Below are 115,343 nucleotides of genomic sequence, written 5' to 3'. Positions count from 1 at the left end.
ACGCCCATGGTGACGACAGGGTCGCAGAACTGCGCATCGTCGCTGGCGATAATGAGGTCGCAGGCCCAGGCCAGCATCAGCCCGCCGGCGATGCACTTTCCGTGCACTTCGGCGATAGTCGGCTTGGCGAGGTTGCGCCAGCGCCGCGTGATCTGGAGATAGATTTCCTGCTCGCGAGCGAAGCGGCCGTGAGCATTCGGCTCGGCAAAGCCACCCCAATTTCCGATCGGCGGAAAATCGACGCCCGCGGCATTCTTAGCCCCGGGACGCAGATCATGCCCGGACGAAAAGTGCGGACCGTTGCCGGCGAGGATGATCACCTTGACCGCGTCGTCCTGCACGGCCGCATCGAAGGCGGCGTTGAGGTCGTAGGTCATTTGCAGGTTTTGCGCGTTGCGCGCGTCGGGCCGGTTCATCACGATCCGGGCAATCGGCGGCTCCGGTCGCTCCACGAGGATGGTCTCGAACGAGCTCATCGCTTTCCCCTTGCCGTTTCCGTTCTTGTTTTATCCGAGTTGACTATGTCGTCGGGGCATAGGCAAGAGGCTTGCGTCAGTCGGCTGCTTTTCTCACGCGCCCAATCTGGTAGTTTGCGCCAGATTCCACCGGGAGAAATTTGATGCGCAAGATCCTGACCGTGCTGGCAGCGCTGGCCTCGCTGAGCCTGGCCAATTGCGGCTACAACGCGATCCAGAGCGAGGACCAGCAGATCAAGGCCAATTGGTCCGAAGTCGTGAACCAGTATCAGCGCCGCGCCGATCTCGTCCCCAATCTGGTCAATTCGGTGAAGGGTTTTGCCCAGCAGGAAAAGGACGTGCTGCTCGGCGTCACCAATGCGCGCGCCAAGGTCGGCAGCATCCAGGCAACGCCGGAGGTGCTGAACGATCCCGCCGCCTTCCAGAAATTCCAGGCCGCCCAAAGCGAGCTCTCCAGCGCGCTGTCGCGGCTCCTCGTCGTCACAGAGAACTATCCGCAGCTCAAATCGGATGCCCTGTTCAAGGATCTGATGTCGCAGCTCGAAGGCACCGAGAACCGCATCACGGTGGCGCGAAACCGCTACATCAAGGCCGTGCAGGAGTACAACATCACGGTCCGATCGTTCCCGACCAACCTCACCGCGATGGCATTCGGCTACAAGGAGAAGCCGAATTTCTCGGTCGAGAACGAGAAAGAGATCTCGACCGCGCCGAAGGTGGACTTCAACCCGGCTCCAGCGCCGTCGAAGTAGGCGCGTCGATTCGCGAATGCGCCAAGCCCCAATCACCGCCGTCATTCCCCGCGAAATCGGGGAATCCAGCTCGCCGCGGCCTCTCCGTATCTCGCCGCCATCTCTGGAATACTGGATCGCCCGGTCCCGGCTCCAAGGGCTTCGCCGGGCACCTCGGTATTGGGCCGGCGAAGCGTCAGCGAAGACGCAAAGCCGGGCGATGACAGCGAGGGTGTGGTGGGCCCTTTCGGTCTTCTCCTCGTTTGTTCTCGCCGTCGCACTTCTCTTCGCCTTCGCGCTCCCCGTCCACGCCGACGTCGCCGTGCCCCAACTCACCGGCCGCGTGGTTGACCAGACCGGCACGCTCTCGAGCGCCGAGATCGCTACGCTGTCGCAAAAGCTGCGCGACTTCGAGAATCGGAAGGGCAGCCAGCTCGCTGTCCTGATCGTGCCGACCACACAGCCGGAGACGATCGAGCAGTTCTCGATCCGCGTTGCCGAGGCCTGGAAGATCGGACGCAAGAAGGTCGACGACGGCGCCATCCTCATCGTCGCCAAGAACGACCGGCATTTGCGCATCGAAGTCGGCTATGGCCTCGAAGGCGCGCTCACCGACGTCACGTCGAGGCGGATCATCGATGAAGTCATCACGCCGAAATTCAGGACCGGCAATTTCAGCGGTGGCATCTCGGACGGTGTCGATCGCATGATGCGGGTCATCGATGGCGAACCGCTGCCGGTTCCCTCGCCGACTGTCAGCTTCGGCCATCTGGACGACCTCGCGCCGGTCTTCCTTGTGACGCTGTTCGCCTCGATCGGGGTCGGCGGGGTCTTCCGGGCCATGCTGGGCCGGCTGCTCGGATCGCTGGCGACCGGCGGCATCATCGCAGCACTGACCTGGCTCATTCTCGGCTCTTTCACCCTCGCCGTGGCGGTCGGCGTTCTCGGCTTCATCATCGGGTTCATCGCCGATCTGTTTTCGGCGATGGGACCAAGCACAGGGTGGTCGCGTGGCGGCTCTTGGTCGAGTGGCTCCCCATCGGGCGGCTGGAGCGGCGGCTCATCGAGCGACAGCGATAGCGGCAGCTTTAGCGGCGGCGGGGGCAGTTTTGGCGGCGGCGGCGCCTCGGGGAGTTGGTAGGTCATGAGCATCAAGCGCATCACCAGGCACCTCGTGCAGCATCATTGGCGGGCGAAGCGGATTTTTCCGCAGGCCGTGCTCGACCGCATCGAGCAGGCGATCAAGCGGGGCGAAGCCACCCATTCCGGCCAGGTCCGCTTCGTCGTCGAAGGCGCGCTCGACGGTGCGCCGCTGTTCCACAACCAGCCGGCGCGCGCGCGCGCGCTCGACATGTTCTCGCATCTGCGCATCTGGGACACCGAGCACAACAACGGCGTTCTCATCTATCTCCTGCTCGCCGACCGCGACGTCGAGATCGTCGCCGACCGTGGCATCGACGCGAAGGTTGGAGCCGAGCGCTGGGAGAGCATCTGCCACGCGATGGAAACCGAGTTCAGGGCGGGCCAGTTCGAGCGCGGCGTGATCGCTGGCATCGAGGCCGTGTCGCGCGAACTGGCGCGGCATTTCCCGCCGCAAAGACCGCATTCGAACGAGCTGCCGGATGCGCCCGTGGTGATGTGATCTCGCCGGTACTGGCCAAGGCCAGAACCACGTCGGAGAGGCGCCCTGCCTCGCGAGTGAATTCTACGGGCGCAATGCGCCCCAATGCCGCCTCCGCTGACAATTTGTTGCACGTCGCCACGCCGGTTCCACTTTCCCGGCCAAATTCGGCCTCGGACGAGTTCCTAAAATTTCGGTAAGCGGGTCCCGAGGTAAGGATTTCGCAAGCAATGAAAGTTACCAAAAGGTCAACCTAGACTGGAGTATTTGAGCCGTGAGCGAACCAATGCCCGAGCAGGCCTCCCTGGATCATGGCGCCGTCGAAGCCGCAGCAAGCGCCTCGCAGACGGTCGAGGCTGCCGGGATCGACGCCCCCTCGATCGCCCCTGACCACGAGGCGCCGCCGAAGCCCGACCCGGTCAAGATCGAGCCGCCAAAAATCGAGACATCAAGGATCGAGGTGCCGAAGTTCGAATCCAAGACTGAACCCAAGGCTCAGTCCAAGGCGGAGTCCAGGGCTGAATCCAAGCCCGAGCCGGAGCCCGGCAAGCTGATTGTGATGGCGCCATCGGAACGCTCCTGGGATCGCGAGGACTTTGCCCCGCATGTGAAGGCGGAGGAGCCGCGCGAAGCCGGCGGCAAGCGCCGCCTGTCGGCGATGGCTGCGGTGGTGGCGATCGCTGCTTGCGTCGGCGCGATCAGCGGCACGCTCGCGACCGCAGGGATGATGCACTTTGCCGCCACGGCCCCGGCGCCGGTACAGGTCGCCGATACCAGCGCGCTGGACGCTTCCGTCGCGCGGATCGATGCCGACCTCGTCGCGCTGAAGGCCAATGTCGAGCGCTCCTCCAAGACCGACGTGAGCCAGTTCAACCGGACCAACGACCGCCTCGACAAGCTCGAGAAGGCGCAGGCCGAGCCGTTGGCCAAGATCGCAAAACTGTCGGAGGCCGTCGACAAACTCCGCGCCGCGCCGCCGGCGGCCCTCGCGCCGGCCGCAGCCGCCGCGTCCGCCAAGGAGACCACCGGCTCGATCGCGCCGACCCAGGTTGCCACCGCCGCGGCTGCGCCCGCACCCGCCGCGCCCAAGACCGAGGTCGGCCGCCTGCCGACGATCGAAGGCTGGAGGCTGCGCAACGCCGCCAATGGCGGCGCGCTGATCGAAGGCCGCGACGGCCTCTACGAGGTATATCCCGGCGATCCCATCCCCGGCGTCGGCCGCGTCGATGCGATCCGCCGCCAGGACGGCCGCTGGGTGGTTGTCACCAGCAAGGGCCTGATCGTCGCGCGTTGAGCCCTCATATCCGGCCTTCGAAAAGGCGCTTCACCACTGCGTGAGGCGCCTTTTTGCTTGAATAGGCTGGTCGCCGCGGTGTTACTTGGGGCATGAGCCGCGCCTTGCGAATTGTCGTTGCTGCCGCCGCATTGTTTGGCGGTGTCGTCTCGCTTTCTGCGGCGGAGAACGTGCAATTGGCGCGCGGCACGGCGATCACCGATCCTGATCTGTTGCGCCGGCTCGATCAGAGCGATGCTCTCACGATCGCGAGCCTGCTAAGGCCGGAGCGGAACGCCGACATCCCGCTCACGACCGACCTGCTGTTCTCGTCGTTGCCGCAGCTCAAAGCGATTCCGCCGGCGATCAATGCGGAACTTGACCGCTACATTTCTCGGTACAAGGCGACATATCCGGGCGAGACCATCGGCGTCGGCGAAGGCTTTGACGTGCAATTGTTCGACCGAGCCAATCTGAGATCGCGCGACACGCGTTTCGTGCTGGCCGGCATCGTCAACCGTATGGACCGCGCCTATGTCTCGGAAGAGTCCTGCGGTGAGATCCGGCTGATCTACCGTCTCGCGCGTTACGAGAGCAGGCCGGAGGGCGGCAAGACCGCAACGCGCCTGCCGATGACGCTCAATCTGGTGATGAAGGCGCGCGACGCGCGCCAGACGGACGGGAATAATCCCGTCACCTGCGCCGCGATCGCGCGGCGCTGGCTCGACGATGGCGACTGGCAGGAGTTGATCGGCAGTCGCTCTTCGCCTCACGATGCCATGCTCGACCGCATCGAGACCAACATCCAGGTCTCCGTCGCGCCGAAATCGGCGCTGCACGATTTTCGCTCGGACTATCTACTCAAGGTGTTCAAGTACGACGCTGCGAGGAAAACGTTCGAGGAAGCGACGCTGGAGAACCAAATCGACCGTGACCGAATCCTTGCCGACGATGCGCTTCGGCGCGACTTTAGGGATTGGTTGCTCGCGCCCGAAAATCTGCGCGAATTCGATCGCGGCACGGTGCTGATCCCGGAAAGATTCCTGGCGACGTCTGCGGTGGTGCCGACACCTGCCGGGCTCGATGCCTCGGCGTTGCAGCCAGAGTTCGGCATGATGCAAGGAGAAGGAAAAGGGGAGGGCAGCGACGTTCCCGTCTTCGGCGATGACGACGTGGTCGGTGCCTTGAACCAGGCTGCCGCGCGCGGCATCGATCTGCAGAACGTCCGCTCGGTCGCTGGCTTTCAGCGCCGTCTCAACGACGTCACTTGTGCCGGCTGCCACCAGACCCGCGGCATCGGCGGCTTCCATTTCCCGGGCGTGGATTGGCTTGTGGACAAGTCCTCGAACTCCGCCAACGTGCCGGCATCGCCGCATTTCTTCGGTGACCAGCTCCGCCGCCGCGACATCCTGACCGCATTCGCCGCGGGCAAACGTCCCGATTTCTCACGCGGATTTGCCAGCCGGCCACAGACCCGCGGTGGCCGCGAGCTGGCCGGGACCGAATATCAGGACGGCTGGGGGGCGCATTGTTCCCTGCAAAATGCGGGATCAGGAACGACGGACAAGAGTTTTACGTCATGGAGCTGTGCTAAAGGCCTCACCTGTCAGGCTGCCGCGGCCTCGCGCCGCATCGGCATGTGCTTCATCAAGACGCGCTAAACCGATTTGGATGACCCATGACGGACCCGAGCGAAGCCAACAAGGAGCGCAATCGCAAGATTGCGCACAACGAGGAAGCCAAGCAGGTCACCGGCAGCATCCGCGTTAGCACCTGGGCGGTCGCGATGGTGGTCATCATCGGCGGGATCCTGTTTACGCTCGGCTGGCTGGCCTTGCGGTAGTCGGCGCCCTCACTTGGCGTAATTCGTCATCCGTTTTCCTGGCAGCAGTTCATAGGCCGGCTTCCAGCCGGGCAGTGCGGCCATGCGGCCGAGCCAGGCGTGGATCGCCGGATGGCTCGCCGCGAAGTCGAAGCCGTGCTCGTCACTCGGATAATGCAGATAGGCCATCATCGAGATATCGGCGACCGTCGGCTTTGCGCCGATCGCGAATTCATTGTGCTGGAGGTGTCCATCGAGGATGCCGAGGAAGTCCTCGAGCCGTCGGCGAAAATGCTTCAGTACCTGCGGATCGTTTTTCGCGGTGAAGGCGCGCATGAAGCGATAGGTCGCCATGTAGCCGGTGAGCTTGTGGTTGTCCCAGAACAGCCAGCGCAACAGCTCGAATTTTTCCTCGTCCGTATCAGCGCCAAAGCGCCCGTACTGATCGGCAAGCTTGAGCAGGAGCGGCGCGGTCTGCGTCATCTTCACGCCGTCGATTTCGAGCACGGGGATCTCACCCATCGGGTTCACCGCCCTGCGCCATTCCGCGGTGCGCGTGACGCCGCCGCCGAAATCGGTCCAGACCGGCTCGAATTTTTCGCCGCAAAGCGTCAGCATCAGCGCCAGCTTGTAGCTGTTGCCGGATTCGGGGAAGTAGTGCAGGCGGTAGCTGGGCATGGGACCTCGCAGGCGGACGGGATGCGCTGCCGATCATTATACCGAGACGGTCTCACGCCGTCATTGCGAGCATAGCGAAGCAATCCAGCAATGCATCCGCGGAGGGATTCTGGATTGCTTCGCAGCGCTCGCGATGACGATGCCGTGCGAGCGCGGCTCCTAACCCACCGCCCCCGTACCCCGCAGCTGCTTGATCGCCGCCTCGTCGTATCCCGCCCCACGCAAAATCTCGTCGCTGTGCTCGCCAACAGCGGGCGGCTTGCGCGGCTGCACCTTCCTGGCGCCGTCGATCCAGATCGGGCTGTTGATGGTGAGCATGGTGTCGTTCTCGAACGGCACCAGAACCTCATTGTCGAGCATTTGCTTGTCGTTGGGGATGTCGTCGAGAATGGCAACGACGCCGAACACGAGGCCGTTGCCGTCGAGGATCCTGCGCCATTCGCCGAGATCCTTGGTGGCGAAGGTGTCGTCCAGAATCTTGATCAGCTCGACCGAGCGGGCGTGGCGGTCGGCCTTGGTGACGAAGCGCGGATCGTCGATCAAGTCCTCGCGCCCGAGGCAGCGCGCCAGCGTCGGCCACTGCCGCTCCTCGTTGAGCAGGGACAGGATCAGCCAGCGGCCGTCCTTGCACTGGTAGTGGTTGGCCACCGCGTTCAGCGCGCGCTCGCGCGGGCGCCGCTCGCCGAACTTGGCGCCGCAGAGTTTTGCCTGTGCCAGCACGCTGGCGGCCCAGACGCCATTGGCCATCAGATTGGAAGCGACATGCGATCCCTTGCCGGTCTTCTCGCGCTGATAGAGCGCGGTGACGATGGCGCCGTAGAAGGCCATGGCGCAGGGATGGTCGCCCATGCCGGCGACGGAGCGGGCCGGTGTCGTGTCGGTATCGGCGCGGACGAGGTCCATCAGGCCGGAGCGCGCCCAATAGGCATTGCTGTCGAAGCCGGGCTTGTTGGCTTCCTCGCCCTTCTCGCCATAGCCGGTGAAGGAGGCGTAGATCAGCCGGTCGTTGAGATGGGCGAGGTGGTCATAGGTGATGCCGAGCTTGGCGCGCACCGGCGGCGGCATATTGGTGATGAAGACGTCGGCCTCCGCCACCAGCTTATAGAGCACGGCCTGCGCTTCCGGCTTGGAGAGGTCGAGCGCGATGCTCTTCTTGTTGCGGGCTTCCAGCAGCCAGGCGAAATTGTGCTCACCGGTCGGATAGCCCGGAAGGTTCGGCAGATTGCGGTAGGGATCCCCGGTGCCGGGCGGCTCGATCTTGACGACGTCGGCGCCGAAATCCGACAGCACGGTCGCGGCCGCGGGCGCTGCGATGAAGCTCGCGCAGTCCAGAACCTTCAGCCCAGCAAAGATGCCCTTTTCCATCGCGGCGTTGCTCCCTCGCTCTTGTCGTTTCCCGCGCGCTGGAATTGGCGCGGGCGCCTCGTGGGAGCATTAGACCGATGTTTCGGCAGGATGCAACGGCGCCCGCTGCAGGGCCTCACTCCTCCCCCGCAAGCAACGCAGCATTGCCGCCGGCCGCCGCGGTGTTGATGGTCACGGTCTGCTCGGTGGCAAAGCGCGCGAGATAGTGCGGGCCGCCGGCCTTGGGGCCAGTTCCGGACAGGCCATTGCCGCCAAACGGCTGCACGCCGACAACGGCGCCGATCATGTTGCGGTTGACGTAGATGTTGCCGACCTGGACTCGATCGATAATGGCCTCGATGGTGTCGTCGATGCGGGAGTGGACGCCGAGGGTGAGGCCGTAGCCGGTGCGCTCGATCGCTTGCAGGACACGTCCCAGATTCTCGGCGCGGTAGCGTACGACATGCAGGATCGGCCCAAACACCTCCTCGGTGAGCTGGCTGGCTTCTTTGAGCTCGAAGATGTGCGGCGCGACGAAGCAGCCCTCCGGTGCGTGCCCTGCAAAGTGCAGCCGCGCCTCGCCCTTCATTCGCGCGATGTGTGCATCGAGACGCTGCTTGGCCTCGCGATCGATCACCGGCCCGACATGGGTCGCGACATCGCTTGGGTCGCCGATTCTGAGCTCGCGCGCCGCGCCCGCGATCATCTCGATCATGCGGTCGGCGACGTCCTCCTGCACGAACAAGAGCCGCAGCGCCGAACAGCGCTGGCCGGCGGAACGGAAGGCAGAGGTCACGACATCGTCGGCGACCTGTTCGGGCAGCGCGGTCGCGTCCGCAATCATGGCGTTGATGCCGCCGGTCTCCGCGATCAGCGGCACGATCGGTCCGTCCTTGGCGGCGAGCGCGCGGTTGATGCTGCGAGCAACCTCGGTCGAGCCGGTAAAGACAATTCCCGCGATGTCGGCATGCGCGGTCAGCGCGGCACCGATGCGGCCGTCGCCAGTGACGAGATGCAGCGCGCTCTTGGGGATGCCAGCCTCGTGCAGCAGGGCTACGGCCTCGCGCGCGATGCGCGGCGTCTGCTCGGCAGGCTTTGCGACAACGCTGTTGCCGGCCATCAGCGCCGCTGTGACCTGGCCGAGGAAGATCGCGAGCGGAAAATTCCACGGCGAGATCGCGACGAAGACGCCGCGGCCGCGCATGGCGAGCGCATTGCTCTCGCCGGTCGGACCGGGCATGGCCGCGTCAACGCCGAACAATTTGCGGCCCTGCGCGGCATAATAGCGGCAGAAATCGGCGGCCTCGCGCAGCTCCGACAGCGCGTCGTCCAGCGTCTTGCCGCCCTCCGCTTGTAGCAGCGCGATGAAATGGGCCCTGCGGCTCTCCAAAAGATGCGCAGCCTGCTCCAGCGCCGCCGCGCGCGCAGCCGCCGGCGTCCGGCTCCAGGCGACAAAGCCGGCGCGCGTAGCAGTCACCGCTGCGTTGGCCCGATCCGGTGTCGCATCTGGGATGGGCTTGAGATCGATCGCCTCAGCCCTGACGTCGGCCAGCAGCTGGTCGAGTGCGGCACGCTCACCGAATTCGACCCCGCGCGAATTGCGGCGCTCCGGTGCAAAGAGATCGCGGGGCAGCGGAATCCTGGGATGAACCGCCTGTTGCGGACGTTCGATGGCGTCGGCCGGACGCTGCAACAGCGCCGACACCGGCACGCGATAATCAGCGGCCTGCGCCACGAAGGAGGAATTGGCGCCGTTCTCGAGCAGCCGCCGCACCAGATAAGCGAGCAGGTCGCGATGGCTGCCGACGGGCGCATAGGTGCGGTAGGCGATGTCAGCATGGTCCTTGGCAAGCTGCTCGTACAGCGCTTCGCCCATGCCATGCAGGCGCTGGAATTCGAAGCCGCCACTGCCTTGCGCAAGCTCGAGCACAGTCGCGACGGTTAGCGCGTTGTGGGTGGCGAATTGCGGGAAGATGCGCGGCCTCAAAGCCAGCAGCTTCGAAGCGCAGGCGATGTAGTTCAGGTCCGTCATCGCCTTGCGCGTGAACACGGGATAACCGTCGAGCCCGCGCTCCTGTGCACGCTTGATCTCGGTGTCCCAATAGGCGCCCTTCACCAGCCGCACCATCAGCTTGCGGTCGTGCGCGCGGGCCAGCGCATCGACATAGTCGATCACCGCGCTCGCGCGCTTCTGATAGGCCTGGATCGCCAGGCCAAATCCGTCCCAGCCGCTCAGCGAGCCATCGGCGAGTGTTGCCGCGATCACGTCGAGCGACAGCTCCAGCCGGTCGGCTTCCTCGGCATCGACGGTGAAGTTCAAATCATGGGCTTTGGCGCGCTGCGCGAGGTCCAGCAGCAGCGGCACCAGTTCGCGCATCACGCGTTCGCGGCTGGTCGCCTCGAAGCGCGGATGCAATGCCGAGAGCTTGACCGAGATGCCGGGCCGATCGGGCAGGGGATGGTTGCCCGCGGTCTTGCCGATGGTCTCGATCGCGCGCGCATAGGCGTCGAAATAGCGCTTGGCGTCCGCCGCCGTGCGTGCGCCTTCGCCGAGCATGTCGAAGGAATAGCGCGGCTTCTGGCCGGAGCGCGGCCGGCCGCGCTCGAGGGCCTGCTCGATCGTCTCCCCCAGCACGAAATGATTGCCCATCAGCCGCATCGCCTGGCGCGTGGCGGTGCGCACGGCGGGCGCCCCCAGCCGCTTTACCAGCCGGCCGATGGTGCCGTCAGGCGTCTCGCCGGGCTGGATTACCCGTGCCGAGAGGCCGAGCGCCCAGGCCGAGGCATTGACCAGGAAGGCGGTGGACTTGGTTTCGTGATGGATGAAGTCGCCCTCGCCGAGCTTGTCCTCGATGAACTGGTCGGCGGTGCGCGCGTCCGGCACGCGCAGCAGCGCCTCGGCCAGCACCATCAAAGCGAGCCCCTCCTTGGTCGAGAGCGCGAATTCCCGCAGCATGTCCTCGACCCCGCCGAGCCGGTCGTCGCGCTTGCGGATCGCCTCGATCAGCCGCGTCGCGGTGCGGTCGATCCGCGCCTCCTGCGGCGGGCTGAGATGCGACGCCGGCAAGAGGCGGGCGGCGATCTCGCTATCATCGGCCGTGTAGGGCGCGGAGAAGGGCGGTGGGATGTTCGGCATGGCGTGTCCTGTGGCTGAAATCCAGGATAAGGCCCGCGTTACCGTAGCTCGATAGACAATTTAGCCAGGTTGCCTTAGAAAATGAAGATCATTGGCTATTTGGCACCGTAAGATATGGAACTTGACCGAATCGACCGGAAAATCCTCTCGATCTTGCAGGAGGATGGGCGCATCGCCAATGTCGAGCTCGCCGAGCGCATCGGCCTGTCGCCGACCTCGATCGGCGAGCGACTGAAGCGCTTGCAGCGCGAGGGGTTTGTCGAAGGCTACGGCGCCCGCCTCAACCCGCACCGGCTTGGCCTCGGTCTCTTGGTGTTCGTCGAGGTGCTGCTCGACAAGACCACGCCCGATAATTTCGAGCGTTTTGCGCGCGCAGTGAAGCTGGCGCCCGAGGTGCTGGAATGTCACATGGTTGCCGGCGGTTTCGACTATCTTCTCAAGGCCCGGCTGGCAGACATGACCGCCTATCGACGCTTCCTCGGTGAGACCCTGCTGTCGATGCCGGGCGTGCGCGAGACGCGGACCTATGCGGTGATGGAGGAGATCAAGCGCGACGCACCGTTGCCGATGGGCTGACGAAATGCCGTCGCGATTGTCATTGCTGTGGCGTTGGATGCGCGGTCTTCACGGGAAAAATAGCTATCCTGTGCAATCGCAACGCCTGTCGTCGAATGCACTGGCCGTCTTCTGAAATTTTTCTTAGCCCAGCTCCCGGACGGATCCGGGAGGCAGCAAAGGCTGACGCGGGCTTATACTTTGAGGTTCTCTGCGGAGGTCTTGCCCCGGTTTGCGATCTCTTCGTATTCCACCGTCTGTCCTTCGTTGAGGGTGGACAGACCGGCCTTCTGCACTGCCGAGATATGCACGAACACATCCTTGCCACCCGACGCAGGCTGGATAAATCCATAACCCTTCGTCGGGTTGAACCACTTGACCGTACCTTTAGCCATCACGACTTCTCCGCGGGTCTTCCTCCGAGATCTCGAATCGCCAGTCCCCGCCAACCGGCCGGTTCGGTCCTAACAGGATACGCGGAATGTGGCAGGCTTGGTAGCTCAAACCACATCGGCATTTCGCCGAATTCCGCTCAACTTCGCAGCGATTTTGCCGGTTTTGCCCGTTTCGCGGTCAAATGGCAGGAGCGCGACGGATCTAATATCGCGAGGGATCATCGCATAGCCGTTCTTCCTTAACCCTCCCCTGGAGGGGGAGGGTCGATTGCGCGAAGCGCGAGCGGGGTGGGGTGATCCTTCCACTCGGGCAGTGTGCGAGATGAGAGACTGTCACCCCACCCCGCTACGCATTGCGCTGCGCTTCATGCATAGCGACCCTCCCCCTCCAGGGGAGGGTAAGAGAAAACGCGTTGACGCGGTCCTTCAGTACGTCGCGGCCAGATAATCGACGATCTTGCCGACATCGGCATCGTCGATCGGTGCGCCATAGACCTTGATCATCTTGGTCACCTCGGCCTGCCAGAAGCCCTTCTTGTCCTTCATCGGCGGCTGCGTGGCGATGTAGTCGGACGAGTGGCAGGCGCTGCAATTGCCCTGCACGACCTCGAGATTGGGCCCGGGCTTTAATGCCGCGACCTCGTCTGGGGTCTTGTAATTGACCGGTGCCGCAAGTGCCGAACCGATCACGGCGGCGAGAGCGAGCGAGATGGCGAGGAGAACGGTGCGTTGCATGATCATTCTCCTTCAGGCCACGGTCACGCGGACGGTTTCGACGACGTTGCGCAGATAACCCGCCGGGTTCCAGCGCGGCGTATCCGGCTGGGTCTCGCCGCCATTGCCGGTGGCGCGGACTTTGAGCTCGTGGCTGCCGGCCGCGAGCTTCACCGGCAGCTTCCATTCGCGGAACGAGTACTTGCCTAGATCCTTGCCGAGCTTGGCGCTGCTCCAGGTCTTGCCGCCGTCGGTCGAGACCTGGACCTCCTTGATGCCCTTGCCGCCGTCGAAGGCGATGCCGCGCAGCATCGCAGTTCCCGCCTTCAGCTTGGCGCCGTCGGGGATGCTGGTGATGAAGGAGCGGATGGTGAATCGGTTGATCGGGATCGTCGCCTTCGGCGCGGTGCCCGGCTCGACCGCGTTGTTCGGCGTGTCAGGGATGCGATACGCCGACTTCATCCAGAAGCCGTCATAGACGTTGTCGATCACCGTGATCTCGTTGAGGTGCTTGACCCAGTAGGTGCCGTAATAGCCCGGTACGATCAGGCGCAGCGGGAAACCGTTGAGGAACGGCAGGTCCCCGCCGTTCATGCCATACGCCAGCATCACCTCGCCGTCGGTAGCGTGATCGAGATCGAGCGCCTTGACGAAATCCGGCGTCTTGTCGCTGACCGGGCCGTCCATGCCGTTGAAGGTGACCTGTTTGGCGCCGGCCTGCACGCCCGCCATTTCCAGCACCGCCTTCAGTGGCACGCCGCGCCAGCGCGCATTGCCCATGGCGCCGTTGGCGAGCTGGCCGCCGGCAACACGTGGCTCGAAGAAGCCGCGGCTGTTGCCCGAACACTGGTTGACGGCGACGATCTCGGTCGCCTTCATCTTCTTGATGTCCTTCAGCGACAGCTTCAGCGGTTTGTCGACCTTGCCCTTGACCTCGAGCGTGAACTTGTCGGGGTCGAGATTGTAGGGCAGGTCGGAGAGATGATAGCGCACGAAGAATGCGTTGTTGGGCGTGATCGGGCCCTCGTTGAACACCGCGAACGGCGTCTCGAGCTGCGGCGGCCGGCTGGTCAGGCCGATCATCGGCCGCTTCTGTGGATATTTCACCAGCGGCCGTTCGCCATTTGCAAAGGGCAGGGTGACGGTGTCGAGCGCCAGCGCTCTGGTTGAGTTCAGTGTGGCCGCAAGGGCGGAAAGGCCCGCTCCTTTGAGCAGGTCGCGTCGATCGAACATTCTCATCCCCTCCCGGAGCTTTTCGTCGGATCGCGGTCATCACCGCGATCCCGCACTCATCTGTTGCAACGATTTGGACGAAGTCAATTCGTGCTTTCGCAGCAAGCCCATGCCGCTGCGTTGCAGCAGGCCGGTGTTACGCCGCGATGATTCCAGCGGGGTGGATCAATGGTGCCGCAGAACTCGCTCGACTCTCCCGCTTGCGGGAGAGGTCGCGCCGAAGACGCGGGTGAGGGCTTTCCCCTCTGGGGGATTGTCGCGTTGCGGAAACACCCTCTCCCCAACCCTCCCCCGCAAGCGGGGGAAGCGCACCTTTCGTGTGGCCTACGCGCTACGCGGCAACGCGCTCGCCTCGGTCGACGAGCGCCGTCAAGTCCCTCGCATCCGCGACGACACGCACGGCAAGCGGCTCGTCGCGGCCGCGGATCGCGACCTCCTGCTGCGGCAGGGCGTCGTCGGCAAGGCCCGCGGTGCGGCGGACTTCCTCCGAGACAATAGCCTCGCAAGCGAGCGTCTTGGTCATGTCCTGAAGCCGGGCAGCGACGTTGACAGCATCGCCGAGCGCAGTGAAGACGATGTGATCGCGATAGCCGATGTCGCCGATGATGACCTCGCCGCCATGGATGCCGATGCCGAAGCGGATCGGCTGGCGCAGATCGTGGCTCAGGAGCTCGTTGAGCTCGTCGATACGCGTCGCGATGCCGGAGGCCGCCTTCAGCGCCTGCCGGCAGGCCGCTTGCGGATCGGCCGACAGCCCGAACAGCGCCAGCATGCCGTCGCCGACGAACTGGTTCGGTTGACCGCCGTTCTCGATCACGGCCTGCGACACCGCGCCGAGGAAGCGGTTGACGATGAAGACGGTGTCGAACGGCAGCCGCTTTTCCGCGAGCTGGGTCGAGCCGCGCATGTCCACGAACAGGCTGACCAGATAACGCTCCTGGCCGATTCTGGCGGGCGTCGAGGCTTGCGCATTCGCGGAGAGTGTGTGCGGTGTGAAGAGCTGAAAGAAGGAGAGGTCGGACGTCGGCCGCAGCTGGCAGGCGAGCCTGATCGAGGGGTCGCTGGCGCCGACGCGGGTCAGCACGAAAGCCTCGCGCGGCGACGGCTCGGGCAGGGCGCCATGATCGCCGATGATGCGGATGCGGCAGGTCGAGCAGCGGGCGCGGCCGCCACAGACGCTGGCATGCGGCACATTGTGGCGCAGGCTTGCTTCCAGCACCGACAGCCCCTTGGGGACCCGCACCGTTTTCCCATTGCCGTAGGACAGCGCGATCATGCCGCCGCGCCGTTCGCGCAACGCGCGCACGCCGCGCGCCGCCAGCGCCAGTCCGAGCAGGCCGAAATAACCGATGGTGAGGCTGCCGGTGATGCGGTCGAGCGTATTGCCTTCGGCAGCCGTGCCGATCTGGCGGCGGCTGAGATTGTGCGTACGCCATTCTCCATCGTCGCTCTCGACGGCGACGCTGCGTCCGCCCTGGTAGGTGCCGAGCAGCGACAGCGTCGGAATCAGCACGGCAGCCGCGAGCAGATAGGGTGCCGCCCGCGCGAAGAACGGTTTGAGGCGAAGCCAGAAGAAGATCCCGATGCAGCCGTGCACCCACGCAATCAGAAGCAGGATCGTCATCTGCCAGAGCCGGCCGGGCGAGGCGACGAAGAACAGATAGAGCTCCTGCGGATAGAGTTTCTGGTGTCCATACAGCGTCTGGCCGAGCCGCACTCCGATCACGTGTGCCATGATCAGGACGGGGATGCTCAAGCCCAGCACCAGCTGTAGCGGCTCGATCGTCCGCCAGCGGAACTGCCGGCGCTGGTACAGCGCGTAGAGGCCAAGCCCCATATGGGTAAGTGCGGCCGTGTAGAAGACGATCGCGATTGGGAGGAACTGCCAGAATACGGTGTGGTAATAGACCCCGACCTCCATGGCATCGACCGAGATGTTGCCGAGCGCATGGTTGAGGAAGTGGCTGACCACGTAGGAGAACAGGATGACGCCGCAGACGAGGCGCACCTGCCGCACGCTGGTGGCACGGACGGCAGACATCTGGATGGGAGCGGTGGCCATGATTCGATTGTATCAGTTCATGAGAGAGAACAGCCAGCGTAGCGTTTAATTCCGGAGGTGGACAGCTTTGGAGATCACATGCGCGGCAAGGAGCCACACACTCCGCCGTCGTCCGGGGCGAGCGCGCGTCGATCCGCGACGACAGGGAGAATGGAGCTCCCGCATTGACTCCCCGTCGCAGGTTGGCGAAAAGCGCGGCCGTGACGACAGCCCCTGACATCACCGTTTCCCTTCGCGGCGCCGCGCGCCGGCCCCTCGTCATGGCCGCGGCGATCATCGCCGCGATGACCGTGCTGCGCATCGTCTACGCCTCGGAGATCGAGTTGCGGACCGACGAGGCCTATTACTGGACCTGGTCAAAGGAAACGGCGCTCAGCTTCCTCGATCATCCGCCTGGCGTTGCCTGGCTCATTCGCTTCGGCACCGCGATCTTCGGCGATACCGCGCTCGGCGTCCGCTTCGGCGGCATCGTCGCGATGCTGATGACGCAGCTGCTGCTCGCCGACATCGTCCGTCGTCTCACCCATAACGCACGGGCAATCATGATCGCGGTGCTGATGCCGGAGGCCGCGCTCTATTACGGCCTGCTGATGGCCAAGATCGCGCCCGATGTCGCCATGATCCCGTTCGCAACGGCGATGATGTGGTCGCTGGTGCGGCTGGCGCAGGGCGGCGATGAACGCTGGTGGCTTGCGGCCGGGCTGTTCGCTGGCCTGTCGATGCTGTCGAAATTCACCGCGATCATGTTCGCGCCGGCCGTTGCCGCCTTTCTGCTCGTGCCGGATTGGCGCTGGCGTTGGCTACGTAGCCCCTATCCCTATCTCGCAGTGCTGGTCGCGACCCTCGTGTTCTCGCCGGTGCTGATCTGGAATGCGCAGCACGACTGGGCCTCGTTCCGCTTCCAGGGGGTGCGCGCCACTGCCAATTACGGCATTTCGCTGCGCACCATCGGTGACTACATCGGCCTGCAATTCGGCCTGGTCGGCTTCGTGATGCTGCCGGTGGTGCTAACGGGCCTGGTGCTGACGGCGTGGCGCGGCTATCGCACGCGCGAGCCGGTCGCGATCCTGTTGTCGACCGCGGTGCTGGTGCCGTTTCTCTATTTCCTGGTCAAGTCGATGACGCTGCGGGTCGGCGACACCTGGCCGATGTTCATGTGGCCGGTTGGCTTTGCCGCTGCGGCAGTGAACCTCGCAACGATGACGAAGGAGGGATGGTCGGCTCGCATGCACAGATCGTCGGCGTTCTGGGCCAGGACATCCATCACGACGGGCATCGCCTTCGTCGTCATCGTGTTCCTCTATTACGTCGCCGCGTCCTGGAATCTGCTCGGCAAGATCGATCCGATCGGCGCCGAAGCCGGCTACGAGCAAGTCGCCGCGCGCGCGCAGGCCGCACTCGACGAGACCGGCGCGACCTGGATCGCGACGACCGACTACCGCACCTACGCCATGATGCGCTGGCTGTTCAGGGGCCGCGTGCCCGTCGTCGAGATCAACGAGCGCGGCCGCTTCCAGAATTTCCGCGATCCCGGCATGGACCGGATCAGGGACCACGCCGGCATCTATGTCGGGCGGGAGCCGGATAATCGATCATTGCTGTGGGAGAGCATCCCGGCGAAACGCAAGCAGCTTGGCCAAGTCGAGCGCCGCTGGCGCGGGCTCGTGATGGACACCTATGTGCTGGAAGAGCTCACCGGATGGACCCCGGAGCTCTCACCGCCGAAGGACTCGCCGCTGTTCCAGTGGCGGGTGCTGGCGGGGGAACTCGAGAAGCGAGAGCTCGCCTAGAGGCAAGCTCCTCTTCCTTCTCCCCCTGTGGGAGAAGGTGGCGCGAAGCGCCGGATGAGGGGTTTGCTTCGGCGAACGCTACTGCGAGAGAGAGGGCGCGGAGAGATACCCCTCACCCGTCTCGCCGCTACGCAGCGAGCCACCCTCTCCCACAAGGGGAGAGGGGAAGAAACGCGCTACTCCTCGTCGTCTTTCCGCTGCAACAGATCCGTCGCCAAATCTGACAGCTTCGGCGGCGGCAGCGCCGCGAACGGCAGCGGCCTTGTCACGTCGATCGCAGCCAGCCCCAGCCGCGCCGTCAACAACCCATTGAGCACGCCTTCGCCGAGCCGCTGCGACAGCTTCGCCGCGATGCCGTGGCCCAGCATCTGCTGAACCAGGCTGTCGCTCGCGGCCATGCCGCCCGTGATGGCGAGGTGGGCGATGACTTGGCGGAGCAGGCGGACCATGCCGAGCGCGCCGGGGCGGCCGCCGTAGAGATAGGCGAGCTGGCGGATCAGGCGCAGCGCGGCGACGAACACGAACAGCACGTCGATCGCCGCGCGCGGCGAGACTGCCGTGACGATCGAGACCTTTTGCGCGGCTGACGACACCAGCCGCCGCGCCTCCGCGTCCAGCGGCGACATCAACTCGCGCTCGGCGAGGCGGATCATATCGGCGCCGTCGATGATCTCGCCAGCATGGCTCTCAAGCGTCGCGCGGGCGCGTGCGAGCTGCGGGTTCTGGTGCGCGATCTTCAGGAGGTCGTGCACGATGACGCGGCTTTCCTTGCGATCATCATTGGCAAGGACGGCGGCGGCGCGCTGATGCAGTTTCTCGATCGTCGCGAGCCGCGCCAGCCCGAACGCCTCGCGCCCGATCACGACCGCGAGCGCAAGTGCGGTGACGAACGCGAAGGCAAGGCCAACCATGCCGAGGCTGTCGCTGCGCGCAAACAGATCCTCGATCAGACGGACGACACCGAGCCCGGTACCGAGCAGCGTCAGCCCGGCGAGGCCGGACCAGAACAGCGTGCCCCAGGGAAAGCCGCGCCGCGCCGGAAGCGTGGTTTGAACTGGTACCGGCAGCGCCAGCGGATCGGGCTCCGGCGTAATCTGGATCGTGCCGCGACCGATCCGCCCTGTCTCGTCGGCCTCGGTGACGACGACGCCGGGATCATCCAGCCGGAACGTCGCCGGCCGCCGTTGCTGGGATCGCTCGTTCATGAGAGCTTGTCTCCGATCAGGAACTGCAAGGCACGGTCGAGGCGAATATGTGGCAGCGCCGGCTCTTCTGTGCCTTCGTGCTCGAGCTTTGGCGGCCGGAAGCGCAGGAAGCGGAAATCACTCTTCTCGGCAGCTTGCGTCGCGAGTCCGCGGAACGCATCCGTACCATTGAACAGCGGCTCGGGATCCAGCGGTAGATCGCCTGGAAAGGTCGCAACCTCGATGTTGCCGTCGAAGAACTCGCCGCCAGCGCTTTCGCCTGCGGCCGGTGTTCCCAAAATCGACGGCAATTTGTCGCGGCCATGCGCCACCTGCGCCTCGCGCGTGGCGCGGACGGCGGCGAGCGCGACGACGTCGATCTCCGCGCCGGTATTTTCGGCGCGCATAACCGCGCGGGTGACCGCACGGCGCAGCACGGCCTCGAGCCGGTCGTGGCTGGAATGATGCAGATGGTCCGCCTTGGTTGCCGCGAACAGGATGCGGTCGATGCGCGGCCGAAACAGGCTGGAGAGGAAGGTGCTGCGGCCGATGTTGAAACAATCGAGAATGCCGGCGAGCGCGGCTTCGAGATCGTGCAGCGCTTCGGGTCCGGAGTTGAATGCCGTGAGCGCATCGGCCAGCACGATCTGGCGGTCGAGCCGGGCGAAATGATCGCGAAAGAACGGCCGCACCACCATGTCCTTGTAGGCCTCATAGCGGCGTACCATCATGGCCCACAGCGATCCTTCCGGCGCCTGCCCGCCAGCGGGCAGGTCGAGCGGCGCGAAGGTCAGCGCCGGCGTATCTGCGAGATTGCCGGGCATCAGGAAGCGGCCGGGCGGCAAGAGGCTCATCGCAAACCGTTCGTCGCGGCAGGCGCGTAAGTAATTGGTGAAGAGCTTGGCGGCCGTGAGCGTCGCCTGCTCGTCCTCACGTGCCTCGGGCTTGAGCGTTGCAAGATGCGCGTGCCAGTCTGCGGCAAGATGCGCGCGCGGCGCCTCGCGCGACAGGGCCAGACTTTCGGCCGACCATTGTTCGTAGCTCTTCTGCAGCAGCGGCAAGTCGAGCAGCCATTCGCCGGGATAGTCAACGATGTCGAGCGTGAGCGTGCGGTCCGCGCCGTTCCGGCGCTGATAATCGATGACGAGGCGGAGCTCGCTGATGTCGACGGTCGAGTTCGGCCAGCGCCGCTCCTCGATCAGCGCGCGCAGATGGGCCTCATAGGCAAAGCGCGGCACGGCATCGTCCGGCTGCGGCGCCAGATGCGCCCTCGCGATCCGGCCCGAGGCATAGGCGTCGAACACCGGAAACCGGCCGCCGCGGGTAAGGCCGTGGATCAAGGCGGTGATGAACACCGTCTTGCCGGCCCGCGAGAGGCCGGTGACCCCGAGCCGCACCGTCGGATTGAAGAAATGCTCGCCATAGTCGATCAGCGCCCTCGCCGACAGCCGCGCCTCCTCGACCATATCCTGGAAACTGAATGCCATATGAACGCTGAGTGATCTCGGGCGGGAGGAATGTGCGACCGTTCACAAAAGTGGCAATTGCGTGAGGAAAATCAAGTTTCATACTTCCACCGCCTTTGTCGGCAAATCAGCCGTTTGAACGACGCGCCGGTCGCGAAACACCCATGCAAGAGGGCATTGCCTCACGTTGCGGATTGCCATGACCGTCTTCCAACTGAAACACTTCGCATCCTCCTCCGTCCATGCTGCGGCCGACGCGATCGGCTGGGATTATGACCGCGCCGAGCTGATCGCCGACGGTGTCATTCACGCCATCGGCGTGCTCGCCGGGCTCATCGCCGCGACCGTGCTGGTGGTGCTGGCGGCGGTCTATGCCGACGCCACCGACATCGTTGGCGTCTCGATCTATGTCGCCGGCCTGCTTTCGATGCTGGTGCTGTCGGCGACCTATAATCTATGGCCGGTGTCGCCGGCCAAATGGGTGCTGCGGCGGTTCGACCATGCGGCGATCTATCTCCTGATCGCGGCGACCTACACCCCCTTCATCCTGGAGCTGAAGGACAGCGTGTTCGCGCTGCTACTGCTCACCGGCGTCTGGTGCGTCGCGATCCTCGGCATCGTGCTGAAGCTGTTCTATCCCGGCCGGTTCGACCGCATCTCAGTCGGCATCTATCTCGCGATGGGCTGGAGCGGCGTCATGCTCTACGACGCCGTGGTCAGGGCGCTGCCTGCGCTGGCGCTGGGCTTCATCCTTGCGGGCGGCCTGCTTTACAGCTTCGGCGTGATCTTCCACGCCTGGCGGCGGCTCCGCTTCCAGAATGCAATCTGGCACGGCTTTGTCTTGGCCGGCGCGGCGTGTCATTATACCGCGGTGCTCGACCTCGTGTTGAGCTGAGCAAGCCGCGAAGCGGTAGAAGAGACGCGGGCCAAGACAAGAGGAGACGTCGCATGCAGGTGACCGGCAAGGTCGTGGTCGTCACGGGCGGCGCCAACGGCATCGGCAAGGCGTTGTGCGAGGCTTTTCACAGGGCGGGTGCAGCCAAAGTCGTCGTCGCGGACATGGATGCCACCAACGCAAGGGCGGTCGCAGCCATGGTGGATGGTGACGCCTTCAAATGCGACGTCGCGCAGGAAAAGGACATCGCCCACGTTATCGAGCAGACCGAGCGGCAGTTCGGCCCGATCGAGCTGTTCTGCTCCAACGCCGGCATCGGCGGCGGCTTCGATCCGATGTCGGAAAATGCCGGCGGCGACTCCGATGAGCCGTGGCAGCGGAGCTGGGCGATCCACGTCATGGCCCACGTCTATGCCGCGCGGCATCTCGTTCCGCGCATGAGGGCGCGTGGCGGCGGCTATTTCCTCAACACGATCTCGGCCGCAGGCCTGTTGTCGCAGGTCGGCAGCCCAGCTTATTCGACGACGAAGCACGCCGCGGTCGGCTTTGCCGAGAATCTCGCGATCTCGCACAAGGCGCACAACATCAAGGTCTCGATCCTCTGTCCGCAGGGCGTCGACACCAACATGCTGCGCTCGATCCCGAAAGGCCCGCAATCCGGCGACGGCGACCTGACGCCGGAGCAGGTGGCAAAGGACGTGCTCGCCGGCCTCGAACAGGAGACGTTCCTGATCCTGCCGCACCCCCAGGTGCTCGGCTACATGCGCAAGAAGACCGAGAATTACGACCGCTGGATCGGCGGCATGGCCAAGATCCAGGCGAAGATGCGGGAGGAGTTCGGGAAGTAAGGGACGCTGTTCCCGCAGTTGACGCTGTCATCGCCCGCCTTCGCGGACGATGACAGTTGAATGTGTGACGGAATTCGCCCCTAGTGCTTCTGCCCGTAAAGCACCGGCACCGTCGAATCCACGACGACCTCGATCAGGCTCGTGCCCGCAAACGTCATTCCGCGCTTCAGCGCCTCGCCCAGCTCCGCAGCCTTCGTCACCCGTACCGCTTCGCACCCCATGCCTTCGGCGAGCCGCACGAAATCGATCCCTGGCAGCTCCAGCCCCGGCACGTTCCTCACCTGCACTACCTGGCTGAACGAGCGCATCGCGCCATAGCCGGAATTGTTGATGACGACGACGGTGAGCGGCAGCTTGCGCTGCGCAGCGGTCCAAAGCGCCTGGATCGAATACATCGCCGAGCCGTCGCCGATCAGGCAGACCGTGCGCTGCTTCGGCTTGCCGAGCGCCATGCCGACTGCGGCGGGCAAGGAGTAGCCGAGGCCGCCGCTGGACATCGTGTAAAAGCTGTCCTGGCCGCGCATCGGCATGAACTTTTGCATCGCTGGCCGGTGCGAGGGGACTTCCTCGACCAGCGAGGTGCCATCCGGCATTGCCTGCGACAGCGAGTGCAGCAGGAACTCCACGGGCAGCGGATCGGCGGCCTGCGGCGCCGGCGGCAGCGTGCGGCCCTTTGGCGCGGCGCGTTTGCTCTCCGGCAGAAGGTCGAGCAGCAGGCTCAGTGCAGGCTTCATCGTCGCGATGATGCTGGTGCCGACCGGCGTCACGGCCGCTGCATCCGGATCATCGGTGATCTGGAAGATCGTCGCACTGCCGTCGAAGATCGCGGCATGGCCTTCGACATGAAAGGTGAACACCGGCGCGCCGATCACGACGATGAGGTCGTGATCGCGTAGTGCATCGGACAGCTGCGCGGGCGAAGCATGCAGGAAGCCCGCGAATTGCGGATGGCGCTCGGGGAACGAGCAGCGCGCCGAGAACGGGCTGACCCAGACGCTGGCCTTGGCCTTCTCGGCCACGCGCACCATCAGATCGACTGCGCCGGCGCGATCGACGCCGGGGCCGATGACGAGTGCAGGGTGCTTGCACGACGTCAGCGCTTTCACCAGCGCCTGCATCGCATCTGGTTCGGGCCCGATCTCCCGGCTGACCTTGCGCGCCTCGATGGGAGATGCCGCATGCGCCCAATCGTCGATCGGGATCGACACGAAGGTCGGCCCGCACGGGGCCTGCATTGCGGTGTAATAGGCGCGCGCAATGGCGGCCGGCACGTCCTCGGCCCGTGCCGGCTCGACGCTGTATTTGACGTAAGGCCGCGGAAACTCCGACGCGCGCTCGGCGTAGAGAAACGCCTGCAAGGGAAGGATCGAGCGCGCCTGCTGGCCAGCGGTGATCACGAGCGGGGTCTGGTTGCGATGCGCGGTGTAGATGTTGCCGAGCGCGTTGCCGACGCCGGCCGCCGAATGCAAATTGATGAAGCCGGCATTGCGCGTGGCCTGGGCGTAGCCGTCGGCCATGCCGACCGCGCTGGCTTCCTGCAGCGCCAGCACATAGTCGATGTCGTCAGGCCAGTCGCTGAGGAACGGCAGCTCGGTCGAGCCGGGATTGCCGAACACCCTGTCGATGCCGAAAGAGCGCAGCAGGTCGAGCGTGGCCTGCTTCACGGTGACGGACTTGCTGCCGGTCTTGCCGTTCTTTGCCATGGTTTCCGTCCCTTCTCGACCTCATCCTGAGGAGCGCGTCTTCGCGCGTCTCGAAGGATGAAGGCCCGGCTGGTGGCCTCGCCCTTCGAGACGCGCGCGAAGGGCGCGCTCCTCAGGGTGAGGGTCTAAATTCCCGCTTCGTCGCTTCGCTCCTCGCAATGACGAGGAGAGAGCCTCACCACACCGCCGTGCCCTTCATCGTCGGCTGCCCTTCCGCATTCGCGGTCCACAGCTCCATGCTCGCCTCGGTCTCATTCGCATTGATCGAGAACTCCGTGCCCTCGAACAGCGGCTGCACGCCACGATAGGTAAATTTCTTCGGCGCCTTGCCGCCATGCAAGCGGGCCGCCATTTCGATGATCAGCGCCGCCTGCAACGGGCCGTGGAAGATCAGGCCCGGATAGCCCTCGACCTTGGTGACATAGTCGCGGTCGTAGTGGATGCGGTGGCCGTTGAAGGTTAGTGCGGAGTAGCGGAACAGCAGCACGGGATCGGAGACATGAGTCTCGCGATGCTGCGCCTTCGGTAGCGGGGGCGGAGCCTTTGCGGGCGCGCTGCTCGTCATCTCGCGATAGACGATGTCCTGCCGCTCGCGAATGGCGAGCCCGCGTGGCGAGGAAATGCTGTGCTCGACCGAGACGAAGCACAGCGTGCCGGTCGAGCCCGATTTCACCTGCACGTCGGCGATGCGTGAGGTGCGCGTCGATTCATCGCCAACGCGCAGCGGCTCAAGGAACTCGATCTCACCGCCGGCCCACATCCGGCGCGGCAGCGGCACCGGCGGCAGGAAGCCGCCGCGGGTCGGGTGGCCGTCGGGCCCTAACATCGACATTGGAAACACCGGTTGTGCCAGGCACCAATGCACCGTGAACGGTGCGGCATCGCCGTTCCTGGGCTCGCCGACCTCCTGGAACAGCGTCGCGCGCAATCCTTTCACGAGCTGCGCGGTGACGATGTCGGTGGCCTCTTGGTTGCGGCCGATCCATTGCCGCAAATGATCGATGTCGAGCTTCTCGGTCATGACGCCTCGCTCTATTATTTTTTGGATTGGGGACGTTCGCCGATCGCCGGCACCGGCCCATAGCTGCGCGTCTCGCCAACGATGATCGGCGCCGGCGCGGGATAGCTGACCCGGCCGTTGGGCGTATCGACCTCGATGCGGCGCAGATGCGGATGGTTGGTGAGGTCGGCCATGGTGTTGACCTCGGCAAAGGCGATGTCGGCATCGGACAGCCGCTTCAGCAGCTCGTCGCGCGTCATATGACTGAAGGCGTCCGCGACGGTCTTGTCGGTGAAGTCGCGGTTGCGCACGCGTTCGACCATGTTGGCGACGCGCGGATCGCTTGGCAGGTCCGGCTGGTCCAGCACCTTTGCGCAAAGCGTCTTCCACTCGCGCTCGCTCTGGATCGAGATCAAGATGTCCTTGCCATCCTCCGAGGTGAACACGCCATAGGGCGCGATCGAGGGATGGCGCAGGCCCATGCGCTTTGGAGGATTGCCGGCCTCCGAGTTGAGCAGCGGCACGGTGCACCAATCCGCCATCACGTCGAACATGGAGATGCGGATGTCGGCACCTTTGCCGGTACGCCCGCGCCCGATCAGCGCCTCCAGGATCGCCGCATGCGCGGTCGCGCCGGTCGCGACGTCGACGATCGACATGCCGACGCGCGAGGCGCCGTCGGGATTTCCGGTGATCGAGGCCAGGCCGCTTTCCGCCTGAATCAGCAAGTCATAGGCCTTGCGATGCGCGTAGGGGCCCGCGTCGCCGTAGCCGGTGATCGTGCACGAGATCAGCTTGGGATAGTCCTTCAGCAGCCGCTCGCGCGAAAAGCCGAGCTTGTCCATCGAGCCCGGCTTGAGATTCTGGATCAGCACGTCGGCGCTTGCGATCAGCTTTTCCAGCTCGGCGCAGCCTTCTTTCGTTGCGAGATCGACGACCACCGATTGCTTGCCGCGGTTGAGCCACACGAAGTAGCTGCTCTGGCCCTTGGCTGCCGCGTCATAGCCGCGTGCAAAATCGCCCTCGGGCCGCTCGATCTTGATCACCTCCGCGCCGGCATCTGCCAGGCGCGAGGAGCAGAACGGTGCTGCCACCGCCTGCTCGACCGCAATCACCCTGATCCCGTCAAGTGCTCCCATGATGGCTGCCTCAATACGAGCGGGGCATGCCGAGCACGTGCTCGGCGACGTACGACAGCACGAGGTTAGTCGAGATCGGCGCCACCTGGTAGAGTCGCGTCTCGCGGAACTTGCGCTCGACGTCGTACTCCTCGGCGAAGCCGAAACCGCCATGAGTCTGGATGCAGGCATTGGCCGCTTCCCACGACGCGTCCGCCGCGAGCATCTTGGCCATGTTGGCCTCCGCGCCGCAATCGAGCCCGGCCTCGTATTTACGCGTGGCCTCCTTCACCATCAGCTCGGCCGCGCGCATCGAGGCGTAGGCCTTGGCGATCGGAAACTGGATGCCTTGATTCTGGCCGATCGGCCGGCCGAACACCGCGCGCTCCTTGGCATAGTTCGTGGCCTTCGCGATGAACCATTTGGCGTCACCGACGCATTCGGCCGCGATCAAAATGCGCTCGGCATTCATGCCGGAGAGGATGTAGCGAAAGCCCTTGCCTTCCTCGCCGATCAGATTTTCCGCCGGCACCTTCATGTCCGTGAAGAACACTTCGGTGGTCGCGTGGTTCATCATGGTGCGGATCGGGCGGATCTCCAGACCATTGTCCTTGGCCTCGCGCATGTCGACGATGAATACCGAGAGACCATCGGTGCGCTTCTTGACCTGCTCCTTCGGCGTGGTGCGCGCCAGCAGCACCATCAGGTCGGAATGCTCGGCGCGGCTGGTCCAGATCTTCTGGCCGTTGACGATGTAGCTGTCGTTGCCATCCTTGCGCGCGAAGGTCTTGAGCGAGGAGGTGTCGGTGCCGCTGGTCGGCTCAGTGACGCCGAAAGCTTGCAGGCGCAATTCGCCGCTCGCGATCTTCGGCAGATACTTCGCCTTCTGCTCGGCATTACCGTGCCGCAGCACCGTGCCCATCGTGTACATCTGGGCGTGGCAGCCGCCGCCGTTGCAGCCCGCACGTTGAATCTCTTCCAGGATCGCCGCTGCGGCCGAGAGTTTCAGCCCCGCGCCGCCATATTCCTCAGGGATCAGCACCGAGAGATAGCCGGCCTCAGTCAGCGCATCGACGAAAGCCTTCGGGTAAGCCATCTCGCGATCGAGCTTGCGCCAATACTCGCCGGGAAACTGCGCGCAGAGCTTGGCGACCGCTTCGCGGATGTCGGCGTAATCTTCGGAGTGGTGTTCTTGACTCATGGCGTTTCCAATCAATAGCGGCAGTTAAGATAACGCCGGCCAATCCCCCGGCGTTGTGAAAACAACGCCAGCCCCCTATGCTCATTTGCTATAGCGTATGGAGTAGCCTTCCAGGATTGGCAAGCATGGATTTCCGTCAGCTTAGGACCTTCAGTTGCGTGGCGGAGCTCGGCAGCCTGTCCAAGGCGTCCGACACGTTGCGCGTGGCGCAGCCGGCGCTCAGCCGCCAGATCAAGCTCTTGGAACACGAGCTGCGCACCGAGCTGTTCACGCGCAACGGCCGCGGCATGGTGCTGACCGAATCCGGGCGCCTGCTGTTGGCGCGAACCTCCGGCATCGTCCGGCAGATCGACCAGATCCGCGACGACATCCAGTCGGCCAAGGGCCCGCCATCCGGCCAGGTCGTGCTTGGCCTGGTTCCGACCGTGAGCTGCGTGCTGTCGGCGCGCTTTGCGCGGCGCTGCGTCGAGAAATTTCCCGGTATCTCGCTGCGTATCGTCGAGAGCTACAGCGGCCATCTCGTCGAATGGCTGCATCGCGGCGAGATGGACTTGGCCATCCTCTACGGCCGCTCGGCCGACCTGCATCTCAACGTCGAGAGTCTCGGCCGCGACAACATCGTCGCTGTCGGCCCGCGCGGCTGTGGTCTCGCGCGCAGGAAGAGCGTCGACATCGGCTGGCTGCTGCGGCAACGCCTGGTGCTGCCCAGTCATTCGCACGGCCTCCGCGCGCTGATCGAGCACGCGGCGGCCCAGCGCAAGATCAAGCTCGACGTCCAGTTGGAAGCGGATTCGTTTCGGGTGCTGACGAGCCTGGTCGAGGAGGGCCTCGGTTTCGCGCTGCTGCCGCCATCATCCGTCCACGGCGAGGTCGCGGACGGCCGGCTGGAGACCGCGCCCGTGTCCAAGCCGATGACGCGCGAGCTCATTTTCGCTTCTCCGATCGATCGTCCGGCCTCGACGGCCTCGCTCGCCATCACCGGGCTTTTGCGTGAGGAGGTCGCGGCCTGCCGCAAGGAGGGCCTGTGGGACATCAGGCTGAGTTAAGTGCGCTCGTGCTTAGAACAGCCCGGTGCCAACTTGCCTTCGCATCTGGCGCGAGCTGTCATGCCGGAATTTTATAGCCGGGGTGTCGCTGCGCTTGCGGAGTGTCAGGGGCGATGCGCTCTTCGCCTCACCCTCGGTGTCATGGCCCGCGAAGGCGGGCAATCCAGTATTCCAGAGGCCGCACGGCTGGAACCGAAAGGCTGCGGCGTACTGGATGCTCCGCTTTCGCGGAGCATGACAGCGGAGGTTGATGAGGTCGCTTGCCCCAAAGAGCCTTCTAGGAGCGGAGCCTATCCCGGAATCCGCACCGGCAGCGACTCATACCCCTTGATGAAGCTCGAATAGATCCGCTTGGGCTCGCCGACCACCTCGATGCGGTCGAAGCGCTTCAGCATCTCTTCCCAGATGATGCGGAGCTGGAGCTCGGCCAGACGCATGCCGACGCAGCGGTGGATGCCGAACCCGAAGGAGAGGTGGGTGCGCGGCCGCGCGCGGTCGATGATGAAATCGTTCGGCCGCTCGAACATCTCCTCGTCGCGGTTGCCCGAGACGTACCACATCACGACGCGGTCGCCTTTCTTGATGTGCTTGCCGCCGATCTCGGTGTCTTGGAGCGCGGTGCGCCGCATATGCGCCAGCGGCGTCTGCCAGCGGATCACCTCCGGCACCATGGAATCGATCAACGCCGGGTTGGCGCGCAGCTTGTCGTACTGCTCCGGGTTCTCGTTCAGCGCCAGCACCGAGCCGGTCATGGTGTTGCGCGTCGTGTCGTTGCCGCCGACGATGAGCAGGATGATGTTGCCCATGAGGTTGTCGGGGTCCATGTGGCGTGTGGCGTCGTTATGGGCCATCAGCGACAACAGGTCGTTGCGCGGCTCGGAATTGACGCGCTCGTTCCACAGCTTCGACATGTAGGCATAGCACTCGTCCATCTCGCGGCGGCGCTCTTCGGCCGAGGCGACGATGCCGCTCTTGGGCAACGCGGTCGAGACGTCGGACCAGCGCGTCAGCTTTCGCCGCTCCTCCCAGGGGAAGTCGAACAGGGTCGCCAGCATCTGCGTCGTCAGCTCGATCGAGACGCGCTCGACGAAGTTGAAAGTCTCATTGCGCGGCAGATTGTCCAGCACGGTCTGCGAGCGCTGGCGGATCAGTTTGGCCAGTTCGTCCAGATGCTGAGGGGTGAACATCGGCGACACCGTCTTGCGCTGCGCCGAGTGCCGGGGCTGGTCCATGGCGATGAAGCTCGGCCAGTCATAGCCTTCGGGCACGTCGCGGATCGAGATGCCGCCGAGCTTGGAGTCGGAGGAGAAGATGCCGTGATTGGTGTCGACATGCATGATGTCGTTGTACTTCACCACCGACCAGTAGGGCTCGATCGGCGCGTTGGTGCAGTAATGCACCGGCTCTTCGTTGCGCAGCCGCTCGAACCAAGGCCACAAGGTATCGTCCTGGAACAGCCTGGGCGCGCCGGGGTGGAATTGCGACAACGGCGTCGCATAGGCCTCCTCGCGGGCCCTGCGCATGCGTTCGGCCTTGTTCACTCTAACCGGCGCTTGGATGTTCATGGTCGTGGCTCCAGTTGATCTTTCCTTCGCCTCTTTCCGCACGCGGGAGAGGGGAGTTCTTCGACTCACACGGCGATCTTCACCGGCAGCGTCTCGATACCCTTTACGAAACTCGAATAGACCCGCCTGGGTTCGCCGACCACATCGATATGGTCGAAGCGCTTGAGGATCTCTTCCCAGATGATCTTGAGCTGGAGTTCGGCCAGCCGCAAGCCCACGCAGCGGTGGATGCCGAAGCCGAAGGAGAGATGCGTGCGCGGGCGGGCGCGATCGATGATGAAATCGTAGGGCCTCTCGATCACCTCCTCGTCTCGGTTACCCGAGACATACCACATCACGACCTTGTCACCCTTCTTGATCTGCTTGCCGCGGAACTCGAAGTCGGAGAGCGCCGTGCGCCGCATATGCGCGAGCGGCGTCTGCCAGCGGATCACCTCCGGCACGAAGCTGTCGAGCAGATCAGGATTCTCGCGCAGCTTGCGATATTGGTCCGGATGCTGGCTCAGCGCGTAGATCGAGCCCGACATGGTGTTGCGGGTGGTGTCGTTGCCTCCGACGATCAAAAGAATGAGATTGCCGAGGAAGTTCTTCGCATCCATGTCGCGCGTCGCGGCGCCATGCGCCATCATCGACAAGAGGTCGCTCTTCGGCGGCTGCTCGATGCGCTCCTTCCAGAGGCGGGAGAAATAGCCCGCGCATTCCGTCAGCTCGGCCTGTCGTTCGTCTTCGGTGGCGACGAGGCCGTCCGGACCGGGAATGGTGGTGGCGATGTCGGACCAGCGCGTCAGCTTGCGGCGGTCCTCCCAGGGGAAGTCGAACAGCACCGCCAACATCTGCGTGGTGAGCTCGATCGAGACGCGGTCGACCCAGTCGAACACCTCGCCACGCGGCAGGTTGTCCAGGCACTCGGCCGAGCGCTTGCGGATGTTGAGCGCGAGATTGTCCAGATGCGTCGGCGTGAACATCGGCGCCACGGTCTTGCGCTGCGCCGCATGCCGCGGCGGGTCCATCGAGATGAAGCTCTCGCGGCGCAGGTCTGGATCGATGTCGCGGATCGTGATGCCGCCGAGTGCGGAGGCGGAGGAGAACACCGAATGATTGGTCTCGATCTCCATGATGTCATTGTAGCGCGTCACCGACCAGTACGGGCCGAACATCGAGTCCTTGCAATAGTGCACGGGATCCTCCCGGCGCAGGCGGTCGAAATAGGGCCAGAACGTATCGGTCCTGAACAGTTCAGGATCGCCGGGATCGAACTGCTCCAGCGGCAGCGATGTGGCGCGCTCGCGCAACGCGTCGAGCTTGGCTGCGCTCTCGATAGTCCCATGCATGACCGCTCTCCCTGTCGTGAACCGCGCGTCGTTGAATTCTGCGCTGCGGTATTTGATTTGCAATTACAGCCGGTTGTCTGCGCCGGGGCAAGGAGAGTTTTGCCACATCCAACCTTCCCGAGAGCGTCGGACGGACGTCACGCTGGCACGCGAACGTGACCTCCCGCACGCCGCTCAGTGGGGGATCGTGCAAGAAACCAACTGGAATCGAGGTAAATCGAACCCGGTTATCTTGGGATCGACTAACCTCTGATCTATAGTTTGGCCGTCACAGATCCGCACCCCGAGGTTGCCGCCGTGAACGACATGCAATGGGCCCCCACCGGCTCCGAACCCATACCGCCGCCGCTGCCGCCGATGCGGGTCGATTTCACCGGCAGCCGCCCCGAATTCCGCAAGCTGGTCACCAGGGGTGCCATGCTCGAGCTCGTCACCTTCGGCTTCTACCGGTTCTGGCTCGTCACCGACATCCGCCGTCATCTGTGGACCAACACCGCGATCGACGGCGATGCAGCCGAATACACCGGACGTGGTAAGGAGCTTTTGGTCGGCTTCCTGTTCGCACTTGCGATCCTGGTGCCGATCTATCTCGCGTATTTCCTTGTCGGCATCGAGTTCGAACGCTGGCAGGGCTTTGCCTCGGCGCCGCTCTTCATCGCCTTCTATGCCTTCGGCCAGTTCGCGATTTTTCGCGCGCGCCGCTATCGCCTGACGCGCACGGCCTGGCGCGGCGTGCGGTTCTGGATGGACGGCTCGGGCTGGGCCTATTCGTTCCGTGCCATGCTGTGGGGCTTGCTCGTGTTTCTGACGCTCGGCCTGGCGCTGCCCTGGCGTGAGGCTGCGCTCGAACGCTACAAGATGCAGCACACCCATTACGGCGATCTCACCGGCGATTTCGAAGGCGACGGCTGGACGTTCTTCAAGCGCGGCTGGTGGCTGTGGCTGCTCAGCCCGATCGTCCTGGTGATCTTCCCGCTCGCACCGTTCTTCTATGCCGAGTTCAAGGCGCGCGAATGGCGCTGGTGGCTCGACGGCATCCGTATCGGCGGCGTCAGCCTGTCCTCGCGGCTGCCTCATGACGCCTTCTACGGCCTGTACTGGAAGGTGATCGGCTGGTGGCTGCTGCTCTCGATGGCTTTTGCCGCCTATCTTGGCGGCGCCACCATGCTCGTCGTCACCCTGAGCGGCGTTCCGGTGGAGGAGGTGTTCGGCCCGGACAATGCTGCCAAGAGCATCCCGATGCTGGTGATGATGGTGATCGGCTATTTCGCGCTCGCCCTTGCCGTCAACATCATCATGCGCGTCTATCTCCAGCGCGATCTCTGGGCCAAGGTGCTGGAGAACGTCGAGGTGCACAACATCGCGGCCGCCGCGGATGTGCGCGGCAGCGGCGAGCTCGCTGGCGCGCTCGGCGAAGGTTTTGCCGATGGACTGGATGTTGCGGGATTCTGAGCTGTGAGTGAGTTGTTGACCGAGGTCCCCGCGCAGTCCGCAAAGCCGGCGATCTTCTTCGACGGTGTCTCGAGCCGCAGGCGTCAGGTGACGCTGACGCTCGGTGACGCCCTAGAGATCGCCGAGGACGGCGAAGCGCCCGTTCGCTGGGCCTATGCCGATATCCGCCGCGCCGACAGCCCGGCCGGGGTTTTGCGTCTGGCTTCGACATCCGCGCCGCCACTCGCGCGGCTCGAGGTCCGTGATGCCGCGCTCGCAGCCGATCTAACCGCGCGATGCTTGCGCCTCGACGAGCGCCAGACCACGCGCCGTGGTGTCGCGAGGATCGTCGGCTGGTCGGTGGCCGCCGCCGTCTCCATCGTCTGCGTCGTGCTGTTCGGCGTACCGCTCGCCGCCGATCGGCTCGCGCCGCTCGTGCCGAAACCGATCGAGCGCCGCATTGGCGATGCGTCCGAGGTCCAGGTGAAGACCATTTTCGGCCGCAGCGCCTGCGAAGATCCCGCAGGCAAGGCCGCGTTCACAAAGCTCGTCAACCGTCTGCGCGATGCCGCCGGCCTCGACGACGATTCCATGACGGCCGGCGTGCTGCCGAGTTCGGTGCCGAACGCGTTCGCGCTCCCGGGCGGCAAAGTGTTCGTGCTGAAGGGCCTGCTCGACAAGGCTGAAAGCCCCGACGAGCTCGCCGGCATCCTCGCGCACGAGCTCGGCCATCTCAAGCATCACGACAACATGCGCGGCCTGATCTACAACGGTGGCACCTCGTTCCTGATCGGCCTGTTGTTCGGCGACGTCACCGGCTCCTCGGCCGTGATCTTCGCCTCGCGCAGCGTGGTCGAAGCCTCCTATTCGCGCGAGGCCGAGACCGGCGCCGACACCTTCGCCATCGACGTCATGCACGCACTCGGCCGCTCGCCCAAACCCGCGGCCGAGCTGATGTTCCGCATCACCGGCAAGGAAGGCGGCTCCGGTCTCATGACGATCCTCGCCAGCCATCCGCTGACCGAAGACCGTCTTGCGCGCATGACCAAGGAAGATCGCCCTGCCAGCGGCCCGCCGCTGCTGACGGACAAGGAGTGGCGGGCGCTGAAGGCGATTTGCGGCAGCGGAAAGGTGTGAGCCGCCGGGGGTTACTTCGCCGGCGCCGCCGGCGGGTTCGAGCCAGTGGTGACGTTCGGCGCGTTGTTCGGGCTGGATGTCGTGGTCTGCTGACCGACCTCGCGCCCATTGTAGAAGAAGATGGCTGCGACCACGGCGATCACGAAGATGGCGCCGATCGCCCAGCCGACCGGGCTGTTGCGGCGCGCACGGTCAGTCCTGCGGTCATCATTCTGATAGGTCATCGTGCTCTCCATGCTAGAGCAGGAGAACATCGCGCGACGGAAGCTGTTCCTAATGTGCGCGTAGCACTTACCGCGTTCCGTAAGCGCGGTCGCCGGCGTCGCCAAGGCCGGGCAGGATGAAGCCATTCTCGTCGAGGCCTTCGTCCACCGCGGCCGTCCAGATCGGAACGTCCGGGTGCAGTCCGCGCAGGCGCTCGAGGCCTTCCGGCGCGGCGATCAGGCAGGCGAGGCGGATGTCCCTGGCGCCGCGTTCCTTCAGCCGGTCGATGGCCGCGACGGCCGTGTTGGCGGTGGCGACCACGGGCGTCACCACGATCGCGAGCCGTTCGCCGAGATCGGACGGCGATTTGAAGAAATACTCGACCGCGGCAAAGCTGTGCGGCTCGCGGTAGAGCCCGATATGGGCGACGCGCGCGGTCGGCACCAGATCCATCATGCCGTCGACGAAGGTGGTGCCGGCGCGCAGCATCGGCACGAACACCAGCTTCTTGCCGGCGATCTTGGCCGAGTGCATCGTTGCCAGCGGCGTCTCGATGACCGTGTCGGCGAGCGGTAGGTCGCGCGTCACCTCGTAGCACAGCAGCATGCCGATTTCCTTGATCAGCTCGCGAAACGACTTGGTCGAGATGGACTTGTCCCGGACTAGCGTCAGCTTGTGCTGCACCAGCGGATGATCGACGATCGTGACGCCTTCCATGATGGGATGCTCTTCTTCTTCCCTTCTCCCCTTGTGGGAGAAGGTGGCGCGAAGCGCCGGATGAGGGGTCGTCTCCACGAACTTCGATGAGAGATGTGCCCGCGGAGACAACCCTCACCCGGCTTCGCCCTTCGCGAAGCCACCTCTCCCACAAGGGGAGAGGGTTATTAAAAAACCGTGCCGTCGCTGATCACTTTGAGCGGCGGCGAACCGTCCGGACGGCGTGCGAAGGCGATCGCGCGGCCCGCGGCCCAGGTGCCGCCCTCTAGAATGCTGGCGAGCGGTAACGTCTGAGGCGTGCGGTCGAGCTTGGCGCGGATGCGCTCTGCCAGCCGGTCCAGCAGGGCGACGGTGAGCGCGCGCCACTCGACGACGAGCAGCGAATCCACGGCATGCGCGCGCGCGGCATCCGCGGCATCGCGCAGACGCAGCACTTCGTGATCGACGAACAGGCCGCCATTGCGGTATTCGGCGAGCCCGGTCAGGCCGTCGATGTCGGTCACTTCGAAGCCTGCGCGCTGGAGCGGCTCGATGAGCGAATAGCTCAGCCATTGCGACAACTTGTGCAGCGGTACGAGACCGGCGGTGGCGTCGTCCGCCTCGATCGCCGGGTGATGCCAGCAATCGCCAAGCGGAATGCCCGCGAGTTCCAGCCGCGACGGCCAGATTGGTCCGAGCTGGTCCAGCACCGCGGAGAGGATGGCGGGCGCGGGAAGCGCGCGGCCCACAGCTTGCGCCGCGATGTGATCGAACAGGCCGCCCGGCCGCGGCGTATCGTTCAAACCGAATACCTCCGAACGCTCTGCGACCAGCTTGCCCAGACGGCGCAGCAGATCCGTGCGCCCTTCCAGTCCAAGCAGTGGATTGGCATCGCCGACCTGAAAGGCGGATGTGAGCCTGTCGCGCGGCAGCCTTGCAAGCACGTCCGCATCGGCCCTGAACGGCGCGCCGGGATCGCGCGAGAAAAGGCCGCCCGCAAACATATCGAGGCTTGCGATCGCAAGCCCCTCGGACCGGCCGATGCTTTCTCCTGTCACCGCGTCGCGATATCGCCACGCCGCACCCGCGCCGGCATCGAGCAGCACGCTGACGATGGCGAGGTCGAACTCCGCGCGCGCCCGCGCCGCGCGATCCGGCCAGGACGTAGCGTCCGCGAGCTCCGCCCAGCGATCGACGCCGCCAAGCACGAAATGCCGCCATCGTGCATGGAAGGGAATGTCCAGCCTCGGATAGGCCTTGCGCGTCACCGCGAGCACGGCCTGCGCGACGCCGTCCATGCGGCCGAGATCGATCGTGAAATGCTGGAGGCCGCCGGCGAGGCCGATCTCGAGCATCTGCGCGGCCCGCGCGCGAACCGCCGCTGCAGTGAGCAGCGCGCGCGCCTCTCGTTCCAAAGCCTCCGCCATCGCGCGATCAGTATTTTTCCAGCGAACGCCCGACCACGTCGTTGACGTCCTTCTCCGGCGCGATTTCGGTCGAATAATAGCCGGCGGCCTTCTTCGCGGCGATTTCGACATAGGCGTCGGCGGGAATGAGCTCCGGCGGGATCGGCACGCGCTCGACGATGTCGATGCCTTGCGAGGTCAGCGCGTCGTATTTCATGTCGCTCATCGACAGGAAGCGGTCGATGCGGGTCAAGCCGAGCCAGTGAATCGTATCCGGCATCAATTGCTGGAAGCGCGCGTCCTGCACGCCGGCGACGCATTCGGTGCGCTCGAAATAGGCCGCGGCCGCGTCGCCATCCTCCTGGCGCTTGCGCGCGTTGTAGACCAGGAATTTGGTGACCTCGCCGAGCGCACGGCCTTCCTTGCGATTGTAGACGACGAGTCCGAGCCCGCCCTCCTGCGCGCCGCGCGCGGATTCCTCGATGCCGTGAATCAAATAGGGCCGGCAGGTGCAGATGTCGGATCCGAACACGTCCGAGCCGTTGCACTCGTCATGCACGCGGCAGGTGATCTTGGTGCGGTGGTCCGGCAGCTTTGTCACATCGCCGAACAAGTACACCGTGGTGCCGCCGATCGGCGGCAGGAACACTTTCATGTCCGGCCGCGTCACCAGCTCCGGGAACATGCCGGCGGTCTGCTCGAACAGCGTGCGCCGCAGCTCGGTCTCGCCGGTGCCGAAGCGAGTCGCGAGGCCCGGCAGGTACCACACCGGATCGATCGCGATCTTCACCACCGACACGCTGCCATTGGCGTGCACGACCTCGCCGTCGGCGCGTAGCCGGTTTGCCGCCAGCGCCTCGCGGATCTCCGGGAGGTCCAGTCGCGCGCGGGTTACCGCGATGCTCGGCCTGATGTCGAAGCCCTCGGCGATCTCCTGGCGGAAGTTTTCCGCAACGAGATGCCCCCACGGATCGAGCGCGACGATTTTCGTGGGATCATTCCATTGCGGGAACGGGCCAATGGTCGCGGCGGGAAACGTGTTGGTGAGGTCAGGACGCCGGATCGGATCGAGCGCGCCCGCGGACACTGCGAGCGCCCGGTACATCGCGTAGGATCCGCCATGGCTGCCGATCACGTTACGATCCCCAGCGCGCGACACCGTGCCGATGATCGGACCCCGGGCGCGCGCCTCAGTGGCGCCCCAATGGATCGGGAAGGCGGCCTTCCGGCCCGGCTCCGGATGGGAGGTCAGGCGGATGTGGTCGGTACGGTTCGCGCGGCTCATGTCCAGGCTCCCAAAAAGCCAACGGCCCGCCGCTCGGACGGGCCTGGCTCGGTCGCGTTGCCAGTCGAGGACACCGGCGACGCGAGCTCAATCCGACATATTGTAGCGGCGAGGCACGACAGACAAGTTAATCGTGCCGGGCGGGCAGAGCCCCTTCGTGCCTAATTCCCGTCGTCAACGCGCCAGCAGCGCCGCCTTTGGCACCGCGCGCCCGCGTTGGCGGACCCGGCCGCTCTGCCTGTGCGGCCAGTTTAAGAGATTGAAATATTTCCAATTTTCGTGTTTTCAAGGGGTGCCGAATGGTCTGGCTGTGCGGACGACACGTTCTCGACAAAACCTGACTCAGCCCAACCGTAGGATCGCCTCGCCTTGGAGACTGCCATGCCCGCCGCCAGCTACATCGACCCCCGCAACGGACAACTCTATCCGCTGGACCGGCCGCGCTGGTGCTCGGACGAGCGCACGCCGTTGCTGGTGACGCCGGGCGCCGGCATGTCGCGCGAAGACATCGATGGCCGCATGCGATCGCTCTGGCGTTACCGGGCGGCGCTCCCGGTCGAGATCGCAAAGCCGATCACGCTCGGCGAGGGCTGCACGCCCCTGGTCCAGCAGGATTGGGGCGAACTGCGGCCGCTGTTCAAGCTCGAATGGTTCAACCCGACCGGCAGCTTCAAGGACCGTGGCTCTTCCGTGATGCTGTCCTTCCTGCGCCAGATCGGCATCAATGCGGTGCTGGAGGATTCCTCAGGCAATGGCGGCTCGTCCATGGCCGGGCTGGGTGCCGCCGGCGGCATGCGCGTGAAGATCCTCGCGCCTGCCTCGACCTCACCGGCCAAGATCGCGCAGGTGCGCGCCTATGGCGCCGCGGTGCAGCTCGTCGATGGCCCGCGCGAGGAATCGGAGGCCGAGGCGATCCGCCAGTCGCACCAGACGTTCTACGCCAGCCACAATTGGCAGCCGTTTTTCCTCGAAGGCACCAAATCGCTCGCCTATGAGATCTGGGAGGACCTCGGCTTCCACGCGCCCGACAACGTCATCGTCCCGGTCGGTGCCGGCAGCAGCCTGCTCGGTTGCGCCTTCGGCTTCCGGGAGCTGCGCAAAGCCGGCCAGATCACAAAGCTGCCGCGCCTGTTCGCGGCGCAGCCGCAAAATTGCTCGCCGATCGATGCAAGCTTCCAGGCCGGCGTCGATACGCCTGTCGCGCGCGAGGTGCACAAGACCATCGCCGAAGGCACCGCCATCAAGAATCCGCTGCGCCTGCGCGAGATCATCGGCGCCTTGCGCGAAAGCGGCGGCGGCACCGTCGCGCTCACCGAGGACGAGATCGTTGCTGCCCTGCGGCGTCTTGCACGGCAAGGATTGTTTGCCGAGCCGACCAGCGCCAGCGCGGCTGCCGCGCTGGAAAAACTGTCCGCTGCCGGCGCCATCAAGGCGAACGAGACCACGGTCGCCGTCCTCACCGGCACCGGCCTGAAAGCCGCCACCACCGTTGCCGATCTCGTGCAATAGCCTTCGATCTATTGAGCCTGTAGCGCGGGCCCGCGCGGGGTTAGGCTGTTGCAGTGGGATCGTCATTCCCGGGCTTGTCCCGCGCATCCACGTTCCTCGTGCCGCGGAGCCTTGCATGGATGGACGGACAAGGCGGACCATACGGGAAGAAGGTTTCGGTGAGCGCGTTGAACCTTCGGCGTCCGTCGTCAGCCTCATGAACATCGAGCTCGAGAAGGAGAGTTCCATGACCGCGCAGGATCCGTTTGCAGGTTTCAAGGCCGTTCAGAAGGAAGCCTGGTCGCTGTTCACCCCGATCGAAGTGTTCACCACACCGGCCGCCGCCAAGCTGGTCGGTTTTGCCGGCGTTGTCGCCGGCCAAAGGTTGGTCGACGTCGCATGCGGCACGGGTGTGGTCGCAATCACGGCCGCGCGCCGCGGTGCGAAGGTCAGGGGTCTCGACCTTTCGCCGGTTCTGATCGAGCGCGCCCGCGAGCACGCGCAGCTGGTGAACCTCGATATTGACTTCGCTGACGGTGACGCCGAAAGCCTGCCCTATGGCGACAATGAGTTTGACGTGGTGCTCAGCCAGTTCGGCCACATGTTTGCACCGAGTCCGGACCTTGCAATCGGCGAGATGCTGCGGGTGCTGAAGCCCGGCGGCACCATCGCTTTCTCCACTTGGCCGCCACATCTCTATGTCGGACGGATGTTCGCGCTGATCGGCCGCCATCTGCCGCCGCCCGAGGGTGTGGCGTCGCCGGTGTTGTGGGGCGATCCGAAAACGGTCGCCGAGCGTCTCGCCGGGAAAGCACAGGACCTCTCCTTCGAGATGGACATGATGACGCCGTCCGCACTCAGCCCGCAGCATTTCCGCCGCACCATGGAAACGACGATCGGGCCTTTGATCAAGCTCGTCGCCCAGTATCAGGACGAGCCGGACAAGCTCAGGAGCTTCCGCGCCGAGTTCGAGGCGTTGATCTCGGAATATTTCGATGCCGGCAACAACGTGATGCGCCAGCAGTATCTGATGACGAGAGCAAGGAAGGTGTGAGGGCGCGATCTCAGGCTAATGGCTTGCCGGGTTAAGTCTTGCTCGTCCTCCCCTGGAGGGCCGGGCTATCGCATTTGAAGACTGTTCGCCTTCGGCTATCCTTCGAGACGCCCGGCTTTGGCGGGCCCTTAGGATGAGGACCGCAGTTTCAACGAACACCGGTGCCGCTTAGCCTCATCCTGAGGGGACCGCTGGAAGCGGTCGTCTCGAAGGACGAGGCGCGCGCTCATTCGCCGCCCAAAAACCCATATGCGATTGCCTGCTCTCCAGGGAAGGGTAAGAAGCGCCTCATTCCTTCAGATCGTTCACCCGCTTCACCCATGTGCGCACGTCGGCGAGCACCTGGGGCAGCACCGCCTTGACCTCCTGCACCGTCATGCCGGGCTTGATGCGGGGGTCGTAGAGCAGATTGAGGATGTACTGGTCGTAGACGTCGAAATAGCCCATCGAGACGTTGTCATTGAACATCGTCCACGGCACGCTGGCGGTGTCGTTGATGGGCCCGAGCGATTGCAAGAGCTCCTCGTAGGCGCAGTCGAGGAAGACGAAATCGCCGTTGTCGACCGTGAGGATGACGTCGGAATGCTCGATCTCGAAATTGTCGTTCTTGCGAAAGCCGGACAGGCATTGCGGATCGAGCGAGGTGCGGATCTCGCGCGCCTTCTCCGCGCCGTAGAAGCTGGTGAGGGTGCGGTAGAGATCGCGATCGCGCACGAGCTTCACCCGCACATTCGCCGCCTCATTGGTGTCGGTCATGGCGATGTCGAGATGCTGCACGCGGGCGGCGATGTCAGTCACGACCCTTGCGAGTTGCATCTTGCGGTCGGCGCGGTCGCTCTCGGCGTACACGCGCACCGGCCCGTCGAACTTGCGGATGCGGTCGACGCGGCCGGCGAGGTGATATTCGGCGCCGAACGCCGTTTTGAGAAAACCGTCAACGATCTCGCCGTCGGTAAAGCTCTTCTTCTCGGAGCGCTGGCGCGAGGCGATCGCGGGCAGTTCGCCCGCTCGGGCCGTGGTCGCGGTGTCAGGCACCAATGTGAGCGCGGCGAGCGCCAGCAGGGCGGCGCGGACGGCGGGCGCGGTCAGGTTCAATGCGCTCATTGTCGTGCGACGCTGCCGCATTCGCGTCGCGCGCACAAGCCCGCAAATTCACGCGCCCTGCGGGTTCCCTCTGTGGCGGCCTAGTTGTTCAGCACCACCACGGTGGTGCCGACCGCGACCCGGCTGTAGAGGTCGGTGACGTCCTCATTGGTCATGCGGAAGCAGCCCGAGGACACGGCCTGGCCGATCGTCTCCGGTTCGTTGGAGCCGTGGATGCGGTACAGCGTCGAGCCCAGATACATCGCGCGCGCGCCCAGCGGATTGTCGACGCCGCCTTTCATGTGGCGCGGCAAATCGGGCCGGCGGGCCAGCATCTGCGACGGCGGCGTCCAGTCCGGCCATTCCTTCTTGGCGGTGATCCTGTGCACCCCGCCCCAGCGGAAGCCGTCGCGGCCGACGCCGATGCCGTAGCGCAGCGCCTGGCCGTTCTGGAGCACGAGATACAGCCGCCGCTCGCTCGTGTTCACCACGATCGTGCCGGGCGCGTAATTGCCGTTATAGATGACGGTGGTGCGGGGGACGGGGTTGGCGCCGGAACGGAAGAAATTCGGGCCGCCGCCCATGATGTCGCGCGAGTCGAACTCTTCGGCGAGCGCGCCTCCTGCCATGGCCGACACCAGTGCCATGGCGGCCATCGGCGCGGCAAAAAACCGGATCATTGTCTCCCCCAAGCAAAAAATCGATTCAATGGAAGCCAGAGGCCATATTTGCGGGCATTTCGCAAGCCACGGCCGCGTGAGGGACGCCATGCTTAACGATTGGCGTTACCAAATCGGCAACCGCGCCCCATCTGCCGAAAGGAATTAGCCCAGCCAGCGCATCGTTACGCCGGGCAGGGCCGCGATGGCGGCTATTGCTTTGACGGAACGCGCGAACAATGATTGATCGCACGGATATCTGGACAATGCCTGTCGTGGGAGCCTTGGGATGAACGGTGCGGAAAGCCTGGTGCGGACAATGGTCAAGGGCGGGGTGGACGTCTGCTTCACCAACCCCGGCACCTCCGAAATGCATTTTGTCGCAGCGCTCGACCGCGTGCCCGGCATGCGTTGCGTGCTCGGCCTGTTCGAAGGTGTGGTCACCGGAGCTGCCGACGGTTATTTCCGCATGAAGGGAACACCGGCCTCGACGCTGCTGCATCTCGGCCCCGGCCTCGCCAACGGCCTTGCCAATCTGCACAACGCGAAGAAGGCCAATTCCGGCATCGTCAACATTGTCGGCCAGCACGCCGTCTACCACATCGGCTACAACGCGCCGCTGACCTCCGACATCGAGGGCCTGGCCCGGCCGATGTCGTCCTGGGTCCGCACCTCGCCGGATTCCAAATCGGTCGCCGCCGACGGCGCAGCAGCGATTGCCGCCGCCAAGAGCGCGCCGCCGCAGATCGCCACCCTGATCCTGCCCGCCGACACCGCCTGGAACGAGGCCGACGGCATCGCCGAGGTTCCGGCCGAGCAGCAGCGGGCGAGCTATTCGCCGCAGGCGGTCGACCAGGCCGCAAGGATCCTGCATGGCGACGGCGAGGGCACGCTGCTGCTGATGACCGGCAGCGCGCTGAGCGAGCAGGGCCTGGCGCTCGCCGAGCGAATAGCCGGCAAGACCGGATGCACGGTGATGGGCCCGACCTTCCGTCCCAAGATGGCGCGCGGCCGCGGCCGTTTCTCGATCGATCGCATTCACTACGTCATCGAGCAGGCGCTGCCGATGCTGGCAAAATTCCGTCACATCGTGCTGGTCGAGTCTGACGATCCCGTGGCGTTCTTCGCCTATCCGAACAAGCCGAGCATGCTCAAGCCCCAGGGCTGCGAGGTCCATCGCATGACCTCCTGGGGCGAGAACTCGGTCGCGGCGCTGGAAGCGCTTGCGGGCGCCGTAAAGGCCAGCGCCAAGGACGTCAAGCCGCAGGCTTTGCAGGAACTGGTCAAGCCGACCGGCGCGCTCACCTTTGCCTCGATCGCACAGGCGATCGCCTGTGCGATTCCCGAGAACGCCATCATGGTCGACGAATCCCTCACCACCGGCCGCGGCTTCTTCCCGCCGACGGCGGTCGCCGCCCCGCACGACTGGCTCCAGAACATGGGCGGCTCGATCGGCTTCTCGACGCCGCTGTCGATCGGCGCCGCAATCGCCTGTCCGGATCGCAAGGTGATCACCATGGTCGGCGATGGCAGCGCGATGTACACGATCCAGTCGCTGTGGACGCAGGCCCGCGAGAACCTCGACATCGTCACCATCGTGTTCGCCAACCGCATCTACCAGATCCTGCGCGGCGAGTTCGACAATGTCGGCGCCGGCGAGCCCGGCCAGCGCGCCAACGACATGCTGCGGCTCGATCGTCCGACGCTGGATTTCGTCGCGCTCGCGAAGGGCATGGGCGTGCCTGGCCGCGCCGTCACCAATGCCGACGAGTTCAACAAGGCGCTGGCCGAAGCCGTCGCCGAGCCCGGGCCGCGCCTGATCGAAGTCCAGATGTGAGTCTGGCCGGTTGCGCCGCGACTTCAGTCCTCATCCTGAGGAGCCCGCGTGAGCGGGCGCCTCGAAGGATGCTTGCAGGTGGGATACGGGCCTTCATGGTTCGAGACGCGCGTTCCGCGCTCCTCACCATGAGGATCTGGCAGCGGCGCAACTGAGGGCGCGTGATGGGCCCGGAGGCACGATGCAAACCGAGCTGAACAAGGTGATCGCGGCGCTCCGGGACTTCTACGCGCAGGAAGCATTCCTGTTCGAGAAGGACGTCGGCGAGCGCGCGATCACGCACCGCTTCGCCGTGCACTTGGAGAAGCAGTTCTCCGGCTGGTCAGTTGATTGCAATTACGACCGGCTTGGTGAGCGCACGCTGCATCTGCCGCACGGCACTATCATCTCGACCGACGACCATCTCGGCAAGTCGATCTATCCTGATGTCGCCGTGCATCAGCGCGAGATCCCGAACAATTTGCTCACTGTCGAGATCCGCAAGGCGAGCAATCACACGCCGCTCGAGCACGACCAGCACAAACTGAGGGCGCTGACCGACGTGCATGTCTGGTTTCCCTATTGGATGGGCGTACTGCTGGTGCTGGACAGGCACCACGTCACGATGTCGGAGGTCTATGTCAGCGGGCTCGTCGATGAAGCGCTGTCGCGCTGGTTCGCGATGCGGCTGGAGGAGACCGGTCTCGGAGCTCGCGCATAGCGGAGCGCGGCGTGCGCGGTCACGCACGCCGCCTTCTCGTCAGTAATAGTACGGCTGCGAGTAGGCGTAGCGCGGATTGATGCCGCAAGAGGCCGATGTGCCGGAGGCGGTGGCGGCACATTGCTGATAGCTTGCGAACTGGCAATTGCCGGGATAGCCCCAGTTGCGGCCTTGCAGGCAATATCTGTCGTTTGCGGCCTGGGCCGGCGCCGCCGCCAAGGACGCGGCGATCACGGTTGCGAACGATGCAAGGGTGAGGATGGTGCGACGCATTTCAATCTCCTTCTAGGGCGGGGTGGAACGGCCGTGCCTTGGCGTTCCCCGTGGCCTGACGGACGCACGGTCATGCCTATCTTGGTGTCCGCGACGCGGGATGCGTTCGAGGTGAGATACATCCTGACGCAGCCGGCGGCGGACAATGTGATCTCCACCACAGTTCGCGCACAGGTTCTGACCTAATCTCAACGAACTTGCACGCCTCGATCCCGTGGGACTAGGCTTGCCTCATTCGGATCAGGCATTTTGGAGGTTCTGATGCAGAGATCATATTTGCTGGCTGCGACGGCAGCGCTGGTGCTCCTGATGCAAACGCCGCTGGCCCTGGCCCTGGCGCAGGGCGCACCGGCCGCCGGCGGAACCGCTGCGCCTGCCGCAACGAGCACTGCGCCAGCCGCGACGACGGCACCGGCTGCGGCCACCGACACCTCCAGCCAGCCGACCGATTCCAAGAAGAGCGCATCGAAGAAGCCGGCGAAGAAGAAGATGACGCGGCAGCAGGAGATCGATCATTCGGTCGACACCGGCACCGTCCCCGCGCGCTACCGCAGCTCGGTGCCCAAGCAATACCAGCAATACATTCCGTTCGATAAACAGTAGCGGATTGCGCCGCGGCGCGACCGGGATAGCGGTTGCGGCGCCGGTGCCGTCGAACGCATGGGCTTGGCCAGATTGGGTTCGACCGCATACATTGTGGCGATCCGCTTGTGGGTGCTAGTGTGGGCCAAGGTCCGGGGGAAGGAATGAGCGAGGACGGGAAGGATGCTGGCTTGGTGGCCATGATCACCAGCATCCTGGGGGGCAACAAGCGCGCCGACGTCGTGACGCCGCCGCCGCTCGCCGAGGCTCCACCGACAGCGCCGACGAACGGGTTTGAGTCGGTCGAGCCGTCCAACACAGATGCTGCAGCGGCCAAGCCTGCCGCCGAGGCCGTAGCAGCCGACACGCAGCCGGTCGAGGCGCCTCCGAAAATCGTCACCACACGAGACGGCAAGCAATTGCTCCCTGCGGAAGCGATTGCCGATCTCGTGCTTGGCGAATTGCGCAAGATGGAGAATTTTCCCGCGACCGGCGCCTCCGTCACGGTCTACGGTTACAAGCACTGGAATGCCATGATCACCTTCGCGCCGTTCTCGACCACGTTCCAGAATGCGACCCGGTTCCGCCAGGCCATGCCGGACATCGTCGTCAAGCTACGCCGTTTCGTCGAACTTGAGATATAGTCCAGGTCAATCAGCGGCGGCGGAACGCTGCCGGTAGCCAGGACAGTCCGACAGGATTTTGAAATTGAGCGTCGCCTTCACCAAGGAAGAAAGCGCCGAAACCGCGTCCGAAACGCTGTTGCCGGACCGCCCGATCTCGCCGCATCCGAACCTCGTGACGAAAAAAGGCTTGCAGGCGTTGCAGACGCAGCTTGCCGAGGCGCGCGAGGCCTATGAAGCCGCGCAAGCGATCGATGACGTCAACGAAAAGCGCCGGCAATCAGCCGCGCCACTGCGCGACGTCCGCTATCTCACCGAACGGCTGCGCACCGCGCAGGTCGTTCCCGATCCGACCTCGAGCGATGTCGTTGCCTTCGGCAGCACCGTCACCTTCAGCCGCACTGATGGCCGCGTGCAGACCTACCGCATCGTCGGCGAGGACGAAGCCGACCCGAAGGCGGGGACGATCTCGTTCGTCTCGCCAGTGGCGCGGGCGTTGATGGGGAAGGCGGTTGGCGACGTGGTTGGCTCTGGTAACCAGGAGATCGAGATTCTGTCGATCGGATAGATGCCCAGGGCGAGGCGAGGATTGCGTGAGCAAAGGGCGCTATCGACAGGAGCAATCTCATTCGCCTAAAGCATGATCCGGAAAAGAGCGAGGCCGCTATGTCCGCGCAACAAAGCTTGATGGTTGAATGAGACGGTTTCTCTCCGGCGCATTGCCGTTTTACGCGTTGGCCGGATTGGCCATTTGCATGTACCTCGTCCTGTACAGGACGAATCTTTTCGACTTGAACGCCATCGTCCAGGGGGCGACCGGTTCATCATGGTTTCCGGTCTTCATGTTCGTCTGCATTCTCGCCGAGTCGCTCTTCCCCTATTTTGGCTATTTTCCCGGAACTGCCCTCATCTTGATGTCCGTCGCGCTCACTCCGAAGTCCGCGGATGTCTCCGTTTTTATCGTGGCGTGGCTGGCCATCATCGTGGGCGCCGTTCTGAGTTACGGACAGGCTCGCTTTTTCAGACCGCTCCTGCAGCGCGTTGCCTCGAGAGCGGCCCTGAGCCGATGTGAGTCCTTGCTCGACGCTTATGGCCGCTACGCCCGCGTTGCCTTGTTCGTCCATCCCAACGCTTGCGCGATGTATTTTACGGCACTCGGACTTCTCGGCCGGAACCTGACGCGAGAGCTCGCCCATCTTTGCGTGGGTGCGGCGGCCTCAGTGAGCGTTCTGTTCATCGTCGTGACCAGATTTGTGTCATCCGTGGGCGCCACCGATGACGGGCAATTGCAGGTGCTGCTCGCGGCAGGGCTGGTCGCCATCGGGACCCTCGTCGGTCTGTACGCGGCATGGCGGCCGGATCGGGTCGATTGAAGCTTGCTCCGTCATTGCGAGCGCAGTGAAGCAATCCAGAGTGTGTCCGCGGAGGCAGACTGGATTGCTTCGCTGCGCTCGCAATGACGACGAATCATCGCGCTTTACGCCTCCGGCAGCTCAACGCCCGTCAGCTTGCTCAATTTGCCGATGAGTTGGTCCTGAAATATCCGATCGCTCGCCTCACTGGCCGGCTGCTGCTGCTGGAGATGATGCCAGTAGCGCCCGCTGACCAGGGCCGCGGAATCCTCGCTCACCGCCAGCCAGGTCTGGGTCCGTTGTCCAGTGTCGAGATCGACCGGGGCGCTCGCACCACCCATCTTCGTGCGCACCCATCCGGGATCGACGGCGTTGCTCAGGACCTTGGGCCAGCGTCGTGCCAGCGCAACAGCGAGCGCGACGACATGCAGCTTGCTCTCGGCATAGGCCTTTGCCGAATCCCAGGCCCGCTTCGTCCAGTCGAGGTCGTCCAGCGAACCCTCTCCGCCGCGGTGCAGCCCGCTGCTGAGATACACCAATCGGTCGGGCCGCTCGATCAGGGCCGTCAGCATGTACGGCGCAAGCGTGTTGATGGCCAGAGTCTCGGCATGGCCTTCCGGCGTCGAGCCACGGCTCGGCCGCGTGTAGACGCCGGCGTTGTGGATGATCGCATCCATGCGCCCGATCGCATTGACCTGGTCGGCGATGCTCTTCGTCTCAGCGGCACTTCTGAGATCACCGACCACCATTCCGGCGGCACGCGACGCAAGCTGGCCAAGTGCTGCGGCACGATCGGCCGAACGCGCGTGCAGCACGACGCGGTGACCTTGATCGAGGAGGGATTTTGCCGCCGCGCGGCCGAGACCGTCCGCGCTGCCCGTGATGAATACGATCGCCATGCGCCGCTCCTCCGGATGTTTCAGAACGCATTCTACATTGCCCGCGCATCGTTTCCGATGTTGGTCGTCGCTCAGCTTGCCGGGATCGGCGAGAGAGCGCCATCGGCTGCTTTCTCATCTCACCAAAGGGGTAGCGCGTCTGTCTCGGAAACGATGCCGACAAAGGGCAGCAGGTCGACGTCCCGCTCGTCGAGGCGTGCTTTCGTGCTGGCGGTAACAATGTTCCGTGCGCCCTCGATGTAAGAGAGCTGTCCAGCCAGCATGTCTTGTGCGGATTTGAGGATCTTGCGACGGGCCGCGAGGATCTCGGCTTCGTTCCAACTCATCGTCTGGCGGGCTTCTCCGCGGATGATGTCATCCTGCCCCTGTTTTGCCCGACGAGTCAATCGTTGATTCGGAAAAGTCGTAGAAGTCTAACCCCTTGATCCGGCTGATGTCGGCTACTGTGCATGGGGTTGTTTTCGCATTTTTGGTTGAGACGGGTCGCCGAACACCATCAGCGTCGACGATCATTCAAAACCGGTAGGGTTCAGGAAAAGGAATGGTGGGCGCACAAGGGATCGAACCTTGGACCTCTCCCGTGTGAACCACAATTGGTGGATTGTAGCCAACCTAATCCAGCCATAGTCTTATTGTAATAGTCCTTGCAAGTTAAAGACTTGTGGCCATATTGGACCATCCTTGGCCTCGGTTGGCCTTACCACATTTTGTATGTCCCTGCTGTGCCCTTTGGAGGAATTCCCTTAGGGCACACAAACTGGGACGTAGAGGCGATGGCTTGTGGTCCATTTGTTCTAGGGTCGCGCCTCGACCCGTCTCAGGGCGCCAGGAGCGAGAGCACAAGCGATGGAAAAGAGTAAAGAATCTCTCAGAGCTGAAGGAACGACGAATTACCTGAGACTCACTGACGCGGCGATCCGTGCGGCGACGCTGCCGCCGGGCAAATCGCAGCACTATCTGCACGACACAGAGCAGCCGGGGCTCGCGATCAGGATGCGCGCGACTGGTGGCAGGACCTGGGTCTTCATGTTCACAAAGCCTGGGACGAAGGGCACTCAACGCAAGACGCTGGGTGCGTGGCCCAAATTCAATGAGAAGGCCGCGCGCAAGGCCGCCACCGTCGTCGCTGCGGAGGTGGTCATTGGGATCGATCCTAACGAGGTCAAGCGCGAGGCGAAGCGGCAAGCGCTGGCCGAGCGGCAGTGCACGACACTGGCGACCCTGATCGTTGAAGATGGCCCGTACGAAATGTCCCTGACCGGGCGCCAGGTCGTCAACTGGAAACCGGCAATGTCGGCACTCCGACGCGGTCTGAAAGATCATTTCGACCTCGCCATCGCCGAGCTCACGCGACGGCAAATCATGGCGGCGGTAGACAGGATCGGCAAGACCGGCAAGCGCGGCGCAGCAAAGGACTTGCGCAAGCACACGCACACGTTCCTCGAATGGTGCGTCGGCGAAGGTTACGTCGAGCACAACGTGCTCGCCGGCTATCGCGTGCCCAAGGAGACGCGCGCGCAGCGGGTCGGGCGCCGAACGAAGGGCCGGGCGCTGACCGACGAGGAGATCATCAAAGTCTGGCACGCATCCGGCAAGCTTGGGACGTTTGGGCTATTGACACGAATGTGCCTACTTGGTGGCCCGCGCCGCAGCGAGCCAGCCACGATCGAGTGGCAAAATCACGTCATGGATGACCGCATCACTTTCGATGCAGCATGGACCAAGATGGGCCTTTACCACGACATGCCGCGCACCCATCTCGTTAACGAGGTGCTTACGGCCGCAAAACATTTCCAGCGTGCGACGTCGGACTATGTCTTCCCATCACCGAAGACCGGCGGCCAGATGTCGGGCTTCACAAACTTGGTCGACCGCCTGGTTAAGGAAGCGGGTGTCGCCAAGTTCACAATGCATGACTTAAGGCGCAGCTTGCGAACCATCATGTCACGCTGCGGCTATGACAACGAAATCCAGCGGTTGTGTGTCGGGCAAAAGCCGCGCGGGATCGATCAAGTCTACAATCACGACGAACAGTGGATTATCCGCAAGATGGCGTTCGAAGCTGCTCATGACTACATCGCGGAGTTGGTCGGCGCGAAACGGGGAGGCAAGGTCGTGCGCCTGCAGCGGACGAATCCGCTCGATCCCATCAAGGCCGAATTGCTGGGCCGTCTTCGCGAGCATTATGCGGCTGCGACGACTTAGTTGTCTTATCGCGTCCGGCCAGATAGTCGCGCACCGCATCGACTCGGTAAAGCGGGCGACCATCGACGTAGCGCCATTTCAGCGGGTGGTTCGGATTGCGCCGCCACAGCTCCAGGGCTCCAGGCGTGCGCCGGATTACGGCGGCCGTCTCTAATGCCGTTAAATTTGAGCTGCCCGGCAGCGAATCGATATCGAACGTCGCGGGCGGCGGCATGCCACGATTCTTCCGAGGTCGCTTCATGATGCGGAGCGTCTCCTTCGAGTGGCCCATCGTCAACTCTCACGATCGAAGCGAGCGAGGCTCTCGTGTAATCGCCTGGTCGCTTCTTGGGCGGGACGTCAAGAGAATCAACGCAGTCGTCGAACTTTGCCTGTCGAGTGCCGCCGATTTGACCATCATGCTCCGGTTGATGTTGCATAGGAACACGTCAATTGCGCGTCGTAAGATTGGATATCAACGCGAATAGAAGAAAAGTTGCTGGTAAGTAGCCGAGACCACTCCGCTCGCATTGCGGCCCTGCGAGTGGCCACGACAGCGGCCGGTCACGCCCGGAGGCTATTGGCCGTCATCATGGGAAGCATGCCGAAGAATGAAAAGCGAACTGATAGGTAGTTCGACGCTTCCCAGCTACATCGAGGCGGGTTGGCGGACATCGGAATTGACTTGGCGATACGGACTTGCTCGCCATCTACCGCCGCTTTCAATTGGCGTTCCATAAAAGCGACGCACCGCGTTTCAGGATTGGGTTCGTTCACTGGCGGGCCATTCCTCCTGAGCTCCCAATGCACGCGAGCGCCATAGGAATCGGTCAACCTTGCGATAAGATCTGCCTTCTTCATCGCGTCAAGTGCATAGCCCCAAGGCCATTCCTGGCAGCAGAGTCAACAATTCAGACGACAAGTGCCGCTGGAACGACTCGCCATAAAGATATGTTTACGGATCATTGCCGACGACAAAGATCTGTTCACGTTCAATTTATGATCTGTTTACAGATCATTTCGATGTTAATGATCCGAGAACATATCCATGACTTCGGCTCCAAACCCGCTGCTCAAGGAGCTTGGCGTGCACTTTCGAAGAGCACGAATGGCTGCTGGCCTATCCCAGGAGCAAATCGCCCTCCGGGCGAACATTAGCAGGCCGCGCTATCGCGACATTGAGACGGGTGCCGCTGCAGCCCGCGCAACGACACTCGTCAACGTTGCCCGCGCCCTTGGCATGGAAATGATGCTGATTCCGCAAGCGATGGTACCGGCTATTCAATCAATGCTGCAGAGAGCTACGGGCGATGATGACCGCCCTGCGTTCACGTCAGATGTTGAGGAGGAGCATGAATAAGCCTGTCCTCGCGGCTGAACGTATCCAATCGCTCGACATCTCATTAAACGATCTTGCCGTCGGCACGCTCGTCCGAACGCCGGGCGACTACAACGCATTCAATCTCTTGCCCGCGTATCGGAGCTTGAACGACCCTCCGATCTTCAGCCTATCGCTTCGCTCGGCAGATGGCAGCCTCCGCCGGGATCCCAAACCCATACGCGGCGCGCTGCCGCCGTTCTTCGCGAACTTGCTGCCCGAAGAGAAACTGCGCGAAGCAATGGAAAAGCACCACGCAGCGTCAGTAAGACCTGGAAATGACTTCGATCTCTTGGCTGCACTGGGGACAAATCTACCGGGAGCGGTACGAGCGTTGCCGAGCGACGGCGTCCCCGTTCCGGCCGGGCCAGAATCAGAAGCCAAGAAGAAGGCGCGCTTTTCGCTCGCCGGTGTCCAGATGAAGCTCTCCGTCGTGAAAAATACTGGAAAAGAAGGGGGAATCATGCTTGCCGTCGACGATGAGCAAGGGCAGTACATCGCGAAATTTCCCTCCCTCACCCATATTGGACTTTCGGAAAACGAATTCGCGATCTTGGCCTTGACGGAAACGCTAGGCTGCGCAAGCAGACCCAGGTCGGCGGCGATGCCCACGACCGATTGGCCGGCCGATAGGGCCAGCGCGACCGAGGCGGAGCTGGTCGAGAAGGCTCTGTCGCCGGCATTGGGACCATGCCTGGTCTGCTGCAGCCAGCGTGCGCCGAACGTGCACCGGAAGTACAGCGAGAGCGGCGTGACCCAGGCGGTGCTGGGGACGTGGACGATTGCGCACATCGCCAGGTTATGGCGGAGCCGCCGCCGCTGATCCGGCGTGGTTGCCGCGTCGAAGCTCGCGCCGACCAGTGCGGTCGTCGCGTCGGGGCGGTCGCCGCCGGCGGATCCTCTTCTTCCTCGCAGTCGAGCACGAAGCTGTCCTCGATCCGGCGCTCGTCATCGCCGTCCTCAAACTGGCCGAGCTTGCCGTGATACACGCGGTCGATCAGGACGGTACCCGACGGCCTCTCGGGGTCGTCGGCTTTCGGGGTCATGCGGATGACGTTGCCGGTGGGGCGGCGGCCTGTGGGCTTTTTCATGTGCGGGATCTCACCAGGGTGGAGGGACCGAGCGGTTCCGACGCCAGGTCGATTTCGAGGAGGTCTGCGCAGGCCAGCGCCATCACCGCGAGCGAGGGATCATGGTCGCTGCGGACGAGCTCGACGAGGCGGACGAGCTCCATCGGTCCGTCGTCGCGCAGGATCTGCAGGATGCTGATGCGCAGGCCCACCGGCACGAGGTGGCCGTGGTGCGACCAGACCAGGCGGCAGTTGCCGCAGCGGGGTTCGCGAACGAGCTCCTCCGCCGTGACGACCAGGGGCGAGAGCTCCAGCTCCCGCAGCGCGATCAGCACGAGCCCTTCCTCGTCGAGCTCGCGGACCTGACGGGCGGGCACCACGTCGAGGTAGAAGCGGCCATCGTCGCGCGCAAGGACGATCGCGTCGACCTCGACCGGGTCTAGCGGTGCGGACGAAACATGCGCCGTCGGTACGTGAGCGATGGAGCGCACCCGCGGATCGAGGCTCGCCTGGACGAGCGCTTCTCTAAGAGCAGGGTGTCGCGCGGGGATCGGCACGGGCGCTTTCGCGGATACGAAGAGGTCGGGCCGGCGGCGGGGCTGTGGTCTGAACATGACGAAACACTCGAAACCTGGAGGAGGGGCGGGTTGGCTTCGGTGGTCTGCTGATTGTCGATGTCGGTCATGACCGTCCCTTTCAGATCTCGATGATCAGGCGTTCGTCGAAATGCGGGTTGTCCCAAGTGCGCATGGAGGGCGGCCACGGGCCGTAACCCTTTGTGTTGGACACGACGCGGGTCTCGCCGACCATGGCGTCGAAAGACTCGTGGGTGTGGCCGTAGAGCCAGAGGTCCGCCGGGCGCAGCGCGCCCGTGCCATCGTCCGGCGCGCGCGCGATCAGCCGCCTCAGGTCGCTCCGGAATGCCGGGTCGAGCGTCGGATCCTCGCCCGAGCCGCCGGGCTCGTCGGTGATGTGGGGGATCGGAGCATGGTGCGTGACGACGACCAGGCGGTCCTCGCCGCGCGGCTTGCGCATCTGTTCCTTCAGAAACGCGACCGACTTGAAGTGTCGCGTAAGCGCGTGATGCGGCAGGAAACGCCGTTCCGGATCTTCTTGAAGTCGTTCATGCGGTCGCCGGCGACGCCCATGGCGGCATGCGCGTCTCCGTTCAGGGCGAAGTCCGTCCAGAGGGTCGCGCCCGCGAACGTGACATTCCCGATGCGAACGGTCTCGTTCTCCAGCACGTGAACGTTCGTGCCCTCCGCCAAGGCCTTCGCCTTTTCGAGCGTCCGTCCGAGGTCGCAGCCGTAGCCCTCGTGATTGCCCATGACGTAGATGACGGGCCGGTCGGTCACGCGATCGAGCAGCCACCGGACGCCGCGCTCGGGCCGCGGGGTCAGGTCGCCCGCGACGATCAGCATGTCGAAATCCGGACGCGCTGCGGCCGGCGGGAGGTCCCAGCCACGCGTCAGTTCGAGGTGGATGTCGGACATGACCCACAGGCGCATGGTCAGTCCTCCCAATGTTCGCGATCGAGGGGCTCGGCCCCGTCGGCGAGTTCGAGGAGCGCGTCCACGAGCGGGTCGGGCATCTCGTCGACGCCGACGGCGACCTGCACTTCGCGCGAGCCGCAGCGCGGGCAGGCGTGGCGGGACGCGTCGTAGATGAATTTGCCTTCCTGGTGGCAGGTCCGGCAGCGGAACGTCGCCATGTCAGTCCTCCGCGATTCCGAGGGTGGCGGGATCGACGTCCACGAAGGCGTCATTCTCCCGGTCGTAGCGGCGGCACGTGATCCGCCGCTGCGCGCCCAGGCCGTAGCGGACGATGTGGATATTCTCGAAGCCGGGGCGGACTTCGGCGGGCGCGCGCCCCTCAGCGTGCAGGTCGCAGCGGGTCGTCAGCCACCCGCCCGTCCGGAGGACGCCTGCCTCGCCACAAATCTCGCGAGTGCAGGCGCTGCGGGCCTCGGCCAGGTCGATCGCCTCCTCGACGCGGGAGGTCGCTTCCGGAGAGAGGCGACCGTTCCAGTACAGGCGAATGCTCGCGTACTTCTCCTGATCTGCGTGAATTTGAAGGTGCCGTCCTCGGTTGCGACCGCCGCCCTGATCCGGATGCAGCACCGGTCGATGAGGTCGCGCCATCCGGGGCCGCACTCGGGGCAGCGCTCTGCCCCCTCAGGGACGCCCACCGGCGGGCGGAAGAGGTCGGAATGGGCCTCGATCAGCCCCGGCCTCCAATCCTGCAGCACGCTCGACATCACGACGCCAGCACTCAACAGGAGAACGAAACAAGAACATATTGAGTAGGAAGGTCAGCTCGAGTCAAGCGGTTAGCGCGTTATTCTTATATAAGAAGGATCGCACTTCTTATATAAGACTGGCCGCCTTCCCTGGCGCCACGGCTGCTCCGGCCTTATGGTTAGCGGAGGCTTAATGCGCAGCGGGCGGATGAATGGTCGGGAAAAAAGGGCGCCAAAACGGGGCAAGAGGACGCCGATCGGCGACCGCGTGACATTCCTCGCGATGATGGACAAGGACGTCATCGCCGACATCAAGCAGGTGGCGATAGACGAGCACCGGGCGGCCTGGGACGTGATGGAGCAGGCGGCCCGGGAATACCTTAAGCGGAGAAAAGCGAAGAGAACGCCCTGAAAGATCTCCGTTTTTCCTTGCGGTTGCGTAGTCGCCGCGGTTCAATTCGCCGCCTGGGGACCGAGGGATGAAGCTGTTTGGTTACCTTCCGGAGACACTGTTCAAGCCTTTGTCGGGGCCGAAAAAGCACGTCTATGCCCGCCTTTTGATGCGACTTTATGAGCGGGTCTACTCGGCCCGCATCCTTGAGACGCCGCTCAAGGAAGAGGTCGTGAAACAGATCGAGATCGGACTTTCGGAGTTCGGCATCGGGTCGATGGGGGATCTCTCCGAGGGTGATCCGGAAGAGGATCAGACCACCAGCCAGGCCCACTATCTCGCCTACTATCGATTGCGCGACACCGGCTGGCTCACGGAAGAGACTGAGAAGTGGCGCACCTACGTCGACATGAACCCTGACGCCTTCATGGTCCTGGGTGCGATCGTCGATTTCGGTAACAGCCGCGTGCGTGTCGCCGGCGCCGTGGTGGACGTGAAGAACAACCTTGAGGCTGCGTTCCGGGAGCCGGAGACCATGGCTCAGGGTCTCGCTAACGCCCACGAGACGGCGGCGCGGTTCGCCCGCAGCATGCGCCGCATCTTGGCCGGGATGCGCGAGATCGAAGACCGCATTCTGGGCAATCCCAACGCGGCGGCCATCCTTCGCACGTTCTTCCAGGACTTCGTCGATGGGCTGCTGATCGCCGACTACAAGCAGCTGAAGACGTCGAATAACCCTTACCGACATCGTCGGACGATCGCGTCTCTCGCGGGAGACATGCTCGCCGACGCCGAGCGTCTTCGTAAAATCGCGCGCGCCTACATCGAGCAGGGCGTCATGCCGGCCGGCGCCACGATCGCCACGGCCGAGGAGCGCGTCATCGCGGAGCTCGAGAAGATCAAGAGCGTGTTCGAGGACGTCGGCCCCTTCATGGACAAGATCGAGGACTTCAGGGATCGCCTCGAGCGACGCATCCGCACCACCGTCCACTACATGGACATCATGGGGGAAGGCTCCGCCGAGCGGATCGTTCGGCTGATCGAGCAGCTTTCGAAGATCGACAGCGACGAGGTGGAGATCCGTTTGAGATCGCCGGATGTCGCTCTGCCGATCACATCGCTTGCGCTGTACACCCCGCCCCCGCCGAAAGCTCCGCCGGAGCGGACGCGCTTCAAGGTGCCGAAGCAGGATCCTTATCTGCGCGCCTATGTTCAGGCCACCACTGACTTCGATCGGATGGTGCGAGTTTCCGACCAAAAGCTGCTCGAGTTCGCCCGCCAACAGATGCGAGACCGCGATGCCGTGTCAGCCGCCGAGATCGAGATTCGGAGCATTGCGGACCTGTTTGCCTACCGAGCTATTCCGAACTTGGCCGCGGTCGGTCGCTCAGTGCGCTTGGGTGAATTCACGATCACGCTCGAAGAAGGGCGTAGCGCGAACGACTGGATCGACGTGACCTCCTTCCGGATCGAGAGAACGAGGACTTCGGTCAATGCTGCGTGATCTTTCCAAGCTCATCGACGATGAGGATAGCGAGGGCGGCGACGGCGAGCGGCTGCAAAAGGAACTGCGCCAGGCCGCGCAGTCGCTCTGGCGTGCTCAGTTCATCTACGAGAACGATTGGGGCATGAAGACCTCCTACGAGGTACTCCGCCGCTACACGGGTTACTTCGAGAATTTGTTCGACGCGCTCGGCTACCGGGTCGTGGGCAGGCCGAACGATGGATACATCGGTCTGGTGGCGAACGAACTGCCGCCCCGTCAGAGCATGAGGCTCGACGAGAGCCTGCTCCTGCTGGTGCTGCGACTCCATTACGAGGAGGCCTTCACTCGGTTCGAAGCTAAGGAATTCGGCGAGGTGGAGGTCGAGAGCGAGCAGATCCTGCAGATCTACGAGGACCGGACCCATCGCGAGCGCCCCAACTTCGGGCGGGTAAAGGAGATCCTGGCCGGCTTCAGGCAGCGCGGGCTCGTGCGGATCGAAGATCGGGATGACAGAAACTTCACCCTCTTCCTGCGGCCCGCGTTGCCGATTGTGGTCTCCAAGGACACGCTCGGCTCCCTTGAAGAGTTCGTGTCGCGATCGGCCGCAGCGACGGCAAAGACAGACGGCGCGAGCGAGGTCCAGGCGTGATCGAGCTCCGGCGCATCATCCTGGTCGACTGGTACCTGTTTCGGGCGCAGCAGGTTGATATGCGTGGCATGACCGCCATCATCGGTCCAAACGGCGCCGGCAAATCAGCGATCATCGACGCCGTGCAGACCGTGCTCTCCGGCGCGAGCATGGCCAGCATCCGCTTCAACCCGAGCGCCCAGAGCAACGTCAGGAGCAAGCGGACGCTGCGAGATTACTGCCTCGGCGTGGTCTCGCTCGATGAGAAGGGCGAGCGGTCGGAGCCGACGCGCCAGCACGCCTACACCTACATCATCCTTCTGTTCGAGGACCTGGGCGACGGTTCGGCCGTGAGCTTGGGTGTGGCCTTTTCGGCCTCGGCCACGAGAAGCGACGAGGCCTGCGAGGCGCGCTTCATCGCAAAAGCTGCGCTGACGAAGGACGACATCCTGAGTCCTGTCGGCGATGACGAGGTCGAGACGCTGCAGTGGCATGCAGTCCGCAATGCCTTGCGCGCCCGCAACGTCGAGGTTGACGACGCGTTCTCGAGCGCGACCGACTTCGTGGCTGAAGCGCTCAGGGCGCTGTCGCCCGCGGGCTTCCCTCTCGATCCCAGGCGCTTTCAGAAGGCCTTTCGGAATGCCCTGCTGCTGAAGCCAGTGGACAATCCTACCGACTTCGTCCGAAACTACGTCCTCGACGTCCAGCCTCTTCAGGTCGATAGGCTTCGCCGCGGTATCGAACATTGGCGCACGTTGACCCGCCGTATCGAAGAATTGAAGGCACAAAGCGCCAGCTTGGCCGGGATCCTCCGTATCGTCGCGCGGGCGGTCGAAAACGAAAGGGTCATTGCGGTAACGGGCTGGCAGATCGCGCGGCTTGAGTGGGAGAAGTTTCGGCGGGAGGCCAGGAGGCAGGAAGAGGTCATCGCGCAACTCCGGAGCGCCGCGAGCAGAGCTGAGGTCGACGCGGTCGCGGCCGCAGCCAGACATGCCACCCTTGATGCTGAGCACAAGACCGTCGAACTCTCGATCAGGACCAGCGACGGCGAGCAGTTGGCCCAGATGTACGAGTCCGACAAGACCGCAACCCTTAGCCAGCGCGCCAACGCGATGGTGCCAGTCAAGGAGATCGAAGTTCTCATCGCTTCGATCAGGAAGGCCGTCGATCTCAATCTGTTGGTTCACCGTGACGACTTCTTGCACGCGCTGCTGAGTGCAGTGGCCGTTGCGAGGGGAAGGGCTCCACTTTCCGAGTGGGACAAACCGCTTCCCGAGAACTGGAAGGATAGCGCTTCCCATCTGGATGCGGCTCTTGCGGCTGTCGACCAGGAGCGGCTCGAGGCAGCGCGAAAGACGTTTTCGGACGCGCATTTTCACGCGCGAGTGGCGACCAAGGCTCTGCAGGATCGCATCGAACTGATCGACAGTAACCTGAAGCGGATGGATCAAGGGTTGAGCCCCATCGAAGGCGGCACTCGGGACCTCATCAGGCAACTGGCTTCGCACGGTATCGAGGCGACCCCACTGTGCGAGCTGGTCGAGATACGCGACGACAAGTGGCGGATGGCAGCTGAGGCCTTTCTGGGTCGCTCCCGGGAAGCATTGATCGTCGAGCCCACAAGGGCGGTACGCGCCTTGGAGATATTCCGGGAGGGTGGAGAGCACTCCTTCAGGGATGCGGAGGTCATCAACACGACCAAGACCGACAACACCAGGCCGGCTGAAAAGGGCTCTCTCGCACAGATCATCAGTACGGAAAACCGTCACGCCCGGGCATTCCTCAACTATCGGATTGGCCGCCTGATGATGGTCGAGACCATGGATAGGATGGCTGCGGCCGAGAACGCCATCACGCCAGATCTCATGGTCCAGGGCGGGCGGACGGTCCGGCGACTGCAGAAGCCTCAGTATCTTAAGCTCGGGCACGCCACGCAGGAGCAGATGCGTCAACAGCTTCAGGCCGAACGGCAGCAATTGCTCCGGCAGCTTGCGGAATCGGCGGGAGATGTCCGTCGCTCGGAGGACGAAGCGCGCTTGTTCGAAGCCATGTTCGGGCAGTTTCAGGCGATCCGCGGCGCCGGCCTGACCTGCACCGGAGCCGGCGAGGAACTGGCTGCTTTCGATCGCAAGCTGGCGGAAATCGGGAAAAATATCGAAGATGCCAAGCGGAATCGCGATCCCAAGCTCGTCTCCGATCTGGAGCGCCTCGCCGCCGAGGTCAAGACGGCAAATCGGCTCAAGACTGAGACGCAGGATGCGTCGACCCGGGCCCACAGCGCGAGAGACCGGGCCGAGGGCGCGTATGAAGATTACATGAAGAACAACCGTGGCGTCTTGGCGGGGGCTCGTCGCACCCGCGCGCGACAGTTGCTGGACGAATTCCCGCAATCGAGGGACATGGGCGACTACCGATCAAAGGTGACCGGAATGGCCACTGAATCCCTGTCGGACCGAATTGCCGGGCTAACGGCGGACCGGGAAAACCGTTCTACCAACCGGCGCTCTACTCTGATGCGCGAAATGACCGGTGCGATGAACAAGCACGGCCAGGAATTCCATGTCGTGCCGCCGTTCACCGCCGAGGAGGCGACGCCGTCGGTCGTCGAGCAGTGGGCGACCGCTGAAAAGGACCGCTTGGATGCGCATGAGTTGGTTCAGTACGAGGAGCAGTGTCGCAACGCTGCGACGGAGATGACCTCGGCATTCCGGGACGACCTTCTCCATCGGCTCGACGACGCCTTTACCGGCATCAAGTCCACCCTGAACGAGCTCAACCGCCACCTAAAGGATCGCCAGTTCCACGGGCGCGACTACTACTCGTTCAAGGCGCTGGAGGCCCCAACCCACGTCGACATGATCGAGCTCGTCGAGGAATCCAGAAAGCCCGAGTTCAATCTGCCGCTTTTCGGTGACCGCAGCGAGGATGCGAGCTCACCGATGATGCGCGCCGTGCGACAGATCGAGGAGATCCTGTCGAACCCGGAGGCGCGGACCGAGGAGATCGAGGATCCCCGCAAGTATTTCAACTTCGAGCTCTACATCCAGGACGCCGAGGGCAAGATCCGCTCGTCTTTGACGAGCCGCGCCGGTACGGGATCCGGCGGCGAAGGTCAGTTGCCGTTCTACATCGCCATCGGCGCCTCGCTGGCCGCGACCTACCAAAACCGTCGCACCGGCGAGAGCGGGCTCTCGCTCGCCATCTTCGACGAGGCCTTCAATCGTCTGGATACCAAGGCAATCGGCCAGTGCTCTGAATTCATGCGGGACCTGGGTCTCCAGGTCATGCTCGCTACTCCGGACGAGAAGCGGCACGTGTTCATGGAAGTGGTCGACACGGTCGTCAACGTGAACCGCTTGGGCAACCAGGTGATGATCGACACCGAATACCCGACGGAGATGGCTCGCCAGGCGATCGTTGCAGCCGACCCGTATCGCAAGGGCTTCGATGTATTCAAAGCCGAGTTGATTGAGGTCGAGAAGGCCGGCGCCGTCCCGCAGGACCAGGCTGCGGAATGACAGACGTTCGTACGACGGACGCCGGGGTCGAATTCCTCGAACGCCTGCTGGAGCGGAGCGAACGCAATCCGGATCGCACCCGGCCGCCGTCCGCGGCGCCGGAGTACGACAGACTTTCGACCGCGCAGCAGGTGGGCCGCTTTCACGACCAGATGGCCGCGGCGGAACGGTTCGGCGCAGTGGAGGTGCAGCGGGGCAAGAGAGACCGGGGACATCTGGTCGAGAGAGTTCGCGTTCGAGACCCGGAATTGCTCGCCAGACATCTCGGACGCCCGACGGCACTCGCGACCGCGCAGCGCGTCAGGGCGGAATTGCTGCCCGTCGCAGCGACCGGCGAGCCGTGGGTCGCCACTTTGTTGGACGAGATGGCGGCGAGATGGGCACGAAGCGAGGCCGCCTACCGCCTGACCGCCGCCCAGGCCGACGCCGCCAAGGAGTTCTTCACGCTGCTGGCGTCCATCTCCCGGCAGGAAGCGCGAGGGCTGGACGCGCGAAGCTTCTCCCAAAAGGCGACGAACGACACGAAGGCCTTCGATCGGCATGCCTCGCGGCTCGCCGCCGTGCTCGGCGTCCGGGTCGGACTGCCGGGTGCTGCAGCCGACGTGGTCTGGGCGCACATCGGGCTGGAGCGCTTCAGTCATCCTGTTCATCTGAAGGGGCCCGTCGCCGTCGAGGGAGCGGACGGCCGTCAGGTCGATGGTCGCGCCAAGCCGTTCGCCTCGATTCATCCGGAGATGCTCTCGCAGCTGTTGGTCTTGGAGCGACCATCAGCCATCCTGACGATCGAGAATTTCGCGACCTTCAATCGGCAGGTCCGCGAGATCCATGACGCCAGCCTGGTCGTTTACACCGGCGGCTTCCCGGCGGCTGGTGTCATCGAGCTTCTAGCGAAGGTTCTGGCGGCCGTGCCAGCCGACGTGCCGTTCCTTCACTGGGGCGACGTAGATGCCGGCGGCGTGCGCATCTTCAGGTACCTCGAAGAGAGCCTGTCCCGCGGGCCTGAGCCCCACCTCATGACCAGGCAGCTGGCGGAGATGCACGGCCAGCCGGCAGACGCGGATCCGAGCTTGGCATCCATAGCGAGGTCCGATAGCGCGGTTCGCGATCTAGCGGATTGGTTGGCATTCGGATCGAACGTGCGCCACCTGGAGCAAGAGACGCTCGATCCCGCTGCACTTTAACTTACCCCCTAACGCCGATTCCAGTGGCGGTCGTCGTCTTCGCCGTCGTCTTCTTTCATGTCGACTGTCAGCAGCGTCGTGGCGTAACCGTTCTTCTGCGCGAAAACTTGCTCGTAAAGGGCTTCGACGCGGCCACGCTTCTCTAGCCATACGTGAGTGGGCACATCCCTCAATTCCGAAACGGTGCCGATTGTGGACGGGCTTGGCCAACGGCGAATGAGGGAAAGCTCAGGAATCGGGGCGCCGGCGCGAAGACCAAGATAGGGGAAATTCGGTGCAGGTATCACCCTCTGCACCTTTCGATCTTTGGATATCACGATGGCTGCAAGTTCGTCGGCACTGGTCACGTAGACCTTGGCCATCACTTCGAGGGAGACGTCGAACTTCCGCGCCAGTACGCGCACTTGTTCAAGGTCGCACGCCTTGCTCAGCTTGCAACGCTCCGCCCGATATTCCGGCATCGGAACCACCAAGGCCGCGGAAAACTCGTTCGCTTCGATCTCGATCCGCTCTTCGTGTGGCACCGCATCCCACTTGTCCTTGGGTCTGGCGCGGCGCAGATCACTCGTCGAACATTCGAATGGGCCCAAGCCTGCGCTCCATGTCCGGGAAGTAGTCCATCCTGCCGCCGTCCGCGAAGTGAAATTCCATTCGGAACGGTTGGACGAGAAAGGACGTCACCCGGTAGTCGACCTCGGAGATCCACATGAAGTGTCTCTCGTCGATCGCCTCCCAAGGAAACTCACGCCGGTTCTTGCGCGACGTGAAGACCCCCGTCGGCTTCCTGTGCCCCCGTTCGAGGATGGTACGGATCGGTCCGCCGCCCGTGGCGCGCACGATCTTCACCACACTCGGCCGCAAGCTACCCAGGGTTCTTCTCTTTTCGGTTTCCGTCGACATGGCTGCGTCCGAGGACTCGTCGCCCGATCCGCCCGCGGAATTGCATCCGAACAGAACGCGCTCGGCGGCGCGGCCCCCGAGCAGCATGGTGGTGCGATCCTCCACTGTTTGCCGCGTGGCCAAGTCGGGGGAGGACGCGTATTCGACTAGCGTGCGGTTCTCCGCCCCGCTCCTCGCCCCGACGATGCAGTGACGCAGCACTCCGCATTCGAGAACCAGCGCGAGCAGGACATGGCCGGCTTCGTGCGCGCAAATGCGCCAGTCCATCTCGGGCGGGGGCCGCTCGGAGCTCAGAAGCGCCGCGCGCAGATCCGCCGCGAGCAGCTCGCGTCCGGCGTGACGCGCGATCCGGCGAGCTTCGCGGACGAACGCCATGACCTCCGCGCCAGTCGAGCGCTCCATGGCCGTAGCGATGTCATCGAGCTCGTCGTCAGGTACCGCGCCGGCGACGTGAAACTTGAGCATGCTCAGCGTGCCGGCTGCGTCGGCCCGCTCGATCTTGATCATCCGTTCGAAGCGGCCGGGGCGCAGCAGGGCGGGGTCCACGGACTCTGGATTGTTGGTCGCACCGATCAGGATCACGCCCCGCCTGGCCGACGAAGTCCCGTCGTCGAACCTGGTCAACAGGTCTGCAACTATAGGTAGCCAATAATCCTTGTTGCGACTATCTAGGGGCTCTATCCGGGACCGCGTCAACCTCATCCAGGAACAGAAAACCAATTCCATGGGCTCGCGCGAGAGCGACCGAACGATCCAAGCGCATCGCCCGGATCACGTCGTCCATATACGAGCGTTCCTTCGTGAACCAATCCGCAACGGACGAGATCACAATGGGAGCATCACCACAGTAACGGGCGACGGCCCTAGCCAGCAGGGATTTCCCGCACCCCGGCTCGCTCGCCAGGCAGATTCCCTTGGGCATAGACGCCCAGTCCCAAATCCCGCTAGTTTCGCGGCTTCGTTCGCTGATTGGCGGCCGAGGGATCCGCGGAATACAATTACCTCCGCAATCCCTCGACTTCTTCACGGAGAGGTGTCCGATGAGCTACCGAGAACGAGGCGCGGAGAAGGCGTGCTTTGCGCGACGATCCTTTCTGGCCCTGATCGCTGGCGCGACAGTTGGAGCGGCGGTGCGCCCCGCCGTTGCCGCTGAACCCATGATCAAGGTCCACAAGGATCCGAACTGCGGCTGTTGCTTGGGCTGGGTACAACACTTGCGCGACGCCGGATTCACGGTCCAGGTGGACGATGCTTCCGACCTTCCGGCCGTCCGGAAACGCCTGGGCGTCCCGGCCGATCTGGCCGCGTGCCACACGGCAGAGGTGGACAGCTACATCCTTGAGGGACACGTACCGGCGTCCGCGGTGCGGCGGTTGCTGACGGAGCGCCCGAAGGCTCTGGGGCTTGCCGTGCCCGGCATGCCTGCAGGGTCGCCGGGGATGGAAGGTGGACACCCTGAGCCTTACACCGTCGTGCTGTTCGGATCGGCAGGTCGTGCGACGTTCATGCGGTTCGTCGGCAAGGAAGCCATCGGCTGACCGTTTGAGATGGTTAACCACCACGCGCCCGGCTCGCGCATTTGTGAACCGGGGCACTTTCCAGCATTCCGCCCCTGTGAGACTGTGACACCATGAATGCTCGCCGCCTCCTCAGGTTTCTGCTCGCGGTCCTTGTGACCGCGGGGCTGGCGGTCGCGCCGCTGGTGACGCCGGCGGCGGCGGGGCATTCGATGGGCGCAATGCAGATGGCAGACGCGCAGGACATGCCGGATGACATGGCGTGCTGCCCGGACAAGCAGAACAACAAGCAATGCCAGGACTGTCCTCTCATCGCGATCTGCATGTTGAAGGTGCTCCAGACTGGACCTTCGGCGGCGACAGTGAGCATCAGGCAGCCTGTGCGTGAACTGCTGCGGCCGCTCGATGACATGATTGCCGACGGCCTAACCCGTCCCCCTCCGGACCAGCCCCCTCGATCGATCGTCTGACCGGCGCTGCGGCGCCGGAACGTTGGCGCGCGTCCATCGCGCGCATTCGCAGGCCGCTTCGGCGGCTCAACAGACGTTTCGAGGAACAGACATCATGAAGATCTCCACTGCTGCGCGCGGGCTAGCCGCCGCGCTGGTCGGCCTTTCGCTAACGGCAGCGCCACGGTCCGCTCTCGCCGACATCAAGGATTACGAATTCCAGCTCGTCGAGCCGGCGGTACAGACCGGCCCCGACAAGGTCGTGACGGTGCGGCTGGTGAACAAGAAAACCGGCAAACCCGTGCCCGACGCGGTCATATTCGCCTCCCGGCTCGACATGGCGCCGGACGGCATGCAGGAGATGGTCACCAAGGTGACCTCGATGCCGGGGACGGAGCCCGGGACCTACCGGTTCAAGGCCAACTTCAGTATGGCGGGCCGCTGGCAATTGTCCCTCGGCGCCAAGGTGCAGGGCGAGACCGGCACGGTCGAAAACAAGCTCGTCGTCACGGCGAAGCAATGACCCGCGCCGTCACGATGGGTGCGGCCGCTGCAGTTTGCGCAGCGGCCGCCGCCGCGCTTTACATGGGCGCGATCCCGCGCGCAGCTCCGTTCGTCGGACCAATGACGGTCGCTGCGGCGGCCGAGAGCGGCGCGGCGATCTACTACCAGGATCCGGATGGGAAGCCGTTCTATTCGCTCGGGCCGAAGAAGGCGCCGGATGGGCGCGCCTGGCGCGCCGTGCCGGCGGGAGCCGACGTCAGCTTCGACGAACCCGAGGAGCAACCGGCCGAGACCAAGGGGGCAGCGGCAAAGACCGAACGCAAAGTCAAATACTACCGCAATCCGATGGGCCTGCCGGACACCTCGCCGGTGCCGAAGAAGGACTCGATGGGGATGGACTACATTCCCGTGTACGAAGGCGAGGACACCGACGACGGATCGATCAAGCTCTCGCCGGGGAAAATACAGCGTACAGGCGCAAAATCTGAGGCGGTCGTCAAAAGACCCGTGACCTCCTTGATCCGCGCTCCAGGCACTGTCCAGGAGGACGAGAGACGCGTCTCGGTCGTCGCCCTGCGGTTCGAGGGCTTCGTCGAGAGCGTCGCCAACGTCACGACCGGCGACCACGTCCACAAGGGCCAGCCGCTTCTGAACGTGTACAGCCCCGCTCTTTCCAGCGCCGCCGCCGAATATCTGTCGGCCTTCAACGCCGGCGCGACCGGAAAGGAGCTGAAGGGCGCGCGCCGACGACTGGAGAATCTTGCTGCTCCGGAAGCGGCCATCAAGGAGCTCGAGCGCACCCGGGAGATCTCTCTCTCGATCCCGTGGCTCGCGCCGCAGGACGGCGAGATCCTCGAGCGCAACGCCGTGCCCGGCATGCGCGCGGGGCCCGGCGACGTCCTGTTCAGGATCGCTGACCACCGCCTCGTCTGGGTCCTGATCGACGTCGCCGAGCGCGATCTGCCGCAGGTCGCGGTTGGGACGAAGGTGACCATCAGGCCACGCGCGTTCGCCGGCCAAAGCTTCGAGGGCACCGTGGCGTTGATCTATCCCCATCTCAACGCCGCGACGCGCACCGCGCGGATCCGGATCGAGGTATCCAATCGCGACGAACTGCTGCGGCCGGAGATGTACGTCGATGCCGAGATCGAGGCCGGCACGCCGGGACCGGTGCTGGCGGTGGCGGAGAGTGCCGTGCTCGACAGCGGAAGCCGCCAGGCCGTCTTGGTCGACAAGGGCGAGGGCCGCTTCGAGCCGCGCGAAGTGAAGCTCGGCCGGCGCGGCGGCGGCTTCGTCGAGATCACGAATGGCCTGTCCGAAGGCGAAGCGGTCGTGACCTCGGCCAACTTCCTGATCGATGCCGAGAGCAACCTGAAAGCGGCGCTCAAGGGGTTTGCCGAGTCCAGCGGCCCGCCGCCCGAGGCGCCAGCCACCGGATCGGGAGCGCGCCCATGATCGCCCGCGTCATCGCCTGGTCGGCGCGCAACCTGCTGCTGGTGCTGTTCGGCACCGGCTTCGCCGCCGCGGCCGGCATCTACGCGCTCGTCCACCTCCCGCTCGACGCGATCCCGGATCTCTCCGATACCCAGGTCATCGTCTACACCGAATACCCGGGGCAGGCGCCGCAGGTGATCGAGGACCAGGTCACCTATCCGCTTGCCACCGCCATGCTCACCGTGCCGAAATCCAAGGTGGTGCGCGGCTTCTCCTTCTTCGGAGTCTCGTTCGTCTACGTGATCTTCGAGGATGGCACCGACATCTACTGGGCGCGCTCGCGGGTGCTTGAATTCCTGAACGCCGCCACATCGCGCATTCCCGCGGGTGTCACGCCCACCATCGGTCCGGACGCCACGGGAGTTGGCTGGGTCTACCAGTATGCGGTGGTGTCGAAAGAACTGAACCTGGCGGACACGCGCACCGTCCAGGATTGGAACCTCAAATTCGCGCTGGCCAAGGCGGAAGGGGTCGCAGAGGTCGCGAGCGTCGGCGGCTTCGTCAAGCAGTACAACGTGATCCTCGACGCGCAGCGGATGCGCGACCTCGGCATCACCATGCCGAAGATCCGGGACGCGATCCGCGCCAGCAACGCCGACGTCGGCGGGCGGACGGTCGAGCTGTCGGAGTTCGAATACGTCATCCGGGGCCGGGGCTACCTGAAAAGCATCGACGATCTCGGCAACATCGTCCTCAAGACGGACAAGGGCACGCCGGTGCTGCTGCGGGACGTCTCCCGGGTCGAACTGGGGCCGGACGAGCGGCGCGGCATCACCGAACTCAACGGCGAGGGGGAGGTCGCGAGCGGCATCGTGCTGCAGCGTTTCGGGATGAACGCGCTGGACGTCATCGAGAACGTCAAGAAGCGGTTCAAGGAGATCGCGACCAGCCTGCCGAAGTCGGTCGACATCGTGCCGGTCTACGACCGGTCGAACCTGATCTACGCCGCCATCGACACCCTCAAGCACACGCTGGTCGAGGAGAGCCTCGTCGTCGCGCTGGTCTGCGTCGTGTTCCTGCTGCACGTACGGAGCGCGCTGGTCGCCATCCTGATGCTGCCCGTCGGCGTGCTGATGGCGTTCGGAGCGATGAAGCTGCTCGGCATCGGCTCCAACATCATGAGCCTCGGCGGCATCGCCATCGCGATCGGCGCCATGGTGGACGCCGCCATCGTCATGATCGAGAACGCCCACAAGCACCTCGAGCGCGCGGAGCCGGGCAAGTCGCGGATCGCAATCCTGATCGAGGCCGCCTCGCAGGTCGGGCCGGCCTTGTTCTTCAGCCTGCTGATCATCACGGTATCGTTCATGCCGATCTTCACGCTGGAATCGCAGGAAGGGCGGCTGTTCAGCCCGCTCGCCTTCACCAAGACCTTTGCGATGGCGGCCGCCGCGCTGCTCTCGGTCACGCTGGTGCCTGCGTTGATGGTGATCTTCGTCCGGGGACGGATCGTTCCGGAGCACCGCAACCCGATCAACCGCTTCCTGATCTGGATCTATCGCCCCGTCATCAAGGGCGTGCTGCGCGCAAAGACGTTGGTTATCCTGCTTGCGCTCGCCGCGCTCGCGATCACGATCTGGCCCGCCCGTCAGCTCGGCACCGAATTCATGCCGAACCTCGACGAGGGCACGCTGCTCTACATGCCGACGACGCTGCCCGGCATCTCCGTCACCAAAGCCGCCGAACTGATGCAGACCCAGGACCGCATCATCCGCTCCTTCCCGGAGGTCGCGTCGGTCTACGGGAAGGCCGGCCGGGCCTCCACGTCGACCGATCCGGCGCCGACCGAGATGTTCGAGACGGTGGTCAATCTCAAGCCCAAGGAGCAGTGGCGGCCGGGTCTCACCATCGACGGCCTGATCGCCGAGATGGACAAAGCTCTGCAGTTTCCGGGCGTCTCCAATGCCTGGACCATGCCGATCAAGGCGCGCATCGACATGCTCTCGACGGGCATTCGCACTCCTGTCGGCGTCAAGGTGATCGGCACCGACCTCGTCGAGATCGACAAGCTCGCCAAGCAGATCGAGCAGGTGCTGCGGAACGTGCCCGGAACATCGTCCGCCTACGCCGAACGGGCCATCGGGGGCTACTACCTGGAGATCACGCCCGACCGGTCGGCGCTGGCCCGCTATGGCATCATGGTCCAGGACGTCCAGGACACCATCGCGACCGCGCTCGGCGGTCAGGCGGTCACGACCACCGTGGAGGGCCGGCAGCGCTTCACGGTCAACATGCGCTACCCCCGCGACCTCCGGGACAATCCGAAGAAGATCGCAAGCGACGTCCTCGTTCCCATGCCCGCCGGCGGCGCCGTCCCGCTCGCGGAAGTCGCGACCGTTCAACTCGCGCGCGGCCCGACGTCGATCCGGACGGAGAACGCCCAGCTTGCGACCTACATCTACGTCGACATCCGCGACCGCGATCTCGGCGGCTACGTCGCCGAGGCGCAACGCGCCGTCCAGGCCAGCATCCAGTTTCCGTCGGGCTACTACGTGGTCTGGAGTGGCCAGTACGAATATCTCGAGCGCGCCATGGCCCGCCTGAAGATCGTCGTGCCGGCGACGCTGCTCATCATCTTCCTGCTGCTGTACCTGAATTTCAGGTCGGTGACCGATACGATAATCGTCATGCTGTCGCTGCCGTTCGCGCTGGTCGGCGGGCTTTGGCTGATGTGGTGGCTCGGTTTCAACCTTTCGGTCGCCGTCGCCGTCGGCTTCATCGCGCTCGCGGGCGTCGCCGCCGAGACCGGCGTGGTGATGCTGATCTACCTCAACGAGGCGCTTGCCGAGATCAGGGCGCGCCGCGCCGCCGAGGGTTGGACCTTGAGCCGGACCGATCTCCGCGAGGCCATCATGGAGGGCGCGGTCGAGCGCGTCCGGCCGAAGATGATGACCGTCGTCGCCATCATGGCGGGACTGCTGCCGATCATGTGGAGCACCGGCACCGGGTCCGAGATCATGCAGCGGATCGCGGTGCCGATGATCGGCGGCATGATCTCGTCGACCCTGCTCACGCTGATCGTGATCCCGGCGATCTTCGGCCTGGTCAAAGGCTTCCGGTTGCCGCCTGTGGGCAAACCGGGAGTGCCGGCGAAGTCGAAGGCTGTCGTCACGACACTCCGAATCCCGGAGCCTGCCAAATGAGGTGAGCCAATGATAGACGGGATGATGTCTGGAATGATGGGCGGCATGGCGCTGATCTGGGTCCTGATCGTCGTCGTGCTCGCGCTGGGCGCGGCCGCGCTGATCAAATACCTGTTCTTCTCGGGCCGAGGAGATTGATGATGCATCGCATTCTACTTGCGGCTCTCGCTGCTGTACTCGTCTCCGCGCCGGCTCGGGCGCAGCAGGACAGCGTAGTTCGCGGGGAGCAGGATTTTCGGGCCTGTGCAGCATGTCACTCCCTCGAGCCCGACCGCAACATGACGGGGCCAAGTCTTGCAAACGTCTGGGGAAGGAACGCCGGAAGCTTGCCGAGTTTCGACCGCTACTCCGACGCGCTGAAAGCTTCGGGGATCATTTGGGATGACCGCTCGCTGGATGCCTGGTTGACCGATCCGGAACGCATGGTGCCGGACAACGCCATGCCGTTCGAGGGCATCAAGGATGCTCGCACGCGCGCCGATCTGCTCGCCTTCCCGAAGGAAGCAACCAAGCCAGGTGCAGCGCCGCGGCAATCGGCGCAAGGAATGGGTGGCATGATGGGCGGAATGATGGGAGGTGGGCGCGTTCCGAATCTGAAGAATCTGGATCCCCCGCAGCACGTGACTAGCATCACGCACTGCCGGGACACCTATCGTGTGACTACGGCCGACGGCAAGACGCGGGCGTTTTGGGAACGCAATCTCCGGATCAAGACGGATTCCAGCAAGGACGGTCCGGAGAGCGGGGCTCCGGCCATCGTGCCGGCCGGAATGATGGGCGATCGCGTCGATGTGATTTTCGCGGGGCCCGAGGAGATCAGCAAGATGATCGAGCCGCGGTGCTGAGCCTTGCCGGCATTCCGATCGGCTCGGTTTGGGCTCGTTGGTGGTGCACACTCCAACCGTCTCCGAAACCGCGGTTACAAGCTTCGGGAGCGTTCGATGGGCTTCTACAAGGACTTCGTGCTGCCGAGCCTTCTCGATCTCGCGATGAGCAACAAGCAGCTTCTGCCTTTTCGCGAACGCGTGATCGGCGCCGCCGAGGGCCGCGTGCTGGAAATCGGCGTCGGCTCGGGCCGCAACTTGCCGTTCTATCGTTCGCCGGCGAAGGAAATACTGGCGCTCGAGCCTTCTCCGAAGCTGGTCGCCATGGCTCGGGGAGCCGTGCATGCGGACCTGCGCGTGCAATTCGTCGAAGCTTCCGCCGAAGCCATTCCGCTCGACGATGGCACCGTCGACAGCATCGTGACCACCTGGACCTTGTGCAGCGTTCCGCAGGCTGCCGTAGCGCTTGCCGAGATGCGCCGGGTGCTCCGCCCCGGCGGCAAGCTCCTGTTCGCCGAGCATGGCCTGGCGCCTAGTCTAAGCGTGCGTTGGTGGCAGGACCGTTTGACGCCGCCATGGCGGCACATCAGCGGCGGCTGTCACCTCAACCGCCCGATCCGCTCCATGATCGAGGATGCGGGATTCCGGATCGACCGGATCGAGACCGGCTACATAGCGGGACCGAAGCCGATGACCTTCATGTACGAAGGCAGTGCGCGGCCAGGCTGACAGAGCGGCAAGTTCTGATCACGCCGAAGGAGTGGCCGCCGGAGCAGCAAGGAAGACCTCTGTGGCAGCTTGATCGGAGAAGCGGAGCCCGGTTAATTTTCTATCTCTCGCCAAAATGCGGTCTCGGTGCTGAGTGTGTTGGCTTTCAGTGGCACAGAAGTTTGCGAGCAACATCTTGGCGTCGGCTACGTCAGCCGGTCGGCCTCCATTATTCGGTCCATCTCGGCACATCGCCCAGGGCAAGCGACTTATTACCGTACAAGGAGAGCGCATTTGCGGACCAGATCCGCCTCGGCCCTGCCGCCGGTGCACACTACGAGGCTCTGGTCGCAGGTCCAGTCCGTAGCACGTTGCAAGCTCAGCCACCCGAGGGGCTATCGCCCGCGCCGTTCCAGGCGTAGCACTTGACCTCTGCGGAACCACCGGCGGCAGCAGCGGCCGGGCGCTTCGACGACACGAAAGTACCTCAGATAGCGCCAGCCGACAACGACACCGCTCACCGAGACGATGGTCCCAAGGATCGAGAGCAGCCACACCACAATGTCCCAGGCCGGGGGATACATCAGCAGTAACCGAAAATCGAAACTGTGCAGCGCGTTGAACAGCCATCGATATGTGCGACGGCCGCTGTCCACGCGGCCAACGATGTCGCCCGTGACGGGGCTGATGTGAAACCATGTTTTCGCGTCATCATCAAACACGGCGCGCAGCACCGGCAATTCGCGGTCCTGATGATGGGCATACCAATAGGCATCGTATTCCCTCAGGATTGACCGTTCCACGACGCGCGCTTGCGGCAGCAATTTTGTTGCGGCAGTCCAGAGGCGATCCTGCGGAAGCGTTGCGAATTGGCCCGACGTCACATCCAGCGGTCTTTGCGTGCCATCACGCGATGCGGCGATCATCATCGGGCTGCCATTAAGCCAGACAAAGCGCACTTCGACGGCGGCGGATTGCGGTGTTGGCAGCTTCGTCGCAATCGTCGGCGTATCATGGCCAGCATAGCGTTGCAGCACCTCGCGCGTCATGTTGCGGCTTGCGAAATATTCGCCGGGATTGAGCGAAAGCCAACCGGAGAACGTCCAGGTCAGCACGAAGATACCCGCGATCAGGCCGGTGACGTGGTGCCAGGCCATCCAGCCACGATAAGGCGTGATCCTGCCGCTGGCATAGCGCCGCTTCAGGCGTACGCGAAGGATCCCGATCCAGATGCCGGTGACGCCGATGATCAGGCAGATACCGGAGATCCAGAGCACGACCAGCCGCCACAGCGGCCCATCTTTGCGCAGCACGGTCGGATAGATCCAGTGCGGGATCGAGCCGAGGCAGTTCCAGACCCGTTCGGTGTGGTTGGTGTCGAGCGCGATCTCGCCGGAGCGCGAGGAGACATAGAGCCTGGTACCCGCATCGTCGCCGAGCGCAATGAGGTAAAGCGGCCGCAGCGGATCGTAACGGGCCGTTACGCTCCATTGGTCGCGATCGATGATGTCTTCGAGTTGCGGTGATCTGCTCGCGGGATGATGTTGTGCGACCGCGAGCGCCTGCTGTTCGGAGACGCCGGTGATGATCCGGCCATCGGCTGCAGAGATCGCCTGTCGCTTGCCGTCCCAGCCGGTGATCCGATACACCGGCTCGTCGGCCAGCATCGAAAGCCGGAGGTCGCGCGGATAGCGCGTCGCGCCTGCGGCTTTCATCACGTCGTCCGGCGACAGCGCCACCTTCTCCCATTGGACATCAGGGAGCGCTGCCAGCCTTTCCTTGTCGGAAAGGCCGGGAAAAGCCACGTACATCATCACCACGCCGGAGATGAACCACATGGCGAAGAACAGGCAGGTGACGATACCGACCCAGCGGTGGCCGATGTACAGCCACCGCCGGAGTGTGCGTTTGAGGGTCCGTGACACGCTCAGAACTTCACGTTGACCGCGAGCTGCGCCGTGCGTGGCATGCCGAGCAGCCACTGAGTAGTGCCGCCCGACGTCGTGTAGATCTCGTCGAAGAGATTGTAGATGCGGAACGACACGGTGGTGTTGAGGTCGGGCTTCCACTGCACGCCGGCATTGACAATGTTGTAGGCCGGGCGCGTCACCGTGTTGGCGTTGTCGGCATAGGTCTTGCCGACGATCTGCACGCCTGCGTTGGCCGACCAGTTCGGTGCGAAGGCCCAGGTCGCCCAGATATTGGAGACGTTCTGCGGCACATTGACCGGTACGTTGCCGGCATAGTTCACGCTTCCGCCGCCCACCGCCTGCACGAAGTCATCGTATTTCGCGCGCAGGAAGGCGGTATTGGCATCTATGCGCAAGCAATGATCGAGCAGGAAACCGACTGACGCTTCGACGCCGCGCGATGACTGCTGGCCGACCTGGACGGTCAGCGACGGAATGTTGGGATCGCGTGCCAGCAGGTTGTTCTTCACGATCTCATAGCCGGCCAGGGTCCATTCGCCGCGGCCGCCCCAGAACGATTGCTTGACACCGATTTCGACCTGCTTGCCGGTCGCCAGGTCGAAGTTCTTGTTTGCGGAGGACAGTGAGACGAGCCCTCCGACCGGGTCGGCCGCGGTGGCATATTGGGCATAGAAAGCGAGATCCTTGACCGGTGCATAGACGGCGCCGGCGCGCCAGGTCGTCGAAGAGAACGATTTCTCGAAGCTGTTGGCGGGCGAGACATAGTCGGTGCGCGCGATTGTCGGTTCATCCTGACGTATGCCGGCAATCAAGGACAGTTGCTCGGTGACCGACAGCCTGTTCTCGGCAAACAGCGCGTACTGGTTGGTTACGCTGCCATAGCCGGGAACTGTGGGGTTCGGGCTGTTGAATACGCCTGGAGCGAAACTGAATGGGTTGACGGACGACGAGCCGCCGTAAGGTGAATTGTTGGTGTGGGTAAAATTGATGCTGTTGACGTCGAAACCTGCGACGAACTCATTGGCCATGCCAAGGACATGTCCGCGGAATTTCGCATCCATGCGATTGCCGACCTGCTGCTGATCGTGAAAAATCTCGATATAGCTGCTGCGGTTGATCAGGCCGGTGGCGGGGTTATAGGCGTAGCTTTCGACGTCCTTCCAATGTCCCTTGGAGTTCAGATAGTAAAGCGTGTTCTGAACCGAAATTCCATCGGCCACCTGCCATTCAGTTTTCACCTGGTTCCAGCTATCCTGGTAGCGGATGTGGCTGTCGCTGACGTTGTAATTCTTGAAGCGGAGAGATTCATCGAGCCTGCCGTTGATCAGCGGCGTGCCGAAGTAGCGCGACGGGTTGCGGTCACCGTAGTCCGTGGACAGTGTCCAGGTGACGTCGTCGTTCTGCTTGATCTGGATCACGGCATGAAGCGCGACGTTCGAGGTGTCGTCGCGATCGACCCAGCCATCCGACATGTTGCCGGAGGCGGTGATCCGATAGGCGACGTCCTTGCTGACCGGACCGCCACTGTCCACCGCAATTCGCCGGGTCATGTTGCTGTCCAGCGACATCTCGGCCTGATTGCGAGGGACCCACAATGGCAGTTTTGAAACCACGTTGATGGCGCCGCCGACCGCGCCCGCGCCGTACATCACCGACGCAGGGCCGCGCAGCACCTCGATGCGCTCGGTCGACCAGGTGTCGAACGGAAAGGCCACCGTCCCGGCGCCGATATAGAGCTGGGTGCCGTCATACAGCGTCATGACGGAGCCAAGGCCCGTGAAGCCGCGGGTATTGAACGAGACGCCGCCATTGCCCGGTGCCGGGCTCGCCGTGAAGCCGGTGGCGTTTTGCGTCACCGCGTCGACGATGTTCTGCTGGCCGCGTTCGGCGATGGTTTCAGCGGAGATCACCTCCACGCTGGCTGGCGTCTGCAGTCGCGTCAGGCCGAGCCGGCTGCCGGCCGTGCTCGCGCCGGTGAGGTTGAGCGTCGGTGCGGCGAAGACAGGACCAGCCGGCGCGGCAACCTGTGTACCGGTATTGACAGCTATGTTGCGCTGCTGGCGCAAACGCGCGGCGCTGGCGGTCGCAGAACTGCGTCGGGTGCTTTGGGCCCTCGGCGACGTTGCCGGCGACTGCACCACAACGGGGTCGAGCGTCTGGACCGTCCTTTCGGACTGTGCCCAGCCGTCGGTCGACAAAACCAGGCAGGAGAATGCAGCTGAGCGCAGAATCGCGCGGCGATACCGCGGCGCGAAGATTGTACGGGAGGTCATCAACAGACTCGCGATAACGTGGCACGTCACCGCGAACGCAGCTTGGCCGCTGCCTCAAGAAGAAGGCAGCCCCAACACCCACCAGGACACCCCGCCCAATGTGCTCGCGTGTGACCACGACCGACGGCAGGTCTCCTGGCTCGCGGGTCGTTACCTCTCGCCGCCTTCCCAGGTCCGCAGGCCCAGTGGCGTTTGGCGAAGGCTCACCGCTTACAGTTGCGGGGGCAGCCACGGCGTTGGGGGATCCCCGCACCGTATTCCCTATTGATCTCCCGAAGGAGAACCGTCGTTGTCACCCTAGTTTTATTTGCAAACGGCTGTCAATTGGATGTTTCGCTGCGGCAGAAGTCAGCGCGTGGCGCCGATCATCAGGCCAAGTCGAGGATTCGACACCGCGGGAGATGGCATGTCAGATCACGCATCGATCCCTTATGAATTGGTTGCAGCGGTGAGCGTGGTGAGGTCTACTGCTTGCGCACAGGCCGACGAGGTCGCGATCACGACGCACACTACGTTCGACGTCGGTGACAACTCCAATGCCGTTCAAAGCTCCGCACGTATCCTTCGTATCGTTGCCGTTAAGGTGCCCTCCGGGATCAACCAGGCGATGATCGTTGGAAACTGGCTCGCGCGATGCTACGTTAGAGGGCATGCACGTCGAATCCACTCTCATTTGCCCGTCATGCGGCCATCGATCCATTGAGACGATGCCGACCGACGCTTGCCAATTCTTTTACGATTGCCGCGGATGCGGCACCCGGCTGAAGCCTAAATCGGGCAATTGCTGCGTGTTCTGCTCCTATGGCACCGTGCCTTGCCCACCGATCCAAGAGAATGGCAAGGGAGCTTGCTGCGGGTAGTTTGCCGATTTCCTGCGTGTGCCGATGAGTGCACGGGCTTTCGCGCGAGAATAACGCGATCGGCGTTGGGGTCCGGACCTCAATTGCTGCGCCGTCGCTCTTGCCCTAATCACGTGGGAATTCCGCCGCGAGCTCGCGCTAACGGGGCCCATAGAAGTGAACGAACGATGAACGGTACCCCGACAGCTATCGGGATCAGCCAGTACGTGAAATGAGGCAAGTCCTTCCAAAGCGGCAACTGCTTTCCATTGTCGACGTAGAACGATCGGGCGCTGGATCGACCTGAGTGGACCGCCGTCGATTCGAGCGGCGGCCGGGTCAACATCATTTCTTCCGCGGAAGACGTGGCCGACCGCATCGCCGACTTCATCAAGCAGACACGATACACGACAGGAGGGAGCATGCAGCATCGATCCACACTTCGCGCGAGCCTCTCGGACTATTTGGCACCCTTGCCGTGCGCGAGGCAGCTGGAGCTCAGAGCTGCCGCCTATTCCGTCAAGCGTTCCCTCCCGTGACTTGAGCCCCCGGTTCCCGGATCATAAGGATGTTAACACTGTTGCGGATCGACACCCCGGCCTAGTGCATGGTACTGGTCATCGCCCGATCGATCGGAACCCCGAGTGACCCTTTCCTTCAGATTTGGCCGTATCCTGCCGCGCTCGCTGCGCGGTGCGATGACCATATTTGTGATCGCGACCTACCTGATCGCCGGCGTGCTTCACGGCGTGTGCGATCTGGATGTCACAAATTCGTCGCCCAATGTTGTCGTCTCCTTCGCCGACAAGGGCATCGGCCATTCCGACAAGGGCGTTTTGGCCGACCATCACTGTCACGGCTGCTTCTCCGTCTCCGTTCCGGCCCCAGTGATTGCAGCGGTAGCCGTGATGCGCCCGATAGAGATGGTACCCACGCTGCAGGTCGTTCGGCGCGGTCTGCCGCCCGGAATCGACCCACCGCCCCCGAAATTCCTGACCTGAAATGACCGCTGGGCGCATCGCGCCCTAGATCCGTCTTTCGTCAGGTTTTCACCATGTTTCCAAAGTGCGTCACGCGTTTCGCGTGCGCGACGGCGTTGCTGGTCAGTCCCTGGTTGGGCGCGGTGTCGCATTCGCAGACCCTCAACCTTGGAGCGGCGCTGCAGCGCGCGCTCGCGACCAGTCCGCGTCTGACGGCCGCCGAGCGCGACGTCGGGATCGCCGCCGGCCAGCGCATCCAGGCGGGGGCACTGCTCAATCCGGAACTGTCCTACGAACAGGACAATTCTTTCGGATCCGGTATCTACCGCGGCACCAAGTCGGCCGAGACGACGCTGCAGATCAGCCAGCTCTTCGAGCTCTTCGGGAAGCGCGAGGCCCGCATCGCCGCCGGGCAGGCAGGTGTGGAAGGAGCCACGATCGAACGCAAGGCGGTGCGCCTGCAGATCCTTGCCGAGACGGCGATCGCGTTCCTGAACGTGCTCGGGCTGCAGCGGCGCATCCAGATCCTGGACGAGCAGGTCGCCGCGCTCGAGCGTCTGACGCCCTTGCTCCAGCGCAGGGTGGACGCCGGCGCGTCGTCGCCTGCCGAGACGAAGTCGCCGCCGCCCTGGTGAAGGCCGATCGCGAGCGCACCAAAGCCAGCCTGTCCAGCGCCCGTCGCGAGTTAGGGTGGTCATAGGGGAGACCTCACCGAAGTTCGCCAGCGTCTCCGGACGTCTGGATGCTACCGCTCGGGCGCCGTCGTTCCAGGCAGTGATCGCGGCCATCGACGCGAACCCGCAATTGGTGAGGTGGAATGCAGTCTACGCCCAGCGCAATGCCGAACTTCTTCTGGCGCGGCTGAAGCCTTACCCGGACGTCCGTCTCGCCGCCGGCTGGCGGCATTTCAACGAAACCAACGACGACGCCGTCCGGCTGACCCTGTCGGTGCCGATCCCGGTGTTCGATCAGAACCAGGGCAATATCCTGTCGGCCCAGGAAAGCCTGGCCAAAACGCGAGCCGAGCGTGAGGCGAACCGCAACACCCTCCTCGTCGTCGCGGGGCGGGCCTACGATACCGTGCAGGGCTCGCTGCGGGAGCTCGCGGTTCTGCGCGAGTCCGGTATTCCCAAGGCCCAAGCAGCCGCCAATGAGATCGAGCAGGGCTACGGCGCCGGACGCTTTTCTCTGCTCGAAGTGTTGGATGCCCAGGCCAACGTCACGCAAGCGCGCGTGCGCGAGCAGGAGGCGTTGCAGAACTACCATGTCGCGGTTGCGACGATCGAAGGGCTCGTCGGCAATCCCTTCGTCCTGGCGCGGGAGAGCGCACGATGAGAACTTCCAGCGCAATCGTCATGGCCGTGGTCGCGGCCGCCGCCGGCGCGTTCGGTTATCGCTGGCTCATGCCGGCCGATGCTCCCGCCGCGACGCAGCACGTCGAAAAGCATGAAGGCAGCGGAGCCAAAGAGGCCAAGGGCGGCAACGAGCACGTGGAGAAGGACGAGCACGGCGCCGACCGCATCGTGATCAGCGACGTCAAGCTTGCGGCTGCCGGCGCGACGTTCGCCGAAGCCGGCCCGGCCACCCTGACGGAGACCCTGTCGTTCAACGGCGTGCTACGCGCCAACCAGGAGACCGTGGTCCAGGTCACTCCGCGCTTCCCCGGCATCGCGCGCGGCATCAAGAGGCGCATCGGGGACGTGGTCGCCAAGGACGACCTGCTCGCCTCGATCGAAAGCAACCAAAGCCTCACCGTGTACGATCTCAAGGCGCCGATGGCCAGCACCGTGATCGACCGGCAGATTTCGCTCGGCGAATACGTGTCCGAGCAGAAGCCGGCCTTCGTCGTGGCGGACCTGTCAACGATCTGGGTCGATCTTTCCATCTATCGTCAGGATCTCAGGCGCGTCCGGATCGGCGACGAGGTGCTGATCGATCCCGACGACGCCGCAAGCGAGATCAAGGGTAAGATCTCCTATCTCGCGCCCGTCGGGGCAAGCGAAACGCAGACGGCCATCGCGCGGGTGATCTTGCCGAACCGCGACGGACGGCTGCGGCCGGGCCTGTTCGTGACCGCTCGTTTGGTCCTTGCCGAGCGGAAGGTGCCGGTCGCGGTGCACGCGGGCGCGATCCAAACCTTCGAGAACAAGACGGTCGTGTTCGTGCGCGAAGACGACGACAAGCTCGAAGCACGCCCCGTCGAGCTCGGGGATTCCGACCAGAAGTTCGTGGAAGTCCGTGCAGGCATAGCGCCGGGCGAGAAGTATGTCGCCGAAAACTCATTCGTCGTGAAGGCCGAGATGGGCAAGGGAGAGGCAGAGCATGATTGAGCGCCTCATCGAGTTCTCCATCCGCCAGCGCTGGCTGGTGATCCTCTTCGTGCTCGGGCTTCTGACCTTCGGTGGTTGGAACTTCACGCGGCTGCCGATCGACGCCGTGCCTGACATCACGAACGTGCAGGTCCAGATCAACACGCAGGCGCCCGGCTATTCGCCGCTGGAAACCGAGCAGCGCATCACGTTCCTGGTGGAGACGGCGATGAGTGGCCTGCCCAAGCTCGAATACACCCGGTCCCTGTCGCGCTACGGCCTGAGCCAGGTCACGGTCGTCTCTCGGGACGGGACCGACATCTACTTCGCCCGCCAGCTCGTCAACGAGCGCATCCAACAGGTCAAGGACCAGCTTCCCGCCGGCGTCGAAGTCGCGATGGGGCCGATCGCCACCGGCCTCGGCGAAATCTACCTCTATACGGTCGAGGCGAAACACGGCGCCAAGGCGCCGGGCGGCAAGGAATTCACCCCAAGCGACCTGCGCACGATCCAGGACTGGGATCAAGCCGCAGCTCCGCAACGTTCCGGGCCTCATCGAGGTCAACACCATCGGAGGGTTCGAGCGCCAGTTCCACGTGCTGCCGGATCCCGGCAAGCTCATGGCTTACAAGCTCGGCTTCCGCGACGTGATGACCGCGCTGGCCGCCAACAACGCCAATGCCGGCGCCGGCTACATCGAGAAGAACGGCGAGCAATACCTGGTCCGGACTCCGGGGCAGGTCGCCAATATCGCGGAGATCGAGGACATCGTCATCGGCTCGCGCGTCGGCGTGCCGGTCCGGGTCAAGGACGTGGCGCAAGTCACCGAAGGCAAGGACCTCCGCACAGGCGCCGCGACCCTCAACGGCCAGGAGACGGTGCTCGGCACCGCCATGCTGCTGATCGGCGAGAACAGCCGGGCGGTGGCTCAACGGGTGGCCACCAAGCTGGGAGACATCGCCAAGTCTCTTCCGGAGGGCGTGGTTGCGCGAGCGGTGTACGATCGGACGCATCTGGTCGAGGCGACGATCAAGACGGTCGAAACAAACCTCGTCGAGGGCGCGATCCTCGTCATCATCGTGCTGTTCCTGATCCTGGGCAATTTTCGCGCGGCGCTGGTGACAGCCTGCCTCATCCCGCTGTTGATGGCGATGACCGTCACCGGCATGGTCGAGACGAGGGTCAGTGCGAACCTGATGAGCTTAGGGGCCATCGATTTCGGCACCATCGTGGACGGCGCGGTCATCATCGTCGAGAACTGCCTGCGCCTGCTTGCCGAAGCGCAGCATCAGAAGGGCGGCCTGCTGAACCTGAGGGAGCGGCTGGAGACGATCCGTCACGGTTCGGTCGAGGTCATCAAGCCCAGCCTGTTCGGAACGCTGATCATCGCGGTCGTCTACCTGCCGGTCCTGACGCTGACCGGAGTCGAGGGCAAGATGTTCACGCCGATGGCGCTGACCGTGCTGATGGCGCTCGCCGCCGCAGCCCTGTTTTCGATCACTTTCGTCCCCGCCGCGGTCGCCATCGTGGTCACGGGCAAGGTGTCGGAGAAGGAGAACCTCTTCATGCGCGCCGCCAAGCGCGTCTACCTGCCGCTCCTTAACCGGGCGATCGCATTCCGCGGCGTCGTCGCGTTCGCGGCGGTCGTGGTGGTGGGGGCGAGCGTCTTCGCGGCGACCCGCATGGGCGGCGAGTTCATTCCGAGCCTCGATGAGGGCGATGTCGCTCTTGCCGCGATCCGGATTCCCGGAACGAGCCTGACGCAGGCGCTCGACCTGCAGATGGCATTGGAGAGGCGAATCCAGCAACTGCCCGAGGTCAAGGAGTTCTTCGCGCGAACGGGCACGGCCGAAGTCGCCACCCATCCGATGCCCCCGTCGATCTCCGATGGCTACGTCATGCTTAAGCCGCGCAGCGAGTGGCCGGACCCCGAGAAAACGAAGCCGGAGCTGGTCGAAGACATCGAGAAGGCGGCCAACGACATCCCGGGCAGCAATTATGAGGTCTCGCAGCCGATTCAATTGCGGGTGAACGAGCTGATCTCGGGCGTCCGCAGCGACGTGGGCGTGAAGATATTCGGCGACGATCTCGACGTGCTGCAGGGCGCCGCCAAGCAAGTGCAATCGGTGATCCAGGGCATCCGCGGGGCGACCGACGTGAAGACCGAGCAGGTCGCCGGTCTGCCCATCCTCACCGTCAAGCTCGACCGGCGCGCACTGTCTCGCTACGGCCTCAGCGTCGGCGACGTCCAGAACATCGTGGAAATCGCCGTCGGCGGAAAGGGCGTCGGCAAGCTGTTCGAAGGCGACCGCCGGTTCGACATCGTCGTGCGTCTTCCGGAGCGGCTGCGCGGCAATATCGAGGCGATCCGGGCGATCCCGATACCCCTGCCGGCGGAAGAGGCCGGCACGCCGGCCCTCACGAAGACCGCTTTGTCTGCGGCGGCGGGCGCACAGCCGCGCTACGTGCCGCTGTCGTCGGTCGCAACCGTCGATTCCGCGCCCGGCCCGAACCAGATCAGCCGCGAGAACGGCAAGCGCCGCATCGTCGTGACCGCAAGCGTCCGCGAGCGCGATCTCGGCTCGTTCGTGTCCGAGGCGCAGGACACGGTGTCGCAGAAGGTCAAGCTCCCGGCCGGATACTGGATCGGCTGGGGCGGCCAGTTCGAGCAACTGGTCTCGGCGACCAAACGGCTCACGATCGTGGTTCCTGTGGCGCTGCTGCTGGTCTTGCTGCTGCTGTTCATGAGTCTGGGATCGCTGGCCGATGCGCTTCTGGTGTTCAGCGGCGTGCCGCTGGCGCTCACCGGCGGCGTCCTGGCGCTGCTGCTGCGGGGTATCCCGTTGTCGATCAGCGCTGGCGTCGGCTTCATCGCGTTGTCGGGCGTCGCCGTCCTCAACGGCCTGGTCATCATCGCCTTCATCGAGCGGCTCCGACACGAAGGAAAACCGGTGCTCGAGGCCGTCCATGAAGGCGCCGTGACCAGGTTGCGACCCGTGCTGATGACCGCGCTCGTTGCCTCGCTCGGCTTCGTTCCGATGGCCATCGCGACGGGCGCCGGCGCCGAGGTGCAGAGGCCGCTGGCGACCGTCGTCATCGGCGGGATCATCTCCTCTACGATCCTGACGCTGCTGGTGCTGCCGGCCCTCTACGTGCTGTTCCGGAAGGACTCCGCGCCGGCACCGGTAGCAGAGGAGACGGCACGACGGAAAGGGCGGCGAATCCGGCGCGCCGGGATATCCGGCTCGACCTCTTCCGCGGGTTGGCGAACTGGGCGATCTTCCTCGACCACATTCCCAGCAACGTGGTCGCCTGGGTCACGATGAAGAACTACGGATTCAGCGACGCGGCGGATCTGTTCGTCTTCGTGTCCGGCTACACGGTCACGTACGTCTATTCGCGGACGATGGCGACAAGGGGCTTCCTCGTCGCGGCCGTCGGCATCATGGCGCGCGCCTGGCAGATCTACGTCGCGCACATCCTGCTGTTCGTCTTCTACGTCGCGAGCATCGGCTACGTCGCCCAGCGCCACGGCCACGCGCACCTTCTGGACGAGTTCAACATCCGTCGCCTGATCGCCGATCCGATCGAATTCCTGAAGCACGGGCTGCTGCTGGAATTCAAGCCGCTCAACATGGACGTCCTGCCGCTCTACATCGCCTTGATGGCGACATTTCCGCCGGTCCTGTGGCTGCTCGTCCGCTCGCGCAACCTGGCGCTCGCGACATCCTTCGCGATCTACGCGGCCGCCCGCGCCTTCGGCTGGAATCTTCCCAGCTACCCGGAGGGGTTCTGGTACTTCAATCCGTTCGCCTGGCAGTTTCTCTTCGTGATCGGCGCTTGGGTTGCGCTCGATCGGACCGAGACGATAGGCCACCTAATCGGATCTCGGGCCGCCGCGTTGTCGGCAGCGCTTTTTCTGCTCCTCGGGCTAGTCGTCACGCTGGCGGCTCGTCTCGGTTTCGCGGACGCGATGCCGGAGGCGCTCGTCGATGTCTTCGTCCCGAACGACAAGACCAATCTGGCTCCTTATCGGATCCTGCATTTTCTCGCGCTCGCCCTGATCGTAGCGAGGTTCGTACCGCGCGACGCCTCATGGCTGACATCGCCGCTGTTGCGACCGGCGTCGATCTGCGGCGAGCGTTCTCTCGAGGTGTTCTGCATCGGCATCTTTCTGTCCTTCATCGGGCACTTCCTGATCGAGCTGGTCTGCGGATCGATCGCCTTCCAGATGCTCGTGGCTTTGGGCGGCATCTGCACGATGACGGCAGTCGCAAGCTACCGAACCTGGATCAAGGACGTCAGATCGTCCTCTAGCTCTCGACCCTTAAGGACAGCGTGATGATCAACAGAGAAACGGATCTGGGAGTCGTGTCGGTGGAGACCACGCGCCTGCGGGTGGAGGGCATGGATTGCGCAAGCTGCGCAACCAAGATCGAGAACGCTCTGATTCGGATGCCCGGCGTCACCGACGTGTCCGTTTCCGTCCCCGGTGGCACCGTCACTGTGGGACACGACGGCCTCGATCGCGACGACATCGGGAATCGGATTTCCAGTCTTGGTTATCGGGTGGCCAGCGCCGAGAGCGACGGTTTCGCGGGCGAAGGAAGAAAAACCGCTCAGGAGACCCGTTCGAGTGACGACGATGCCACCGCCTGGTGGCGTACCCGAAAGGGAATGCTCGCGATCGGATCCGGCATCGCTCTCGCTGCGGCATTCGCGTTGGGCAAGGCCGTACCCGCCACCGCGCACTGGGCTGTTCTGGTTGCGATGCTGGTCGGCCTCGTTCCTGCCGCCCGCCGCGCGATTGCCGCTACGCGAGCCGGCACGCCGTTCTCGATCGAAATGCTGATGTCGATCGCTGCCGTCGGCGCGGTGATCATCGGGGCGACCGAGGAGGCCGCGACCGTCGTCTTTCTATTTCTGATCGGAGAGCTCCTGGAAGGTGTTGCCGCAGGCCGCGCCCGCGCCAGCATTCAAGGCCTGACGGCACTCGTTCCGAAGACGGCTCGCCTCGAGCAGGACGGTCGGGTCCGGGACGTGCCCGCCGACAGCCTTCAAGTCGGAGCGACGATCCAGGTCAGGCCCGGTGACCGCGTCCCTGCCGACGGTGTCGTCCTTTCCGGCGAGAGCACGGTCGACGAAGCGCCGGTCACCGGCGAGAGCACGCCCGTCCGGAAGGGCGCGGACGGGAGCGTGTTCGCCGGCACGGTCAACGGCGACGGCCTGCTGCGGGTGCGGGTGACCGCCGCGGCGGCCGACAACACCATCGCGCGCGTGGTGCGCCTGGTCGAGGAGGCGCAGGAGTCCAAGGCGCCAACCGAGCGCTTCATCGACCGGTTCTCACGGTACTACACCCCCGGGGTGGTCGTGGTCGCGGCCCTGGTCGCCGTCGCACCTCCGCTTCTGTTCGGCGGTGACTGGGTCGGCTGGATCTACAAGGGGCTGGCCGTCCTCCTGATCGGATGTCCCTGTGCACTCGTCATCTCCACGCCCGCGGCCATCGCCGCCAGCCTGTCCGCCGGCGCACGCCGGGGGCTTCTGCTCAAGGGCGGCGCGGTTCTCGAGCAGATCGGCCGGATCACCGTCGCCTGCTTCGACAAGACAGGCACGCTCACCGCGGGCAAGCCGCAGGTGACGGACATCGTCGGCTTTGCCCGCAGCGAGGAGGACGTTCTGCGGATGGCCGCAGCGCTCGAATCCGGATCGAGCCATCCGCTTGCGACCGCGATCCTGTCGAAAGCGGCGGAGGAGAAGATGCGGATCCCGCCGGCCTCCAGCGCATCGGCTATCGGCGGCAAGGGCGTGCGCGCGATCGTGGAAGGAATGGAGGTTTTCCTCGGCTCACCGAAGGCGGCTGCGGAATTGGCGGCCCTCACGGAAGCGCAGCAGGCGCGGATCGCGGTGCTGAACGACGAGGGTAAGACCGTCTCCTTGCTCGTCATCGGCGAGAAGATCGCCGGTGCGATCGCCATGCGCGACGAGCCCCGTCCTGACGCCGAAAAGGGTCTGAAGCTGCTATCGGAGGCGGGCATCCGGAGGATGATGTTGACGGGCGACAACCGGCGGACGGCCGTCGCAATCGGCAGACAGCTCGGCATCGAAGTCGAGGCCGAGCTTCTACCCGAGGACAAGCAGCGTATCGTCGGCCGGCTCCAGCAGCAGGGATCCGTGGTGGCGAAGGTCGGCGACGGCATCAACGACGCGCCGGCGCTCGCCGCCGCCGACGTCGGCATCGCCATGGGCGGAGGCACGGACGTGGCGCTGGAGACGGCGGACGCCGCGGTGCTGCACGGTCGCGTGTCGGACATCGCGGCCATGGTCGATTTGTCCAAGCGGACCATGAGCAACATCCGGCAGAACATCAGCATCGCGCTGGGATTGAAGGCGGTCTTCCTCGTCACCACGGTGTTCGGGATCACCGGTCTCTGGCCTGCCATCCTCGCCGATACCGGCGCGACCGTGCTGGTGACCCTGAACGCGCTGCGTCTGCTCAGGCCGTCGGGAGGGTAGCATGAAAGCGCCGGCTGCCACCTTTGCGAACTCTATCCTCGCTCTGTTGCTCTCGGCGACGATGATCGGCTAAGCCAACGCCCGCGGCAGCATGGCCAGCGAAAGACCCTGGGCAGCCGAACACATCGAGGGACTGCCCAAGGATATCCGCCGCCATGTCGCGGGGCACGCCGAGGCCTGCGGCAATGCGCGGCCGCGTCACACTATTTCTCGGTATTCATCGAAGCGTCGGGACTGCGCTTTACGGCACAGCAGTTCGAAGACTTCGCCTGCGCCAGGCCGTCTCTGGTGTGCCGCCCGAGCGGCTGCCTCCACGAGGTCTTCGCAGACGACGGCAGACGCCAGTGGCTCGTCTTCAGCGTCTACGCACGTGACATGAAATTGACGAAGGAGGGCGGGACGGCGGGCATCGAGGTCGTCGATGCCGCGGGTGTCAGGTCGTTCGCTTGGAACGGCCGGCGCTTCGCTGCATCGAGAGCACGGAAAACCGGGCGGTAAGCGCCCCATCACTCGTCGGCGTCGATTCCAGGTGGTATCCAAGCGTCCCGGCTGCTCGGATCGTCAATCCGCCAGTTTGGGGGCGCTCCGGATGCCCGAACCATGCCGTCGAGTGCTATGTGCCGCAAAGATGGCCAGCAGCCCGTTTTTGCCGACGAAGCGGCGACCATAGCCGCACCGACCCAGCCGCCTGAACGGGTGGAGGCGGCGAGAATCTTCTCACGAATCTCCTCAAACGGACCGCGGTTGGCGCGGTTTGGCGGCCTAATTCCCGTTTCCCGAGTACCCATTTGAGGGTCATGGCTTGGGTAATGGGAACTTAAAGAACGGAGGCGTGAGACCCAAAAAGCCAAAATAAGCTGCCCCGCGATCTCACCCTGTTATGGCTTTTTGCCGAAACCCAAAATATAAACAGGAAAATGACGTCATATTGTGGGTTCCTATGAAGCGCAGCGATCTCAGCCATACGATCCGCGAGACCCTGAAGCGGCTTCCGCCGCCCTACGATTCTCATTACGGGATCGTCCCGCCGGCACCCCCGGAGGACGGCGTGTTCGTCGGCGGGGCGATGAAAGCTTTGGAAGCCGCCCAAGCCGCCTTCGGCAAGGTCGACGCCATCGCCGCCCAGATGAAGGACCCCTACATCGTCAGCCGGGTCCTGACCAGACGAGAGGCAGTCAGTTCCTCCTCGATCGAAGGTACCCAGAGCACTCTCGACGAACTGCTTTCCGTCGAAGAGACGGGCGACGACGGCGCCCGGGACGAAGCGCGTCAAGTCCGCAACTACGCCGTTGCCTTGGACGGATTCATCCCTAGAGCCGCCAAGGCCGGCTATAGCGTCTTCACCATGGACCTGATCAAGGACCTCCATCGCGCCGTGATGAAGGACGACCCCGACTATCAGGACGTTCCCGGCGATCTCCGTACGCGCGTCGTGTGGATCGGCGGAAACAAAGACATCGCATATTCCAGCCTGAATCCTCCGCCCCCCGATGACGTGCCCGACTGCCTTGCCCAGACGGTCGACTACCTGCGGAACGAAGGCATGCAGCAGATGACGCAAGGGTTCATCACGCGCATGGCGATCGCGCACACCCATTTCGAGGCGGTACACCCGCTCCGCGATGGCAATGGACGCGTCGGTCGCCTTCTGCTTCCGCTCATGATGGCGGCAGAGAAGCACGTGCCTTTGTACCTTTCGCCTTACATCGAAAGCAAGAAGGGCACGTACTACGCTTCTCTCAAGGACGCTCAACAGCGGCTCGACTGGGAGCCGATCATCACCTTCATGGCCGACGCTGTCACAGGTACCGTCGAAGAGCTCATCCGCACCCGGACGGCACTGTCGGATTTGTCGGGGCGCTGGAGGGAGCGCCGAAAATTCCGAAAGGGATCTGCTGCCATCCGCGCCCTGGACGAACTTCACAACTACCCGGTTGTGACGGCGAAGCGCCTCGGACAACTGCTCGATGTGTCGCCCGCGCAAGTAAATCAGGCCATCGCGCAATTACAGGAAGCCGGCATTCTGCAGGAGAGGACCGGATACGCGCGAAACCGGATCTACGCCGCTCCCGAAGCTCTCGCCATCATCAACCGTCCGTTCGGCGAAGAGCCCATCCTCGCCGAGGTCGATGCGGACGAGGCCGATCTCGACGAGGTCTCGCTTGGCCCGAAGGGGCCCGTGATCTCTCGTTAAATGCGGGGGCCGTACTGAAGCGACCGCGAGCGAGCGTCCCCTGGGTCCTCCACCTCATCTCTCCAGGTCCGGGGGCGGTACCGCCGACGCCATAGCCGACGGCGAAGTCTCAGCTTGTCTGACACGCGTCGCGTCCGCCAGGTGAGCAGGTCCATTTCCAGGTCCACAGCGATCGACGCCAACCGGTACGTTCCCCCGATCATGCGCGCGACCTCCTCGTCCGTGATCGGACGATCCTCTCGATGATCTGCTATCCGTGCGATGCCGACGAACGTGCCGGTATTGGCGTCGATGCAACTGAGAGTGTCCGGGGTGGACGGATCATCGCTCCCGGAGACGACTACATCGCAGTCCCAATAAGGCAGGTTCCGCCTGCAAGCGCCCGATCGTACGGAGGACACGTCGCACTTCCTTTCTCGACGCGCCCAACAGGCGCATCGCCCTCGCTGAGTTTCTTCGTGCGCGGGAGAAGATCCGCGTGTGCTTCGATGATCGGTCAGCGCAGATGAACGAGGGCCGCCACTGATCGTTACGATTTGAAAGGTCGCGAGGACAGGCGACGACGGCTTCGCTTCATCGGAAAGAATGCGTTGCCTTCGAAAACGGCGGCTTCGACAAATTTCGAAGGATTCGTTGAGGAAGAATCGAACAGCGTCCCGTCGGGATCGCCGGCGGCGTTCCGCCTTAAAGTTCTGGTAGGCAAGCCGAGAGCAAATCGGCAAGGAACGAGGAGGATTTCCGATGCCGGTGCTGGCGGACGAACGGCTTGCGGCGCTAGTGAGGCAGGTGATGCCGGCCCGAGCCCCGCAATGGGTAGTGCAGATCGTCGACGACCATCAAGACGCTTGCGTGATGTTCAACCGAAGCGTTCTGCGGGTCCATCGAAACTGGTCGACCGACGTCCACGACGCCGGGCTGCATTCCGTTCTGGCCTACCATCCGCTGGGTCTGAAGAAGGTGTCGTCGCAGGTTCTCCGCGGTTTGTCGTCGCGTACTGCCGTCGACGTCTGGCAGGCTTGCGCCATCAAGAAAGGCTACAAGGGACGCCTTTCGGAGAAGCGGGGTTTTCTGGCCAGGACCGCGGATGGAGAACTCGCGTTCGCCAGCAACGCGGCGGCGGCCGAACTGGACGCGCTTCGCGAGGTCAAGCGCGCCATCTACGAAAGAGCCCGTCAGGCCCGGTCTCGAGCTCAACGAGACCGAGAGTACCAGCGCTTGATGAGCAGGCGCCTGACGCTCCGGAAATATGATGGCTCTTTCCGTGTCCCGCTTTCGGACTACGAAGGGTGGCTGCCGAAGCAGACCGCGGAAGCGCTGAGGCACTACGATGATGAAGGCGTCCCGCTTCTGGTGATCGAAGGCGAGGCGTTCGATCTCGTCCCCTCGCTGAATGACGGGGATCTGGCTGACTTGGTCTACCAATTGGACCGCGACGTCCAACGCGCGCAAGCCGAGACGGACGACCGGGCACTAGACCAGTTCTTGGGAAGCTTGGACGAGGGCTAGGGCTAACAATCGGTACACGACGGCGGGCCGGCGATCATCGCCCCAGCAAGATGCACGCGATCATCGCCGACCTCATCGGCGCCGGCGCCGATCATCCGCGGGACCACCACGACCAGCATGATGATGGACATGTCGATCATCATCCGCCCCGGCATGATCACCGGCGGCATCAGCAGCAGCACCAGCACCACGACAGCCAGCGGCTGCTGGCCGCTTGCGATCAGCGCAAAACGCATTATCCTGTTCACGGCGAAATTTTTGCGGCGTTAATGTTCGCCTTCGAGCCCGGCCGCCGTCCCCTGATCTGGCATCGATTTACAAATCGAGTCGTTCTTAAAGCCCGGAATCGAATCGCTCTTATAGCCCGAGCGAGTCGTTCTTAAAGTTGACCGACACCGAAATGTGGGGACACTTTGAAAACGACTCGGCTAAGTGCTTGAGTCTCCTGAGCCTCTCATTTTGATAACGACTCGATTTTGACTTTAAGAACGACTCGGTACCCTCGTTTTTCGCTTTGAGAACGACTCGATCATGGAAGTGCCTATAAACACTGCAGGATTTGGAGCGGATTTTTCACTGGGCAGGCCGATTTTGAACGGCCTGCGCGCAGGTTCGCCGGCATCCGCTGCGGCTTCAAATCAGGTGGTAGTTCTGCCCCAGGGACGAAGCTCGACAGCGTAAATCGCCGGCGACGAATTCGGCCGCGGCTTAACGCGCTGAATGTTGGTGGATCAATCAGCCGAGCCTGGCGAATTTTGCTCGCGGGAATCGATGGCGCGAAAGATGCCGTTGGCGAAGACGTGTGGTCCGTCCCGCAACTCGAATTTGCCGCAGGTGCAAACCGGTCCGCAACATCTGCCGTGCACACCCCCATGGCTTTGAACGATCCGCGCCCCCCATATTGCCCCCCCTCTGAAGGAGTAGTCTCCGTGATGAAGCAGAGGCAGTAGTTGTCAGCCACAACGAGATTTGGCCGGATACGCGTGGTCAACACAGGCGGATGAGCGTGAGTACCGGTCATTTCGAAGTCTGCGGTGAATTCGATCGAGTATGTGATCATTCCGATGCTCCCGAGGCCCATAACCGTACCCTCTGGCGTTAGCTCACGATTGGTCCAGCCGCCGCTTCATCCAAACCGGCACGAGCTTGGATAGCGAGGCTTCGTTCTGCAGCCTGCGAGTCGAAGTATTCCTCAATCGAATAAACCTTGCCCCATCGCAACTTGAAGACGTGGACGCCCCTGTTCACATACGAGCTTTGGCCGTCAAGTAGCCTCGCGTTGGCCCGCCACTTGACGAACACTGTGGTATTCCATGGCCAACCCGTCACTTCGACCTGCTCAATATCTATGTGGAGCTTCGGGAACACACGGCCCATGCGCTCGAACCACTGCTTCACCGATTGCTTTCCATGTCGCTCACCCCCCAACGCATGATCTCCGGCAACCCAGTGATACGCGTTTGGTGTTAGGCCCTTTGCAGCCTCATCCCAACGCTGGTTGTTGACATGATCGAAGCTCCTGCGGATCTCTTTTTTGACAATTAGACTGTAGACCATTGATGCACCCTGTTGTTGGATAGCCGACGACTCTGCAAGACGGATGGATACTTTCCAAATACTGAAAGCTGCTCCGGGTAACGACGGCGATCTGTTGGGAAAGCTGGCTGACGGCGCGGCTACGCAGACGGCAGCGGCGCAACAGTCAGAGCCAGCGGCGAACCTCGGCCTTGTAGCCGCGGTAGTCGTCGCCGAACTTCGCTTCGAGATAGCGCTCCTCGCGCGCGATCACCTGCGTCTGGATCGCGATCAGCACCAACGGGAGCAAGGCGAAGGCGATCGGCCCGTCGAAGCCGATCGCAAGGCCGGCATAGACGAGCGCCATGCCGAGATACATGGGATTGCGGGTCCACCGATAAGGGCCGGTCGTTGCGATCAGGGTCGTTGGCTGCGACGGCGGAACGTTGGTGCCCAGCCGCCGGAACAGCCCCGCTGCCGCAAGCATCATCGCCGCGCCGGCAAAGAACAGCAGCGCGCCCACCGCGGCCAGCAACCGCCAGTCGATGCCGAAAGAGCGCAGCGTGACGAACCGCTCCGCCGCCAGCCCCAACAGCAGCGCTCCCAGATAGACGAAGGGCGGAGGGAAGCGCACACCCGCGCTGTCCGGTTCGACGGCCATGCTCATCTCCAACCTGTGCTCTCAAACCAGCATCGACTGCTGGGCGAAGATACCTGCCATCGCGCCGTGCGATGACGCCAGGGTGACCGATGGCGGCGTGATGGGGTTGGCAAGGTCGCCGGCGGCGTAGATGCCGGGCATGCTGGTTTCGCGGCGCTCGTCGACCTTGAGGATGATCCCGAGGGGCGTATCGACCGTGGCGAGACCCAGTGATTCATGCAGGCTCGCGGACGGCTTGTTGCGCGGATGCGCGAACAGGATGTCGACCGCGACATTGGGGCCGGTATCGAGCTTGACGGTGGCGCTATGGCCCCCGTGATGGGCGATCCCAGTGATCCGGCCATCGACGACAGGTGTGTTGCGGCGCGCCAGATCGGCCCGGATATCGGGCGGAATGTCATGACCATTGGCGAAGACCGTCAACCTGTCGGTCCAATCGTGGAACAGCCTGACCTGATTGTGCGACTGCCGGCCGGACCAGACGAGGCCCCAATGCTGGCCGGCGACTTCAAAGCCGTCGCAATAGGGGCAGGGCACGATGGAGGTGCCCCAGCCTTCGGCAAAGCCCGGAATATCAGGCATCTGGTCGGCGACGCCATAGCTCAGGATCAGGCGACGCGCTCCAAGGTTTTCGCCATCGGAAGTGAGCACGTTGAAATCGTCGATGGCGCCGGAGACGCTGTCGGCCCGGGCACTGACCAGCTTGATCGTGGGATAACGCGCCAGCTGCTGCCGCGCCTCGGCCAGGATGTCCAGCGGCGGCTTGTGATCGTGGCCGAGCAGGCCATGCGAGTGGCCGGCGAAGCGGTTGCGCGGCAGGCCGGTATCGAGAACGGTGACCTTGCGGCGGGCACGGCCGAGCTGCAGGGCGCCGGCGAGACCGGCAAAGCTGCCGCCGATGATGATGACGTCATCCATGGTGACGGGCTCCGTGTTGTGGATGGAGGGGTTGAACGCAGCAGACCGCTCAGCCCGATTTACCGAGTGCTTTCAGTATGAAACGAATCTGGTCGCGCAGGCCTGCTTCCGTGTCTTCGCCGTGTACAACGCAGTGCTCGATCAGAATCGGATGGAAGAATGGCATAAACGCGGATCTGACTGCTCGCGCCGCTTCGGCGGGATCTTCGACATCGAATTGGCCCGCTTGGGCGCCCCCGCGTATGATCGCCTCGAAGATCGTCTCCATCCGCTCGATATGCGCCTTGATGATCGGCCAGTTCTCCTGCGTGGCGGCGACGATCAGATCGTGCATGGGCTTCGCCTTGACCAACGTCATCTTGCTGTGGTGGTGAACAGTGCTCAGCAGTTCCTCGAGTTTCTCGGTTGCCGGCGCGTCCCTCCGTGCGATCGCAAAGGCGAGGTCGGCAAGCTCGTTCATTAGACGCCCGCAGATGGACTCGTCGATTGCATTCCTGGAGGGAAAGAACCGGTAGATGTTCGCCGGGCTCATGCCGAGCTCGGCGGCGATGTCGGCCACCGACGTCCTGTGGTGACCGACCCGCCGAAAGCGCTCTTCCGCCGCTCCCAGGATCCGGGCGCGGGCCTCGTCGGACTCTCTTCCCGTTCGGATCGGACGATCCATTGGAGCAACAGCGCCTTATTCGGCAGCCAATGCTGGCTGCAGTTCCGGCCTCCTGGGTGAAACCTCATGCATGTCATCTGCGGTCGGCTTGATCCGAAACCACGCGGCATAAAGCGCAGGAAGGAACAGCAGGATCAGAACCGTTCCGACCGCGGTGCCGCCGATCAGCGTGTAGGCCATGGATCCCCAGAAAACGGAATGCGTGAGGGGGATGAAGGCCAGCACGGCTGCAAGCGCGGTCAGGATCACGGGTCTGGTGCGCTGCACCGTGGCCTCGATGACGGCGTGATAGTCGTCAAGGCCAGCTGCAAGGTTCTCCTTGATTTGGTCGGTCAAGATAAGTGTGTTGCGCATCAGGATACCCGCCAGGCCTATCAGGCCCAGAATGGCGTTGAATCCGAACGGCTGGTGAAAAATCAGCAACATCGGCACGACGCCGGCGAGGCCAAGTGGTCCGGTCAGCACGACCATGGCCATCATCGAGAAGGATCGCACCTGCAGCATGATGACGATCAGCATGGCGGCAATCATGACCGGAAAGATTGTCGCCAACGCGTCGTTGGCTTTGGTGGCCTCCTCGATCGATCCGCCCAATTCGATGCGATAACCGGTCGGAAGAGATGCGATCAGCGGCTGAAGAGCCGTCTGGATATCCTTGGAGACCTCCGGAGGCTGAGTCGCCTCATTGATGTCCGACCTGATCATGACGACGGGGGTGCGGTCGCGACGCTTCATGATCGGTTCTTCAAGCTGGACTTCCGAATGGCCCACCTGGTCGAGCGGAACGGCGCGGCCGTCTCGGCTCATCAATGAGAAATCCGCCAGTCGCGTCGGATCCAGCCGCTCGCCGCCGGCGCTGCGTGCCACGATGGGCACATTGCGAATGTCCTCGCGGACCTGTGTCACGGCGATGCCAGTGAGGAGGAACTGGAGCTGCCGGCCCACCTCCGCGGGGGAAAGGCCGATGAGGTTCAGCCGATCCTGATCCGGGATGAAGCGGAGCACGGGCGTCCGATCACCCCAATCGCGGTTCGCCTGGCGCACATCAGGAACGCCACGCATGATACCGAGCGCCTTTTCAGAGATCGCGTATAGTTGCGCGGGGTCAGGCCCCATGATCCGAAACTCGACGGGGAATGGCGTATAGGGTCCGAACACGAGCTGCGTGACGCGCACATTGGCTTCAGGCGCAAGCCCATCCGACACCGCCTGTCGGAGCCGATGCTTCAAGACCTCGCGGGCTTCCGCGTCCGGTGTCAGCACGACGATTTTGGCGAAGGCCGGATCGGGCAGCTCCGGCGCCATCGCGAAGAAGAAGCGCGGCGCACCCTGACCGACATAGCTCGTGACGATCTTGGCCTCCGACTGGCCTTCCAGCCAGCGTTCAAGCTTTGCGACGGTGGCGGTCGTCGTCCCGATGCTGGTGCCTTCCGGCAGACGAACTTCCACCAGCACTTCGGGGCGGTCGGACGTCGGGAAGAACTGCTGTTTGAGGCCGCCCATGCCGGCGACGGAAAGCGCGAAGGCGACGGCGACGACGCCGCAGGTCACGAACTTGTGGCGCACGACGAAGGTAATGAGAGCGCGCAAGCGCCGATAGTTGGGCGTACCATAAATCGCGTGGTGACCGCCTTCGATCGGTTTGATCGCGGGCAGCATCTTGACGCCGAGATACGGCGTGAAGACCACCGCGACGATCCAGGAGACGATGAGAGCGAACCCCACGACCCAAAAGATGTTGCCGGCGTATTCGCCGGCCGTCGAGCGGGCGAAGCCCACCGGCAGGAAGCCTGCGATCGTCACGAGTGTTCCCGACAGCATCGGTGCCGCGGTGTGGCTCCAGGCATAGGCTGCCGCCGAGATGCGGTCCATGCCCTCTTCCATCTTCACCACCATCACCTCGATGGCGATGATGGCGTCGTCCACGAGCAGGCCCAGCGCCAGGATGAGGGCGCCCAGCGTAATGCGGTCGAAGAAACGGCCGGTCTCCAGCATGATGAGGAACACGACGGCAAGCGTCAGTGGGACGGCAGCCGCGACAACGATGCCGACGCGCCAGCCGAGGCTGAGCAGGCTCACCAGCAGCACCACCCCGAGCGCCATCGCGAACTTCATCATGAATTCGTTCACCGATGAGGAGATGTTGACGGCCTGGTCGCTGACCTTTGCCAACGTCATCCCGAGTGGCAGTGTCCGGGAGATCGCTGCGGACCTCTCCTCCAGCGCCTTGCCGAGCGCGAGACCATTCCAGCCCTCCTGCATGACCGCCGCGAGCATGATGGTGGGCTCGCCCTGGTGCCGGATGAGGTAGGTGGGAGGATCCTCGTAACCGCGACGGACTTCGGCGATGTCGGAAAGCTTCAGCGTTCGCCCGGCTGCGACGATCGGAGTGTCGGCGATCGCCTGGACGCTGTCATAGGCTCCCTCGACCCGGATGAAGACCTGCGGCCCCCTGGTGTCGATCGAACCCGCCGGTGTAACGGTGTTCTGCCGCTGCAAGGCGGCAACGATATCCGTTGCCGATACGCCGAGAGTTGCCAGTTTGGGATAGGAGAACTCGACGAATATCTGCTCGGGGCGCTCGCCGAGGATGTTGATCTTCTTGACGCCGGGCACGTGCAGGAGATCCTGGCGAATGGTCTCGGCCTGCCTGGCGAGCTCCCGCATCGGCATGCCCTTGGCCTTGAGGGCATAAAGGGCGAAGCTGACGTCCGAATATTCGTCATTGATGAACGGGCCGAGCACACCGGGGGGCAGCTTGCGGGCTTCATCGCCCAGCTTCTTGCGGGCCTGATAGAATTCCTCCTGCACGCTCGATGGCGGTGTGTTGTCCTTCAGCGTCACGGTCATGTACGCATAACCCGGCCGTGTGGTCGTCTCCACCCGGTCGTACCAGGTCAGCTCCTGGATCCGCTTTTCCAGCGGTTCGGCGACCTGGTCCTGCATCTCGCGTGCGGTCGCACCCGGCCACACGGTCGTGACCGTCAGGGTCTTGATGGTGAAGGAGGGATCCTCGGCCCGTCCGAGCATGAAGAAGGCGTAGGCGCCCGCGGCTGCCAGCAAAAGCAAGAAGAACAGCGTTGCGGCCCGTTCACGGACTGCGATCGCGGAAAGATTGAAGCTCATCAGTTGCTCCTGTCTTGAGAGGCTGTCCTGACGTGAGCGTCCTCCTGCAAGAGGTGTGCGCCTAGAGAGACAACCCGATCACCGGAGTTCAGGCCGGAGATAACGGCATTTTCGCTGGTCACACGCACAAGCTTGATGGTCTGAAAGCGGACGGTCGAGGTGCCGCCGTCAAACACCCAAACGCCGGTCTTTCTGCCGTCGTCGAGCACGGCTCCCAGCGGCACCTGAACTTCCGGCTGGCTCCCCTGGCTTGCAAGCCGAATGGTGATCGTCGCGCCAAGCGGTGCCGCCGCGGCCTCACCGCCGAGCACGTAGCGGGCCTCATAGGTGCGGGTCTGAGGATCGGCGGAATCCGACAACTGCCGCAGATGCGCAGTAAAGCGCCCATCGCTCCCATACAGGCTCGCCTCAGCGAGCGAGCCGATCGCCGGCCGGATCGTTTCGGGGAGCGCCACCACAGCTTCGCGAGGACCGGACTGCGCGACCCGAACGACCGCTTGGCCGGCGGAGACAACTTGTCCCGGCTCGCCCAGCGTTTGGGTGACCGTACCATCCGCATCGGCCACCAGGACGGAATAGGTCGCCTGGTTCTCGGCAACCCCGGCGTCGGCTTCCGCCGCGGCAAGCTGCGCTTTGGCTGTATCCGAGGCGGCCTTTGCCTGCTCGTAGCGCTGTTTGGAAGTCCATCCGTCGCTGACCAGGTTGGCGTATCGCCGCTCATCGGCGTCGGTCTGAACGACAGCTGCGCGCGCAGCGGCGACGGCATTGCGCTTCGCTGCGAGCGCCAGGCGGAGGTCGGTTTCGTCGATCCGCATCAGCGGCTGCCCGGATTTGACCTGCTCACCGACACTGACGAGCCGCTCGACGATCTTACCGGCGACGCGAAAACCGAGATTGCTTTCCACCCTCGCGCCGATGGTGCCGGTGAAACCGCGTTCGGATCCGCCGACCGCCGCGGCCATCACGACACGGACCATCGGGGGCTCTTGCCTGCGGTCACCGACCGCAGAGGCTTCCCGGGGCGGGATCCCGAGGGCAACGAAGGTCGCCACCCCGGCCGAGATCAAAATACCAGCCAAAACCGCAAAACCCCGCATCTTCATGTCAGTCTCCCAATTTAGATTTCGTCCGAACTCTGTATTCCGTTTAGCTTTCGAACGCAATCTAAAAAGGAAGCGAGGCGTCGAAAATGTGATTCCTGGCCCTCGGGCGACGTAAGAGGGCCGGCTGAAGCGCTCCTACCAAGAGATTCGGCGTTGGGGCCCTTGATAGATTGCGTTCGGCTTCTATATTGTGGTAATAGAGTTAAAATGCAATCTAAGTTGGAGGTGCCGATGCGAGTCAGTCGCGTTCAGGCTGCGGAGAACCGCAAAACCGTGATCAATGTGGCAAGTCGCCTGTTCAGGGAGCGCGGCTTTGATGGCATCGGGCTCAAGGATCTGATGGAGGGGGCCGGGCTAACTCAAGGCGCTTTCTACAAGCAATTCGCGTCAAAAGAGGATTTGGCTGTCGAGGCGTCAAGGCGCGCATTGGAGACCGCGTCCGGCCGATGGTCGGATGCGGCCGCACAGAATCCTGATGATCCGCTCGGCGCGGTGATCCGGTTTTACCTCAGCGGCGACCATCGCGGAGAAAAGATGGACGGCTGCCCCATCGTGGCACTCGGCTCAGACGCTGCCCGACAGGGCCCCGAGGTGAAGGCGGAATTCGAAGCAGGAATCAAAGCGCATCTCGACGTGCTCGACCGCTTTCTCGCCGGGGCCGGCGACGAGGCCTCCCGCAGCAAGGCCATGGCCATTCTCGCGACGATGGTCGGCGCGGTGACGCTGTCGCGCGTCGTCAACGATCCTGATTTGGCTCAGGCCGTTCTGGATGCCGCGGCGAAACAGGTTCGCGGCGCCGCCGCAGCTTGAAAGGATGGGGCGGTGTTTCTGAGTGAGATCTGGCCGAGCCCCATTCGCTGACCAACTAGATGAGGACGAGAACGATGTCGAATGAAGCAATGAACAGCTTCGCCGGAAAATGGGCGCTGGTCACGGGAGCGTCGAGTGGCCTCGGTCTTGAATTCGCAGGTCTCCTGGCGGCGCAGAAAGTCAATCTCGTCTTGGCGGCTCGACGGCGGGAGTGGATGGAAAAGCTTGCCTCCGATCTCCGCAGCAAATACGGGGGTGGATGTGCTCGTCCAGGCGATCAATCTTGCCGCGCCGAGCGCGGCCAGCCGCCTGAAAAGCAGTCTCGACGCGAGGTCGGTGACGATCGACATCTTAGTGAACAATGCCGGATTCGGCCTGCACGGCGATTTCCTGGACACGCCGATCGAGCAGACCGCGAACATGATCCAGCTCAACATCACGACGGTCACGGAACTGACCCATCTTTTCGGCCGCGATATGGCCAAGCGGCGATCCGGACATGTCCTTCTCATCGCCAGCCTTCTGGGCTTCCAGGCCGTTCCCAGCTATGCCGCCTATGCGGCAACCAAGGCTTATGTACTCGCCCTTGGCGAAGCCCTGCATGACGAACTCCGCCCGCATGGCGTGGTCGTGACCAGTCTCTGCCCCGGGCACACCGCAACGGGTTTCGATGCGGCTGCCGGCGCAACCGCTTCAGGCTTGCTGCGCCTCCTCACCATGAAGCCGCGTCCGGTCGCCGAGAGCGGTATTCGGGCGCTCTCGCAGGGGAAGGCCATGGTGATCCCAGGCATGGCGAACAACATGGCCGCTTTTTCAAATCGCCTGACGCCGCGATCGATGCAAAGGGCCACGATGAAAAGAATCATGGACGCTTGACGCCTGGCGCGGTCGCGGCGCTGTGGAAAAGCGAAGGCCTCTGTCGAGCACCCCGTCCGAGCTGGCTCGCCTGACATTGGCGGCAGCGCATCCATGAACAGTCGCGATCTAATCGCCCGCCGCAGGGCTCCAGCGTGCTGAGATGCCGACTCGAACTAGAATGATGATCATAAGATAACGTCCGTATCGGGCATCTAATGGGAGGAAGAAATGCGCAACGCCGGTGTACATAAATTTCCGGCAATTGACCGCGTCATCTATGGCAAAGCCGCCTCCCAATCTATCCGCGCCGAGGCGGAGCGACTTGACGCAAAGCGCGTCTTCCTCATTGCCAGTCGGACCCTGAACTCCAACACCGACGAGATCGAGAAGATCAGGCACTCCGTAAGACGAAGCCGATATCGTGGATCTGCTGCGAATGGCCGCGTAGCAGCGGCGCCTCGCTCGTGGGGCCTCTAGTCGGGAAGCGCGCGCTCGTTAGTTCAGACAGGCTCTACGAGGAAAACCCGAGCATGAACGCCTCCGCTTCAACGGCCCAACAACGGCACGCCGATAGTCCAGGGCGCTCGCAAGCCGCAGCGCGACCGATAGCAAAGACAATGGCTTAGCGAGATTATCGGCTCGCTTGAAAGGAATTTGAAATAAATTCCTTGTTTTTGGCGTGGTGACTGTCATGATTGCCGCAGTCACAACGCGAGATTCTGCCCATGCCCATGCCCGTAGAACCTGCGGTCCGTACATCCCTCGCGCCGTTCGATAAACGCGTCCGTCGGGCTGTGGACAATGGCTTCAAGGCTTATCTCGCGCGACGTGGCGCCGGCAATCTGTACAAGCGCACCGATGCCGCCGAGATCTTCGACTGCGTGGTCCAAGCCGCCATGGTCGAGTTCGATGGCAAACCAGGTGTGAAGGTCTTCAAGGGCAAGGCTACCGCCCGCTTCCTCTTCGCCAACACGGTGCTCGCCCGTTTCAAGAAGGCTGACCGGGCCGGTGCGGGACAGAACATCAAGACAGGCGCAAACGACAGATTTCTGAACCCGACGCTGGCCTTCCCGGATGCGCCGGAAGCCATGAAGGTTGAGATCTGCTGGAAGCTGAACGCGCTGCGCACGGGTTACGACAGTTTGCACGTCACCTCCCGCAACGGCGCCAGCGTGCTCTGGTCGTACGAGATGCCCGGCGGTGTTCAGGAGACCATCCACTTTCCGACCAAACCGGCGCCGACACCGGCCGTCGGCGGTCGTCGTGCCAAGCTCAAGTCCGAGGATGCCAAAAAGAAGTCCCGCGGCGCTTCGTGACCGGGTCTGATTGCCCGGTTACCAGTTGTTAAGCCGAATCGCCGGCGTATTGCGTAGGGGAAGCTTTATGGGAACGACCGGAAACATGCTGCGCCTCGCGCGGCAACTTCGAGGATTGCAGCAGGGCGAGGCCGCTGCGGGTCTCGGCGTGCCTCCCGTCGAACTCTCCCGGGTCGAAACCGGCCTGAAGGACCCGACGGAGGCCCTCCTCGAATCCGCCTCCAAGCTGTTCGCGCTGCCGACCGCCTTCTTCAAGCAGACCGACACGGTCTACGGCGCGCCGGTCAGCGTGCATCCGATGTGGCGCAAGAAGACCGACGTGCCGGCGCCAGAAGTCCATCGCATCATCGCTGAACTCAACATCCGGATCATGCACCTGCGCCGGCTGCTCGACGCAACCGATCTGGATCCGACCCGCAAGCTCCCGCGATTCGACTCCGATTCCTACGGCAACGACCCCGCCGCCATCGCCGACCTGGTGCGCCGGTTCTGGCAAGTTCCAGAGGGCCCAATTGAAGATCTCACCGCGCTGGTGGAGGACGCCGGCATCGTTGTCGCGCATTCCGATTTCGGCGGATCGTCGATCAGTGGGGTGACATTCTCGATTGCCGGCATGCCGCCGCTCGTGGTTATCAACTCCAGTCAGCCAGCCGACCGAATGCGCTTCACCCTCGCGCATGAACTCGGCCACATCGTGATGCACAAATTTCCGACACCGGAGATGGAAAACGAAGCCAACCATTTCGCCTCCAACTTCCTGCTGCCGACGGAGGATGTGAAGCCGTATTTTGTGGGCCGCAAGGTCGACCTGCCGCTGCTCGCCGCCCTCAAGCCGCAGTGGCGCGTGTCGATGGCATCTCTGGTGTTCGCAGCCAAGCGAGGTGGAGCTCTCAACGAGGGCCAGGCTCAATACATCTGGAAGCAATTCAATATCCACAAGATCAAGCTCCGCGAGCCGCCAGAGCTCGACTTTCCGCCGGAGACCCCGCGCACTATCAGCGAACTCGTTTCGCTGCACATGAACGATCTCAACTATTCGCTCGATGATCTGACGACGATGCTGAACATGCACGGCCGAGAAATCGGGCAGTTCTATTCGGTCGCCATGCCCGGCGATGACAAGGGCCGTCAGAGCCATCTGCGCGTCATTCAATAGCGGCATTGGCGCCAATGGCGCTCTCAATCGTTTGCGGAGGCGCAGGCTCGTTGTAGGCCTTTGAAATGCCAATTCGCCAACAGGGCTTGCCTTGCGATTCAACCCATGAGATCACTAGGTCGAAAGCTCACGTAAACGGCGCGTCACTCTTATCCATGACCGAACTCAATCGATGGCGAAGGCTGACTATTATCGTAATGCACTCCGGCTCCTCTTCATTTTGGTAAGGGGCTGCGAATCCTTTTCGGACGAGAGTTTTCCGAGCGACGTCGGCGTGTTCGACGGGGAAGTGAAGCTCCAAGCCCTCGATTTCTGGGTCCGCTATCCAGACTACCTGGCCGACGAGCTCCTCGCAAAGTACGAAGCGACCGGCACGAAGCGATACCTCGATACGGCTCGCCGAATCTTCGACGATGAAGAGCCGGATCTCCGCCGGGTCCCGATGTTACGGAATTATTTCGGCGCCTATGAGCCGATCGATACTGCGATCGCTCATCTAAAGGCGCGCGGATTGGTGACCGCCAGGACGAAGCCGCTGGGCAAGGCCGCCAATCACCGCGATTTCCTTGTGAGCAGAGCGGCCTTCGAGCTCGTCGAGCGCATCGTTACCGAACTGCCGGAATTTTACTGGTACGAATCCAGGGTCAGGCTGGTGCTCGAAATGGCCGATGGCAGGGGCGGCGGAGCGCTTAAGCAGCGGCAGCATGAGCAAAAGGAATATCATGAGACCAGGCGGGGAGATCTGATCCCCACGATCGCGGAGCGCGTTCGCAAGCGTCTTGCTGAGGCTTTGGAGACTGCGAATGGCTGAACAGCGGAAATCCAAAGAGACCGGCGCGGACTGGGTGGAAAGCATTGCTTCGAAGTCAAAGCGGAGCGCCGACGAAGTCAGGCGAGCTCTCGAGCGCTACAACATCAAACCCAGAGCCGAAATTGCGATCCCCCGCCGGCTGACCATTCGATCGGTCGTATTCAAGGGCCAGAAATCGGTGAGCGCGCAGACGCCCATTGATTTCGAGTGGTCGGATCTAGGCCCCGGATTGCACGCCATCTTGTCCGGTCGGAATCTGCGGGGCAAAACGACTCTCCTGTCCATCATGAGATGGTGTCTGACTGGGCGTCGGTCCCTCCCGTCCGAGATGAAGGAGTGGTTCGCCACTGTAAGCCTCCGGTTCACCCTGGACGAGCGGGCCTATGAGGTTCGCCTCTCCGATGCCGTGAAGTCCGAGGGGAAGTTGATCCGGTTCGACGAGGAGCGTGAAATCCCGGTGCGCGTATTCGCGTCGGAGGACGAATTCGAAGAGGTGATGTCCGCGTTTTTCATGAGTGAACTCGGACTTGAAAGGATCACAAATCACACGGTCCGGGACGGGAAATCGGTCGATCAGGGTCACGATTGGCCGTGGCTCTCAACCGCAATGACGATCGAGCCGGATCCTGGCGCGTTGTTCGGATCGACTCCACTTGCCGCGATGCCGCTCCGGATGATGCAGATGTTCGTCGGCATGCCCCTGGTGGGGACCCGGAACGATCTGACCGCGGTGGTCGGTCGCCTGAGCCATGAGACACGACAGGCCGAGGAGTTGCAGAAGCGTGCCCGCACGCAGGCCGAAGCCAGGATCGCCGAGCTGGAGAAAAGCCTGGAAGAAGCCAGGAAGCGGGTCCAGTCGAAGCCGAGCGCGCGCGAATTGCGTCAGGCAGTTCAGGCCGCAAACGTCAGATATGCCGCTTGCGAAGAACAGTTGCGCCGCCTGAAAATCGTGCGAACGGCGATCGATGCGGACGCATCGGCGGCAAAGGAAAGCTACGACCGCGCCCGGCGCGAGCTACGCGAGTTCAAGGAGTCGAGAGATGCCGGGTTCATCTTTCGGGCTCTGAAGCCCGAATGCTGTCCGAGTTGCGACGAGGTGATCACGGAACAGCGTCGGAAAACGACAGAACAGCAGCATGTTTGCGTGGTCTGCGGCACGCCCGACAGGCCGCAAGCCGCAGGCCTCGTCGCCGCCGAAGAGGAGCGACTCGTCGAGGCTGTTGAAGAAGCGAAGTCCGAGTGGGAAGCACAAGATAGCCGCGCGCAGTCCGCCCGCCAAGACGTCGTGGATCAGGAAGAGCGCTTGCGTGCGGCGGAGCGGGAATGTCGACAGGCAGAGCAGGCAGTTGAAGATCCGCAGCCGCACTTAGACGCCGAACGGGATTGCATCAGGTTGGAGGCTCAGATCGAGGAGCTTCATCGTCCTCTGGCCATGGCTCGCGAAATCGAGGGCGACGATCGTGACATCCTCTCGGCGGCGGAGGCGATCGCTAAGGATTTAATGAAGCCGAATCAAGAGGTGATCCTCACGCGGGTTTCCGATCTGACGGCCGATTACGCCCGTCGCTTCGGCATCGAGAACCTCGAAAAGCTCTCGATCGACGGCGCAACCCGCATGAAGCTCACCAAGGGTGGGCAGCAATCCTACTTTTCGGCCCAGACGGCGGGCGAGAAGGTGCGCCTCAAAGTGGCTGCAACGCTTGCGATCCTGAAGATCGCCGAGACCGAGGGGGTGGGTCGTCACCCTGGCCTGCTGCTGGTCGATTCTCCCGGTGCCAACGAGATGGTTGGGCCAGACTACGAGAAGCTGATTGCAGGCTTGGCGGAACTCGCGACCGAACTGCCTCATGTGCAGATCTTTATCACCGGCATCGACAAGCCGGCCATCAGAGAGCGTGTCCCTTGCAGCAACTTGCGCTACGCTGAGGGCGACGAATATCTCTGGTGACGCGCGATGGATCCCTTAGAGCAGACCATGACGACCCTGCTCGAGCGGGGGCATTCACCAAGGCTGGCTGACTTCGGCGGACTTTCGGCCGTCGCGTCCGCGATCGACGCGATTTCGGCGAGCAGGTTTTCCGCCGAGTTCGTGGAAATAGCGTTGGAAGAAGCGGGTGATGAGCCGGCAGCTCAGCAGTTCGCCGCGGGGGTCATCACCCGCGTCCAGAACGACTTCAGCCTCAACTCACTCGTCGAGGTCCTCCAGGGCAACCGACTGGCGGATGATCTCGAAGAAGGAATTTTCGACCACTGGCTGAGACTGTCGCAAGACGGTAGCGTCGCCGTCACCGTCCGTACCGCTTCGCTTCTTGGCGCTCTCATGTTGAAGCGCAACAAGGCCCGGCGGGCGCTCAGGCTGGCTTCTGCGATTGCGAGCGCGAGACTGGATGATGACCCGTTCTACCTTGCCCATGCTGCGCGGGTTGGCGGCTTCCTTTACTCCGAAGAGCCGCACGAAGGCATTCTCGAATTTCTGAGGGACGTCGTTAAGATCGAAGCGGCCGCGGACGATGCGAATTTCGAGCTCGGTCTGTACAATGTAGGCGAGGCGCTGAAGGAGGGGGATCCGGCGAGAGCCAAGGAACTTATGGGCGTCGCTCGGGTCTCGTTTGACTCGGCGGTGGCGGCTAGAGAGGCTCGGTCGGATGCAAAGGCGTTCTCGATCGCCATCAGTCTGCTCGAAGGTTTCTATGAGCGTCGGCCCGCCTCCGAGATGGGCGAATGGGTGATCGCCCTCAAGCGAGAGGCGTTCGCCCATTCCGCGTACGTGTACGGATCCGACGACAATCCCCTGATGGGATCACGCGGTGCTCAGATCGCCGCGTGGGCTTCGCTAGGCATGCGCCTGGCACGCCTCGCGGACGAGATTGACCAGGCCGTTTGGCTCGACGGCATCAGGATCATCGAGGAAGAGTTGCTCACCGTGTACACGGCGAGTCGGACGATCCTGGGAGGCCAGCAGGCGGGGGGAGTCGAGGCGATCGTCGCTCCGCGAATAGAATCGAGCCTGTTACATAATCACGCCCAGGCCTTGGCATTGCGTCGGTGGCTGTCCGAGAACTCAACGTCCGACAAGGCGGCAGCGGCCGCAGAGTTGATAGGCCTGGTCGACAACTACATCGCAGGACGACAGCCGCCAAACCCTCTTGATGCGACGAGCGGAAGCCCGCTGCTCGCCGCACTGCAAGCAAGGGCTAAGGAGCTCGGTGCGTTCGACGCGGCGTCCATCGCGGTCGCCCGAATCCACGAGATCGAGAGCAGTAAAATCTCTCATGCGATCATGGAATGCCTCGAAGCCTTGATGGCCGATTTCGCGGCAGTGGGGGCGTTCGCTAAGTATGAGGAGGTCAGAGCGGACTTCCTGGCGCTTGCCCTAAAAACGTTGCTCTTTCTCGAATTCCGGCTCGATGCAACGGCGGCCCAAGATCCCACGGGTGCTTACCTGTTCGAGAATCCGGATGGTAGCATGCCGCTCGAGAAGGAGTTGCAGGAGGACTATTTGCGATTCCTTCGTGCCTCGAATCTGGGCACGCACGACGAAGTGAGAGGGGTGGCTGCGGGGCGCGCGGATGTCTTTCATGATCTGGGGCGCGTCCGGATCATCACCGAGATCAAGCGGGAGACAGACGATTGCTCCTTCGATGTTCTGATGGAGAATTACGGAGAGCAGACGGCGGCGTACCAGAACACGAACGTCCCCTTGGGAATGCTGATGGCGCTGGATTTGACAAGGCACCAAAGCGTCGGCCAGCACATCAGCGCCTTGGTCAGGGCGGCCGTGGGCGACTTCCTCGACGACGGTATTCGTCGCGGCGTGCTCGTTGTGAAGGTTCCAGGCAACCGGATCTCGCCGGCAGTAGCAACCAAGAGGGGGCTCAAACGCGACCGAGGCAGCAGCCCGCCCACAAGGAAGCCGGCACATCGCCAACTGACACGGAAACCGTCTGTGTAGGCGTCCAGCGAACGGCCTCGCTGCGCCGGCGCAAGTTCATCAGGTCCGTCAACGTGGAGAAAAGACCCCCCTCGCTTTTTCCGCGCTCAAAAATCGGCGAAAAAATCGAGGCGAGATTCGCGAGGTGTACCAGCAGGATGGAAGATCGAGTCGTTTTCAAAACGAAATCGAGTCGTTCTTAAAGCGGAAATCGAGTCGTTTTCAAAGTGTCCGCACACGAAATAGCGCGCTGGTGGGCCCGGCAGGACTCGAACCTGCAACCAGACCGTTATGAGCGGCCGGCTCTAACCATTGAGCTACAGGCCCCGCTGCTGGCGACCGCTGAACGACGCTCGGACCGGCGCGGGGCTCGTTTACAGAATGGCTGGCATTCTGGCAATCCCATTGAAGAGCCTCCCTCCGCTCCTCCTCCCTCGTAAGCGCTGAAAACGACGCTTACCCTCCCTCCCGAGAAGTGCCGATTGAGTCATGCCTTAGCTCATTCTTGCTGAACAGAACAGGCCGACCGACTAGGTGAGCTTCTCGCGTTGGTCCACTGGGCGCGCAGGCAGTCGCCGCCGCACGATGGCAATGACGCTTATCATCTCTGGAGCTCCGCTTCGTGTCTGACAGGCCCGTGATTACTGCGCCGGCCTCCCACGGCGAGAGAGGGATTGCACGCATCAGCCCGCTTGTAGGCTTTTATCGCTTTCGCTTATCAGCAACGACTCGTTGAGGCTGAGCGGTTTGCCGACCTCGCGGTGAAGCTCGCTTGGCGCCGTCACAGCCATGTCGCCGTCGATACCGAAATCCTATCCACAGTGCTGCGGCTCGACACGTCGAACGATCTGGCCAATTTATCGCGCCGTGACCGCTTACATTGGCAGTCAAAATGCCGATCTCAAGTCACATCTTTCGGTCACTCTCACGTTCTTGGATCGGATCTGGTTAACCACCCGAGTTGCGCGAGTTGAAGGCGAGAGGCATCCGGTTCTCGCTTGTGCTGTCGCCACCCGGAATAGGCCAGGCTGGAAGTGATAGAGGCGGGGACGCGCCCAGATGGTGTGGATCGCGCCGAGGCCGGGCTCGATCGATGAGCTGCGCCGAGCAATGGGGAACCCACGGCCGTCGAAAGCGCGGCCGGACCCAAGCTGATCGAGCAGAAAGACGGCGCATCACAAGGGTCAAACGCTGCTAATCGCCACGGTTGCGATGGTAGAAGTCCCTCGTCGACTGCCTGGGGGCAACATGGTTAAGGCATTTCGCAATACGGTCATGGCACTTACTTTTGTAGGAGTCGCCGGCTGCAACATGTTTTTGAATTTCATGAATGACTATTTGGTCTGCGGCCTTGCGCTGGCGGCTTCAGTGACCGCCGGCTTTTGCGTTGAGCGCATCTTCATCGAGCGGTCCCGTCGGGAGATGGTCCGCCTCCACGGCGCGGACTGGCATTCGGCGGAGAACCGACAGGTCGACTCATGAAGTCAACGCGCGCTCGTAATTTTCATCATCCGATTTTTCGCATTCGACCCGAGGGGCTTGGCCCGATGATCAAACCGGTCCATCCATTCCGGTTCGCTCGCATCGAGCGCCTGCGAGAGCTGCTTGAACCAGACTACGGAATGGCAGTTGATCCGAATGGGAGGCGTGAGCACCACGAACATGGTGAGACCCGATCCGCAGCTGCTCGATGCAGATTTGGTACTCAGTCGTGATCCAAGAGGGTACGAGCTGGGTCCTTCGTTGCGAGCCTGCGAGCGCTACGGCACGCAAGCGGTCGATACCGCCCGAGTAGCATCACGATCTGGAAGGGCGACGACCATAAGCTGACCCGACGTAGGGGGCGATTGGACGCGCCCGTTGCGGTTGAATCGAGGTGGATTTGTATGCCGGCTGGCAAGCCAGATCGGGACATAGCCAGGGGTACCCCGGCGAATCATGCGTTTGTTGCTGCGTGCAGTTGAGGCATTCGACGTCAACGATGCAGTTCGGACAAGGCGGGAGACCTGATGCGCTATATCGTCTCGAAGGTCGCGACGCTGCCCTGGCTGGAGAGTTTTGCCGCGCGCATGGCGCCGGGGCCACTCGCTCTGCAATTTAAGTCTGTCCCACGCTCATGCAGGTGGCGATCGTCCGTCTGAATAGGCGGCCCCGACTTCCGCTGACCACGACGCTTCGCGCATCCGCTCACGTCGCGAGCCCACGACGCTCCAGAGCGTCTTCGCCTATCCGCCGCTGGCGTACCGTATCAGCTCTCGTTTTGAATTCAAAGCTGGTTCGGCCAGGCGTGAGTTTGTGCGTGCGTTCGAGGCCTATCGGTCGCGAAACCTTCAACTCCTTCAGCTACAGTGACACGATTCATTCCGATCGCAGATCTCGCGGGACTCAACGAGAAAGTCCTCGCGGATGTGACGGTTTTATCTGAGCGCATTCGACATCATTCCCAAGGGGCGAGTTTGGGCGTTTGGGCGATAGTCGGGGGCAAGTGACTGAACTTGTGCTCGTTGCGCGTCCGTAGAGCTCCACTGGACTATCCGGTCTCACAACCTCATTTGCTCATGCGGGGTCATCCTGGCGAATGAGCCGCTTCTCGTAAAAGATCACCGCATATCCATGCAACATCCCTTCCCTGCGGCGAACATAGCCAGCGCTCTCATAAAGTCTTTGGGCCCCTACTTGGATCGTTGTTGTGTCGAGCATTACCCACTTGAAACGGAGAGCTACAGCTCGCGACTCCAATTCACGAAGAACCCTCCTTCCAAACCCTCGTCGCTGAAAAACGGGGTCGACCCGCATACGTCTAAGTTCTGCGGCATCATCGTCAAAACGTTTCAGCCCACCCATGGCAGCGAATCGGGCACCAATATGCGCAACTACGAAGTCTCCACCCGAGGCGATGTATACTTCCCCGATATTGCGTTAATCATCCTCCCAAGCCCCTTCCGGGCCACACACACCAACATCCTGCGATGCGCTTCTGTGCAGATGCCATACATCATCGCTATCCCCGGACTCGATCCGCGCTATGATGCGACCCATGTTGGTTGCCGAAGCGTCGACCTCGCCGAAGAAGCGAACTTCTCCTTCCCGGCCTGCCTCAGCAATCGGATGGCGTTTCTCAGCTTGGCATCGATTCCGACGAATGCTTCCCTATAATCTGCCACGGCTTGTCCTCCTGCGATGAGGATCGGCTGACGCGCAGTGTAAGGCGAGCTATCTCATCGGCAGAGACGGACATACGGTCTTACCGCTAATCGGGGATGACCTCTTGAATATCCACGACCGGCTCTGTTCCTTCTGGAAAACAATCGTCGCCGGATTTTAAGTCGCACTAACGCCTATTCACTAGAACTCACTCGTCAGTATCGCGACATAAAGAGTTTTGGTTCCATCAGCATGCATGCTTGTTAGGAGTCGAGACGGCAAGCTCGACTGCGACCGATACGTTGCGTACTATTTGGGAAGCCGTGCGACGCTGGTGGTATTCCAAAGGGCCAGCCGACGGAAACTCGCAGGATCGCTGGGAAGGATAATTCCGCCGCATTTTGAAGCGATATTGGCAGGTGCGCGAGGTAGCCGGTGTAAGGCGGCCTTTTCAAAAAGTGGCAAAAACAGCATTGACTGCGTCCACTGTACTCTCGACGATGATATCAGCTTCGTGCTTTGTTAAGCACAGCGGCGGCGCGAACCCGAGAATGTCGCCCTGCGGCAAGGCGCGGCCGATAACGCCACGCTCAAGCAGCGCGGCGGCGACCTGCTCACCCACTTTTTTTGATGTATCGAAGAGGATGCGATTATCCCTATCCTCGACAAATTCCACCGCCGCCATCAGCCCGTCGCCGCGCACCTCGCCGACGTTTCCATGATCGCCCAGCGCCTCAGTCAGTGCGGACTGGAGATAGGCTCCAATATCGCGAGCATTCGTGATCAGGTCCATCTCATCGATTAGCTCAAGATTTGCAATAGCAGCCGCCGCGCAGATAGGATGGGCGGAACAAGTCCAACCATGACCGATACTACCGAGTTGATCGGAGCCTTTCACGAAAACCTGCCAAACCTTGTCCGAAATAATGACTCCGGACAAAGGAGCGTACGCGGAGGTCAGACCTTTTGAGATTGTGATCAGGTCCGGTCTGATGTCGTAGTGGTCGGAACCAAACATCCTGCCCAAGCGGCCGAATCCGGAGACGACTTCATCCGCGATGAGTAGAATGTCGTATTTCTTCAGAACCGACTGTACCTTCGCCCAGTATCCGGTGGGCGGCGGAATAATGCCGCCGGCACCTTGGATCGGCTCTCCGATGAACGCCGCGACTGTATCGGGACCCTCGGCTACAATCATTGCCTCAAGCTTGTCGACGCAGGCCTGGACGAACTGCTCCTCGCTCATGGTCGCATCAGCGCGGCGGAAATAGTACGGAGCTTCAGTGTGGAGAATTGGCGTACGCGGTAGATCAAAGGCGTTGTGGTACAGTTCAAGGCCTGTCAGCGAGCCTGTCATGACGGTTGAGCCGTGATAGGCTCGCCAGCGAGAGATAATCTTCTTCTTCTCCGGTCGGCCAAGCGCATTATTATAGTACCAAATTAGTTTGATGTTTGTCTCGTTCGCGTCCGAGCCTGATAGACCGAAAAAGACGCGACTCATGCCTTTCGGCGCCCGGTCGATGATCATCCTGGATAGCGTGATCGGGGCTTCTGTGCCGTGGCCATCGTATGCGTGGTAATAGGGGAGTTCGTTCGCCTGCTTTGCAATCGCCTCGGCGATCTTCTGGCGGCCATATCCGACATTCACACAAAAAAGACCCGCAAAGGCGTCAAGGCTGGTTCGCCCAGACTTATCAGTGATGTAGACTCCTTTGCCCCCGCTGATCACGCGAGTTTGAAGTTCACCTCGCGCATGCGCGCCGATGTGCGTCCCCGGGTGCAAGAGGTGATCGCGGTCCCAAGCACAGAGTTCGTTGAATCTGTGGGACATTTTCTGCTTCCTCTCCTACTCTGCATCAGAGGGTCTCGAGCCATATTCCAAGGGATAAGCGCCCCCACCTTATGGCTCGATGGGGGCCCACTTGCTGCCACCGAAAGGTTGGAGTCGAATCCTTGTCCGTTCGACGTTGCCGTTCAACAATAGCGAAATCGGATGTAGCGAAAAGAGGCCCGGCGCAACCAAGGTTGGTAGTTGCGCCAAAACGATGGTGCGACGCCAAGGCTAAGAGCACGACGGCCTCAGTAGCCCGGGAGGACGCGTGAACGGAATCGCGGGCAGCTTAGTCGGCTATACAATTTGTTGGTTTGAGCTGCTGCCGGTTTGATGGAACCAGGTTAAGCTAATCCCACCTTGCGCTCGAACTCAACCGGGCTGAGATAGCCGATGGTCGAATGCCTGCGGGTCGTGTTGTAAAATCGTTCGATGTAGTCGAACACATCGGCGCGTGCCTCATCTCTGGTTCGATAGATCTTGTTGGCCGTACGCTCGGTCTTGAGCGAGGAGAAGAAGCTCTCCATCGCCGCGTTGTCCCAGACGTTGCCGGAGCGGCTCATGCTGCAAACGATGCCGTGGTCGGCCATCAGGCGCTGGAACTGTTCGCTGGTGTACTGGGCGGATTCAAACGGTCGTCGCAACACCCTGAAGTTGGAGGTTGCGATGAAAGTTGTAATTCGACGTTCGGCGCGGTCAGGACGAGCGCCATTGCCATCGGCAGGCCGGCCGTCTGTGGCCGGACGCGATGAACAGAATAGACTTTGGAAGGCGATGGCCACGGGCCAGAGCAGCGAAGATGCTGCGTTCGAGGCCGGCTTATCGCAACCTGTCGGAAGCAGATTGTTCCGAAAGGCAAGCGGCATGCCACCAGGGATGTTCAGATCTTCGGCCAAGCCTCTCTCCGGGCGCTACCTTTCATTGGCTGAACGCGAGGAAATCGCCCTTCTAAAGGTGCAGGGCCATTCCATACGGGAGATTGGGCGCCGATTGGGACGGGCTGCTTCGACGGTCTCCCGTGAATTGCGGCGGAACGCGGCCACCCGCGGCGGCGGGTTGGATGATCGGGCCACAACTGCCCAATGGCATGCAGACCGATCTGCCCGCCGGCCCAAGCCGACCAAGCTTGCGCCCAACGCAGCCTTGCGCACTTATGTGGAGGAGAGACTTGCCGGCAGTGTTGTAGCCCCGAGCGGAGCTTGTATTGCTGGCCCCATCGTTCAGTGGAACGGCCGCCGGCATGGCCGGCGAAAGGATCGACGATGGGCCAAGGCATGGAGCCCTGAGCAGATTGCCCGACGCTTGCCGATCGACTTCCCGGACGACAAGACGATGCGCATCAGCCACGAAGCCATCTATCAGGCTCTCTTCGTTCAGGGCCGCGGTGTACTACGCAGCGAACTGACGGCCTGCTTGCGAACCGGACGCGTGTTGCGCGTGCCCAGGGGGCGCGGATGCAGGCGGGGCAAGGGCTTTGTCTCGCCGGAGATCATGATCAGTGAGCGCCCCGCTGAAGCGGCCGATCGAGCCGTGCCGGGACATTGGGAGGGAGACCTCATCCTCGGTCTTGGCAGCTCGGCGATCGGCACGTTGGTCGAACGCACGACGCGCTTCACTATGCTATTGCACGTTCCCCGATTAGCGGGGCATGGCGAAGCTCCGCGCAAGAAGAACGGACCTGCGCTTGCGTGACACGGGGCGGAAGCCGTGCGTGACGCGATCTCGCGCACCATCATCACTTTGCCCGAAGAACTACGTCGCACGCTGACTTGGGATCAAGGAGCCGAAATGGCTCAGCACGACCGCCTCAAGATCGATGCGGGCATCCAAGTCTACTTCTGCGACCCGCAAAGCCCTTGGCAGCGCGGCACTAACGAGAACACCAACGGGTTGCTGCGGCAGTACTTTCCGAAAGGCACAGACTTGAGCATCCACAGCGCCGACGAGATATCCGCTGTAGCGGCGGCCCTCAACGCCCGACCGAGAAAGACACTGGGCTGGAAAACGCCGGCAGAAGCGCTTGACGAATTACTGTCATGAGTGAAAACAATTGGTGTTGCGACGACCGTTTGAATCCGCCCTGGCTACCCTGGTCGGAGTGATGCAACAGCGCATCCGGCTTGCCGCGCCGCCAGCACGAGCTGCGCCGTCATGGCGGCACTCATCGACCAGCCCACCACGCGGCGTGAGAACAGGTCGATCACCGCTGCCACATAGAGCGAGCCTTCGGCCGTCCAGAGATAGGTGAAGTCGGCGATCCATTTCTGGTTCGGACGCTCGGCAGCGAACTGCCGGTCCAGAAGGTTGGCCGGCATCGTTTCGAGCTGTCGATCGCCGCTGTCCTTCGGCAAGCGCCGACCTCGCGGCCGTGCCCCTCAAGCCTTGCAGGCGCATCAGCCGCTCAATCCGGTGCAGGCCACAGTCCGCCCCATCGGCGAGCAGATCACGCCACACCCGGCGCGCACCATAGGTGCGGTCGCTGGCGGCGAAGCTGGCCTTGACCCTGCCGCCGAGCTCCTCGTCGCTGCGGGATCTGGCGCTGGGAGAGCGGTTCAGCCAGGCATGGAAGCCCGACCGCGACACTCCCAGCGCATCGCATAGCCATGCCACCGGCCAGATCGTCCGGTGCTTCGCGACGAAGGCGAACTTCATGTCGCTTCCTTCGCGAAGTAGGCTGCGGCCTTCCTAAGAAACAGCCGGATTGGCGTCCCCAGGAATGGCCTGCAAGACGAAGCCTAGCGATTTGGCCCTGCGCTGAAGGTTGGCGACGACGCGGCTGCGATATTGTTGCTCATATTGGTCGGCACCCGGATCCTTGTAGCTCATGCCGTGCCGGAGCGTGTTGTAGAATAAAACCGCAATCTTGCGGGCGGTCGCCGTCACCGCCTTCGACTTACCTGCCCGTGAGGACAGCCGACGATAGAATGCTCCCAGCGCTGTATCACTTCGACCGACCGTTGTGGCCGCCGACCGCAACAGCGCAGCTGCCCGACTGGAGGATCGTCGCGTACGCGAAGACAGCACCTTGCCGCCGGAGATCTTGTTGCCCGGTGCGAGGCAGAGCCAGGAGGTGAAGTGCTTGGCGGTCGGCCATGCCCTCAGATCTGTGCCGCACTCGCCGATAAGCTTCAAGGCGAGCGACGGACCCAATCCATGGATCTCGGTCAGATCGACGCCGAGCACACCATACAGCGCGGTCCTGACATCGAACGTGGGTGTGTTGACCTGCTTGGTCTTTACGCGTGGCCTGGATAGCTTTCCGCCCGGTTTTGTCCCTCTGTTGCCCAACGCAGCGATCAAGACTTCGAGCTTGCGATCGCAGTCCAGCATCTTCGCCTGGTAGATGTCGTAGAGTTCCAGCGATTGGGTCAGGGCGAAGACATGTTCATGTCGGTTGTTGCCCACCAGTGCGGCGCGGATCGTCTCCATGGAAGAATGGCAGCG

General features: G+C 63.3%; 95 protein-coding genes, 1 tRNA gene, 7 pseudogenes and 1 riboswitch (1 of these 104 running past the window's edge). Of the genes and pseudogenes, 55 read left to right on the top strand and 48 right to left on the bottom strand.

Going from position 1 to position 115,343, the window contains the following annotated elements:
• Window positions 1-476, bottom strand: partial view of an enoyl-CoA hydratase gene (locus IVA92_RS23250; RefSeq protein ID WP_247277426.1) — the 5' portion only. The gene continues 376 nt to the left of window position 1, outside the view; only the first 476 of its 852 coding nucleotides appear in the window; the start codon lies at window positions 474-476; its stop codon lies off the left edge, out of view.
• Window positions 477-619: 143 nt separating this feature from the next.
• Between IVA92_RS23250 and IVA92_RS23245 the strand changes: the two genes are divergently transcribed.
• From IVA92_RS23245 to IVA92_RS23220, 6 genes are all read left to right on the top strand, one after another.
• Window positions 620-1,228, top strand: a complete 609-nt coding sequence (locus IVA92_RS23245) for a LemA family protein (RefSeq protein ID WP_247277425.1) — start codon at window positions 620-622, stop codon at window positions 1,226-1,228.
• A 199-nt stretch (window positions 1,229-1,427) separates the two neighbouring features.
• Window positions 1,428-2,348, top strand: coding sequence for a YgcG family protein (locus tag IVA92_RS23240; protein ID WP_247277424.1), 921 nt, complete (start codon window positions 1,428-1,430; stop codon window positions 2,346-2,348).
• A gap of 3 nt (window positions 2,349-2,351) precedes the next feature.
• Entirely contained in the window at window positions 2,352-2,849 is a 498-nt protein-coding gene (locus IVA92_RS23235; RefSeq protein ID WP_247277423.1) for a TPM domain-containing protein, read from the top strand.
• Between the two features lie 265 nt (window positions 2,850-3,114).
• A complete protein-coding gene (locus IVA92_RS23230) occupies window positions 3,115-4,122 on the top strand; it encodes a hypothetical protein (protein WP_247277747.1) in 1,008 nt (335 codons plus the stop codon).
• 92 nt (window positions 4,123-4,214) lie between these two features.
• A complete protein-coding gene (locus IVA92_RS23225; protein ID WP_247277422.1) occupies window positions 4,215-5,762 on the top strand; it encodes a hypothetical protein in 1,548 nt (515 codons plus the stop codon).
• Between the two features lie 17 nt (window positions 5,763-5,779).
• Window positions 5,780-5,944: a hypothetical protein gene (locus tag IVA92_RS23220; protein ID WP_247277421.1), complete on the top strand. Its 165-nt coding sequence runs from the start codon at window positions 5,780-5,782 to the stop codon at window positions 5,942-5,944.
• Between the two features lie 9 nt (window positions 5,945-5,953).
• On the opposite strand, the gene IVA92_RS23215 is transcribed toward IVA92_RS23220, so the two are convergent.
• The 3 genes from IVA92_RS23215 to putA form a co-directional block, all read right to left on the bottom strand.
• Window positions 5,954-6,601: a glutathione S-transferase family protein gene (locus tag IVA92_RS23215; protein ID WP_247277420.1), complete on the bottom strand. Its 648-nt coding sequence runs from the start codon at window positions 6,599-6,601 to the stop codon at window positions 5,954-5,956.
• Window positions 6,602-6,760: 159 nt separating this feature from the next.
• Window positions 6,761-7,966 (bottom strand): CoA transferase, encoded by a 1,206-nt coding sequence (locus tag IVA92_RS23210; RefSeq protein ID WP_247277419.1) that lies wholly within the window; start codon window positions 7,964-7,966, stop codon window positions 6,761-6,763.
• Between the two features lie 115 nt (window positions 7,967-8,081).
• On the bottom strand, window positions 8,082-11,081 hold the full coding sequence (gene putA / locus IVA92_RS23205) for a bifunctional proline dehydrogenase/L-glutamate gamma-semialdehyde dehydrogenase PutA (protein ID WP_247277418.1): 3,000 nt from the start codon (window positions 11,079-11,081) through the stop codon (window positions 8,082-8,084).
• Window positions 11,082-11,195: 114 nt separating this feature from the next.
• On the opposite strand from putA, the gene IVA92_RS23200 reads away from it, so the two are divergent.
• Entirely contained in the window at window positions 11,196-11,657 is a 462-nt protein-coding gene (locus IVA92_RS23200) for an Lrp/AsnC ligand binding domain-containing protein (RefSeq protein WP_247277417.1), read from the top strand.
• 173 nt (window positions 11,658-11,830) lie between these two features.
• Here IVA92_RS23200 and IVA92_RS23195 read toward each other — a convergent pair whose 3' ends face one another.
• The 4 genes from IVA92_RS23195 to IVA92_RS23180 all read right to left on the bottom strand — a co-directional run bounded on the left by IVA92_RS23195 (window position 11,831) and on the right by IVA92_RS23180 (window position 16,040).
• A complete protein-coding gene (locus IVA92_RS23195) occupies window positions 11,831-12,031 on the bottom strand; it encodes a cold-shock protein (protein ID WP_008563500.1) in 201 nt (66 codons plus the stop codon).
• A gap of 426 nt (window positions 12,032-12,457) precedes the next feature.
• Window positions 12,458-12,766 carry a cytochrome c gene (locus tag IVA92_RS23190; protein WP_247277416.1) on the bottom strand — a complete coding sequence of 103 codons (309 nt, stop codon included), beginning with the start codon at window positions 12,764-12,766 and terminating at the stop codon, window positions 12,458-12,460.
• 12 nt (window positions 12,767-12,778) lie between these two features.
• Window positions 12,779-13,978: a molybdopterin-dependent oxidoreductase gene (locus IVA92_RS23185; protein WP_247277415.1), complete on the bottom strand. Its 1,200-nt coding sequence runs from the start codon at window positions 13,976-13,978 to the stop codon at window positions 12,779-12,781.
• Window positions 13,979-14,309: 331 nt separating this feature from the next.
• Window positions 14,310-16,040, bottom strand: a complete 1,731-nt coding sequence (locus tag IVA92_RS23180; RefSeq protein WP_247277414.1) for an adenylate/guanylate cyclase domain-containing protein — start codon at window positions 16,038-16,040, stop codon at window positions 14,310-14,312.
• A gap of 260 nt (window positions 16,041-16,300) precedes the next feature.
• Between IVA92_RS23180 and IVA92_RS23175 the strand changes: the two genes are divergently transcribed.
• Window positions 16,301-17,830, top strand: coding sequence for a glycosyltransferase family 39 protein (locus IVA92_RS23175; RefSeq protein WP_247277746.1), 1,530 nt, complete (start codon window positions 16,301-16,303; stop codon window positions 17,828-17,830).
• A 176-nt stretch (window positions 17,831-18,006) separates the two neighbouring features.
• On the opposite strand, the gene IVA92_RS23170 is transcribed toward IVA92_RS23175, so the two are convergent.
• Both IVA92_RS23170 and IVA92_RS23165 read right to left on the bottom strand, forming a co-directional pair.
• Window positions 18,007-19,035: a TIGR01620 family protein gene (locus IVA92_RS23170; protein WP_247277413.1), complete on the bottom strand. Its 1,029-nt coding sequence runs from the start codon at window positions 19,033-19,035 to the stop codon at window positions 18,007-18,009.
• Window positions 19,032-20,501 carry a YcjX family protein gene (locus IVA92_RS23165; protein WP_247277412.1) on the bottom strand — a complete coding sequence of 490 codons (1,470 nt, stop codon included), beginning with the start codon at window positions 20,499-20,501 and terminating at the stop codon, window positions 19,032-19,034. The genes IVA92_RS23170 and IVA92_RS23165 overlap by 4 nt, the downstream gene beginning before the upstream one ends.
• Window positions 20,502-20,679: 178 nt before the next feature.
• On the opposite strand from IVA92_RS23165, the gene IVA92_RS23160 reads away from it, so the two are divergent.
• Window positions 20,680-21,375, top strand: a complete 696-nt coding sequence (locus tag IVA92_RS23160; RefSeq protein WP_247277411.1) for a hemolysin III family protein — start codon at window positions 20,680-20,682, stop codon at window positions 21,373-21,375.
• A 53-nt stretch (window positions 21,376-21,428) separates the two neighbouring features.
• Window positions 21,429-22,223 (top strand): SDR family oxidoreductase, encoded by a 795-nt coding sequence (locus IVA92_RS23155; RefSeq protein ID WP_247277410.1) that lies wholly within the window; start codon window positions 21,429-21,431, stop codon window positions 22,221-22,223.
• An 80-nt stretch (window positions 22,224-22,303) separates the two neighbouring features.
• Here IVA92_RS23155 and mdlC read toward each other — a convergent pair whose 3' ends face one another.
• The 4 genes from mdlC to IVA92_RS23135 all read right to left on the bottom strand — a co-directional run bounded on the left by mdlC (window position 22,304) and on the right by IVA92_RS23135 (window position 27,245).
• Window positions 22,304-23,926, bottom strand: coding sequence for a benzoylformate decarboxylase (gene mdlC / locus IVA92_RS23150; RefSeq protein WP_247277409.1), 1,623 nt, complete (start codon window positions 23,924-23,926; stop codon window positions 22,304-22,306).
• 175 nt (window positions 23,927-24,101) lie between these two features.
• Window positions 24,102-24,947 (bottom strand): MaoC family dehydratase N-terminal domain-containing protein, encoded by an 846-nt coding sequence (locus tag IVA92_RS23145; RefSeq protein ID WP_247277408.1) that lies wholly within the window; start codon window positions 24,945-24,947, stop codon window positions 24,102-24,104.
• A gap of 14 nt (window positions 24,948-24,961) precedes the next feature.
• Entirely contained in the window at window positions 24,962-26,065 is a 1,104-nt protein-coding gene (locus tag IVA92_RS23140) for a CaiB/BaiF CoA-transferase family protein (protein WP_247277407.1), read from the bottom strand.
• 10 nt (window positions 26,066-26,075) lie between these two features.
• Complete coding sequence (locus IVA92_RS23135; protein WP_247277406.1) at window positions 26,076-27,245, bottom strand: acyl-CoA dehydrogenase family protein; 1,170 nt, start codon at window positions 27,243-27,245, stop codon at window positions 26,076-26,078.
• A gap of 125 nt (window positions 27,246-27,370) precedes the next feature.
• On the opposite strand from IVA92_RS23135, the gene IVA92_RS23130 reads away from it, so the two are divergent.
• Window positions 27,371-28,291, top strand: coding sequence for a LysR substrate-binding domain-containing protein (locus tag IVA92_RS23130; protein ID WP_247277405.1), 921 nt, complete (start codon window positions 27,371-27,373; stop codon window positions 28,289-28,291).
• Between the two features lie 290 nt (window positions 28,292-28,581).
• On the opposite strand, the gene IVA92_RS23125 is transcribed toward IVA92_RS23130, so the two are convergent.
• Window positions 28,582-29,856: a cytochrome P450 gene (locus tag IVA92_RS23125; RefSeq protein WP_247277404.1), complete on the bottom strand. Its 1,275-nt coding sequence runs from the start codon at window positions 29,854-29,856 to the stop codon at window positions 28,582-28,584.
• A 65-nt stretch (window positions 29,857-29,921) separates the two neighbouring features.
• Window positions 29,922-31,187 (bottom strand): cytochrome P450, encoded by a 1,266-nt coding sequence (locus IVA92_RS23120; RefSeq protein WP_247277403.1) that lies wholly within the window; start codon window positions 31,185-31,187, stop codon window positions 29,922-29,924.
• Window positions 31,188-31,493: 306 nt separating this feature from the next.
• Between IVA92_RS23120 and IVA92_RS23115 the strand changes: the two genes are divergently transcribed.
• Together IVA92_RS23115 and IVA92_RS23110 are read left to right on the top strand one after the other, a co-directional pair.
• A complete protein-coding gene (locus IVA92_RS23115) occupies window positions 31,494-32,639 on the top strand; it encodes a YjgN family protein (RefSeq protein ID WP_247277745.1) in 1,146 nt (381 codons plus the stop codon).
• A gap of 3 nt (window positions 32,640-32,642) precedes the next feature.
• Window positions 32,643-33,755: a M48 family metallopeptidase gene (locus tag IVA92_RS23110; protein WP_247277402.1), complete on the top strand. Its 1,113-nt coding sequence runs from the start codon at window positions 32,643-32,645 to the stop codon at window positions 33,753-33,755.
• A gap of 11 nt (window positions 33,756-33,766) precedes the next feature.
• On the opposite strand, the gene IVA92_RS23105 is transcribed toward IVA92_RS23110, so the two are convergent.
• The 4 genes from IVA92_RS23105 to IVA92_RS23090 all read right to left on the bottom strand — a co-directional run bounded on the left by IVA92_RS23105 (window position 33,767) and on the right by IVA92_RS23090 (window position 37,346).
• Window positions 33,767-33,979 (bottom strand): hypothetical protein, encoded by a 213-nt coding sequence (locus tag IVA92_RS23105; RefSeq protein WP_247277401.1) that lies wholly within the window; start codon window positions 33,977-33,979, stop codon window positions 33,767-33,769.
• Between the two features lie 67 nt (window positions 33,980-34,046).
• Window positions 34,047-34,676, bottom strand: coding sequence for a uracil phosphoribosyltransferase (upp, locus tag IVA92_RS23100; protein ID WP_018317218.1), 630 nt, complete (start codon window positions 34,674-34,676; stop codon window positions 34,047-34,049).
• Between the two features lie 167 nt (window positions 34,677-34,843).
• Window positions 34,844-36,082, bottom strand: a complete 1,239-nt coding sequence (locus IVA92_RS23095) for a URC4/urg3 family protein (RefSeq protein ID WP_247277400.1) — start codon at window positions 36,080-36,082, stop codon at window positions 34,844-34,846.
• A 7-nt stretch (window positions 36,083-36,089) separates the two neighbouring features.
• Window positions 36,090-37,346 (bottom strand): GTP cyclohydrolase II, encoded by a 1,257-nt coding sequence (locus IVA92_RS23090; RefSeq protein ID WP_247277399.1) that lies wholly within the window; start codon window positions 37,344-37,346, stop codon window positions 36,090-36,092.
• A gap of 381 nt (window positions 37,347-37,727) precedes the next feature.
• On the opposite strand from IVA92_RS23090, the gene IVA92_RS23085 reads away from it, so the two are divergent.
• Complete coding sequence (locus IVA92_RS23085; protein ID WP_247277398.1) at window positions 37,728-38,855, top strand: threonine synthase; 1,128 nt, start codon at window positions 37,728-37,730, stop codon at window positions 38,853-38,855.
• A 226-nt stretch (window positions 38,856-39,081) separates the two neighbouring features.
• Window positions 39,082-39,888: a class I SAM-dependent methyltransferase gene (locus tag IVA92_RS23080; RefSeq protein WP_247277397.1), complete on the top strand. Its 807-nt coding sequence runs from the start codon at window positions 39,082-39,084 to the stop codon at window positions 39,886-39,888.
• 288 nt (window positions 39,889-40,176) lie between these two features.
• Here the strand turns inward: IVA92_RS23080 and IVA92_RS23075 are convergent, their stop codons facing one another.
• The gene (locus IVA92_RS23075) at window positions 40,177-40,992 is read right to left on the bottom strand and encodes a DUF2927 domain-containing protein (RefSeq protein WP_247277396.1); all 816 of its coding nucleotides are present in this window, start codon (window positions 40,990-40,992) and stop codon (window positions 40,177-40,179) included.
• Window positions 40,993-41,072: 80 nt separating this feature from the next.
• On the bottom strand, window positions 41,073-41,651 hold the full coding sequence (locus IVA92_RS23070) for a L,D-transpeptidase (protein ID WP_247277395.1): 579 nt from the start codon (window positions 41,649-41,651) through the stop codon (window positions 41,073-41,075).
• A gap of 268 nt (window positions 41,652-41,919) precedes the next feature.
• Here IVA92_RS23070 and IVA92_RS23065 point away from each other — a divergent pair, with 268 nt between their 5' ends.
• Entirely contained in the window at window positions 41,920-43,467 is a 1,548-nt protein-coding gene (locus tag IVA92_RS23065; protein WP_247277394.1) for an acetolactate synthase large subunit, read from the top strand.
• Window positions 43,468-43,648: 181 nt separating this feature from the next.
• Window positions 43,649-44,167: a hypothetical protein gene (locus IVA92_RS23060; protein ID WP_247277393.1), complete on the top strand. Its 519-nt coding sequence runs from the start codon at window positions 43,649-43,651 to the stop codon at window positions 44,165-44,167.
• A gap of 39 nt (window positions 44,168-44,206) precedes the next feature.
• Here the strand turns inward: IVA92_RS23060 and IVA92_RS23055 are convergent, their stop codons facing one another.
• Window positions 44,207-44,440 carry a DUF3551 domain-containing protein gene (locus IVA92_RS23055; protein ID WP_247277392.1) on the bottom strand — a complete coding sequence of 78 codons (234 nt, stop codon included), beginning with the start codon at window positions 44,438-44,440 and terminating at the stop codon, window positions 44,207-44,209.
• A gap of 261 nt (window positions 44,441-44,701) precedes the next feature.
• On the opposite strand from IVA92_RS23055, the gene IVA92_RS23050 reads away from it, so the two are divergent.
• From IVA92_RS23050 to IVA92_RS23035, 4 genes are all read left to right on the top strand, one after another.
• Window positions 44,702-45,043 carry a hypothetical protein gene (locus tag IVA92_RS23050; RefSeq protein ID WP_247277391.1) on the top strand — a complete coding sequence of 114 codons (342 nt, stop codon included), beginning with the start codon at window positions 44,702-44,704 and terminating at the stop codon, window positions 45,041-45,043.
• 143 nt (window positions 45,044-45,186) lie between these two features.
• The gene (locus IVA92_RS23045) at window positions 45,187-45,666 is read left to right on the top strand and encodes a hypothetical protein (RefSeq protein WP_247277390.1); all 480 of its coding nucleotides are present in this window, start codon (window positions 45,187-45,189) and stop codon (window positions 45,664-45,666) included.
• Window positions 45,667-45,730: 64 nt separating this feature from the next.
• On the top strand, window positions 45,731-46,213 hold the full coding sequence (greA, locus tag IVA92_RS23040; RefSeq protein ID WP_247277389.1) for a transcription elongation factor GreA: 483 nt from the start codon (window positions 45,731-45,733) through the stop codon (window positions 46,211-46,213).
• Between the two features lie 127 nt (window positions 46,214-46,340).
• A complete protein-coding gene (locus IVA92_RS23035) occupies window positions 46,341-47,018 on the top strand; it encodes a hypothetical protein (RefSeq protein WP_247277388.1) in 678 nt (225 codons plus the stop codon).
• Window positions 47,019-47,122: 104 nt separating this feature from the next.
• On the opposite strand, the gene IVA92_RS23030 is transcribed toward IVA92_RS23035, so the two are convergent.
• Both IVA92_RS23030 and IVA92_RS23025 read right to left on the bottom strand, forming a co-directional pair.
• Entirely contained in the window at window positions 47,123-47,896 is a 774-nt protein-coding gene (locus IVA92_RS23030) for an SDR family NAD(P)-dependent oxidoreductase (protein WP_247277387.1), read from the bottom strand.
• A 119-nt stretch (window positions 47,897-48,015) separates the two neighbouring features.
• The gene (locus IVA92_RS23025; RefSeq protein WP_247277386.1) at window positions 48,016-48,222 is read right to left on the bottom strand and encodes a hypothetical protein; all 207 of its coding nucleotides are present in this window, start codon (window positions 48,220-48,222) and stop codon (window positions 48,016-48,018) included.
• A 520-nt stretch (window positions 48,223-48,742) separates the two neighbouring features.
• Here IVA92_RS23025 and IVA92_RS23020 point away from each other — a divergent pair.
• From IVA92_RS23020 to IVA92_RS23010, 3 genes and pseudogenes are all read left to right on the top strand, one after another.
• Window positions 48,743-50,101 (top strand): integrase arm-type DNA-binding domain-containing protein, encoded by a 1,359-nt coding sequence (locus tag IVA92_RS23020; protein ID WP_247277385.1) that lies wholly within the window; start codon window positions 48,743-48,745, stop codon window positions 50,099-50,101.
• Between the two features lie 1,027 nt (window positions 50,102-51,128).
• The gene (locus IVA92_RS23015) at window positions 51,129-51,440 is read left to right on the top strand and encodes a helix-turn-helix transcriptional regulator (RefSeq protein WP_247277384.1); all 312 of its coding nucleotides are present in this window, start codon (window positions 51,129-51,131) and stop codon (window positions 51,438-51,440) included.
• Window positions 51,433-52,035, top strand: a pseudogene (locus tag IVA92_RS23010) (HipA N-terminal domain-containing protein); the annotation flags it as partial. The gene IVA92_RS23015 and the pseudogene IVA92_RS23010, both read left to right, overlap by 8 nt.
• A 510-nt stretch (window positions 52,036-52,545) precedes the next feature.
• On the opposite strand, the gene IVA92_RS23005 reads toward IVA92_RS23010, so the two are convergent.
• From IVA92_RS23005 to IVA92_RS22990, 5 genes are all read right to left on the bottom strand, one after another.
• Window positions 52,546-53,142, bottom strand: a complete 597-nt coding sequence (locus IVA92_RS23005) for a hypothetical protein (protein ID WP_247277383.1) — start codon at window positions 53,140-53,142, stop codon at window positions 52,546-52,548.
• Window positions 53,143-53,224: 82 nt separating this feature from the next.
• Entirely contained in the window at window positions 53,225-53,563 is a 339-nt protein-coding gene (locus tag IVA92_RS36105; protein ID WP_346658132.1) for a hypothetical protein, read from the bottom strand.
• An 8-nt stretch (window positions 53,564-53,571) separates the two neighbouring features.
• On the bottom strand, window positions 53,572-54,036 hold the full coding sequence (locus IVA92_RS36100; RefSeq protein WP_346275293.1) for a metallophosphoesterase: 465 nt from the start codon (window positions 54,034-54,036) through the stop codon (window positions 53,572-53,574).
• 2 nt (window positions 54,037-54,038) lie between these two features.
• Window positions 54,039-54,239 (bottom strand): hypothetical protein, encoded by a 201-nt coding sequence (locus IVA92_RS22995; RefSeq protein WP_247277382.1) that lies wholly within the window; start codon window positions 54,237-54,239, stop codon window positions 54,039-54,041.
• Between the two features lies 1 nt (window position 54,240).
• Window positions 54,241-54,669 (bottom strand): hypothetical protein, encoded by a 429-nt coding sequence (locus IVA92_RS22990; protein WP_247277381.1) that lies wholly within the window; start codon window positions 54,667-54,669, stop codon window positions 54,241-54,243.
• A 291-nt stretch (window positions 54,670-54,960) separates the two neighbouring features.
• Here IVA92_RS22990 and IVA92_RS22985 point away from each other — a divergent pair, with 291 nt between their 5' ends.
• The 5 genes from IVA92_RS22985 to IVA92_RS22965 all read left to right on the top strand — a co-directional run bounded on the left by IVA92_RS22985 (window position 54,961) and on the right by IVA92_RS22965 (window position 61,971).
• Window positions 54,961-55,179 carry a hypothetical protein gene (locus tag IVA92_RS22985; RefSeq protein ID WP_247277380.1) on the top strand — a complete coding sequence of 73 codons (219 nt, stop codon included), beginning with the start codon at window positions 54,961-54,963 and terminating at the stop codon, window positions 55,177-55,179.
• A 67-nt stretch (window positions 55,180-55,246) separates the two neighbouring features.
• Complete coding sequence (locus IVA92_RS22980; protein WP_247277379.1) at window positions 55,247-56,662, top strand: Wadjet anti-phage system protein JetA family protein; 1,416 nt, start codon at window positions 55,247-55,249, stop codon at window positions 56,660-56,662.
• Window positions 56,652-57,293: a DUF4194 domain-containing protein gene (locus tag IVA92_RS22975; protein WP_247277378.1), complete on the top strand. Its 642-nt coding sequence runs from the start codon at window positions 56,652-56,654 to the stop codon at window positions 57,291-57,293. Before IVA92_RS22980 ends, IVA92_RS22975 begins: the two co-directional genes overlap by 11 nt.
• On the top strand, window positions 57,290-60,790 hold the full coding sequence (locus IVA92_RS36095; RefSeq protein ID WP_247277377.1) for an SbcC/MukB-like Walker B domain-containing protein: 3,501 nt from the start codon (window positions 57,290-57,292) through the stop codon (window positions 60,788-60,790). Before IVA92_RS22975 ends, IVA92_RS36095 begins: the two co-directional genes overlap by 4 nt.
• Window positions 60,787-61,971, top strand: coding sequence for a Wadjet anti-phage system protein JetD domain-containing protein (locus tag IVA92_RS22965; protein ID WP_247277376.1), 1,185 nt, complete (start codon window positions 60,787-60,789; stop codon window positions 61,969-61,971). The genes IVA92_RS36095 and IVA92_RS22965 overlap by 4 nt, the downstream gene beginning before the upstream one ends.
• 8 nt (window positions 61,972-61,979) lie before the next feature.
• Here the strand turns inward: IVA92_RS22965 and IVA92_RS22960 are convergent, their stop codons facing one another.
• Window positions 61,980-62,561: an ImmA/IrrE family metallo-endopeptidase gene (locus tag IVA92_RS22960; RefSeq protein WP_247277375.1), complete on the bottom strand. Its 582-nt coding sequence runs from the start codon at window positions 62,559-62,561 to the stop codon at window positions 61,980-61,982.
• On the bottom strand, window positions 62,533-63,573 hold the full coding sequence (locus IVA92_RS35685) for an AAA family ATPase (RefSeq protein ID WP_256464964.1): 1,041 nt from the start codon (window positions 63,571-63,573) through the stop codon (window positions 62,533-62,535). Before IVA92_RS35685 ends, IVA92_RS22960 begins: the two co-directional genes overlap by 29 nt.
• A gap of 338 nt (window positions 63,574-63,911) precedes the next feature.
• Here IVA92_RS35685 and IVA92_RS22945 point away from each other — a divergent pair, with 338 nt between their 5' ends.
• From IVA92_RS22945 to IVA92_RS22915, 7 genes are all read left to right on the top strand, one after another.
• On the top strand, window positions 63,912-64,409 hold the full coding sequence (locus IVA92_RS22945; RefSeq protein ID WP_247277374.1) for a DUF411 domain-containing protein: 498 nt from the start codon (window positions 63,912-63,914) through the stop codon (window positions 64,407-64,409).
• 92 nt (window positions 64,410-64,501) lie between these two features.
• Window positions 64,502-64,858 carry a hypothetical protein gene (locus tag IVA92_RS22940; RefSeq protein ID WP_247277373.1) on the top strand — a complete coding sequence of 119 codons (357 nt, stop codon included), beginning with the start codon at window positions 64,502-64,504 and terminating at the stop codon, window positions 64,856-64,858.
• A 94-nt stretch (window positions 64,859-64,952) separates the two neighbouring features.
• Window positions 64,953-65,360 (top strand): FixH family protein, encoded by a 408-nt coding sequence (locus tag IVA92_RS22935; protein WP_247277372.1) that lies wholly within the window; start codon window positions 64,953-64,955, stop codon window positions 65,358-65,360.
• Complete coding sequence (locus IVA92_RS22930; protein WP_247277371.1) at window positions 65,357-66,796, top strand: efflux RND transporter periplasmic adaptor subunit; 1,440 nt, start codon at window positions 65,357-65,359, stop codon at window positions 66,794-66,796. Before IVA92_RS22935 ends, IVA92_RS22930 begins: the two co-directional genes overlap by 4 nt.
• Entirely contained in the window at window positions 66,793-69,978 is a 3,186-nt protein-coding gene (locus tag IVA92_RS22925; protein ID WP_247277370.1) for a CusA/CzcA family heavy metal efflux RND transporter, read from the top strand. Before IVA92_RS22930 ends, IVA92_RS22925 begins: the two co-directional genes overlap by 4 nt.
• Before the next feature lie 326 nt (window positions 69,979-70,304).
• Window positions 70,305-70,823 (top strand): cytochrome c family protein, encoded by a 519-nt coding sequence (locus IVA92_RS22920; RefSeq protein WP_247277369.1) that lies wholly within the window; start codon window positions 70,305-70,307, stop codon window positions 70,821-70,823.
• A 96-nt stretch (window positions 70,824-70,919) separates the two neighbouring features.
• Window positions 70,920-71,531, top strand: coding sequence for a class I SAM-dependent methyltransferase (locus IVA92_RS22915; protein WP_247277368.1), 612 nt, complete (start codon window positions 70,920-70,922; stop codon window positions 71,529-71,531).
• 374 nt (window positions 71,532-71,905) lie between these two features.
• Here IVA92_RS22915 and IVA92_RS22910 read toward each other — a convergent pair whose 3' ends face one another.
• Window positions 71,906-73,435, bottom strand: a complete 1,530-nt coding sequence (locus tag IVA92_RS22910) for a PepSY domain-containing protein (RefSeq protein WP_247277743.1) — start codon at window positions 73,433-73,435, stop codon at window positions 71,906-71,908.
• A gap of 2 nt (window positions 73,436-73,437) precedes the next feature.
• Entirely contained in the window at window positions 73,438-75,714 is a 2,277-nt protein-coding gene (locus IVA92_RS22905) for a TonB-dependent siderophore receptor (protein WP_247277367.1), read from the bottom strand.
• Window positions 75,715-75,821: 107 nt separating this feature from the next.
• A riboswitch (cobalamin riboswitch) is annotated at window positions 75,822-76,017 on the bottom strand.
• A gap of 347 nt (window positions 76,018-76,364) precedes the next feature.
• On the opposite strand from IVA92_RS22905, the gene IVA92_RS22900 reads away from it, so the two are divergent.
• The 9 genes and pseudogenes from IVA92_RS22900 to IVA92_RS22860 all read left to right on the top strand — a co-directional run bounded on the left by IVA92_RS22900 (window position 76,365) and on the right by IVA92_RS22860 (window position 90,055).
• Complete coding sequence (locus IVA92_RS22900; RefSeq protein ID WP_247277366.1) at window positions 76,365-76,574, top strand: GDCCVxC domain-containing (seleno)protein; 210 nt, start codon at window positions 76,365-76,367, stop codon at window positions 76,572-76,574.
• 623 nt (window positions 76,575-77,197) lie between these two features.
• The gene (locus tag IVA92_RS22895; protein ID WP_247277365.1) at window positions 77,198-77,554 is read left to right on the top strand and encodes a hypothetical protein; all 357 of its coding nucleotides are present in this window, start codon (window positions 77,198-77,200) and stop codon (window positions 77,552-77,554) included.
• A gap of 53 nt (window positions 77,555-77,607) precedes the next feature.
• Window positions 77,608-78,868: pseudogene (gene ihpA / locus IVA92_RS22890) on the top strand (divalent metal ion exporter subunit IhpA).
• A complete protein-coding gene (gene ihpB / locus IVA92_RS22885) occupies window positions 78,865-79,863 on the top strand; it encodes a divalent metal ion exporter adaptor subunit IhpB (protein WP_247277364.1) in 999 nt (332 codons plus the stop codon). The pseudogene ihpA and the gene ihpB overlap by 4 nt, the downstream one beginning before the upstream one ends.
• A pseudogene (locus IVA92_RS22880) lies at window positions 79,856-83,018 on the top strand (CusA/CzcA family heavy metal efflux RND transporter); the annotation flags it as partial. The gene ihpB and the pseudogene IVA92_RS22880, both read left to right, overlap by 8 nt.
• An 86-nt stretch (window positions 83,019-83,104) precedes the next feature.
• Window positions 83,105-84,184, top strand: a complete 1,080-nt coding sequence (locus tag IVA92_RS22875; protein WP_247277363.1) for an OpgC domain-containing protein — start codon at window positions 83,105-83,107, stop codon at window positions 84,182-84,184.
• Window positions 84,184-86,355 carry a heavy metal translocating P-type ATPase gene (locus IVA92_RS22870; protein WP_247277362.1) on the top strand — a complete coding sequence of 724 codons (2,172 nt, stop codon included), beginning with the start codon at window positions 84,184-84,186 and terminating at the stop codon, window positions 86,353-86,355. The genes IVA92_RS22875 and IVA92_RS22870 overlap by 1 nt, the downstream gene beginning before the upstream one ends.
• 940 nt (window positions 86,356-87,295) lie before the next feature.
• Window positions 87,296-88,549 (top strand): Fic/DOC family N-terminal domain-containing protein, encoded by a 1,254-nt coding sequence (locus IVA92_RS22865; protein WP_247277361.1) that lies wholly within the window; start codon window positions 87,296-87,298, stop codon window positions 88,547-88,549.
• A 741-nt stretch (window positions 88,550-89,290) separates the two neighbouring features.
• Complete coding sequence (locus IVA92_RS22860; protein WP_247277360.1) at window positions 89,291-90,055, top strand: hypothetical protein; 765 nt, start codon at window positions 89,291-89,293, stop codon at window positions 90,053-90,055.
• 2 nt (window positions 90,056-90,057) lie between these two features.
• On the opposite strand, the gene IVA92_RS22855 is transcribed toward IVA92_RS22860, so the two are convergent.
• The 7 genes from IVA92_RS22855 to IVA92_RS22825 form a co-directional block, all read right to left on the bottom strand.
• On the bottom strand, window positions 90,058-90,291 hold the full coding sequence (locus IVA92_RS22855) for a hypothetical protein (protein ID WP_247277359.1): 234 nt from the start codon (window positions 90,289-90,291) through the stop codon (window positions 90,058-90,060).
• Window positions 90,292-91,153: 862 nt separating this feature from the next.
• Complete coding sequence (locus IVA92_RS22850) at window positions 91,154-91,612, bottom strand: nuclear transport factor 2 family protein (RefSeq protein WP_247277358.1); 459 nt, start codon at window positions 91,610-91,612, stop codon at window positions 91,154-91,156.
• A gap of 145 nt (window positions 91,613-91,757) precedes the next feature.
• Complete coding sequence (locus tag IVA92_RS22845; RefSeq protein ID WP_247277357.1) at window positions 91,758-92,231, bottom strand: isoprenylcysteine carboxylmethyltransferase family protein; 474 nt, start codon at window positions 92,229-92,231, stop codon at window positions 91,758-91,760.
• A gap of 21 nt (window positions 92,232-92,252) precedes the next feature.
• The gene (locus IVA92_RS22840; protein WP_247277356.1) at window positions 92,253-93,149 is read right to left on the bottom strand and encodes an NAD(P)/FAD-dependent oxidoreductase; all 897 of its coding nucleotides are present in this window, start codon (window positions 93,147-93,149) and stop codon (window positions 92,253-92,255) included.
• Window positions 93,150-93,198: 49 nt separating this feature from the next.
• Window positions 93,199-93,813 (bottom strand): TetR family transcriptional regulator, encoded by a 615-nt coding sequence (locus tag IVA92_RS22835; protein ID WP_247277355.1) that lies wholly within the window; start codon window positions 93,811-93,813, stop codon window positions 93,199-93,201.
• Window positions 93,814-93,828: 15 nt separating this feature from the next.
• Window positions 93,829-96,939 carry an efflux RND transporter permease subunit gene (locus IVA92_RS22830; protein ID WP_247277354.1) on the bottom strand — a complete coding sequence of 1,037 codons (3,111 nt, stop codon included), beginning with the start codon at window positions 96,937-96,939 and terminating at the stop codon, window positions 93,829-93,831.
• A complete protein-coding gene (locus IVA92_RS22825; protein ID WP_247277353.1) occupies window positions 96,939-98,042 on the bottom strand; it encodes an efflux RND transporter periplasmic adaptor subunit in 1,104 nt (367 codons plus the stop codon). The genes IVA92_RS22830 and IVA92_RS22825 overlap by 1 nt, the downstream gene beginning before the upstream one ends.
• 231 nt (window positions 98,043-98,273) lie before the next feature.
• Here IVA92_RS22825 and IVA92_RS22820 point away from each other — a divergent pair, with 231 nt between their 5' ends.
• The 7 genes and pseudogenes from IVA92_RS22820 (at window position 98,274) to IVA92_RS22790 (ending at window position 106,945) form a co-directional block, all read left to right on the top strand.
• Window positions 98,274-98,852: a TetR/AcrR family transcriptional regulator gene (locus tag IVA92_RS22820; protein ID WP_247277742.1), complete on the top strand. Its 579-nt coding sequence runs from the start codon at window positions 98,274-98,276 to the stop codon at window positions 98,850-98,852.
• Between the two features lie 74 nt (window positions 98,853-98,926).
• Window positions 98,927-99,728 (top strand): annotated as a pseudogene (locus IVA92_RS22815) (SDR family oxidoreductase).
• Between the two features lie 707 nt (window positions 99,729-100,435).
• Complete coding sequence (locus tag IVA92_RS22810; RefSeq protein ID WP_247277352.1) at window positions 100,436-101,026, top strand: hypothetical protein; 591 nt, start codon at window positions 100,436-100,438, stop codon at window positions 101,024-101,026.
• 67 nt (window positions 101,027-101,093) lie between these two features.
• Window positions 101,094-102,182 (top strand): XRE family transcriptional regulator, encoded by a 1,089-nt coding sequence (locus IVA92_RS22805; RefSeq protein ID WP_247277351.1) that lies wholly within the window; start codon window positions 101,094-101,096, stop codon window positions 102,180-102,182.
• A gap of 172 nt (window positions 102,183-102,354) precedes the next feature.
• Window positions 102,355-102,993: a hypothetical protein gene (locus IVA92_RS22800; protein WP_247277350.1), complete on the top strand. Its 639-nt coding sequence runs from the start codon at window positions 102,355-102,357 to the stop codon at window positions 102,991-102,993.
• Window positions 102,986-104,941 (top strand): ATP-binding protein, encoded by a 1,956-nt coding sequence (locus IVA92_RS22795; protein WP_247277349.1) that lies wholly within the window; start codon window positions 102,986-102,988, stop codon window positions 104,939-104,941. Before IVA92_RS22800 ends, IVA92_RS22795 begins: the two co-directional genes overlap by 8 nt.
• 27 nt (window positions 104,942-104,968) lie before the next feature.
• Window positions 104,969-106,945, top strand: a complete 1,977-nt coding sequence (locus tag IVA92_RS22790; protein WP_247277348.1) for a hypothetical protein — start codon at window positions 104,969-104,971, stop codon at window positions 106,943-106,945.
• 230 nt (window positions 106,946-107,175) lie between these two features.
• On the opposite strand, the gene IVA92_RS22785 is transcribed toward IVA92_RS22790, so the two are convergent.
• Window positions 107,176-107,251, bottom strand: a tRNA-Ile gene (locus tag IVA92_RS22785).
• Between the two features lie 921 nt (window positions 107,252-108,172).
• Here IVA92_RS22785 and IVA92_RS22780 point away from each other — a divergent pair.
• Window positions 108,173-108,406 carry a hypothetical protein gene (locus IVA92_RS22780; protein ID WP_247277347.1) on the top strand — a complete coding sequence of 78 codons (234 nt, stop codon included), beginning with the start codon at window positions 108,173-108,175 and terminating at the stop codon, window positions 108,404-108,406.
• Between the two features lie 2 nt (window positions 108,407-108,408).
• On the opposite strand, the gene IVA92_RS22775 is transcribed toward IVA92_RS22780, so the two are convergent.
• Together IVA92_RS22775 and IVA92_RS22770 are read right to left on the bottom strand one after the other, a co-directional pair.
• Window positions 108,409-108,588: a hypothetical protein gene (locus IVA92_RS22775; RefSeq protein ID WP_247277346.1), complete on the bottom strand. Its 180-nt coding sequence runs from the start codon at window positions 108,586-108,588 to the stop codon at window positions 108,409-108,411.
• A gap of 892 nt (window positions 108,589-109,480) precedes the next feature.
• A complete protein-coding gene (locus IVA92_RS22770) occupies window positions 109,481-109,768 on the bottom strand; it encodes a GNAT family N-acetyltransferase (protein WP_247277345.1) in 288 nt (95 codons plus the stop codon).
• A gap of 21 nt (window positions 109,769-109,789) precedes the next feature.
• Here IVA92_RS22770 and IVA92_RS22765 point away from each other — a divergent pair, with 21 nt between their 5' ends.
• Window positions 109,790-110,080: a hypothetical protein gene (locus IVA92_RS22765; protein ID WP_247277344.1), complete on the top strand. Its 291-nt coding sequence runs from the start codon at window positions 109,790-109,792 to the stop codon at window positions 110,078-110,080.
• 439 nt (window positions 110,081-110,519) lie between these two features.
• Here IVA92_RS22765 and IVA92_RS22760 read toward each other — a convergent pair whose 3' ends face one another.
• Both IVA92_RS22760 and IVA92_RS22755 read right to left on the bottom strand, forming a co-directional pair.
• Window positions 110,520-111,899, bottom strand: a complete 1,380-nt coding sequence (locus tag IVA92_RS22760; protein ID WP_247277343.1) for an aspartate aminotransferase family protein — start codon at window positions 111,897-111,899, stop codon at window positions 110,520-110,522.
• 344 nt (window positions 111,900-112,243) lie between these two features.
• Window positions 112,244-112,522, bottom strand: a pseudogene (locus IVA92_RS22755) (IS3 family transposase); the annotation flags it as partial.
• A gap of 43 nt (window positions 112,523-112,565) precedes the next feature.
• Between IVA92_RS22755 and IVA92_RS22750 the strand changes: the two are divergent.
• Window positions 112,566-113,939, top strand: a pseudogene (locus IVA92_RS22750) (IS30 family transposase).
• Window positions 113,940-113,979: 40 nt separating this feature from the next.
• Here the strand turns inward: IVA92_RS22750 and IVA92_RS22745 are convergent.
• Window positions 113,980-114,584 (bottom strand): annotated as a pseudogene (locus IVA92_RS22745) (IS3 family transposase); the annotation flags it as partial.
• The coding region (locus IVA92_RS22740) for a transposase (RefSeq protein WP_247277342.1) at window positions 114,585-115,343 on the bottom strand (759 nt) is incomplete at its 5' end.

Origin of the sequence: Bradyrhizobium sp. 154 (assembly GCF_023073875.1) — a bacterium.
In the GTDB taxonomy this organism is placed as follows: domain Bacteria; phylum Pseudomonadota; class Alphaproteobacteria; order Rhizobiales; family Xanthobacteraceae; genus Bradyrhizobium.
The sequence above is the reverse complement of the archived record's forward strand: the minus strand, read 5'-3'. Positions and strand labels throughout refer to the sequence as shown.

Bases quoted from the DNA above. Each gene is read 5' to 3' on its own strand.
- IVA92_RS23120 (WP_247277403.1), bottom strand. From the start codon at position 31,187: ATGCATGGGACTATCGAGAGCGCAGCCAAGCTCGACGCGTTGCGCGAG.
- IVA92_RS23075 (WP_247277396.1), bottom strand. From the start codon at position 40,992: ATGAGCGCATTGAACCTGACCGCGCCCGCCGTCCGCGCCGCCCTGCTG.
- mdlC (WP_247277409.1), bottom strand. From the start codon at position 23,926: ATGGCAAAGAACGGCAAGACCGGCAGCAAGTCCGTCACCGTGAAGCAG.
- IVA92_RS23155 (WP_247277410.1), top strand. From the start codon at position 21,429: ATGCAGGTGACCGGCAAGGTCGTGGTCGTCACGGGCGGCGCCAACGGC.
- IVA92_RS22850 (WP_247277358.1), bottom strand. From the start codon at position 91,612: ATGGTCTACAGTCTAATTGTCAAAAAAGAGATCCGCAGGAGCTTCGAT.
- IVA92_RS36100 (WP_346275293.1), bottom strand. From the start codon at position 54,036: ATGCGCCTGTGGGTCATGTCCGACATCCACCTCGAACTGACGCGTGGC.
- IVA92_RS23210 (WP_247277419.1), bottom strand. From the start codon at position 7,966: ATGGAAAAGGGCATCTTTGCTGGGCTGAAGGTTCTGGACTGCGCGAGC.
- IVA92_RS23020 (WP_247277385.1), top strand. From the start codon at position 48,743: ATGGAAAAGAGTAAAGAATCTCTCAGAGCTGAAGGAACGACGAATTAC.
- IVA92_RS22800 (WP_247277350.1), top strand. From the start codon at position 102,355: ATGGCGAAGGCTGACTATTATCGTAATGCACTCCGGCTCCTCTTCATT.
- IVA92_RS22945 (WP_247277374.1), top strand. From the start codon at position 63,912: ATGAGCTACCGAGAACGAGGCGCGGAGAAGGCGTGCTTTGCGCGACGA.
- IVA92_RS22965 (WP_247277376.1), top strand. From the start codon at position 60,787: ATGACAGACGTTCGTACGACGGACGCCGGGGTCGAATTCCTCGAACGC.
- IVA92_RS22825 (WP_247277353.1), bottom strand. From the start codon at position 98,042: ATGAAGATGCGGGGTTTTGCGGTTTTGGCTGGTATTTTGATCTCGGCC.
- putA (WP_247277418.1), bottom strand. From the start codon at position 11,081: ATGCCGAACATCCCACCGCCCTTCTCCGCGCCCTACACGGCCGATGAT.
- IVA92_RS23045 (WP_247277390.1), top strand. From the start codon at position 45,187: ATGAGCGAGGACGGGAAGGATGCTGGCTTGGTGGCCATGATCACCAGC.
- IVA92_RS22900 (WP_247277366.1), top strand. From the start codon at position 76,365: ATGCACGTCGAATCCACTCTCATTTGCCCGTCATGCGGCCATCGATCC.
- IVA92_RS23225 (WP_247277422.1), top strand. From the start codon at position 4,215: ATGAGCCGCGCCTTGCGAATTGTCGTTGCTGCCGCCGCATTGTTTGGC.
- IVA92_RS22860 (WP_247277360.1), top strand. From the start codon at position 89,291: ATGCCGGTGCTGGCGGACGAACGGCTTGCGGCGCTAGTGAGGCAGGTG.
- IVA92_RS23140 (WP_247277407.1), bottom strand. From the start codon at position 26,065: ATGGGAGCACTTGACGGGATCAGGGTGATTGCGGTCGAGCAGGCGGTG.
- IVA92_RS23220 (WP_247277421.1), top strand. From the start codon at position 5,780: ATGACGGACCCGAGCGAAGCCAACAAGGAGCGCAATCGCAAGATTGCG.
- upp (WP_018317218.1), bottom strand. From the start codon at position 34,676: ATGGAAGGCGTCACGATCGTCGATCATCCGCTGGTGCAGCACAAGCTG.
- IVA92_RS23070 (WP_247277395.1), bottom strand. From the start codon at position 41,651: ATGATCCGGTTTTTTGCCGCGCCGATGGCCGCCATGGCACTGGTGTCG.
- IVA92_RS23035 (WP_247277388.1), top strand. From the start codon at position 46,341: ATGAGACGGTTTCTCTCCGGCGCATTGCCGTTTTACGCGTTGGCCGGA.
- IVA92_RS22795 (WP_247277349.1), top strand. From the start codon at position 102,986: ATGGCTGAACAGCGGAAATCCAAAGAGACCGGCGCGGACTGGGTGGAA.
- IVA92_RS22855 (WP_247277359.1), bottom strand. From the start codon at position 90,291: ATGCGTTTTGCGCTGATCGCAAGCGGCCAGCAGCCGCTGGCTGTCGTG.
- IVA92_RS22770 (WP_247277345.1), bottom strand. From the start codon at position 109,768: ATGGGTGGGCTGAAACGTTTTGACGATGATGCCGCAGAACTTAGACGT.
- IVA92_RS23005 (WP_247277383.1), bottom strand. From the start codon at position 53,142: ATGTTCAGACCACAGCCCCGCCGCCGGCCCGACCTCTTCGTATCCGCG.
- IVA92_RS22760 (WP_247277343.1), bottom strand. From the start codon at position 111,899: ATGTCCCACAGATTCAACGAACTCTGTGCTTGGGACCGCGATCACCTC.
- IVA92_RS23085 (WP_247277398.1), top strand. From the start codon at position 37,728: ATGCCCGCCGCCAGCTACATCGACCCCCGCAACGGACAACTCTATCCG.
- IVA92_RS22915 (WP_247277368.1), top strand. From the start codon at position 70,920: ATGGGCTTCTACAAGGACTTCGTGCTGCCGAGCCTTCTCGATCTCGCG.
- IVA92_RS23185 (WP_247277415.1), bottom strand. From the start codon at position 13,978: ATGTTCGATCGACGCGACCTGCTCAAAGGAGCGGGCCTTTCCGCCCTT.
- IVA92_RS22840 (WP_247277356.1), bottom strand. From the start codon at position 93,149: ATGGATGACGTCATCATCATCGGCGGCAGCTTTGCCGGTCTCGCCGGC.
- IVA92_RS22905 (WP_247277367.1), bottom strand. From the start codon at position 75,714: ATGACCTCCCGTACAATCTTCGCGCCGCGGTATCGCCGCGCGATTCTG.
- IVA92_RS22975 (WP_247277378.1), top strand. From the start codon at position 56,652: ATGCTGCGTGATCTTTCCAAGCTCATCGACGATGAGGATAGCGAGGGC.
- IVA92_RS23065 (WP_247277394.1), top strand. From the start codon at position 41,920: ATGAACGGTGCGGAAAGCCTGGTGCGGACAATGGTCAAGGGCGGGGTG.
- IVA92_RS23060 (WP_247277393.1), top strand. From the start codon at position 43,649: ATGCAAACCGAGCTGAACAAGGTGATCGCGGCGCTCCGGGACTTCTAC.
- IVA92_RS22835 (WP_247277355.1), bottom strand. From the start codon at position 93,813: ATGGATCGTCCGATCCGAACGGGAAGAGAGTCCGACGAGGCCCGCGCC.
- IVA92_RS23030 (WP_247277387.1), bottom strand. From the start codon at position 47,896: ATGGCGATCGTATTCATCACGGGCAGCGCGGACGGTCTCGGCCGCGCG.
- IVA92_RS22925 (WP_247277370.1), top strand. From the start codon at position 66,793: ATGATCGCCCGCGTCATCGCCTGGTCGGCGCGCAACCTGCTGCTGGTG.
- ihpB (WP_247277364.1), top strand. From the start codon at position 78,865: ATGAGAACTTCCAGCGCAATCGTCATGGCCGTGGTCGCGGCCGCCGCC.
- IVA92_RS23115 (WP_247277745.1), top strand. From the start codon at position 31,494: ATGCAATGGGCCCCCACCGGCTCCGAACCCATACCGCCGCCGCTGCCG.
- IVA92_RS23125 (WP_247277404.1), bottom strand. From the start codon at position 29,856: ATGAACATCCAAGCGCCGGTTAGAGTGAACAAGGCCGAACGCATGCGC.
- IVA92_RS23145 (WP_247277408.1), bottom strand. From the start codon at position 24,947: ATGACCGAGAAGCTCGACATCGATCATTTGCGGCAATGGATCGGCCGC.
- IVA92_RS23215 (WP_247277420.1), bottom strand. From the start codon at position 6,601: ATGCCCAGCTACCGCCTGCACTACTTCCCCGAATCCGGCAACAGCTAC.
- IVA92_RS23170 (WP_247277413.1), bottom strand. From the start codon at position 19,035: ATGAACGAGCGATCCCAGCAACGGCGGCCGGCGACGTTCCGGCTGGAT.
- IVA92_RS22820 (WP_247277742.1), top strand. From the start codon at position 98,274: ATGCGAGTCAGTCGCGTTCAGGCTGCGGAGAACCGCAAAACCGTGATC.
- IVA92_RS23190 (WP_247277416.1), bottom strand. From the start codon at position 12,766: ATGCAACGCACCGTTCTCCTCGCCATCTCGCTCGCTCTCGCCGCCGTG.
- IVA92_RS23095 (WP_247277400.1), bottom strand. From the start codon at position 36,082: ATGGCGGAGGCTTTGGAACGAGAGGCGCGCGCGCTGCTCACTGCAGCG.
- IVA92_RS23050 (WP_247277391.1), top strand. From the start codon at position 44,702: ATGCAGAGATCATATTTGCTGGCTGCGACGGCAGCGCTGGTGCTCCTG.
- IVA92_RS23230 (WP_247277747.1), top strand. From the start codon at position 3,115: ATGCCCGAGCAGGCCTCCCTGGATCATGGCGCCGTCGAAGCCGCAGCA.
- IVA92_RS22985 (WP_247277380.1), top strand. From the start codon at position 54,961: ATGCGCAGCGGGCGGATGAATGGTCGGGAAAAAAGGGCGCCAAAACGG.
- IVA92_RS22990 (WP_247277381.1), bottom strand. From the start codon at position 54,669: ATGGCGCGACCTCATCGACCGGTGCTGCATCCGGATCAGGGCGGCGGT.
- IVA92_RS22810 (WP_247277352.1), top strand. From the start codon at position 100,436: ATGCCCATGCCCGTAGAACCTGCGGTCCGTACATCCCTCGCGCCGTTC.
- IVA92_RS23175 (WP_247277746.1), top strand. From the start codon at position 16,301: ATGGCCGCGGCGATCATCGCCGCGATGACCGTGCTGCGCATCGTCTAC.
- IVA92_RS23160 (WP_247277411.1), top strand. From the start codon at position 20,680: ATGACCGTCTTCCAACTGAAACACTTCGCATCCTCCTCCGTCCATGCT.
- IVA92_RS22980 (WP_247277379.1), top strand. From the start codon at position 55,247: ATGAAGCTGTTTGGTTACCTTCCGGAGACACTGTTCAAGCCTTTGTCG.
- IVA92_RS22930 (WP_247277371.1), top strand. From the start codon at position 65,357: ATGACCCGCGCCGTCACGATGGGTGCGGCCGCTGCAGTTTGCGCAGCG.
- IVA92_RS36105 (WP_346658132.1), bottom strand. From the start codon at position 53,563: ATGCGCAAGCCGCGCGGCGAGGACCGCCTGGTCGTCGTCACGCACCAT.
- IVA92_RS22830 (WP_247277354.1), bottom strand. From the start codon at position 96,939: ATGAGCTTCAATCTTTCCGCGATCGCAGTCCGTGAACGGGCCGCAACG.
- IVA92_RS22790 (WP_247277348.1), top strand. From the start codon at position 104,969: ATGACGACCCTGCTCGAGCGGGGGCATTCACCAAGGCTGGCTGACTTC.
- IVA92_RS23180 (WP_247277414.1), bottom strand. From the start codon at position 16,040: ATGGCCACCGCTCCCATCCAGATGTCTGCCGTCCGTGCCACCAGCGTG.
- IVA92_RS23165 (WP_247277412.1), bottom strand. From the start codon at position 20,501: ATGGCATTCAGTTTCCAGGATATGGTCGAGGAGGCGCGGCTGTCGGCG.
- IVA92_RS22780 (WP_247277347.1), top strand. From the start codon at position 108,173: ATGGTTAAGGCATTTCGCAATACGGTCATGGCACTTACTTTTGTAGGA.
- IVA92_RS35685 (WP_256464964.1), bottom strand. From the start codon at position 63,573: ATGAGGTTGACGCGGTCCCGGATAGAGCCCCTAGATAGTCGCAACAAG.
- IVA92_RS22865 (WP_247277361.1), top strand. From the start codon at position 87,296: ATGAAGCGCAGCGATCTCAGCCATACGATCCGCGAGACCCTGAAGCGG.
- IVA92_RS22995 (WP_247277382.1), bottom strand. From the start codon at position 54,239: ATGGCGACGTTCCGCTGCCGGACCTGCCACCAGGAAGGCAAATTCATC.
- IVA92_RS23240 (WP_247277424.1), top strand. From the start codon at position 1,428: ATGACAGCGAGGGTGTGGTGGGCCCTTTCGGTCTTCTCCTCGTTTGTT.
- IVA92_RS23130 (WP_247277405.1), top strand. From the start codon at position 27,371: ATGGATTTCCGTCAGCTTAGGACCTTCAGTTGCGTGGCGGAGCTCGGC.
- IVA92_RS23135 (WP_247277406.1), bottom strand. From the start codon at position 27,245: ATGAGTCAAGAACACCACTCCGAAGATTACGCCGACATCCGCGAAGCG.
- IVA92_RS22940 (WP_247277373.1), top strand. From the start codon at position 64,502: ATGAATGCTCGCCGCCTCCTCAGGTTTCTGCTCGCGGTCCTTGTGACC.
- IVA92_RS22765 (WP_247277344.1), top strand. From the start codon at position 109,790: ATGCGCAACTACGAAGTCTCCACCCGAGGCGATGTATACTTCCCCGAT.
- IVA92_RS23025 (WP_247277386.1), bottom strand. From the start codon at position 48,222: ATGAGTTGGAACGAAGCCGAGATCCTCGCGGCCCGTCGCAAGATCCTC.
- IVA92_RS23235 (WP_247277423.1), top strand. From the start codon at position 2,352: ATGAGCATCAAGCGCATCACCAGGCACCTCGTGCAGCATCATTGGCGG.
- IVA92_RS23245 (WP_247277425.1), top strand. From the start codon at position 620: ATGCGCAAGATCCTGACCGTGCTGGCAGCGCTGGCCTCGCTGAGCCTG.
- IVA92_RS22845 (WP_247277357.1), bottom strand. From the start codon at position 92,231: ATGGCCGTCGAACCGGACAGCGCGGGTGTGCGCTTCCCTCCGCCCTTC.
- IVA92_RS22805 (WP_247277351.1), top strand. From the start codon at position 101,094: ATGGGAACGACCGGAAACATGCTGCGCCTCGCGCGGCAACTTCGAGGA.
- IVA92_RS23195 (WP_008563500.1), bottom strand. From the start codon at position 12,031: ATGGCTAAAGGTACGGTCAAGTGGTTCAACCCGACGAAGGGTTATGGA.
- IVA92_RS22935 (WP_247277372.1), top strand. From the start codon at position 64,953: ATGAAGATCTCCACTGCTGCGCGCGGGCTAGCCGCCGCGCTGGTCGGC.
- IVA92_RS23090 (WP_247277399.1), bottom strand. From the start codon at position 37,346: ATGAGCCGCGCGAACCGTACCGACCACATCCGCCTGACCTCCCATCCG.
- IVA92_RS23015 (WP_247277384.1), top strand. From the start codon at position 51,129: ATGACTTCGGCTCCAAACCCGCTGCTCAAGGAGCTTGGCGTGCACTTT.
- IVA92_RS23200 (WP_247277417.1), top strand. From the start codon at position 11,196: ATGGAACTTGACCGAATCGACCGGAAAATCCTCTCGATCTTGCAGGAG.
- IVA92_RS22775 (WP_247277346.1), bottom strand. From the start codon at position 108,588: ATGTTCGTGGTGCTCACGCCTCCCATTCGGATCAACTGCCATTCCGTA.
- IVA92_RS23105 (WP_247277401.1), bottom strand. From the start codon at position 33,979: ATGACCTATCAGAATGATGACCGCAGGACTGACCGTGCGCGCCGCAAC.
- IVA92_RS23055 (WP_247277392.1), bottom strand. From the start codon at position 44,440: ATGCGTCGCACCATCCTCACCCTTGCATCGTTCGCAACCGTGATCGCC.
- IVA92_RS23080 (WP_247277397.1), top strand. From the start codon at position 39,082: ATGACCGCGCAGGATCCGTTTGCAGGTTTCAAGGCCGTTCAGAAGGAA.
- IVA92_RS22870 (WP_247277362.1), top strand. From the start codon at position 84,184: ATGATCAACAGAGAAACGGATCTGGGAGTCGTGTCGGTGGAGACCACG.